Here is a 101112-nt window from a genome sequence, read left to right as displayed (position 1 = left end):
AAAAGAGTACTTTAATTATCATCTTAAAGAAACTGAATGGCGTTGGATGAGGGAACCTAATGAGTTAGCAACTGAGCTGTGGAACCTCATTAGGTAAAATTAAGTGTAAATCTGCTAGTCTAGAGCCAAGATAATTTTATCGTGTTCCGGTTTTTTAGAAAGAAGATGTTTCATTTCAAACTGCTATCGTGATTCCATCTTGTTTCAGGCATCTACAAAGCCGGAAAATGCTTGTATCATGTAAATACATCTTGGCGAATAACATCAAGGATATTCTAATGACTACAGATTCAGCTTTTCCAACACCTGCCAATTTAGGTATCGCGGTTTATAGCAATAATGCAGAGGCAATTGGTAATACCCCTCTGGTTCGTATCAATCGTGCCATTTCAGGCGGAGCGACTGTACTTGCGAAAATTGAAAGCCGTAACCCGGCATTTTCGGTGAAATGCCGTATTGGCGCAGCCTTGATTGCTGATGCAGAAAAGTCAGGTAAATTGAAGCCGGGCATGCACATTGTTGAGCCAACCAGTGGTAATACCGGTATTGCGCTGGCATTTGTAGCAGCGGCTAAAGGCTATGATATTACCTTAACCATGCCATCCAGCATGAGTATTGAACGCCGTAAAGTGGTGAAAGCATTAGGTGCTAATTTAGTACTGACAGATCCAGCCAAAGGCATGAAAGGCGCGGTGGAAGAAGCACAACGTCTGGTGAATGAAAATCCTGAACTGTATTACCTGCCACAACAGTTTGAAAATCCGGCCAACCCAAAAATCCATGAAGAGACGACCGGTCCTGAAATCTGGGAAGCGACTGGAGGTAATGTCGATATTCTGGTAGCGGGTGTAGGTACAGGCGGTACGATTACCGGTATTTCACGCTTTTTTGAAAAAGTGAAAAACAAGCCGATTTATTCAGTTGCTGTAGAGCCTGCTGAATCTGCCATTATTGGTCAGGCAAAACGTGGTGAGACACTCACTCCAGGACCACATAAAATTCAGGGTATTGGCGCGAACTTTATTCCAAAGAACCTGGATCTGGATCTGGTAGATGAAGTGATTGCCATTACTAGTAGCGATGCAGTGGAATGGGCACGTAAAACTGCGACTCAAGAAGGCATCTTGGTGGGTATTTCAAGTGGTGCTGCAATGGCTGCAGCTGCGCAACTGGCTGCACGTCCTGAAAATGCAGGCAAAAATATCGTGGTGATTCTGCCAGATGGTGGTGAGCGCTATTTATCTTCAATTCTTTTTGAAGATATTTCTGCTGAGTAAATATTTAACAAATTAGTTTCACTAAATCTCGAAAAAGCCTGAAGTCATCTTTGGGCTTTTTTATTGGACTTTATGCCTTCATATAATGAAAGATCAAGAATTTAAACCAGAAGCTTGACCTTCCCATTATGGTAATGTTTAAGCTATAGCATAGGCAGTGAATGGGTGAATGGAGAGTGCAGAATGAATAAACCAGCAACCACACAGTTGTACGAACAGCAGGTACAGATTTCAGGAATGACCTGTGCCTCTTGTGTCGCACGTGTGGAAAAAGCCTTAAAGAAAATTGAAGGTGTGGTGGAAGCGAACGTCAATCTCTCCACTGAACAGGCTTTTTTAAAAAGTGAACAACCTATTCCTGCAACGCAACTCGTCAATGCTATCAATAAAATCGGTTTTGAAGCCGTGATCCAGCAGTTTGATTTAAATATTGAAGGCATGACCTGTGCCTCTTGTGTAGCTCGTGTTGAAAAAGCCTTGAAAAAAGTCGATCAGGTACTGGATGCGCAGGTTAATCTGGCAACCGAAAAAGCTCACGTCACTGCAATTCGTCCTCTCGCTGTTTCCCAACTGGTTAAGGCGGTACAAAAGGCCGGCTTTGATATTCAAACCGACCGAATTGAACTGGCTATTGAAGGAATGACCTGTGCCTCCTGTGTGGCACGTGTAGAAAAGGCTTTATTAAAAGTCGATCAGGTAAGTGAAGCACACGTCAATCTCGCCACTGAAACAGCTTCGGTCAAGGCGCCGCGTAGTCAGCTTCCAGCTTTAATTGCTGCTGTCAAAAAAGCTGGCTATAACGCCCATGAAAAATTAGATACACAGGCTACCGATGCCCAGACGGCATTTCAGGAAAAGAAAACCGCTGAAACTGAACAGCTAAAACGTGACTTATGGTTAGCACTAATTCTGGCTGTTCCGGTGTTTATTCTGGAAATGGGTTCACATCTGATTCCGGCTTTTCATCACTGGATTGCACATACGCTAGGTACCCAAAACAGCTGGTATATCCAGTTTGTACTGACGACTCTGGTTTTGCTGATTCCAGGACGGCGGTTTTATCAGCATGGGATTCCGGCATTGTTGCGACTGGCACCCGATATGAATTCTCTGGTTGCCGTGGGAACAATAGCCGCTTATGGATTTTCCTGTATTTCCACTTTCTTTCCGCAATTATTGCCGCAAAGCACTGTACATGTGTATTTCGAAGCGGCGGCTGTGATTGTTGCCTTGATCTTACTGGGACGTTATCTGGAAGCTCGAGCCAAAGGTAAAACCTCTGAAGCGATTCAATATCTGGTTGGCTTGCAGCCAAAAACTGCTCGAGTACAGCAAAATGGAACCTGGGTTGATCTGAAAATTGCTGATGTACAGCAGGGCATGCTGATCGAGATTCGTCCGGGTGAGAAAGTCGCAGTTGATGGTGAAGTCGTTTCTGGTCAAAGTTATATCGATGAAGCGATGATCAGCGGTGAACCTTTAGCCGTGGCTAAACAGGCTGGAGATCGGGTGATTGGCGGAACGGTAAATCAGAATGGCACCTTGCAGATCAAGGCGACAGCAGTCGGACAAGATTCAGTTCTAGCTCAGATTATTCATATGGTGGAACAGGCACAAGGCGCAAAACTTCCCATTCAGGCGGCAGTCGATAAAGTGACCTTATGGTTTGTACCGGCTGTGATGCTGCTCGCGACTTTGACTTTTATTGTCTGGTTCCTGTTGGGTCCTGAACCGAATCTGACTTATGCACTGGTCAATGCTGTTGCAGTACTGATTATTGCCTGTCCTTGTGCAATGGGCCTGGCTACGCCAACATCTATTATGGTCGGCACCGGCCGGGCAGCAGAGCTGGGTATCTTGTTCCGTAAAGGCGAAGCATTGCAACTCTTGCAGCAAACCAGAGTTGTGGCGGTGGATAAAACCGGAACCTTAACTGAAGGGAAACCAGCCCTAACCGATTTTGCAGTGACATCTGGTTTTGAGCAGCAAATAGTATTGCAAATGGTCGCAGCAGTGGAAGCCAAATCCGAACATCCCATTGCTCATGCGATTGTGGAAGCTGCGAAAGCACAACAGTTGCAACTACCTGAAGTCAGTGATTTTGATTCAATCACTGGTGCAGGCGTGAAAGCTCAAGTTTCAGGTCAGCAAATTCATATTGGCGCAGAACGCCTGATGCAGCAATTGGGCTTAAGTGTCGATATTTTTAAAGAGAAAGCACAACAGTTAGGCGAGCAGGGACGCACGCCTTTATATGTCGCGATAGATCAGCAGTTGGCTGCCATTATTGCTGTGGCTGATCCGATTAAAGCCACAACCTATAGTGCGATTCAGGCCTTACATGATCAAGGCTTAAAGATTGCCATGATTACCGGTGATAACCAGCATACTGCACAGGCCATTGCCAGACAGTTGAAGATTGATCATGTCATTGCTGAAGTTCTGCCTAATGAAAAAGTCGATGCGGTACGCCAACTCCAACAGCAACATGGCATCGTCACTTTTGTCGGTGACGGGATTAATGATGCACCTGCTTTGGCTCAGGCCGATGTTGGAATGGCAATAGGAACTGGTACGGATGTCGCAATCGAAGCAGCAGACGTGGTGCTGATGTCTGGAAATTTACAGCATGTGGCAACCGGTATTGGCCTGAGTCAGGCGACCATGCGCAATATCAAACAGAACCTGTTCTGGGCCTTTGTCTATAATATTGCCTTGATTCCGATTGCTGCCGGTCTGTTGTATCCATTCTTCGGTATTTTGTTATCACCGATGTTTGCAGCAGGCGCGATGGCATTATCCTCAGTTTTTGTGGTCAGCAATGCGCTTCGTTTAAAGACTTATCAGCCGATCCAGTTGAAGGAGGCAGTGTAATGAATATTGGACAGGCCGCGAAACGCTCCGGGATCTCGGCCAAAATGATCCGTTATTATGAAGATATCGGTTTATTACCCAATCCTAAACGTAGCGATTCGGGTTATCGTATCTATAGTGACGATGACATCAAGACTTTAAGTTTTATTCAGCATGCGCGTGAACTGGGTTTTTCTTCTGAACAGATGAAAGAATTGCTCGGCCTGTGGCTGAACGATGCCAGACACAGCAGTGATGTCAAACAGTTGGCGCAAAAGCATATCGAGTTACTGCAACAGAAAATTGCGGACATGCAAAATATGATGAAAATTTTGCAGCAATCGGTTGCACAGTGTGCTGGAGATGAGCAATCTGACTGTCAGATTCTGAAACAGATTGAGCAGGGTGTGTCACATGGGAAAACTGCACATACGGCTATCAAAGCAGATCAATAGCCTTGAATTAAAATTCGCTTAACCCAAATTTAAACTGATCAAAGGGAGATCAAGATGAAATTCCGTATTGAAAATATGACTTGTGGTGGTTGTGCACGTAGTGTGACGGCAACCATTCAGGAGCTGGATGAAAATGCTAAAGTAGATGTTGATGTGGTCAGCAAAATGGTGGAAGTTGAATCGAGTGCAAGCGAATCTGAGATTATCGCGGCATTAACTGAAGATGGCTTCCCGCCTGAAACTATGGCTTGATATTTGCCATTTAAAAAATAATTCTAAAATGCCTAATCATGATTAGGCATTTTTTATGAAACTGCCGATATTTTATCTGGCGTCATCAATGCCTGATTAATATATAGCTTAATCAGGCGTTCACGTGAACCAATCGCTTTTTGATAACTGGTCGAATTTAATAATAATGAAGCGCCATAAGTGACTGTCCAGATATAAGATAAATAATCCCGGATTGACATGGCACTGTCTAAAGATACCAGATAATCATGGGTCATATCTTTAATGCGGATAATCCGTTCTTCACGAATACGATAGAGTTCCTGAAATAACTCTTTCAGGTTTTTTTCATTATTGGTTAAACGCTCTTCAATAACATGCAGCAAAATAGTCCGGTTTGAATTGAGCATGTGATAAAGCATATATTGCGAAACATAATTTTTAATATCGTTATTATATTTATCGGAAATTGCCAGAATTCTTTTTTCATTCAGAATGATGAGTTCTAAATATAACTGGTTCTTGCTTTTAAAATGCTTGTAGATGGTTCCTTTGGCGATGTCCAGTTCTTCAGCAAGTTCACTCAAGGTGATGTCCTGATTATTATCAAGCAGTAGACTTTCCGCCATGCTCAGGATCTTCTCTTTACGAAGAAGGAAGTTCTGCTGTCTTACAGTCGTCATCTTCTTGACTCATCATTTTCGAAAAGGAACCTACTAAGAATATGCTATTTTCACAGGTATAGCTATAAAACTAAGGTCGTGATATTTATCTAAATTTGTATATTTATTCAACATTTCTTGTAGAAAAAAGTCATATACAGCTGCGCTAAAAATATTGTCAAGAAAATTGAACCCTTGAGATCAACTTTGCTAAATAAAATTCCATTTTCAATATATTTGATTTATGGTTTTAGGGCATAAAGCTGAATCATATTTTCGTTTTAAACCCAGACCAGACAAGGTTTAGCGAAGTGAAGCCAGAGTCATTTTAACAGCTTAAATTTTTCATTCATCAATGGATTTAAGTTTTAATGATTCAGTAAATACCAGAGGTATAAAGTTTTTGATTTTAAATTTTATATCGCTAATTTATGTCAATGAATTCATCGCCAGATTAATTCGATATGATGATTTTTGAATGACATGCATGGATTCGAGCAAAAAGCCTCAAAATATTTTCTCGAATCCATAATGAAAAAATACTCAGTAACAGGATTGAGTATCACCATTTTAGGAAGTTGAAAATGCCGATTTATAATGCGCCGCTGAAAGACATGGAATTTATTTTAAATGATGTATTTCATGCTGAACAATTTTGGCAAGGTAACGAAAATCTTGCACATCTCGATATGGCGACTGCAAATGCGGTTCTGGAAGAAATGGCAAAATTTTCAAAAAATGTCATTCTTGATCTGAATCGTCCTGCAGATGAAGAGGGTGGTGCTCAGTTTAACAATGGTGTGGTGACGACACCCAAAGGTTTTAAAGAAGCGTTCAGACAGTTTGCCGAAGGTGGCTGGGTAGGCTTGGGTGCTCCTGAAGAATGGGGCGGACAAAACATGCCGAAGATGCTCACGGTTCTAGCGGATGAAATGATCTGGAGCACCAATCCATCTTTTATGCTTTATCCGCTATTAACGGTGGGTGCAGGTATGGCCATCAATGACCGCGCCTCACAGGAACAAAAAGAAACTTATTTACCAAAATTCTATACGGGTGAATGGTCGGGCACCATGTGCCTGACTGAACCACATTCCGGCACAGATCTTGGCATTATCAAGACTAAAGCTGAACCGAATGAAGATGGTTCATACAATATTACCGGCACCAAAATTTTTATTACCAGCGGCGAGCATGATCTGAGTGAAAATATCATTCATCTGGTGCTGGCCAAAACCCCAAACGCGCCAGCAGGTTCACGCGGTATTTCTCTGTTTATTGTCCCTAAATTCCTGGTCAATGCAGACGGTTCCCTGGGTGAGCGCAATGCAGTGGCTGCCGGTTCGATCGAACATAAGATGGGCATCAAAGGCTCAGCAACCTGCGTCATGAACTTTGATGGTGCTAAAGGCTATATGGTGGGCAATGAAAATGAAGGTCTGGCGGGCATGTTCGTGATGATGAACTACGAACGTTTGTCGATGGGGATTCAAGGCATTGGCGCGGCAGAATTTGCTTATCAGAATGCCGCACAATATGCGACCGACCGTTTACAGGGCCGTGCATCAACCGGTGCTAAATCACCAGAAAAACCAGCCGATTCAATTCTGGTACATGGTGATGTACGCCGTATGTTGCTGAATGTGCGTGCCAATAATGAAGCTTCTCGTGCTTTCGCAGTCTATGTCGGCCAGCAGCTGGATATTACCAAATACTCCACCGACCCTGAGGCGGTACGTAAAGCAACTGATCGTGTGGCTTTATTAACGCCTATTGCCAAAGCTTACCTCACCGATAAAGCACTGGATGCTGCACTTGAAGCACAAATGTGCTTCGGTGGTCATGGCTATATCCGTGAATGGGGCATGGAACAATGTATCCGTGACCTGCGCATTTCACAGATCTATGAAGGGACCAATGGGGTGCAGGCAATTGACCTGATTGGCCGTAAAACTACGAAATGTAAAGGTGCATATATTGCAGAGTATATTGCAGAAATCCGTGAATTTGCCCAAGGTCTGGATGATGCCTTAACGATTAAAAAGGCAACCTTAGATACCTGTCAGCAACTGGAAGATATTACCAATTTTATTGTTGAGCAGTCTCAGCAGAATCCTGATTTCGCCAACTCCATTGCTGTTGATTATCTGCACGCCGTAGGTTTGTTGAGCTTCGTCTATATGTATGCGCGTATCAGTAAAGCGGCGGCTACCAAAGAAGAAAGCTATTTCCAGAATAAACTGGTACTGGCTAATTACTATATTGCTAAAGTACTCCCGGATTTGAGTGCGAGAATTCAACGTATTCAGGCAGGTGCGGAGCTGGTGATGCAATTGCCAGAAGAATATTTCACTGCACAGGCCTAAACCCGCAAATATTGCGAAGGACGAACACTGTAGAGCTATTACTTTGCAGTGTTGATAACAATGATGTTAAAGGATGAGATTAGAATGATTGTAATTGTAGAAGCTGTACGTACCGCAATGGGCGGTTTTCAAGGCTCACTTTCAAGCTGTACGGCACCAGATTTGGGTGCTGTAGCGATCAAGGAAGCGGTAGCGCGTGCAGGTCTGGCAGCCAATGATATTGATGAAGTGATTATGGGCTGCGTTCTTCCTGCCGGTTTAAAACAGGGTCCGGCACGTCAGGCCATGCGTCAGGCGGGTCTACCGGATTCCACCGGGGCGACCACGATTAATAAAATTTGTGGTTCAGGCATGAAGGCGGTGATGCAAGCAGCAGACGCAATCAAGGCCGGTTCAGCAGAGATTGTGGTTGCAGGTGGTATGGAATCGATGTCAAACGCACCCTATTTAATGGACAAGGCACGGGCCGGATTCCGTATGGGGCATGGAAAAGTCATTGACCATATGTTCCAGGAAGGTCTGGAAGATGCGGAAACAGGTCTGTCGATGGGAATCCTTGCTCAGGAAATGGCAGATAAAAAGGGCTATACCCGTGAGCAGCAGGATGCCTATGCGATTGGCTCATTAAATAAAGCCGTGACAGCGGTGCAGCAAGGTTTCTTTAAAGATGAAATCGTACCGGTCACTGTCAGTAGCCGTAAAGGCGATGTCGTGGTAGAACAGGATGAACAGCCTTTAAATGCCAAGGCTGACAAAATTCCAACCTTACGTCCAGCTTTCAAAAAGGATGGAACAATTACTGCGGCAAATGCCAGTTCAATTTCCGATGGTGCTTCAGCACTGGTCGTAACATCGAGCGAGATTGCAGCACAGCGTAACCTGAAACCTCTAGCGAATATTCTGGCTTATGCCAGCCATTCGCAGCATCCATCAGAATTCACCATTGCACCAGTGGGCGCGATTGAAAAAGTCTTGCAAAAAACGGGTTGGGATGCTCAGGACGTAGACCTTTGGGAAATTAATGAAGCTTTTGCCATGGTAACCATGTTAGCAATAGATGCTTTTAAACTTGATCCAGCAAAAGTGAACGTTAATGGTGGGGCATGTGCGCTTGGTCATCCCCTAGGTTCTTCCGGTTCCCGAATTATTGTGAGCTTGATTCATGCCTTAAAGCGTACTGGTGGCAAGAAAGGCATTGCAGCACTGTGTATTGGCGGTGGGGAAGCAACAGCGATTGCTGTAGAACTGATTTAAGTCTTTTCATAATTGCATGATCATATGCTTAAAGTAGCAAACTTAAATATTTTTTGAATTAGACCACAATGCTTCTGGTACGCCAGGAGCAGGCGTCTCTTTATTTTTAATTTTTGAGAATTTTTATGAACGGTTTAGAGCGTATTCGTTTGCTCGCATTACAAGATAAAGTAGTACCTGTAGAAAAAGCACTACAATTGATTCAAGATGGTGATGTAATTGGTTTGAGCGGTTTTGGCGGCGCCGGTGAAGCGAAAACTGTGCCTTTGGCATTGGCTGAATATGCCCGGCAGCATCCGATCCATATTACCTTGGCGACAGGTGCAAGTCTGGGGAACCGGATTGATGGGAAACTGAATGAAGCTAACGTTATAACCCGCCGTTATCCTTATCAGGCTGATCCTTCTTTACGTCAGGCCATCAATAATGGTGAAGTGATGTATATCGATCAGCATCTTTCTGAACTGGCAGACAATATCCGTCATAAAAACCTGCCGGCGATTAATGTAGCTATAATTGCCGCAACGGCCATTACTGAAGATGGCCAGATTATTCCGACCGGTTCTTGTGGAAACTCGGCGAATTTCATCGAAATGGCAGATCGGGTCATTGTTGAAATTGATACAACAGTTAATCCGGTGCTAGAAGGCGTACATGATATTTATTTGCCTAAAACCCGTCCAAACCGTGGCCCGATTCCTTTGACGCAAGCCAGTGACAAGATAGGTACAATCGGAATCCATGTTGCACCTGAAAAAATTGCTGCGATTGTCATTAATGAGATTCCGGATACTTCTTTCGCAATGGATGAGCCGGATGAAGAAACACTGGCGATTGCCAGCCACTTAATTCAATTCTTTGAAAATGAAGTCGCCGCAGGACGATTACCTGAAAATCTGGGGCCGCTGCAGTCCGGAGTAGGTTCCGTGGCAAATGCCGTATTTGCAGGTTTTGAACATTCTAATTTCAATAATCTTGAAATGTATTCTGAAGTCCTGCAAGACTGTACTTTCCAGCTTATCGATTCAGGAAAAATGACCTTTGCTTCTGGTTGTTCCATGACCCTGAGCGATGAATGTGCGGCACGGGTGATGAAGAATTTTGATCAGTACAAAGATAAAATTGTCTTACGCCCGCAAGAACTTTCCAACAACCCTGAGCTGATTCGCCGTCTGGGTATAATTGCAATCAATACCGCACTGGAGTTTGATATTTACGGGAATGTGAATTCAACCCATGTCGCTGGCACCAAGATGATGAATGGTATTGGCGGCTCAGGTGATTTTACCCGTCATGCACATATTGCGATTTTTGTGACTAAATCCTATGCCAAAGGTGGTGCGATTTCGTCTGTGGTTCCACTGGTGAGCCATACAGATCATACTGACCATGACGTGGATATTCTGGTAACAGAGCAAGGTTTGGCCGATCTGCGCGGATTGGCACCACGTGAACGTGCCCGCAAGATTATCGATATTTGTGCTCATCCCGATTATCGTAAAAGTCTGAATGATTACTTTGAGCGCGCCTGTGCGCATGGTGGGCAAACACCGCATTTGTTAAATGAAGCTTTGTCCTGGCATGCCCAGTTTGAAGAAACCGGTTCAATGAAAATTGCTTAGTTCTCTTTCTTAAAATAAGCCCAAAATAAAGCCTGTGAATCACGGGCTTTATTTATTGTACTAGATAAATATTTTAGTTCTGAATCAGACGTGGGTTATTAAAGACTTTATCCAAGATATGCCGATGAATGAAACGCAGTTTATCTTTCACAGCTTCAGTCAGCTTAAAGGGGTAAGCATCTTCCAGACCCATACTGCGGTTTAAGGCATTCAAATTAAAAGTCAGGGTGACCCAGTTTTCCAGGATATGTTCAAAATCCTGTCCACCAATCGGGCATTCTTTAAAGTCCATACTGGCTAGATTTCGGCCATTACCTTCCACGCGTAGACCGGCATAAAATGCAGTTTCCAGTGTTTCCATGATATGCAGATAATGTGACCAGGTTTCAGCCCAATCTTCCCACGGGTGTGCAGTGGCATAGGGACTAATATATTTTTCATGCCAGTTGATAGGCGCACCTTGATTATAGTGCCTCTCTAGTGCTTCACTATAATTTTGCCGCTCATCTCCAAAATAATGGCGAAGTTCATCGAGTAATTCCGGATGTAGATGCTGGATGACATTAAAATAAAAATGCCCACTTTCATGACGAAAATGCCCTAATAATGTCCTGTAATTTTCACCCATATTGACCCGGGTTGTTTCCCGATAAACCACATCGGCCTCGAAGGCATTTAAGGTAATCACCCCATTGGCATGGCCGGTAAGTACTGGCTTGTCTTTTTCAGGAAGAAGAAAATCAAAACGCAAACCTAATGGATCATCATCCGAATGTTTTGGACGAGGCATAATGTTCATACGTTGGGTCAGATATAGAAACCGGCGTTTGGCTTCCTCAAGCCGATACCAGTAAATCATGTTTTCGGCATTTTCCAGATTTGGAATTACATGAGTCAGCTGGCAGGATTCGCAAAAATCTTCCTCGTCATCTACGGGGATCATCCAGTTACATACCTGATGATGGGTATAGTTATAACAAGGTTTATAACGGGAATATTGATACTTCTCGGCAACGGGAACCCACTCCTGAGCATTCAGCTTTTTAAATGTCGTCATTTCTTTTTCGGATGCGATATAGCCGATAGGAGAAAGGCAGTGATCACATACGAATTTGGCGAAAAAGATCTGCTGTTCGCAAACTGGACATTCAAAATACTTCATCGATACTCCCTGCAAAATGAATGAATTACAATGAATTACTGAAACTCTATAATTTATATTCAGATTGCATTGCGGAATTTTATCCTGTTTAAAAATTCATCATAAAAATTTCTTAAAAAACACTATGTTGATTAATTGTAAAATGCATGTGATCGATTATTCATTAAATTATGGTTTAGTGACTGTTTATAGACGAAAAGCTGACAGAAATAAAAAAACCGATGAACTGACTTATGTATTTTTTTCTTAAATAAAAACGAGAGTATCAATTTAAAAAAACTGAATAATGCAAACTATAAAAAATTAGAGATCAAAAATTATTGAAAAAAATTGATTGAATCGCGTTTTTCAAAAGACCTAAATGGTATATATTTTGCTCAATTTTAAAACATATATCATGCTGAAAAATAAATTATTTTTCATTTTTTAGTTCTGCTTTTGGTGTATTAAAATATGAGGAAGATAAGAAAAGCCACTGTTCAGGACACACTTGCCATTGCGAACGTTATTGTCCCCTTTGCTGATGCCTTGATTTCTAGTGAAGAGGGAAGAAAACGTTTTCAGCCTGACATTCTTCAGACCATTTTTGACCGAGCTGATATTCATTATTTTATTGGAGAAATTAATCAAAAAATTGTGGGCGTGGTGGCCTATATGGAACCTGCACACTTCATGCACTTTTTTCTGGATCCAGCTTATCAGGGGCAGGGATATGGACGACAAATGTGGAATTTTTTAGAAGAACAAATCTGTAATCAAGGGCATCAAAGGATCACAGTCAAATCCAGTTTATATGGCTTCAATATTTATAAAAAATTTGGTTTTGTAGAAACAGGTGAACTTACTCACAAACATGGCATTCGCTTTATTCCAATGGAAAAAGTTTATCCTGTTGAATCAAATATAGCTCCCTTAGAATAGGAAAGTCTTTTATTATAATTTAATCAAGAATCTGGAGCTATTTTCTTATTTTTTCAGCATAGTTCAAATCTAAGAAATCAATTTTATCCCTATCAGACTGATAAATTTTAATTATTTCTAAATTAGAAAATTAAACTTTTAGCTATTAGCCATTATCTCTTTTTTAATTAGTCATAGATTGTACTAAGGCATAGAATTAATTCACTTTTACGGTACTAATGATCAGGGTATGGCAATCAGCTGGATTTTCTTTACTTTAATGGCTGCATTTATGCAGGCCTGGCGAAATGCCTTTCAAAAGCAGCTCAGTACCACTGTCGATATTTGGGGCGTGACACTGGCACGTTTCCTGTTTGGCTTTCCGTTGGCCGGGCTTTACATTGCAGCTTTATACCACTTCAAACCGGTAGAAAGTGTGGTGCATTCTACCCCGAAGTACTGGATCTATATCCTGATTGCGGGTATCAGCCAGATTCTGGCAACCGCCTTGATGGTGCAGCTGTTTAAACAGAAAAATTATGCGATTGGCGTTGGACTGGCAAAAAGTGAAGCGATTCTGGCAGCCATTATCGGAGTGATTTTTCTATCAGATCATCTTTCTGTACTGGCATGGATCGGGGTGCTGATCGGTGGTTATGCTGTGTTTTTGCTTAGTAAAGGCAATCAGCTGACCGGCTTATCCACCAAGACTTTAGCCATCGGAATCGGCAGCGGTTTGAGCTTTGCTATTACTTCACTCTTGGTACGTGAAGCCAGTCTGGAACTACCGATGTTGCCAACCGTGCATCGTGCTTCATGGGTACTGATTTCAGTGATTGGTTTCCAGTGCATCAGTATGCTGATTTACCTCAGTCTGTTTAGCCGAAAAACCTTAGTTGCCATGTGGCAACGTTTGGGGCTTACTTTTAAAGTCAGTTTTTGTAGCTTTATGGCCTCCCTTGGCTGGTTTACCGCCATGAGTATGATGAGCGTGCCAATCGTGAAAACCTTGGGACAAATCGAAATCCTATTCAGTCTGCTAATCTCCGCTTATTTCTTTAAAGAAAAACTGGCGCGTGCCGAACATTGGGGCTTGGGGCTGGTGGTGATTGCAGCGATGCTAGTGATCTGGGCTTAACAAATACTCGAATAAAAGAAAGCCACGAATTATCGTGGCTTTTTTATAAGAATGAATTAAGCAGCAAGAAAAGTTTGTACTGCCTGATTAAAGGCTTCCGGTTGTTCAATATTGGAAATATGCGAAGCATTGATTTCAAACAACTGGCTATTCGCAATACGTTGCTGCATAAACTGTCCATCTGCAACAGTCGTCACCGGATCCTGCTGACCCGCAATAATCAGCACAGGGATTTGAATGCTACTAAGTTGTTCGCGGACATCCGCCTTAGCCAGAGCTTCACAGCAGTTTGTATAGCCTTCTGGGCTGCCAGCTCCGAGGTCGTTTGAAAGTTCTGCAACGACTGCCGGGTTGCTCTGGATAAAGGGATCGGTAAACCAGCGTGATGCCGCAGTTGCAGCAATCGGAGCAAGACCTTGCTCACGGACAAGCGCAGCACGGTCTTGCCATGCCTGTTCCTGTCCAATTTTGGCTGCAGTATTGCAGACAATCACGTGGCTAAAACGTTCTGGTTTATGAATCGCCAACCATTGACCGGTTAAGCCACCCATAGAAATACCACAGAATGCTGCTTTTGCAATATCCAAATGATCCAGTAGATTCACGACATCCTGACCCAGCTGCTCCAAGCTATACGGGCCTTGTGGTGCTTCCGAACCACCATGACCACGGGTGTCATAGCAGATTACGTAATGATCCTGCTGGAAATGTTCAATCTGTGGCTGCCACATGCTGTATTTGGTACCCAGTGAGTTGGAAAATACCAAGGCAGGTTTGTTGGCATCCCCAAAAGTCTGGTAATTGATCTGGGCATCATTTGATGTAAATGTTGGCATTAAAATCCCTCCCGGCCTCCCTTTAAAAAAGGGAGGGGTTCATATTTTTAATTGTGCATTACACACGTTCAATAATCAGCGCGATACCTTGACCTACGCCAATGCACATAGAGCAGAGAGCATATTTCCCGCCAGTCTGTTCCAGCTGGTTCAGTGCGGTTGTCACCAGACGGGCACCGGAAGCACCGAGTGGATGGCCAATGGCAATGGCACCGCCATTCGGGTTTACATGGGCAGCATCATTTGGAAGGCCAAGGTCACGGGTCACGGCTAAGGCCTGTGCAGCAAAGGCTTCATTCAGTTCAATGACATCCATCTGATCTAGTGTCAAACCGGTCTGGGCCAGTAGCTTTTTAATCGCTGGTGCCGGACCAAAGCCCATAATGCGTGGCTCTACACCGACAACCGTTGAACCAATAATTTTGGCACGTGGTTTTAAACTATAGTGTTGAACGGCTTCATCGGATGCAATCAGGAGTGCCGCTGCACCATCGTTAATGCCAGAAGCATTGCCTGCCGTCACCGTACCATCTGCTTTGACGACTGGTTTTAACTTAGTTAAACCTTCTAGTGTTGTAGAAGCACGAGGATGTTCATCAGTATCTACCACAACTGGTTCGCCTTTACGCTGAGGAATCACCACGGGCACGATTTCATTTTTAAAGAAACCTTTGGCTTGTGCTGCTGCTGTACGTTGCTGGCTGGTCAGGGCAAACTTGTCTTGATCTTCACGGTTGATATTGAACTGTTCTGCCAGATTTTCAGCCGTTTGCGGCATGGTTTCTACGCCGTACATTTCTTTCAGTTTCGGATTGATAAAACGCCAGCCCATGGTGGTGTCTTCAATCTTCTGGCTACGGCCATACGCTGTTTCTGACTTGCCCATCACGAATGGGGCACGCGACATGCTTTCTACACCACCGGCAATAATCAGATGGGCTTCACCGGCTTTAATCGCACGTGCTGCCATCGCGACTGCATCCATCGATGAACCACACAGACGGTTCACGGTCGTTGCCGGCACCTGATAAGGCAGACCTGCAAGTAGTGAAGACATACGACCGACGTTACGATTGTCTTCACCGGCCTGATTGGCACAGCCATAAATCACGTCATCGACCTGTTCCCAGTTTACCGATGGGTTACGTTCCATCAAAGCTTTAATTGGCAGCGCACCTAAATCATCTGCACGGACAGGCGCGAGGCCACCGGCATAACGGCCGAATGGGGTACGGATGGCATCGATGATATATGCATTTTTCATTTATTAAATTCCTTGTTCCTTTAAATCCCCCTAAATCCCCCTTTATCAAAGGGGGACTTTTCCTCCCTTTCTTGTGCTGAATTTTAAAAGCTGTGCTTTAAAACTCACTCAGGGAGGTTAGGAGGGATTATTAACCCTGTGTCGCATCAATCAGTGGTGCACCCGTCATGGACTGCAATTCTTCAAATGATAGACCTTCGACTTTTTCAATGACTTTCATGCCATCAGCAGTGACATCAATTACACACAGGTCAGTATAGATGCGGTCCACACATTTCAGGCCAGTCGCAGGATAAGTCAGTTCAGCCACAATCTTAGGTTCGCCTTTTTTAGTGACGTGATCAGTAGTGATAAAGACTTTCTTGGCGCCGACGGCCAGATCCATCGCACCGCCGACTGCAGGAATTGCATCCGGTGCACCAGTATGCCAGTTGGCCAAATCACCATTTTCAGCCACCTGGAACGCGCCCAGTACCGCGATGTCTAAGTGACCGCCACGCATCATCGCGAATGAATCACCATGATGGAAGAAAGAACCACCTTCGAGCAAGGTCACGAATTCTTTACCGGCATTAATCAGTTCTGGATCACGGTCTTCTTCAGCAGGAGGAGGACCGAAAGCCAGCAGGCCATTTTCAGAGTGCAGGAATACGTCTTTGTCGCTTGGCAGGTAGCTTGAAATCTTGGTTGGTAAACCAATACCGAGGTTCACATAAGCACCATCAGGAATGTCTTGTGCCACACGTTCAGCGATCTGGTCACGGGTCAGTTTGTTATAGCTCATGAATCTTCTCCTTATCCGTGATTACTGTGCAGGTTTAACTTGAACAACGTGTTGAACAAAAATTCCTGGGGTAATGATGTGCTCTGGATCCAGTGCACCCAGTTCAACCACCTCAGAAACCTGTGCAATGGTTACATCAGCTGCCATCGCCATAATCGGGCCAAAGTTACGGGCAGATTTACGGTAGACCAGATTGCCCCAACGGTCGCCCTGATGGGCCTTAATTAAAGCAAAGTCAGCTTTAATCGGATTTTCCAGGACAAAATCTTTGCCTTCATAGTTCAAGGTTGGTTTGCCTTCAGCCAGCAAGGTACCAAAACCGGTTGGGGTATAGATTGGACCTAAGCCCATACCTGCTGCCTGAATACGGCAAGCCAGATTACCTTGCGGCACCAGTTCCAGTTCGATCTTGCCTGCACGATAGAGTTCGTCAAATACCCAGGAATCAGACTGACGCGGGAAAGAGCAGATAATTTTACGCACAGCGCCCGCTTTAAGCAGTTTCGCCAGACCATAGTCGCCATTACCAGCATTATTATTGACAATAATAAGATCCTTGATTCCCAATTCGATCAGACCATCAATCAGTTCAGCAGGCTGACCCGCTGTCCCAAATCCGCCGATCATAATGGTAGAACCATCCTTGATCTGGGAAAGTGCTTCTTTCAATGATAATGAACTTTTATCTATCATAATCTGGTCCTTACATACCCTAAACTAATGGATGTCTTTAAATTCGTTTTGAATCTGATGTTGCAACCGGAACAGCATTACGGTCTTTCTGTGACAGCAGAAAATGTGCTACCAGGCCAATACAAATCCCCCAAAAGACTGAACTCAGCCCCAAGAAATGCATGCCGGAAGCAGTTGCTAAAAAGGTGATCAGTGCGGCATCACGTTGCGACTCTTTGCCCATCGCCATAGAGATGTTAGTGGCAATTGCTCCGAGTAAGGCCAGTCCTGCCAAAGCTGCAATTAATTCCTTCGGCATCAGGCTAAACAGCATGACAATGCTGCCGGCAAACAGGCCGCCTAAAATATAAAAAAGCCCGTTCGCCACACCCGCGATATAACGCTTTTCTTTCAGCTCGTGCGCGTCTTTGCTTAAACACAATGCGGCCGTAATAGAGGCCAATACAATAGTAATCCCCCCCACACAGGCTACTGCGAGCGAGGCAATACTGGTTGCACTGATAATTGGCTTGGCAGGCATGTCATATCCACTGATCTTGATAATGGCCATTCCTGGTAAGAACTGGCCCGACAGACTGACCAGAATAAGCGGGAGGGCCAGATTCAGGGTGGAACTCCAAGTCCATTCCGGTGCAATAAATTGCGGAATTGCCAGACTGAAATCTGCCGTGACCGGATTAATCTTGCCCAGCAGCATGCTTAAAATCACACCGGCAACCAGCACCCAGACCATGGCATAACGTGGACTGAAACGCTTGGCCAGCAAAAACACCGCCAGCATGCCAAAGACGATATAGGGCATGGTATCGGTCGCGGTGAACAGTCCTAAACCAAACTGCAGTAAAATTCCGGCCATCATTCCGGCAGCGACTTCCTGGGGAATCCAGGACAGCAATTTGTCGAAATAACCGGTAATCCCAATGAGAAAAATCACCACAGCAGAGGTGATATAGGCCGCAACCGCTTCATTGAGCGAAATATCGGGAAACAGCGTGACCAATAGTGCCGTTCCGGGCGCAGACCAGGCGGTGACAACAGGTATTTTGTATTTAATCGATAAAAAGATACCTGCGAGCGCCGCACCAATAGAAATTCCCCAAATCCATGAAATCATCATGTCTGGGGAAACCTGGGCTTGCTGCGCTGCCTGGAAAAAAATGATCAGTGGTCCTGAATAGGAAATCAGCACTGCTAGAAATCCTGCAACAGTCGCTGAAATTGACCAGTCATTTTTTAATGTCTGAAACAGGGTGTTCATTGGTAATGTGCCTCCTTGCGTCGAACCATGAGCCTGTCAAAAATCGTGATGATCAGGACTAGCCTTGATCTCCACCACCGACCGGTACTACGGTACCTGTCATATAAGATGATTCATCTGAAGCCAGGAACAGAATGGCATTGACCTGTTCCTGGATCGTGCCATAGCGTTTCATATGGCTGCGATCCTTGGTCTGGTCGACCACATCCTGCATCCATTGTTCTTCCTGTTCGCTCAGCGGTTTGGCATTGCGTGGAATCTTGCGTGGCGGTGCTTCGGTACCACCTGTTGCCACAGCATTCACGCGGATACCATCTTTGGCATAGGCAAAGGCTAGGGAAGCGGTCAGCGCATTCACGCCACCTTTGGATGCTGAATACGGCGCACGATGAATCCCACAGGTTGCAATCGAAGACACATTCACGATGGTGCCATGTTGCTGCTTGATCATTTGCGGTAGTACTGCACGGCAGCACCACATTGTTGGGAAAAGAGAGCGGTTCACTTCCTTGATGATTTCTTCTTCAGAGAATTCTTCAAAAGGTTTCATCCAGATGGCACCACCCACGTTATTGATCAGTACATCGACACGACCATAGGTATCTAAGGCTTTTTCAACGACAGATTGAGCACCCGCATAAGTTTCCAGATTTGCCTTGACGAAGATGGCATCACCGCCAGCCGCTTCGATTTCTGCCAGGGTTTCCTGCACATAGTCCGAAATATCGGCCAATACTACTTGTGCGCATTCAGCAGCAGCCTGGATGGCTACACCGCGACCGATGCCTTGCGCAGCACCAGTCACGATTACGACTTTATCTTCAAATCTTGGGTTACGGTTCATGAGATTCTCCGGCTTCTAAACTTAGTTGGCAGAGAATTTTTCAAACAAGAAGCTGGCAGGTTTGACACCTTCAGCATCCAGCCAGCCGCGAACCGCTTCAACCATTGGCACTGGACCACATAGGTAGATATCGACATCTCCAGCGTTCAGCCATTCGTTTTCGATATGATCGGTTACATAGCCTTTACGCTCATGTGCAGATTCTGGATTTGCGACCACTGTACGATATTCGAACCATGGGAATTTATCCTGTAGTTCATTCAGCTTTTCAATTGCGACCAGGTCGAAGTCATTGGTCACACCAAAGACCAGACGTACTGGATATTCAGAACCTTTTTCTTCCAGTACCTGTAACATTGACATAAATGGCGCGATGCCTGTACCACCTGCCAGCATCAATACCGGACGGGTCACATTACGCAGATAGAAGCTGCCGAATGGACCGGTAAAGGTCATTTTGTCACCCGCTTTTGCATCAGCGCTGAGGAAACTCGACATTTTGCCGTTCGGGACATTACGAACTACAAAACCAGTTAAACGGTTGCCCGGCTTGGAACTGAATGAGTAAGAACGGGTTTCAGTGGTGCCAGGAATGCCGACATTGACATATTGTCCGGCCAGAAAATGGATATCTGGTTGACCATCATCGAGTTGAATATCAAAGGTAATGGTGGAATCAGACAGGTTTTCTACACGGGCCAACGTACCTTGAAATGCATGAATCTCGGTTTTACAGACATCAGAGGAGGCCTGAATTTGGAACACGGCATCCGAAGTCGGTTTACATTGGCAAGCCAGAATAAAAGCTTCTGCGGCTTCTTCTGGTGTCAGTGCATCTTCAATGTACATTTCTTCAGGCATGTCATACGCACCTGATTCACAAAAAGCGCGGCACGTTCCACATGCACCGTCACGGCAATCTAGAGGGATATTGATCTTTTGACGGTAAGCTGCATCGGACAGGGTTTCGCCTTGGGCAACACTAATAAAACGTGTAACGCCATCTTCAAATTGGAGTGCAACATTGTGGTTTGACATGGCTGAATATCCTATATAAATCTTTGAAACTAGACCTTTCAGCCATATTTCCCTGGCTGAAAGGTTTTTTGACCTTGCTGTCGAAACAGTCTTAGAGGTGATAAATGTCGATAACCTGGTTGATGTAATCGTTTTTCAGCACCACGTATTTGCTTAAAATCTGTGGTTTTTCGCCTGAAAAATTGATTACATAACGAGACATACCAAAGTAGCTGTAACTGGTTTTGTAGCGGAAACTCAGGGTATTCCAGTTAAAGCGCACAGTGACCTTGTCGCCGTCACGTTCCACAATTTCAATATTGCAGATGTTGTGACTAGTACGGGTATCCGGCATGGTGGCAGATGAACGCTCCGTCTTGATGCGGAACACACGGTCCTCAAGACCCTGACGGTCAGGGTAGTAGATCAGTGAGATTTCAGACTGTGGGTCTTCAGTCAGACGGTCATCATCATCCCAAGCTGGCATCCAGAAAGAAGCAGTAGGAGCGTAGCACTGTAACCAGTCATCCCATTGCTCATCATCTAAAAAGCGGGCTTCCTGATACAGGAACTGTGCAATGTTTTCTAAAGTGATGTCGCTCATGCGGTTTCTCCTTCAGTGTTTGCAGCAATTTCTTTTTCAGTCGCAATGCCTTTTTTGATCAGTTCTAACCAGTACTGGTGTTGTGCCAGATATAAGCCTTCATCTTCAGTTTTAATGCCGGACAGTTTTGGTTTCAGACCAATTTCATTGGCTGCATCATCCGGCCCTTGAATCCAGTGCTTAGAACCACGGCACATGTCGTTCCATTCCAGTGCGATCCCGGCATAACCAGCCTGACAGGCACGGAATTCTTCCAGATCGTCCGGAGTTGCCATACCAGAAGCATTAAAGAAGTCTTCATACTGACGGATACGGCGAGTGCGTGCTTCCGGCTCTTCACCGACAGGACCGATACAGTAAATGGTCACTTCAGTCTTATCGACAGAGATCGGACGCAGGACACGAATTTGTGAGCCGAACTGATCCATAAAGTAAACGTTTGGATAGATACACAGGTTACGTGAACGCTCAATCATCCATTTCGCCATGGCTTCGCCATAACGCTCGGTATATTCATCTTTCTTGGCAAAGTTTGGACGGTCTTCCGGGTTGGCCCATTGTGTCCAAAGCAGCATGTGACCATGTTCAAAGCCGTAAGAACCACCGCCTTGTTTGCCCCATGAACCTGCGCTCATGGCACGAATATTATCGCCAGCTTCTTTTTCCTTACGTTGCTGAGTCGTTGCAGCATAGTTCCAGTGCACGGCAGAGACGTGATAACCATCGGCACCGTTTTCTGCAGTCAGCTTCCAGTTACCTTCATAGGTATAAGTCGATGAACCGCGTAAAACTTCCAGACCTTGCTCAGACTGACCCACGATCATGTCGATGATCTTCGTGGCTTCACCCAGGTATTCTTCCAGAGAAGGAACATCCGGATTCAGGCTGCCAAACAAGAAGCCTTTGTAATTTTCAAAACGGGCTACTTTTTTCAGGTCATGAGAACCGTCCTGGTTAAAGCAATCTGAATAGCCTGCATCAGCCGGGTCTTTCACTTTTAACAGCTTGCCTGAGTTATTGAATGTCCAGCCATGGAATGGGCAGGTATAGGTTGCTTTATTGCCACGCTTATAACGGCACAGTTGTGCACCGCGGTGAGAGCAGGCATTGATCATGGCATTTAGTTCGCCATTACGATTACGTGCAATGATGATTGGCTGACGGCCAATATGGGTTGTGTAGTAATCGTTGTTGTGGGGAATCTGGCTCTCATGGGCCAGATAAACCCAGTTTCCTTCAAAGATATATTTCATTTCCAGATCAAACAGGGCTTGATCAGTAAATACGGAACGGTGCAGTTTAAATTCACCAGATTCAAAATCATCGACCAGTAATTCATCAATACGGTCTAAATGGCTGGTGTTAATTACAGGAATACGAGGCATGTCCAGTCTCCGACTTTCCAAGGAGGGGAAGTCATCGGGATGTTGCTCAGACTGACATCCCGATTCCATTTTGAATTAAGCGCTTGCGCGACGACGTTCTACTTCAGTGCTTGGTGCAGCAGCCTGGTCTTTCACCAGTTCGATATTGAACTGGATATGTTTGAATGGACCATTTAAACCACGGCGTGCGATTTCAGCTTCATCGGTCACATCAACAGCAGTTGCGACCAGACCATCACGTGTGGCGAATGCAAAGTCATCCCACAGGTATTGATCGCCTTCGATGTTGAACTGTGTGGTTAACTTCCGATAACCCGGCGCAGATACGAAGTAATGCACATGAGATGGGCGGTTACCGTGACGACCTAATTTGTCCAGTACGAACTGGGTGGTACCTTCAGGCGGGCAACCATAACCGACCGGCATGGTGGTCAGCGCAATATATTTACCGTCTTGATCGGTAAAGATAGAACGGCGCAGGTTAAAGTCCGATTGTGACTTGTCAAAGAAAGAGTAGTTGCCCAGGCTGTTGGCATGCCAGACTTCAACTTTTGCACCTTCAATGATGTTGCCGTCAGTATCGGTCACTGTGCCTTCAATAATCAGGGTTGGAATTTTGCCTTCTTCAGAACCGTCATCCATACGCGCAAAACCAACGGACTCAGGTGCACCTGCAACATAGAGCGGGCCTTCGATGGTACGTGGTGTACCACCAGTAATGCCGGCTTTGGCATCTGCTTCATCCGCGCGTAAGTCTAAGTAATGTTCCAGACCCAGACCTGCAGCCAGTAAGCCTAATTCATTAGCTTGACCTGCATCAGTAAAGTATTCCAGACCTTTCCAGAGTTCAGTCTGAGAAATATCAAGATCTTCGATCGCTTGGAAAAGATCACCTAATAAACGTACAACAACTTGTTGTACACGCTCATCTACTGGTCCTGTCGCTGTGTCGACATTCATTTTTTTAACCAGTGCATCAATTTCTTGGCGGTTCATACTATTGCTCCTAAAGTATGTCTTTCATATTTTAGTGGCGCATGTTTTAGCATTCGTTTGGCTGGCTAAATCTTGCTGGCCACAAGTCCTTTTGGATTACCCTCAGGTGTATGGATGGGAAGAAAAATCTTTCATTTCCATTCCCGAATTTATTCATTACTTGTCATCATCTCGAATCGACGAGGGATGGCGGTTCAATGCCATGACTTCGATGTTCATATACGGGTAGAGCGGCAAGCCTTGTAGCAGGTTGTGCAACTCTTCATTGCTTTCAACATCAAAAATACTGATGTTTGAATACTGCCCGGTGATACGCCAGATATGACGCCACTTACCCTGGCGTTGCAGATCCTGTGAATAAGCTTTTTCAACTGCCTTAATTTCATTGGCCTGTTCAACCGGCATATCTTTTGGAATATTGACGTCCATTCGTACTTGGAAAAGCATGGGGTTCTCCTGGAATTATTGACGACGCAAGTTGTCAATTTTGTTTTCATCCAACTCAATACCCAGACCTGATCCTTTCGGAATCTCAAGTTCAAAGTTTTGATACTGGAGTGGGGTTTTTAAAATATCTTCAGTCAGTAGCAGGGGGCCAAACAGTTCGGTGCCATAAGCGAGACTTTCAAAAGTCGAGAATGCATGGGCAGAGGCGATCGTGCCCACCGGGCCTTCCAGCATGGTGCCGCCATACAGATCGATACCTGCCAGCTGTGCCACTTTTGCAACTTCACAACCTTCAATCAGGCCACCAGATTGCGCCACTTTGACTGCAAAAACTGATGAGCCATGCTGACGTGCGATCTGATAGGCAGACTGCGGACCCATCAAGGATTCATCCGCCATGATGGCGATATCAAAACGCTGGGTCAGACGTCGCATTGCATCCAGATTATCAATGGCACATGGCTGTTCAATCATGTCAATGCCGCCGTCCTGGAGTAACTGAATGCCTTTAATCGCGTCTAGCTCTGTCCAGGCACGGTTCACATCAACACGGATCGAAATGTCTTTGCCTAATGCCTGTTTAATGGCAAGCACGTGTTCAACATCCTGTTCCACTGGACGAGAACCAATTTTCAGTTTGAAAATATTGTGGCGTTTGGCCGCAATCATTTTCTGGGCTTCAGCAATGTCTTTCTCGGTATTGCCAGATGCCAGGACCCACAGCACTGGTACGCTGTCACGTAAACGTCCACCTAGAATTTCACTCAGTGGCTGGTTCAAACGTTGTGCCTGAATATCCAGTAGCGCAGTTTGAATGGCACACTTGGCAAAACGGTTACCATTAATATTCTTTTTGATGGCTTGTAATGTCTGTGCAACATTCAAACCTGATAATGTTTTCAGAAGCGGTGCAAAGTAAGTCTCAATATTCACTTTGACACTTTCTGGGCTTTCTTCACCGTAGCCTAAACCGCCAATAGTGGTGGCTTCGCCCCAACCCACATAGCCGTCTTCGGTGGTGATTTTGACCAGGACCAGTGTCTGGGTTTGCATGGTTGCGACAGCCATCTTGTGAGGACGGATCGTCGGTATTTGAACCAGCAAGGTTTCAACTGACTTATACATAATTACGCTTCACATTCTTGCTTTAATGTTTTGACTTGATATACCTTAAAAGAATAATTTTGATTGGTCTAAGATCGATTTAGCATTTTTTTATACTTTAAAGGTATGCAATAATATGGAACTCAGGCATTTGCGTTACTTCGTCGCAGTCGTCGAAGAACAAAGTTTTACCAAGGCGGCAGAAAAACTGTTTATTGCTCAACCACCTTTAAGCAGACAGATACAAAATCTGGAACAGGAACTGGATATTCAGCTCTTTGAAAGAGGTAGCCGACCGCTTAAGACCACAGAAGCAGGTCAATTCTTCTATCAACATGCGGTTAAACTTTTGTCTAATGCGGAAGAAATCAAATCGATGACCAAGCGGATTGGTATCGCGGATCGCACCATTAGCATTGGTTTTGTTGGCTCGTTATTGTTCGGTTTGCTATCGCGTATTGTGTTTCTATTTAAGCAGCAACATCCCCAGCTCAAAATTGAGATGGTTGAAATGAATACTTCAGAGCAGATTCAGGCACTTAAAGAAGGGCGGATTGATGTCGGTTTTGGACGTTTAAGAATTTCAGATCCGGCAGTGAAACGGGTGTTACTGCGTGAAGAAAGGCTGATGGTCGCAGCACATTCCAGCCATTTTCTTTCCCATCGAGATGGCGTGAACCTGACTGAACTGGTGGATCAGCCACTCTTTTTATACCCGAATAATGGTAAGGCTAATTTTTCTACCCAGGTGCGCGGTATATTTTCCGAGTATGGGCTGGAACCGAAAAATATCCGTGCAGTCAGTGAATTGCAACTGGCGCTTGGTTTTGTGGCTGCCGGAGAGGGCGTCTGTATTGTGCCGGAAAGTGCCCAGAATATTCGTCTGGCACATTTAAACTTTATCCCTTTATTAGATGAATTTGCGGTCAGTCCGGTTTTTATGGCTATTCGTAATATGGATGAAAGTGAATATATTCGATATCTGTTTGATGCGGTCTATCAGGTCTATGATCTTGAAGCGATTAAATATGATCGTGCTGTATTTTAATTCAGATCAATACCTGTCTGGATCTTATAGGGAATAAAGCGAATCCATATTTTAATATTGAATGAAGGTTTCATTTTTTGGATGAATATCATTAAGGCATAGTAAATAAAGCCTTTTCTTTAAGGCAGACTTTATAGGTATAGAAGCATGCCTATTCAGTTTTGGACATTTATGCACATCTTCTGCATTGTGAATCTCATAAATTGAACTTCACAATTAGGAGGTGGAGATGTCTACAAATAAAGTGAATATAAATACGCTGATTGATGAAGCAAAGTTCACGCCATTTCATTGGGGCGTCCTGATCTGGTGTTTGCTGATCATTATTTTTGACGGTTATGACCTGGTGATTTACGGCGTAGCGTTACCGCTACTGATGCAGGAATGGTCACTCAGTGCAGTACAGGCCGGCATGTTAGCCAGCACCGCCTTGTTCGGTATGATGTTTGGAGCGATGAGTTTCGGCACTTTGTCCGATAAACTGGGACGTAAAAAAACCATCATGATCTGTGTCGCGATCTTTAGTGGTTTTACGTTTATCGGTGCCTTTGCAACATCACCTGTCGAATTCGGAATTTTACGTTTTCTTGCCGGACTCGGAATTGGTGGCGTGATGCCAAACGTCGTTGCCCTGATGACGGAATACGCACCAAAAAGGATTCGCAGTACATTAGTTGCCTTGATGTTTAGTGGCTATGCCATCGGAGGCATGACATCTGCTTTGCTTGGCGCATGGCTGGTACCACAGTTCGGCTGGAAAATCATGTTCTTGCTTGCGGGTACTCCTTTACTGTTCCTGCCGATACTCTGGAAATATTTACCAGAATCCCTGATGTATCTGACCAATAAGCAGCAAACGGCTGAAGCGCAAAATATTATCCAGAAAATCTCGCCAACCCAGGTAATTGGATCTGACACCCAGTTCGTCCTGAATGAAGTACAAAAAGGCGATGAAGCACCTTTAAAAGCATTATTTCAGCAAGGCCGCACATTTAGTACCTTTATGTTCTGGCTGGCATTTTTCATGTGTTTATTAATGGTCTACGCACTGGGTAGCTGGTTACCAAAACTGATGATCCAAGCCGGTTATTCTCTGGGTGCCAGCATGATCTTCCTGTTTGCCCTGAATATTGGCGGCATGATCGGGGCTGTTGGTGGGGGGTATCTGGCAGACCGTTTCCATATTAAAAAAGTGCTGACGATCATGTTCCTTTGCGGAGCAGCTTCTTTAATCCTGCTCGGTTATAACAGTCCGCAATTCGTGCTTTATAGCTTGATTGCTGTGGCCGGTGCAGCAACCATTGGTTCTCAAATCCTGCTCTACACCTTCGTGGCGCAATATTATCCATCAACGGTGCGTTCCACTGGCATGGGTTGGGCTTCCGGAATTGGACGTATCGGTGCGATCGTTGGACCGGTATTGACAGGTGCTTTACTCACCATGAATTTACCGCATCAAATGAACTTCTTTGCAATTGCGATTCCCGGTTTGATTGCTGCGCTGGCAATTTTCCTGGTGAACTTAAAGATGTCTGTAGAAGGTCAAGCCCTTGCTACACCTGAGATTCGCACTGATTCTCTCGCTGAAAAAGCAAGTTAATGGATTAAATATCAATTAATAAAGAAAACACTTCTAATGATAGAGATCGCCATCGTAAGCGGTGGTGATCTGTTGCTAGAATCGAGACGCATAATAAAAAAGTGAGTTTAGGATGAACACGAAACAATTATTTAATAATCAAACAATCACATTAAAACGCACGGTTCTGATGAGCATGATGGCAATGAGTTTAGGGGGTATCAGCTTGGCTACCCAAGCACAAACTCCAGCTCAGTCCAATCAGCAGGAAATTGAGCAGTTGCGTCAGGAGGTTCAAGCTCTACGCGCCTTGATTGAACAGCAGCAGACTCAGACAGCTGCTGTGACTGCACCTGTAGCGACAACGCCGGCACCTGCAAATACAGCAGTAGCCCCTGCGAGCAAACCTGTGATGAAAATTGCCAGTGGGGCCGAGTTTAATCTATACGGTAATATCCGTGCTGATGCCTCTTATCAGGCTGAGGGCGGTGCAGCGACACGTATGTATAACCAGATTAATGCAGTACCTCTTGAAGGCACAGGTGAACGCAGTGATGAGTTTAAATCCACGCTTTCAGCCACCCGTTTAGGGATGGATTTTAAAGCGCCCGTGGGTGCTGGGGATAATGCCTTAAGCGGTAAGGTTGAGGTCGATTTCCTGGGTGGAGCTGGTTTTGACAACCTGCGTATTCGCCATGCCTATATCAGCTATGCTGACTGGTTAATTGGTCAAACCTGGTCAAACTTTGCAACTCCGGACTATATTCCAGAAACTGTAGATGCACTGGTTTATGCTGGCGGTTCAATTAAACGGACTCCACAAGTTCGTCATACCAGCACCTTCAGCCCGGCTACCAATCTGGTACTGGCGGTAGAAGATCCAAAAGATGGTTCTATTAAGCAGCGTCTACCTGCTTTAACAGCACGGTTAAATCACAAATTTGCAGATAATCTTACCGTTAGTGCGCGTGCGATGGGCCATGAAAAACGTGTGAATGAAGATGAAAAAACTGCATGGGGTGTGGGTTTAGGTGCGAAATATGAGTTTGTTTCAGGCACCAGTCTTAAGGCAGATTATTATCATGTCAAAGGTGATAGCAGCTTTGTCTCTTACGCTAATCCTGGCGTAGTTCGAGCTCCTAATGGTGATCTTCTACAGAGTGAATTTGACTCGATTACAGTCGGTCTAACGCAGCAGTTTAATGATAAATTGCGTGGTACCGTAGGGTATGGTTATATGAATTTCGACCAAGATAATGGCTATCTTGCTGCTCCTGGTCTGACTCTAACAGCAGTGAACAAAGACCTTTGGCAGGCTTGGGCCAATGTGTTCTATAACCCTACAAAACCGCTGAGTTTTGGCCTGGAATATGTTTATGGTGAACGTGAAGCATTGGGTGCTGCACCAAATGGCAGTACAAAAGGTGAAGATAACCGAGTGAATGCCGTTGCAATTTACAGTTTCTAAGCTCTAGCGATTTACATAAGAAACTTAAAGCGTGGATGAATTAATCCACGCTTTTTGCATGATTCAGGATCACCTCTGCCAGCACATTGACAGCATTTTCTATCTCAGAGGTCCAGTCAAATGAACAGTTCAGGCGAATATAATTCTGGCTGGTATGTTCCGGTTTAAACAGCAAAGCGGGTGCAATAGCAATATTGTGCTGAATCAGCTGTTCATATAAAACCTGTCCATCCAGCTGTTCGGGCAATTTGATCCAGAGAAAATAGCCACTGGAATAATAATAAATTTCACAGACTGAATCTAAACGCGCTTTGAGTTCCTGATAAAACTTTTGCTTATACTTTTCCAGCTGCTGTCTTAAATGGCGCAAATGCTTTTCATAATGATGATGGGACAGAAAATCGACCAGTGCATTTTGTAATAGCGGACTAACAGTCAAAGTACTCATGAGCTGTAAATGCTGGATTGCATCAGAAAATGGGCCAGCGAAAACCCAGCCGACCCGCGCACCCATGCCCAAGGTTTTGGAAAATGAAGAGCAGTGCAATACCCGTTGATGCTGATCAAAATATTTCACGGAAACCGGTTTATGAGCGCCGTAATTGAGTTCCTGATAGACATCATCTTCAATCAGATATACCTGATATTCATTCAACAGTTCCGCAATTCTTTGCTTGATCTCTGAATTTACCGTAAAGCCAATCGGATTATGTGCATTCAGCATCAGCCAGCAAACTTTGATCGGGTACTGTTTTAGTGCTTGTTCAAATGATTCCAGGTCAAAACCAAACTGCGGATGTTCAGGGATTGTAATCACCTGCAAGCCTAAACGTTCAGCCGCCTGCCAGGCACCATAAAAAATGGTTTGCTGGAGCAGGATAAAATCACCCGGTTGAGTCAAAGCCTGTAAAGACAGATTGAGGGCTTCCAAGGCACCAGAAGTAATGACAATGTCATCCGAAGTACAGTTTATACCTTGTAACTGATAGCGATTGGCAATCAGTTGGCGTAATTCCTGATTACCCGGTGGCATATGATTTTGATGGCTATAACTGCTTTTTCTTTTGCTATGCTGCGCCAAAATCTGCATAAACCGGCTGTTATATAACAGTTCAGCATTTGGAAAAGCTGAACCAAAAGGTGCAATATTTGGAGTTTGCAGTGACTTTAAATAATTAAATACCACAGAGTTAATTTTAACTTTGGAGTTTAAGCCAATCTGTACCGCGGGTTCTTTGCTGTTATAGGTTTGAGGTCGCTCCGCAATATAGTAGCCAGATTTATCTTTGGCATAGACCAATCCTTGCGATTCAAGCACCTGATAGGCATTAAGCACCGTCATCAGGCTATAGCCGGACAGTTCAGTTTGTTCCCGTAATGAAGGTAATTTGTCATGCGCCTTCCATGCGCCATTTTCAATCATCTGGCGAATATTTTGGGCTAGCTTTTCAGATTTGAACATAAGAAAATAAAATCTAAACTGTACTAATATAATCAGAATTATATTATAAATAAGTTATTAAAATATAACAAATCAAAAAAATAAGTGGCTAACTGTTATATTTTTTTAAATGAATATTGTATCTATACAGTTGATTTAGGTCTGCTGATAATAAAACTCATAACGCCAGACCAACCTATGGGTGATCATATGAATTCAGAAGACAACAAAGCACCAAAATATGCGGATAGCAGTATTTCTGATGCAGCATTCAAGAAGATGATTCTCTGGTTTGCACTTTATACTGGTTTATTCTGCCTCGGCGTTATCTTTGTAGTAAATGCAGACAAAATTATGATGAGCGGCTTTTAAAATTCTCTTCTCCCTGAACACTATCATCGCCCCAATCTAAATTGGGGCTTTTTTATGCCACACATTACCAGTTTTATTTTCTACTTTTTCTGCATCCACTCTATGACTTTGTCACAATTTGACACTCACAAAGTCAGATTTCCTTGCTAGATTCAGACTGTTTGATGATAAAAATGAATACAGGCTTTTCGCCAGCGCATCATACAGAAATAACAACGATATAGCAGATGGACAAACAACAAGGATAAAGGAGTGAAGCATGCTCGGAAATATGATGTTCCAGCCCTTACTGATCAGCAGCATGATTGAACATGCCGGTCGTTATCATGCCGATACCGAGATCATTTCTAAAAATACCGATACCAGCATTAAAAAGACCAATTGGGGAGAAATCCGGGAAAACTCGAAACGTTTTGCCAATGTATTACAGCAATTCGGTCTGACACTCGGCGACCGGGTTGCAACCATTGCCTGGAATAATCATCGACATCTAGAATCTTGGTATGCCATTTCGGGAAGTGGACTGATTTGCCATACCATTAACCCGCGGTTATTTCCGGAACAGCTGGTATTTATTATCAATGATGCTGCCGATCGAATACTGCTGTTTGATAAAACCTTTGCACCTTTAATTAAAGCCGTCAAACCGTTATTAAAAACTGTAGAACAGTATATTTGTCTGGATGCTGAAGATTCGTCGATTTGTGAAGCCATTCCGGAAGTTCAGTTTTATGATGATTTGCTTGCCCAGCAATCTGCAGAATTTGACTGGCCTGAACTGGATGAAAATACAGCGAGTTCACTGTGTTATACCTCCGGTACGACTGGAAATCCGAAAGGGGTTTTATATAGCCATCGCTCAACAGTGTTGCATAGTTATGCCATCATCATGCCGGATTCCCTGAATGTAGCAGCGCGTGACATCATGCTGCCGGTGGTGCCAATGTTCCATGTCAATGCCTGGGGAACCCCATATGCCGCTGCCATGGTCGGTTGTACTTTGGTGTTGCCGGGGCCGGGCCTGGATGGAGCCAGTCTGGTCAATCTGATTGATACGTATAAAGTATCTGTGGCTTTAGGTGTTCCAACGATCTGGCAAGGCCTGATTGCGGCTGCCCAGCAAAGTGGTTCAAAATTGGAAAGCCTGAAACGGAATGTGGTCGGTGGTTCTGCCTGTCCACCGGCTATGCTGAAAACCTTTAAAGAGCAGTTTAACTGCGAAACCATTCATGCTTGGGGGATGACTGAAACCAGTCCACTTGGTAGTGCCAATCAGCTAAAAACCAAACATCTTGATCTAGCGGATGAAGAAAAAATGCAGATTCGCTTGTCTCAAGGTCGTCCACCGTTTGGCGTTGATTTACGTTTAACCGATGAAGAAAAAGGAACCCAGGAAATTGCCCGCGATGGTGAAACCATAGGCAATCTGCAGATTAAAGGGCACTGGATCATTGATCATTACTTTGGCAAGGAAGAATCTGCGCTCACAGCAGATGGCTGGTTTGATACCGGAGATATTGCTACCTTAAATGAAGATGGCTTTATGAAGCTGTGTGACCGTTCCAAAGATCTGATCAAGTCAGGCGGTGAATGGATCTCTTCAGTCGATCTTGAAAATATGGCGATGGGACATCCTGAAATTGCCATGGCTGCCGTGATTGCGGCACAGCATCCTAAATGGGATGAGCGTCCCGTTCTGATTGCGATTAAAAAGCCAGAGAGTCATGTGAGTGAAGCTGAAATGCTGGATTACTATGCGGACAAAGTCGCTAAATGGCAGATCCCGGATCGCGTGATCTTTGTAGATTCTATTCCGTTAAGTGGAACCGGCAAGATGCTGAAAAAAGACCTGCGTGAACTTTATGGTTCTATCTTGCTGGAACAGGTCGTAGGTTAAGCTATTTTTTTAAAAGGTAAATTTTTGCCTTTTTAACTCACCCAATATTTAAAACAGAAACTGATCTCTTATATAGAGGTCAGTTTTTTATATGTTTTTGCTAAAAATATACAGACCAAAAAAGCAATTTATTCAGTTCATACAGTTTTACAGCACTTTCTGGTTAGGATTGTCTTACAAAAAGTCTAACTATGGTTTCTAAGTACATAATTTGACCTACATTGACATGGTGCGAGCTTCAGAATTCTTTATTCTGGACTACATAATAAATAGACAGTTGTACATTAATACTGTCTGCGGAATAGAGGGGATAAAAATGACAAGTATGACAACCTACAAGCCGCATTGGATTCGTGAAGATTTCATTGATTTTGTTGGTGAAAAAATCCATCCAACCTGGGCACTCAAAAAAGTCAAAGCATCGGTCGTGAATATTCAGGCGGTTAGCCCAGACTTTTTCAAAATCCAGTTACGTCCAAATTATAACTTTAACCACGGGTCATTTCAGGCCGGTCAAAATATCGCGGTGACTCTGCGTCTGGATGGAGTACGTCATCAACGTCATTATTCTATCGTGACCATTTTAAAAAATGGCGATGTGATTATTGCAGTCAAGCAGCAAGGTAAAGTGTCACGTGCCTTAACTTTATTGCAACTGGGTGCAGTGGTCGAGCTGTCTCAGCCACAGGGCGAATTTACCTTATTAAACTCTCCTAAACCGATTCTGTTTCTAGCATCAGGCAGTGGCATTACCGCCATTTATTCCTTATTGCAAAAAGCAGTCGTGCAGTTTCAGCACCCAATTGATCTGATTTATTTTACCCGTGATGATGCATTTCATGCCGAGATCAAAACCTTAGCGTTAATGCATCCTCATCTGAAATATCATCATTTTAATACAGTCGAGCATAAGCAGCATCTGAGCCAGCAATTGCTAAACAAGCTGGTACCAGACTTTGAACAGCGTGAAATCTATGCCTGTGGTTCAGCGGGAATGATGAAAACTGCACTCAAGATTGCCGATAAACTGGCGGTGAAATCTAGCTTCCATTCTGAATATTTCCAGATTGCGATGGATGAAAAAGTGAAAGCACAGCCTGTACAGTTTTTAAGATCGCAGCAGGAATTCCAGGCAGAATCTAATCTGCTGGAAAGTGCAGAGCAGGCGGGTCTTCGTCCAGCGCATGGTTGCCGTATGGGCATTTGTAATACTTGCTCATGTACCAAAGTCAGCGGTTCAGTTAAAAACATGCTGACGGGTGAGATCGACCACGGCAGCAATACTCCAATCAAACTTTGTATTTCACAGGCCGTCAGTCCTGTGGTGATTAATTTATAAGCTATTTCAACCATTACTAAACGAATAAGAAGGTGCTCCCATGAATATGCAAATTGATTTTAAAAAACACAGTAAATCTCAATTTCTAAGCCCGGAACAGGTTGAAGAGTTCGGTGCCAAGGTTGATGCTATCCGCCGTGAAGTAATGGAAGATTTGGGCGAGAAAGACGCAGAATATATTTATAAAATCCGTAATTTTGTACGTTATAGCGAGATTGCTTCCCGTGGCATGCTGATGTTTGCAGGCTGGTTGCCGCCGGTCTGGTTAGCGGGAACAGGCTTATTGGGTATCTCGAAAATCGTGGAAAATATGGAACTTGGCCATAACGTGATGCACGGCCAGTTCGACTGGATGAATGATCCGAGTCTGAATGGTTCGACTTATGATTGGGATACTATTTCCACTGGGGATGACTGGAAATACACGCATAATTATATTCACCACACGTATACCAATATTGTCGGTATGGATCACGATGTCGGTTATGGTCTGATCCGTGTCAGTGAATCTCAGCCGTGGGAACTACGTTTTATCTGGAATATTCCTTTAACCATTCAGTTGATGGTGTTCTTTGAATGGTATGTGGGTGTACAGCGTTTGCATCTGGAAGATGTCATTGCCTATAAAACTAAAACCTGGAAACAGGTCTGGGAAGAAGCAGCGCCTTTACGCAAAAAAATGCGCCGTCAGGTCCTAAAAGATTATGTATTTTTCCCACTGATTGCCGGTCCAAATGCGATTCCAGTATTTACCGGGAATGCGGTTGCCAATGTGATTCGTAGCCTATGGGCGTCCGCGGTGATCTTCAATGGACATTTCACTGAAGATGCAGAAACTTTTGAAATGGACAATACCGACAATGAAACCCGTGCGGAATGGTATCTGCGTCAGATCCGTGGTTCGAGCAACTTCAGTGGCGCGAACTGGTTGCATATTCTGAGTGGTAATTTAAGCCATCAGATTGAGCATCATCTGTTCCCAGATATGCCAGCAAACCGTTATGCCGAAGTAGCACCAAAAATCAAAGCCTTATGTGCTGAGTACGGGATTCACTATAACGAAGCCAGCTTTATGAAACAGTTCTCGACTGTATGGGTCAGACTGGCGAAATGCTCACTGCCAAATGAATGGAATCAGCAAATTGCAGAAAAAACTCACGCAGTTAAATCGGTGTTTCGTTACTTTAAATCCAAACTTGTAAATTAATTTTTTAAGGTTTCTCTATTATCCAGTTTGGTACTCCTCAATAGATTTGGATGGTCTATTGAGGATTTTTTTATCTGTTAAAAAGTGGTCAGTTCACACGAATTTATGAATGAAATATGAAGATGATTTTCAAAAAATGACGAAGGCGGGACAGATTTACTACCGCTGAAACGCTTCGCCTACAAGCTAAGCGTTTACCTCAAGGAGGTTCTTTTTATAATGGCCGCGTTCTATCATTCAAGGTCTCAGTTTTGAAATATCTTAAATATTTTTCAGGCATCTCACTTTTATTGCTGTTAACCGCGTGTAATACCCCGGAAACTCCAGCACCAGATTATCAGGGGAACTGGAAAAATACACTGGAAAATCCAAAATTGGAAAATATCCTGGTGATTTCCAAAAATGGTGAAAACTATTTCATTACCAATACTATTAAAGACAAAGAAAGCGGCAAAACTGACAAGAAAAATCCGATGCCAGCTTCAGTCGCTGATAATGGTCTGCTTCAGATTAATTCAGGTACAGGTGTCGTTGATTTCGCAATTGACGAAAAAACTGGCAATCTGGTCGGTTCAGGCTCCGTCTATAAAAAAGCCAAATAATGCTCTAATCTAATCAATTCAGAGATAACACGAAAAATGCCATGATCAGGGAGGATTCATGGCATTTTTTTAGTTCACCAATTTTATGAGACCAGCAAAATCTTCTACAAAATAATCTGCCTTGGCTTTGATCAGATCTATTTCATGCGCAGAATACTGGTCGTAAATTGCAACGACATCAATTCCCGCATTGTTGGCAGCTTCCACCCCAATTAAAGAGTCTTCAACAATCAGGCAATCTTTAGCCTCAATTTCAAAATGCTGGAGCGCATTTAAATACACTTCTGGATGCGGTTTGATATTCTCAACATTTTCACGAGTCAAAATAATCGCAAAATCATCATCAAAACTGATTTTCTGATTAATCTTCTGGTTATTGTCCTGATAACGCTGCACATTGAATAAACTAGTGGTAGTCGTGAGTGCCAATTGTATCCCTTGCTGTTTTAAGGCTTGAATCAGCAGCTCAGCTTGCGGTTTGAGTTCTATCACATGATCCAGAAAATGCCGTGAAATATGATAACGGCGATTTTTAACCTCTTCTTTACTTGGCTTGAAACCATATAGCTCTTTTAAATAGCCACAATATTCCAGATAAGGATCGGGCATATGTCTAAAGGCTTTCAGTTGCAGGTCACGCTGTTGCTGAATCTGATCCAGACCGATTTCGATCCCCGACAATTCCTGAATCAGGGCAGCATCGACCTGGTTCCAGATTCCCACTGAATCAATCAAGGTTCCATCCAGGTCAAAACATACCAGCTTTTTATCTTTAAACATGTCACACCCATTTTTCTTTCGCCGCCATTATCCCGTTTTTAGAAAGAGATAAAAAGTCCAGTTTGGGTGCACATCCAGTCTGTATTTATCAGTGAATTACTAAAATGAACTTATTTTGAGCATTTTAAGTATTACTAATAATAAAAATCGTAATACTAAATTGGCACGTCATTTGCATTTATCTACGCATCATAAAGTGATCTAGGGTTCCGGCAGTCATTTTCAAACAGTACTGCGCCTGAGACCGAGAGTTCACGGCTTGTTTTGTATAAAAACACAGCTACACGGAGGGATAAAAGCCCGGGAGGTTGGAACAAAAACCTTAGAGAGGTCATGCACATGGGCGACTATCACAATAATCAAACACTCTGGACTGAAATCCTGCCGGGAGGGCATCACTGGTCCGGACGCATTCAGAAAGGTGCGGTTCTGCAATTCAAGGCACTCGGTGCCAATGCCAATGTATCCCTGTTCTGTGTCAATGCCGAAGACAAACTGGAACGTTACAACATGCCTGACAGCCTGAAAGGCCAGCATACCGCGTATTTGACTGCGGGTAATGTGCTGTATTCCGATCTAGGCCGTGTCATGGCTTCGATTGTTAAAGATGAAGCTGGCTGGAACGATACTTTCTGCGGGCCATCTCGTCCTGAACAGATTGAAAAACAGTTTGGCATCCGTACCTTCCAGGATGCCCGAAATGACATGTATCAAAGCGGTTTAGACGGATTACTCATTGAACTCTCCAAATTCTCTTTGGGACAGACTGACCTGAGTGCAACCGTGAATTTATTCTCCAAAGTCACTCCAGATGACGCCGGCGCATTGTCTTATGTATCTTCAGACAATACCGATCAAATCATTGAAATGCGCTTTGAAATGGACTGTCTGGTGTTCCTGTCGTCTGCACCACATGGTCTGGATAACAGTGCGGAATATCAACCAGCTGACATCCAGTTATCTTTGTTTAAAGCCAATAGCTTAGGCGAAACCGATATCTGCCGTGACTCCTGTCCACAGAATCAGCGTGCATTCCAGAACAATGCCCGTTACTACGCACTTTCAAACATTTAAGGCAGGAGAATGATCATGACAGTTCTACAACAATTTGAAAAAACCGTTCTTAGCGAAATCTGTCCTGCCGGTGAAGCATGGATGTGCGAAGTCAAAAAAGGCCAGTATTTCCGTATCATCGATCTGGAAGGCAATCAGGCAGTTGATACCTTGTTTATCTCTGCGGAAAATCCGGAAGAGCGTTATAGCGCAACCGATACACTGGCAATAAACCAGCAGATTTATCTGGAAAAAGGCACCACTTTATACAGTAACTTTGGCCGTGCGATTGCCGTGATCCATGATGACAACTGCGGCCGTCACGACACTTTAGGCGGTGCATGTTCCTGTGAAAGTAATACCGTCCGTTATGCCCATGACACATACCCAATGCACAGCTGCCGTAACAACTTTATGTATGCGCTGGCGAAGCATCCGGTGGCGAAAAAGCATGGCTTAAACGTGCGCCACATTGGTCCCAACATCAACTTCTTTATGAATGTGCCTGTGACTTCAGACGGACATCTAAAATTTGATGATGGAATTTCAGCACCTGGCAAGTATGTGGAAATCAAGGCAGAAATGGACCTGATCGTACTGATCTCGAACTGTCCGCAACTGAACAACCCATGTAATGCCTACAACCCGACACAAATCCAGCTGGTTGTGCGTGAAGGCGAGGAGGCTTAAGTTATGTTTAATAAAGTTTTGATTGCCAACCGTGGTGCAATTGCATGTCGTGTGATTCGTACATTAAAAAAACTCGGTATTCAATCGGTTGCAGTGTACTCAGAAGCCGATCGTGATTCACTGCATGTGACTTTAGCGGATGAAGCGGTGTATATCGGTGAAGCACCAGCCAGCCAAAGCTATTTAAATGTTGATAAAATTTTAGAAGTTGCCAAACAAACTGGCGCACAAGCGATTCATCCGGGTTATGGCTTCTTGTCAGAAAATGCTGAATTTTGTGACCTGTGTGAATTACAAGGCATCGCTTTTATTGGGCCAAACTCTGCGCAAATGCGTGCTTTTGGTTTAAAGCACACGGCACGTGAGCTTGCGATTCAAGCTAATGTGCCGTTATTACCAGGCAGTCAACTGCTTGCAGATGAAGCTGAAGCACTGCTTGAGGCTAATCGTATTGGTTATCCTGTGATGCTAAAAAGTACTGCAGGCGGTGGCGGGATCGGTATGCGTTTGGTCTGGAACGAAGCTGAACTGAAAGATGCGTATGCAACCGTGTCTTATTTAGCCCAAGCCAACTTTAAAGATGCTGGTTTGTACCTTGAAAAATTTGTGCAAAATGCCCGTCATATCGAAGTGCAAATTTTTGGTGATGGCAAAGGTCAAGTGATTGCGCTCGGCGAGCGTGATTGTTCAGTACAACGTCGTAACCAAAAAGTAATTGAGGAAACGCCTGCACCGCATATCAATGATGAACAACGTGCCTACATCCAAAATGTTGCCATTCAACTGATGCAGTCAGTGAATTATCGCTCAGCAGGTACGGTTGAATTTGTGATGGATACCGATACACAAGAATTCTACTTCCTTGAAGTCAACACGCGTCTGCAAGTCGAACATGGCGTGACGGAGCAAGTCTTTGGTGTGGACCTGGTGGAATGGATGGTGACGCTTGCCAGCGGAGACTGGACTGCACCAACAGAGCCACTGGAATCCAAAGGCCATTCGATTCAGGTGCGCCTGTATGCCGAAGACCCGATCAAGAACTTCCAGCCAAGTGCCGGTCTGCTGACCTATGTCGAGTTTGATGAAAACGCACGTAATGAAACCTGGGTAGAAACGGGTTCGAATGTATCGTCTTTCTATGACCCGATGATTGCCAAAGTCATTGTCACAGCAGATGACCGGGAAGCCGCGATTCAGGCGATGACGGATACACTGGCGAAAACTCAAGTGGCGGGCATCGAAACCAACCTGGAATATCTGCAAAACATCATCGACTGTGAGGTGTTTAAGGCGGGAACACAAACCACACGTTTCCTGAATACCTTTGAGTGGAAAACCCAGAAGATTGAAGTGCTGCAAGCAGGCATCCAAACTGCTGTGCAGGATGTCACTGGTCGTCTCGGTTACTGGGATGTGGGGGTGCCACCATCTGGTGCGATTGATCCATTATCGCTCAATGTCGCCAACCAGCTTTTAGGCAATGCGCCAAATACCGCCGGTCTGGAATGTACCCTGCAAGGTCCAACACTGAAATTCCACTGCGACAGCCAGATCGTACTGGCGGGTGGGGATATGCCATCAACACTGGATGGTGTGGCTGTGCCAATGTGGCAAACCGTGAATGTGCGTAAAGGTCAGGTGCTGAAATGTGGCAAGATCGCTACCGGTTGCCGGACGTATATCGGCATCAAAGGTGGTCTGAATGTACCTGAATACTTGGGTTCACAAGCGACCTTTACCCTCGGTCAGTTTGGCGGTCATGCCGGTCGTAACTTACTAATCGGCGATATGCTTCCAATCACCGCATTTACAAGCAATGAAGTCAAAGCGCTGGCACCTGAGCAAATTCCAGCATTCAGCCATGAATGGGAAATTGCGGTGATGTATGGCCCGCATGGTGCGCCAGATTTCTTCACCAAAAAGGACATTGATACCTTCTTTGCCAATAATTTTGAGATTCACTTTAACTCTAGCCGTACCGGTATCCGCCTGATTGGTCCAAAGCCGGAATGGGCACGTGAAGATGGTGGTGAAGCCGGTCTGCATCCATCCAATATTCATGACAACGCGTATGCGATTGGTGCGATCGACTTTACAGGCGATATGCCAATTATTCTCGGTCCAGATGGCCCAAGTTTGGGGGGGTTTGTTTGTCCAGCGGTGGTGATCAATTCTGAGCTGTGGAAACTGGGTCAGCTCAAAGCCGGTGACAAAGTGAAATTTGTTCCAGTCAGCTATCACCAAGCCAAACTGTTGAATGAGAAATATCACGCACAACTAGAAGCGCTGGATACTCAGGAAGTTTCATTTAATGAATCCTTCTATCCTGAACTGGCTACGCTGAAAAATGCCGTACTGGATACCTTAAAAGGTGAAAATGGTGCGCCGGATGTGGTGTATCGTCCAGCGGGTAACAACTACATGCTGGTGGAATATGGCGAGCTGGTACTGGATCTGAACCTGCGTTTCCGTATCCATGCCTTGATGCAATGGGTTCAAAAACAGAATATTCCGGGCATTATCGACCTGACGCCAGGCATCCGTTCGCTGCAAATCCATTTCGATTCAATCAAGCTGGATCAGCTCGACCTGTTGCGTTTGTTGCAAGTCGCTGAAACTGAACTGCCTGATGTGACTGAAATGGAAGTGCCATCACGTACCGTGTATTTGCCATTGGCATGGGAAGATTCTCAAACCCAACTGGCGACCGAACGTTATATGCAAACCGTACGTCCAGATGCACCATGGTGTCCAGACAATATCGAGTTTATCCGCCGTATTAATGGCCTGAAAGATAAACAGGCAGTAAAAGATGTAGTGTATAACGCCAGCTATTTGGTGATGGGCTTAGGCGATGTGTATTTGGGTGCACCTGTCGCAACCCCGCTTGATCCACGTCAGCGTCTGGTGACCACTAAATATAACCCGGCGCGTACCTGGACCCCTGAAAATGCCGTGGGGATCGGTGGTGCTTATATGTGCGTGTATGGTATGGAAGGCCCTGGTGGTTATCAGTTCGTCGGTCGTACTACGCAAATGTGGTCGCGTTACCGTAAAAATGCGGACTTCGAGCAAGGCAAACCATGGTTACTGCGCTTCTTTGATCAGATCAAGTTCTATGAAGTGTCTGAAGAAGAACTCATGCAAATGCGTGAGGACTTTAAGGCAGGCCGTCTGAAACTGCGTATTGAAGAAGGTGTGTTGAACCTGAAAGAGTACAACCAGTTCCTGACTGACAATGCCGACACCATTAGCGAGTTTAAGGCAACGCAACAAGCGAACTTTGAAGCGGAACGCCGTCGCTGGCATGAAGCTGGACTGGCAGAATACGTGTCTGAAAGTCTGGATGCAGTCGATGATGGTGAAACTGTGACTATTCCGGAAGGTGGTTGTGCGGTGGAATCACATATGCCGGGTTCAATCTGGAAAATTGAATGTCAGTCTGGTGATATCGTGGAAGAAGGTGCCACCTTGGCCGTAATTGAAGCAATGAAGATTGAGATTCCGATTATTGCCCCTGAACGTATGCGTGTAGATACGATTACGATTGAGAAAGGGCAAACGGTGAAAACAGGGCAGGTGTTGTTTACGTTAGCACCAGTGGCTTAAAGAATTTCCCTAATCCTCCTTTGAAAAAGGAGGGAACTTTTAAAGACCGTCCATAAGGGCGGTTTTTTATTTGCAGTATAGAGTGGACATTAGTAATATATAGCTTATAGTCTATATTTGGGTTGTGGTATGTGGACGGTACTGACCACAGATGTATTTAATGAATGGCTTGAACAACAGGACGAATCGACACAAGAAAAAGTCTTAGCAGCTTTGGTGGTATTACAGAGTCAAGGGCCAAGTCTTGGGCGACCTTTGGTAGACACAATATATAACTCTAAATATACCAATATGAAAGAGCTACGTGTTCAACATAGAGGAAAACCAATCCGGGCATTTTTTGCTTTTGATCCGTTAAGACAGGCAATCGTACTCTGCATTGGTGATAAAAGTGGCAATAAGCGTTTCTATACAGAGATGCTGGCAATTGCAGATGAACAGTATTCACTGCATTTGAAATCTTTAGGAGTAAACTGATATGGCTAAAACTTTGCAAGAATTATTGGCGAAACGTTCTCCTGAGAGTCAGGCTCGTATTCAGGAAATGGCAGAAGAGCTGCTGCTTGAGCAACATCTTCATATGATTCGCGAAGAGTTGGAAATTTCTCAAAAAGAACTGGCTGAAACTTTAGGGATTAAACAACCTTCACTATCTGCAATTGAGAATCGTGGCAACGATCTCAAGATTTCGACAATGAAAAAATATGTTGAAGCAATGGGTGGAAAGCTGCGTATTGATGTAGAGCTGCCTACAGGGAAACATATTGGGTTTAATGTTTAATCAGCTCATACTGTGAAAACAGGACAGGTGTTATTTATTTTGGCACCAGTGGCTTAAAAATCCTCCCTAACCCTCCTTTTCCAAAGGAGGGAATTTCCCCCTCTTTATTAAAGAGGGGTTAGGGGAGATTAAAATTTATTTATTACATCTTTCAATATGCTTAAAAATTTTTTCACATAATTCTTTAGCTTTAGGTGTAAGCTTCCAATCAGGATTTTCATCAAAATCTTTGATAATTTCACGGCAAAATTTTAGTTTATCTTTAATAGTCCCGACACCAGGACCATCAGCAAAAGCAGTTTTGGTTGTATTTGATGTTGGTTTCTTAATTTTTTCATCTATTAAGCGACCAATACCGTATTGAGCATTATCAAAATAATCATCTTGATTAATATTATCAATTAAGGAAATATCATAGCTCTGTCGTACATTTTTTAGGCGTGGAAATTTTGCTTTCGCAACTCGAATAATTGCATTTTTAGGTAGAGTATTCTCTGTTTCTTTACATTCCAAAATAATTAAATTATCTCTATTCAATTCTTTTCTTAAAAATTTTATTTTTTCAGAATTTTTTTGTATGTCTCCATCAGCAATCAATAGCATGTCACTTGCGACGGAAGTTGCACTTTGACCTCGATCTTGCTGAAGGAATTCAATTCTTTCTTCTCTTGTTTTAGGGTAATCATCATCAAATGACCAGTGAGATAAATTACTTCCGGAATATTCCACGAATGTATAATGATAATTAGGCATAAAACGACGATACTTTTTATAAAGATCAGGATTTGATTCTTTTAACTCCGACAAATACTGTTCCATATATTTAGTGATATAGAGTCTATCGGTAATTCCTTCTACCCAAATCGTGCAATTAGCTAGATATACAGATGAAGGGCGAACACCTAGAGAAGCAAGTAAATCGCGATCACGGTCGCATCGATAAATTTTAAACTCGAATTCTTTAGGATTATCTTGTCTAGCTTGTTTTACAAATTTTTGAATCATAACTTGGTCAGATTCATCTGCCATATCAAGTAAATGATTTGAATGTGTAGTAAAGAAATAATAGTGTGAAGTTTCATTTAAGTAGAAATTCATCAGTTGTCGAACCATACCTGCATGCATATGCAATTCTGGTTCTTCTATAAAGAATGCATGGATTTCTGTATTACCATTTTTGTCTTTGCTTTTGATATAGGCTTCATAAGTCAGAATAATTGCTTGTTGAAGACCATCACCTAGTTTATAAATTGGGAATTGATCATCCTCACCAATTTTAATATGTACAACATCATTCTCATGACCATTATCATCTTTACCAATATATGGAATTAGAGTGACGGTTTCATTATCAAAAAAATACTGACTTAATTTTTCTTCATATTGTTTTATCAGTTCACGTTGTTGTGGTTTACCTAATAAATGGACTTTTAGTTCATAGTAAAGGCGTTCACCTGTAATGATGTTGTCTTGATTAAATTTATTATGATCTTGGAAATAATCTTTCTGAGCTCGCTCAATATATGGATATTTATTCTCTTTGTCAGTGACAGGACGCATTCCTCGAAGTATAGGGATGTAAAATTTTTTGTTTATGAAAATAGGATTTAAGTTTAATTCTATTTCTTTATTAAACATTGATGTAGCAATAGATTTATTGTTGTTTGAGTAAAGACTTGATAGCTGTCCAATTCTTGATAAGTAATCAAGTGCTTGTGGAAAGTTAGAATTTGCAGAACCTATTTTTGATGGCTTAATGTCCTCTGTTGTTTTCAAAAAATGGTTATAGTAGGTATTATTATCACTATATTTTTTACTTATTTGTAATTGCTTTTTGAAAGCCAATAGCCTTCTAAATTGAAGAGAATTATATAGTTGCTGACCTTGAGTGGTTTGAAACAGATTACGAATGAAACGACTTTTACCAGAATTATTTTTTCCAATAAAAAAGTTAAGACGTTTGATTTCTATAACTTCATTATAGCCCGTTTCACTGTCGTTATCTGATGTATAGTTTTCTAAATTTTCAGCCCAATAATATAGTTTTTCTGTCATAAAAAAAGCCCCCGAATTATGGGGGGTAATTTATCAGTAATGGTACACTTTTAAAACATTTTCAAAGTCTTATAGACTTACTTTTACAGCTTCACCAACTCCACCCGACGATTCTTCGCTTTACCATCTTCATTCGAATTATCTGCAACAGGCTGAGTATTCCCGAAACCTTTGGCAGTTAAACGACTGCCTTCAATACCTGCTTTGGTCAGGGCAGTAACCACACTTTGCGCACGCTGATCAGACAGCTCTAAGTTATAAGCTGCATCACCGGTATTGTCGGTATGACCATAAATGCCCAGTTTTAAATCCGGGTTGTCATTTAATAAGGCAACCATCTGCTCAATTTGCGCTTGTGAGTCCGGCAAAATCTCGGCTTTATCGGTTGCAAAGTTAATCTGTACGCTGACTTTATCGTCCTGATCAAGACTTAGTTTTAGTGCACTTGAAGTCAGGGCTTTGGCAGTCACATTTAAAGATTTAGATTCAGCCACCATCAGCGAAATATAATTACCAGATTGGGTTAGCTGGAACCATGCAGTCTTATCTTCCTGACGAACCACATAAGTCTTGGTCGGGTAGTTAAAAATATCCCCCAGACCCGCATAATATTGCACCTGAAAATCCTTCGGAATTTTTTCGATGATGTCTTTTGGAATCTGGCTATTGGCAATTTCCACACCGCCCAAATCCTTGATCACACTCTCCAGATTACGCTGAATTTCTAAAAAATTGCCTTCTTTATATTCCGGTTTCGAGGTAATGCCTGAACTGAATAATTGTCCTTCGATCCATTCCAGTTGCTGTCCTGTCCAGAATGGAACACGCTCAAAATTGCGCTGCTCGGTATTTTGATAGATATAACCATCTGGCAGGGCAATATAAGGAAAGTCACCGAGTGTCGCTGTGCTGAGTGGTATTTTACTGATGTCAAAAGCTTGTGTCTGTGCCGTTTCGGCAGCTTGCGTGGTATCTTCCTGCTGGATTTCGGTTTTGGAGGTTTCTGCTTGCTCGGTTTTGCTACATGCCGCAAAAATAAAAGGCGTACAAAGAATGGCAGTACGAAGGAGAGTGGAAGTCTTCATTAAATTTCCTTATTGTTCGGGCATTTTTATGGAATTTATTGTATAGAAATTCACCTGTAGTGCAAATTTTAATCGAAACCTAAATCTGAGCGGCTTTAGTATTCATAATTAAAGCTAGAGAAGAGTAATTGGTGAAGATTCCATTATCAAAAACTGTACCATAAAACCCCATTTTGATATCGTTTTGGTGCAAGTTTGATCACTCTTGGCGCATAAATATTTTAGACACATTTTGTAGCATTTATTAAGTTTCAACTAACTGTTTTAAATCAATTTTTTAATAATAAAAAACTCTTTATATTTGGCATATTTTCTGCTTTTATTTATATACCGAATTAAAAGAGGAGAGCATATTACTTGAAGAACCAGACGCAATTCTCGATCAATCCATCATGTCTAAAAATAATTACAGTACATGATTAATTTAACGGCCTCTTGGTGAATTAATTCACTCATTTTGATTCCAAAAAAGCCCCATAACCGTTGATGGGGCTTTTTTTAAGCTGAATTTCAGTCTTTTCTGCTCGTAATTAGTAAATTTCCTCATCTAAAACTGGCACGCTTTCTGCATTTCCTTAAGTAATACGAAATTCACATTCAGTAATACCAAGGAGATGCGCATGAATAATCAAAGCAAAAAAGCCAAGCTGCATCCATTTGCCCAATTTTTAATTGAACTGCTCAGCGTTCGCGCCGGGCTTTATGTCAAACAGGATTCACTCAAGGAAAACAGACGTGTCTAAACCGAAATTGGCACGAATCAGTATCACCGTGCCGGAAACCACATTACAGGCCATGGATCAGAAAATTGTCGAGCAGCATTATGAAAGCCGCTCGCAGGCCATTGTCGACATGATTAACCGCCACCTGATTGATGAACTGGTTTCTCGTGATGAAGTCATGGTCGGTACGCTGACGCTGGTCTATGACGTCAGCCTGAAACCGTTACGTTCCCAATTGGTCGATTTGCAACAGCAATATCTGGAACAGGTGATCAGCTCGCTGCATATCCAGCTGGATGATCAGAAAGTCCTGCAAGTGATGCTGATGCAGGGTGTAAGCAGTGATTTAAAAGAAATTAGCGAACAATTTATTGCATTAAAAGGGGTGCTCAAAGGACACCTGGAACTGATGGATGCCGTGATGCCTCCCATTCCCCAAAATACCAATAAAGGAGTATTGTCATGAATACTTTATGGACAATTCAAGACTGGCAGAACGCCTACCAACAGCAGCAGATTCAGTTACAGGACCTGATCGATTATGTTGCATCATTTCAAAATGATGATCATGCCTGGATTTCAATTGCATCTGCAGAACAATTACAAGCACAAATTGATGCCTTAACAGGAAAATCACTAGCCGAATTGCCACTCTACGGCATTCCATTCGCAGTCAAAGACAATATTGATGTTGCCGGTTTTTATACCACCGCAGCCTGCAAAGAAGCTTCTTATCTGGCGACCAGCGATGCCACAGTCGTAGCTAAATTAAAAGCAGCAGGGGCTATTGTGGTGGGTAAAACCAACCTGGACCAGTTTGCAACTGGCTTAGTTGGTGTACGTTCACCCTACGGCGCAGTGAAAAACAGCTTTAATCCGGAATATATCAGCGGCGGTTCAAGCTCTGGTTCATCGGTCGCGGTGGCGAATGGTCAGGTGCCTTTTAGTTTAGGTACCGATACGGCGGGTTCAGGTCGTGTACCGGCAGGACATAACAATATTGTCGGCTTGAAACCCACCAAAGGCTGGTTCTCCACTACAGGTCTGATACCCGCGTGCCGCACTATTGATGTAATTTCAATTTTTGCCCTGACTGTAGATGATGCATGGCAAGTCGCACAAATTATGCAAGGCTATGACGCAAGCGATGAATATTCCCGCCAGCATCCAGCCAATGTGCCAACCCAATTTTCCAAAGGCAAAATCGCGATTCCAGCACAACTGGAATTCTATGGCGATGCCGAAACTGATAAAGCCTTTGAATTGGCAATTGCTCGTGTAAAACAGCTTGGTTATGCAGTTGAAGCGATTGATTTCAGCATTTTCAACCAGTTGGCATCCGCACTTTATAACAAGGCTTGGGTGGCTGAACGGACCAATGCTGTTGAAAAACTGGTTTCTCGTGATGTAACGCATCCGGTGATTAACCAGATCATCAGTCAGGCAGATAACTTTAATGCCGTGGATATGATGCAGGCGGAATATGAAAGAGCGCAATTGGCTCGTCAGATCAATCTGGCGCTGGCGGATTTTGATGCCTTGATGGTGCCAACGGCGCCAACCATCTACAAGATTGCCGATGTAGAAGCTGATCCGTTGGTGAAAAACAGCCATATGGGCGCTTATACCAACTTCGTGAATTTTGCGGATTTATCGGCTTTGGCACTGCCTAATACAATTCGCGCTGATGGTTTGCCAAGTGGGGTGACCTTCATTGCACCCGCCTGGATGGATCAGGCCTTGGCAAACTTTGGCCAGACTTGGCAGCAGGCAACGGCTTTAACACTAGGAACATCTGAAAAAACTTATGAACCAATAGGCCAGATTCAGTCACAGCATGCAGTAAAACTGGCTGTTGTCGGTGCACATCTGACTGATATGCCGTTGAACTTCCAGCTCACCACACGTGGTGGCACGCTAGTGCAAAAAACCAAAACCGCAGCCAACTACAAACTGTTCGCACTGAAAAATACCACACCACCGAAACCGGGCTTGCAGTACTACAGCAAAGGTCAGGAGATCGAAGTGGAAGTTTGGGATATTTCATTCGCCAACTTTGGTCAGATCGTGGCAGAAGTTCCGGCACCGCTGGGCATTGGCAATGTACAGCTGGCAGATGGCAGCTGGGTTAAAGGTTTTATCTGCGAAGGCTATGCGCTGGAAGATGCAACTGAGATCAGTCATTTCGGCGGCTGGCGTGAATTTATCAAATCAAAACAACTTTCAAATACGCGTTTTAAATGTAATTGCATAGGGGAAATCGCACAATGATCAAAAAAGCTACTCTGGCAGCATCGTTTTGCGGTGCCATTTTATTCAGTGGTTGTGACAATACGGCGAAAGTTCCAGAATCCTCTGGTCAGGCCAAAGGCAATGTAAATACTCAGCCGATTCGTATCGGCTATAGCGACTGGCCAGGTTGGGTGGCTTGGCAAGTGGCGATTGAAAAAGGCTGGTTAAAAGAAGCAGGTGTGAATGCAGATTTTAAATGGTTTGACTATTCTGCTTCATTGTCTGCCTTTGCAGCAAATCAGCTGGATGCAGTCATGGTAACCAATGGTGATAATCTGGTGACTGGCTCTGGTGGTACCAAAGGCGTGATGATACTGGCAACGGATTATTCAGCCGGAAATGACGTGATCATTGCCAAGAATGGAATCAACTCGATTCAGGATTTACGCGGTAAAACTGTTGCCACTGAAAAAGGTCTGGTCGATCACTTGCTGCTATCGACTGCTCTGGATGATGCAAAGGTTAAACTGAATGAAGTGAAACTGGTCAATACCATGACCAATGAACTGCCACAGGTCTTTGCAACAGCGGATATTGATGCGATTGCGGTATGGCAGCCAGTCGCGAATCAGGCCTTATCTGCGGTTGCTGGTTCAAAAATTATTTTCAGCTCTAAAGATAAAGCTGGTCTGATTTACGACACCTTGACCGTGAATCCTGCGCATCTGGAAGCCAATAAAGAGCAATGGAAAAAGGTCATTCAAGTTTGGGATAAAACTGTTAAATATATCAATGACCCGGCAACACGTGCAGATGCTGTAGAAATCATGTCGAAACGTGTCGGTGTTGATGCTAAAGCCTATATGCAGTTTGTAGATGGTACCCATTTGCTGGATCTGGAAGCAAACAAAAAAGTCTTTACCAAAGGTGAGGGTTTCGATTCGATCTATGGTTCAAGCTATCACGTCAACAAGTTTAACGTCACTAATGGCATTTATAGCACTGAAATGAATGTGGATAGTGTGATTGTTCCAACGCTGGTACAAGAGCTGAAATAAGTCGAAATCCAAACAATAAAAAATCCCCAGTTTCGGGGATTTTTTATTGTTAGATGTGTAAATATCTTTTATAAATCGAAAAATGATCATTAATATTCAAATTTAATGGATATTGAAAGTTTCTTCTCCCTCTGGGATGAGAAGCATAGCTTTGCAAGAGGATGAGGGTATTTATTAGAGAGAACCTCTCCCTGAGGAGCATGCTCCGCAAGTCTCCTACAAGGAGAGGGAATTTACTTCTTAGTAATTAAAAAATGACTGATGAAAAACACTAATATTAAGAAATTAAAGTTCAATACTTTTGGAAAAGACATTAATAAAAATAATTCCCACAATCATGAATGACAGACCAATCAGTGCCGGAATATCCAGATGCTGCTTGAACACCAGCAGTCCCACTGTAGAAATCAGGATAATACCTGCACCGGACCAGATGGCATAAGCAATGCCCATTGGGATGGTTTTCATGGCCATGGAAAGAAAGAAAATGGCAATCGCATAGCCAACAAATGTGGTGATTGAAGGCCAGAGTACGCTAAAGCCATTGGAGGCCTTTAGTGCAGAAGTCGCGATGACTTCTGCAATAATAGCAACGGATAGATATAAAAAAGCCATATTCCTCCTTATAACACCCGTTCTGCATGATGCAGCAGGTGATTCTGTTCCGCGCTCATCCACTGTGCTGCTTCTGCAGTCGTGCTAGTCCTGTGCTGAAACTCATATTCAGGTTGGTAGATATCAATCTTAAAAATCAGGTCAATTGCACGACCATCCAGAACCACATGCTGGACCAGACGGGTTGCATCCAGAATTTCAAAATTGTCCAGATCAAAGGCGTTGCCTGTTTCACCGGTACGGGTGCTGTAGGTTTTACTTAAACCTTGGGTGCCAATAGAGACTTCAAAGCTTTGTAATAGATCAAATGAAGTAGTATCGGCTGACTTGATATCTAGTTCTGCAACTTGAGATTGCACCTCTGGCAAGCGGGTCAGGGCATAGGCTATATGATCATCACAGATGATCAGACCGCCATCCATTTGCAGCTTTGCACCTGATTGGACATCTACCGCAGATTCTAGACGTAGGCCTAAGAACAGACCTTTCTTCACTTGCTGACGCCAGTCTTCGACATAGACGTTGCTGGGTAAAAATTCCAGAATACAGTTCCCGATCGCATGTAGTTTGGCCGGTTCAGGCCACTGCACATGATTTTGATAATTGGCGTAGTCTTCAACTTCCCATGACAAGAGCTGCGTTGCATCATCCCATACCGTATTGCCAATCCAGCCCTGACGTTCTGTCACTGGTGTGTCATTCTGACTTTTCAGGCGTAGATCAATAGTAAAGCTGCGTGACTGGAACCAGTACACAATGGTGTTTTGATCGGTCAGGCCATTAAAGAAACTGATGCTTTTCCTGCGAAATGCCCCATATAAAAAGCTCGGAACTACTTCAGGTTGAGTAGTTGTTGGCGTTAATTTTTTTATGGCTTCTAATAGGTTCATGATGCTGCCTCCGATTTTTCATTTAAACCAAAGGAAGACAGTGGAACGGCATTTTTTAGAACCAGCTCACCATTGGCAATTCGCTGTTTTAAATACTGGAACGTTTGTGCGGTCTGATTAAACAGGTGTTCACCACCAATCAAAGGCTTATATTTGGAATCATCAGTTTTTACCACCGGTTCAATCACCGTGTCATAGTTACAGGCACAGAACAGCGGGAAGGAATAACGTTCTTCAGAGACTTTTTTTACGCGGTGTTTGGTTGCCAGGTATTTGCCATTGGACAGGATTTCCATCATGTCTCCAATGTTCATCACCAACGTATTTTCAATCAATGGAATATCAATCCATTCGCCAGCTTTGTTCAGCACCTGCAAACCTGGCGCAGTTGGTAATAGCAGGGTAAAGCATTCATAGTCGGTATGTGCTCCGATGCCTTCGGCATCTTTGATATCCGGATTGTACGGATAATGAATCAGGCGCAATTGACTTGGCGCATCATTAATTTTATCGGCAAAGAAATCTTCTTTGACACCAAGAGCCAGGGCAAAAGCAGAAAAAATTTGTTCGCTAATGGTGCGCAAGTGACCGTAATATTGGCTGACAATGGCTTTAAAATTTGGATAATCAGGCCATAAGGTTGGGCCAAGTAATGGGCAGTCTGTTCTAGAACCCTGATAGTCATAATTCACATCGTAGGCTTCTTTGAGGTCATAACTGTTGCCTGCGAACTGTTCTTCACCAATTGGCACATAACCGCTATGGTTACTGGATTTGCCAATATAGTGCTGCATTTTTGTGTCCAGATCCTGCTCAAAATAGGATTTAGCCAGTTCAACCAGTGACGTGGCATAATCAAAATTAAACTGATCTCCTTTAAGATAAAGGAATCCGACATCTTTACAGGCCTGGTCTAAAGCTGCCGCAACTTCAAGACGATCGGCCAGATGTGGACTTTGCATTTTAGAAATATCGACGAGTGGGAGTACGTATTGGTCTTGCATTGCAATCACCTTATTGTTGGTCGTCCAACACAGCGACTAAAACCTTTGGGTCGTCCCAAAGGCTCTTTTTTTAAATGGATTATTTGCTCGTGCTGACTTTGGTCAAGCGTGGAATTTCTGGAAGATCGGCTAGTGCAGGATCCAGCTCATCCTCCTGTGCATGTACTAGATGATTGACGTGCTCGCGAAGCTGTTTAAATTCCGGAGTCAGCATCAGATCCGGATGGCGTGGACGAGGAAGATTGACCTCAATAATTTCCTTGATTTCACCTGGATTGGCTTTCAGCGCCACAATCCGGTCTGCCAGCAAGATCGCTTCATCCATATCGTGGGTCACGAAAATGATGGTAATGTCGATGTTTTTCCACAAATCCATCAGATGACGCTGCATTTTTTGGCGCGTATGCGGGTCTAGTGCACCAAAAGGTTCATCCATCAGCAATACTTTAGGTTCATTGACCAAGGCGCGGGCAATCGCCACACGTTGTTTCATTCCGCCTGAAAGTTGATGCGGATACTGATCCTGATATTTTTCCAGACCAATGATATTGATCCATTCACGTGCCTGCGCTTCAGCAGAAGCATTACTTTGGCCTTTCATTTTCGGGCCAAACATAATGTTTTCTTTCACGGTCTTCCATGGGAACAGGGTATACCCCTGAAACACCATGCCGCGTTCTGGGCTTGGGCCAGTAATCGGCTTGCCATCCACCAGAATTTCACCGCTGGTATAAGGATCTAGCCCAGCTACCACACGGCTAAAAGTCGATTTACCGCAACCTGATGGACCAATCACACAGATAAACTCACGTTTATGAATTTTCAGGTCAATGCCATTTAAAATGGTGCGTTCAGTTTTGCCATGCTTGAAGGATTGAGTGAGCTGTTTGGCTTCCAGGATGACTGGACGGCTATAAATCTTGTCAAAATATTCGTGGGTATTAAATTCAGTGTTTTGCATCAGTTTGCTCCCGGTTTCCATTTAAATAAGCGTTGTCCCAATTTCATTAAAATCACGTCACAGAGCAGACCAATTACCCCAATGATCAGGATCGCTGCAAAGACATTGTCAAAATTCTGATAACGGGCCTGCTGGGTAATAAACCAGGTAATACCAGACGTACTACCGATCAATTCAGCCACGATCAGGTACGTCCATGCCCAGCCGAGCAGTACGCGTAAGTTACGATAAATTTCAGGAAGGGCCGCTGGAATGACCACATGAAACAGGCTTTTTAATTTATTGGTACCCAAAGTAAAACCGGCTTCAATCAGACTGCGATCTACCAGTCGTGTGGTATTGGCAATAATCAGGATTTGCTGGAACAGGGTTCCAATCACAATGATGGCTACTTTTGGTGCATCGTTGATGCCTAAAATAGCAACCGCAAGCGCACCAAAGGCTGGAGCTGGCAAATAGCGGAAAAACTCAACAAATGGCTCGGTCAGTTGGGAAATTTTGTTAGAGAAGCCACATAAAATACCGAGTGGAATACCAATTAGGGAAGATATTAAGAAGGCAGTAAACACTAACTTGATACTGTGCCACAGGCTTTCATGAAACCATGGAGCATTGGCTTGAGCAGGTTCTGTGGTAAATGCAGTGACCAATGCGATCGCCACTTCATGCGGGGCAGGCAGATAGATCGGATTGACCAGAATACCTTGGGGCGGCGCCAGACCTTGATCCACTGCGGATTGCGCAGCAGAGAAAAAGATATCCTTATCAATACGACTACCGACTTGTAAATAGCTAACGCTGCCTGAATCGGCAATCTGGACTTGTGGATGCCAGATAAATGGCAAATAACTGACTGCACACCAAATCAAGATCGGTATTAAAAAAGAGCCCAAGCCAAACAGTATTTTATTTCTTTGACTGAGTTCACGTGCAACGTAACTCATAGTGTTGCCCCTCAATATTACAATTTTTATAAAACGTAATACTGATCAAGCAAAATGGATGCCATGATAAGCAGAAACATTTAAAATGATAAAATAACCTGATATTTCAAAAGAAAAATTTAAACTGAGGGGCAAGATTAATAACTTACTTAAGTTAACAGTTTGATTACATCCAGAAACATAAATAATCTTATTTTAGTCTTTATTGATCAATTTATAGTCAGAACTATTTCATATCTTTACATCGGTTTATTTAATCTCTTATTTTCCTTAAGGTATTGTCCACTTCTTAACTCATTGAATTATAAAAGGGGAGCAATGCTAGAATTTAAAAATCAAATCGTACACGGCGCAATTTTCGATATGGATGGAACCATGTTTGATACTGAACGTTTGCGCTTTCAAACCTTGCAACAAGCTTCGCGTGAGCTGATCGGCGTCGAATTTTCTGAAAACTATTTAATGCAGTGTTTGGGCTTAAGTGCCCGTAGTGCCGAGCAGCTGGCCAAAGAGCGTTATGGACAAGATGTTCCTTATGCCGAGATCCGCCAGCGTGCTGATGTACTGGAACTAGAACATGTACGCAATTATGGTGTTCCAATTAAAAAAGGTTTATTACAAGTACTGGAACGCCTACGCAAGGCAGGCCTGAAAATGGCTGTGGCGACTTCGAGCCGACGTGCGATCGCAGAAGAATATCTGATCAATGCCAATGTCTATAAATTTTTTGATGTACTGGTGTGTGGCGATGAGATTAAACAGGGGAAACCTCATCCAGAAATTTTTATCAGTGCAGCCGAAAAAATCAATTTAAGTCCGGCTCAATGCCTGATGTTTGAAGATTCTGAAAATGGTCTACGATCTGCCTATGATGCAGGCGGTATGACGGTACTTTTTAAAGATATTAAAACGCCGAATAAATCGATGCTGGCACAAGCCCAGTATTATTATGAAACGATGGAAGATTTTCTGACAGATCTGAACCAGTTTGTTCCGGTTCTGGAAATGCCAGAACTTGAGACTGCATTTCCGCAAACGCTGAATCAGTTAACAGTTGGGATTCACGGCTTCGGTGCAATTGGTGGTGGTTATCTGGCTCAGGTGTTATCACACTGGGATGGTTATACGCGTCCACGCAAAATTATTGCCTCGACCCGTAATCCACTCTATCAGTCTGCCGTTAATGCGTTTGGCACCTATTGCATTCGTTATGGTCAGAACTCTTTTGACCAGCGTATTGAAAATATGAGCGTGATTGATGCATATGATCTGAAGCAAATGCAGAATATGTATATTGAATCCAGTCTGGTGGCAGTCTGTGTCCCTGAGGAAGCTCTGGTTTCTGAAGCAGAGGTGATTGCACAGGGTTTATATGCGCGATACTTGGCTTATGAGCAGCAGGAACAGCCGCTGACGCTGTTAATTATCCTGAATAAAATCGGGGCCAAACAGCTGGTGATGCAGCAGATTCTGAGCCGTCTGAAACAGATTACGGATGAACAGACAGCGCAGCACATTATGGATCAGCATTATTTCTGTGACACAGTGGTGAACCGTATGGTGTCCAAGCTGTCAGACCAGAAACTGTATCGTCAGCTGCGTATCAAATACAACATGTTCAAGCAGTATCAGCTGGATGAAGATCTGTCTGTAGTGGATCTGGATGATTCTACAGCCCTGAATGCAGAGCAGGAACATCAGGCGGGCTTATATATTGAAGACCTGCGCCGTAATTTTCAGCCAAGTCATATTCTACAGTCAATGGATCTGATTCTGTTTAATGCCGAAACGGATATGCCAATCTATGTGGAAAATAACAGTCCATTATTGGCTAAAATGCGCCAGATGATTCTGGTAGATGATATTGCCAATATCCAGCTGATTAAAAACCGCTTATGGAATGGTGTGCATGCGATGATGGCCTGGTATGCCAGCCTGCGCGGTCATCAGACCATTGGCGTGGCCATGTCAGATCATGCGGTCAGAAAATTCATGCAGCAGGCCTTAGCGCAGGTGAAGCATGGTCTCTGTTACCAGATTCCTAAGCATGCTTCAGATCTGGAACATCTGGCACAAAGTTTTACTGAATCCTGTGCCTATGCTTATCAGGACCCATGTGCACGTGTAGGGCGTGAACCCTTAAGAAAGCTGAAACACAATGAACGGGTTATGGGTTCATTATCGACCTTGCTTAAATATAGTTTACCGTTTGATGTGGTTTTAAAAGGCGCAGTGTTAGGTTATATCTATGCTCTGGAACAGGGTGAATGCGAGCAGCAGGAACTGTTGATGCATTTACAAATCCAGTTAAGACATATGGCATTAGAGCCGCAACTATATGAGACCTTGTATGATGAAATGTCACAATTCATCAATCAGATGATTGCTGGAAAATTGTCCTTGCAAAAATTCATGCAACTGGATTTGCAGCAAGCGCTCAGCTAAATATCAGCAGTAAATAAAAAGACCCAGAACGATTCTGGGTCTTTTTTTATGGAAGTTTATAAATTTATAATTTATACAGTCGTGGATTCTTGCTGATAAATACAGGATTGTGCAATCTGTAGCTGATCATCTGCGGACAGATCAATATTTTCCCATTTTTCCATCTGCTCTAATAGCCAGATAAAATCGGTGAATTGAGGCTCAACACTTTCACCTGCAAGGTTACGAATAATATTCTGAATCTTATGGAAGTCATAAACGTGTCGAGAAGCTGAACATTCAAACTGGATAATCTGATAATCCATCAGCATGTCCCAGACTTCAGAAAGATCCGTAGCATGCTTTAAATCCATCTGGGCTTTATTTACAGCTGCGACTAAGGCCTCTACAGTCAGTGGATGCAACTCGCCCCATTCCTGAGTTATTGCTAGTACTTTATCTGCCACTTTAGGAATCACATTTTGGCTTGCTGCGACAATCAGGCTATAACCTTCAAGCTTGGCCTGAATATTCCAAGGTTCACCCACACAAAAACCATCAAAAATCTGTGCTGCAATCCCTTTGACCATCAAAGGGGGAGGTGAGGTCTTGAGCAATATATTTTTAGCATATTGCGCATCAGTTAAAGCCAGCCATTCTCTTAAACAGTAATGATGAATGGAGTATTTATAAACATGAGCCAGACCTACTTTATGTTGCTGCTTTAAGGCACTGACCAGCTTTTGTGACGTGATCTGTTCATTATCTTCAGGCTGAATGCCCAGTTCATAACACAAATCCTGTCTTAAGCTGATAAATGCCTGATTGATACTGAGGACTAATGGGGTCTGCAAAGCGACTTGTAACTGGTCTGCGCCCAAAGCAGCCGCGGGAAGCATGGCAGACAGGCAATGGGCAGCATCCAGAAAGCCATAGGCCAGACGGTCGCGTAAGCTGGACCAGGAGGCTTCACGGATCAGGTTTACCTTTAAACCCTGTTCAGTAAAATAACCTTGTCGCTCCGCCCAAAGAATGGCAACACAATCAAGCAGTGGAATATAGCCAATATTGAGTTCTGTTTTTTCTAATGTTGTCATTGAATGCTCCTTATTGGCCGGATAACAGTTTTTGTGCATCAAGTAAGCGCCTTGCCATATCGCCAATGGTAATCCGGTGACTCATGGCATTTTTGCGCAACAGGGCAAATGCTTCTTCTTCGCTCAGTCCATGCAGCTGGATCAGCAGGACTTTGGCTTTATCAATATCCCTGCGATCACTTAATTTTTCCTGAGTTTCCTTCAGGTCATGTAACAGTTTTTTATGTTTCTGGAATTGTTCAATCGATATTTCCAGAATATTTTCCAGTTTGGTTGGATCAATCCCGTCCACAATATATGCCGTGACTCCGGCATCAATGGCATTTCTGATGGTGTCCTTGTTGGAATTTTGGGTAAATAGAACCGTAGGTAATTCATACTGACTCACGCAGCTTTCGATAATATCGCGATGAGGATGATCCATATTTAACAGAATGACATCGGCATGCAGGCTTTTGATATCAACAATGTTGAGGTCATTCAGAATGACACAGGCCACCACATGAAAATCATGCGCAAGTAAAGAAGCCTGAATAAATTCAGCGCGTTCTGGATCATCATCAATCAGGGCAATTCGTAATTTAGACATGCAAGATTTTTAACTAGTACATCGGGGAATATCTATGAGGACTTATGCAAAAAACATACCATGCAATTTGGTGCAAAAAATCAGGAGATCAGGTTAAAAGTGTCATAAAAATAGTGTATAGAGTCTGATGAGACTAAATTACTCTGACTAAAATGAGGCGTAACCAAAATAATCGCACTAAAATAAGGAATTTTAAGACAATAAAGAATATAAAATTTATCGCTTAGATCAATTTTAATTTCATCAAGATGATCGGGAAAAATAAAAAAATCAAATATAGATAAAAATATTGGAATAATAATTGCTTATTTTTAATCCACTATAAAATAAAAAGGTGGAATAGACATGAAATTACAACTTATACCATCCCTGCTAGTAGTAATGAGCAGTCTTTTGATGGCGGGTAATGTGATGGCAGAAGATGGCGGTTTACGTTTTACCGAGAAAACTCTGGCCAAAGTGGCAGAAATGAAAACCAAGAAAAAATCAGCTGAAACCCAGCAAGCTGTACCATTACAAGCACAAGTAATCGAAAATGCCTCTAAATAAAATAATAGCCAGAATACATGAAGAAACTCTCCAGCAGGAGGGTTTCTTTTTTGGGCTGAAATCTATAAGCCATAGTTCAAAAAATAAGAATTCTATTTTCTAGTTATGACTAAGATTTTGGTCTAGAAACCTGTCTATTAAACTGATCTTGATGAATCAGAATATTGTTTATATCTTCAAAATTTTTAATTTAAATCACTTTTTGCCAACTCGAATTAGATGGTTACAAGAAAAAAATACATATCTATAAATTACAAATACTTAATAAATTAGATGTCAGAACTTGTATGAATCTGTCTGTGATCTTGTAAAGTACTGACAGATTTTTTGTATAGAAAAAATTAAAAATATTGCCGCACCAGTCAGATATTTTGGCAGAAAATATCTGCTTAATTTTGCATGCTTCATTTATGCTACAGCTTAAATTTTTAAGCCAAGTCCTAAAGCAGATCAGGATCACTTATACAGGATTGTATAAATTCGCCATGAATATGACAAAAATCCCTCTCAAGAAAAATCCGCTTAGCCTGATGATACTGTCGGCATTTTCAGGCCATCTTTATGCTGAAACTACGCTAGCACAGGATAGTGTTCAGCAACTGGAAACTATTGTGGTGACCACTGAGCAAAATACAAATTCCCAGCAACAGACTGCGGCCGAACTTGCCAGCGTTTCGGGAGGAACCAATTTTATTTCAGATCAGCAGCTCGAACATCAGCGTCTGGGAACCATTGCTGACGTCTTCCGTCTCCAGCCCGGCATTTATGCCCAATCGCCGGGCAATGAAGGAGCCAAAATTTCTATCCGTGGTTCTGGCATTAACCGTACTTCTGGTGCACATGCATCCGGAACTTATGTCATGATCGATGATATTCCCTTTACCGGACCGGGTGGTACAGCTTATGAACTGCTTGAACCATGGTGGATTGATCATGTTGAGGTGTACCGTGGTGCCAATGGTTTAAAACAGGGCGGATTATCCTTAGGTGGAACAGTTAATTATAAAAGTAAGACTGGTGCAGAGCAGAATGGCTCTGAATTAAAATATGAAACGGGTAGCCATGGCTATCAGAAATACCAGTTTAGTACTGGCCGACAACTCGATAAGTTAGATTATTATCTGACAGTAACGGGTTCACAGTTTGATGGGATTCAGGATCATGCCGAAGGTGATGGTAAAGGTCTAGCTTTTAATCTGGGTTATCAGATCAGTCCAGATATTGAGACCCGCTTTTATGCCCGTTACCGTGAAAGCAAACATTTAACGCCAGGGCGCATTACCCAGGAACAGCTCAAGAATAATCCTGAAGCAGCCAATGATTTTAATCTGGCTGTAGATGCCAAGCGGATTCAACCGGGCAGTACCTGGCTGGCAAATACTACCACTTGGAACTTGCAGGATGATGCCAAACTGACCGGTAGTCTGGCTTATCACCATTATCCATTGGATCTACGTGAAAGTAGTTATCGTACCAATGTCGATTATGAGGATATTAGTGCGCGGGTTCAGTATGAGAAACCTTATCAGTTATTCGGTCTTGAACATCAAGGAAAAGTTGCTTTTCGAAGTACCACGCACCGTCCGAATAGTGGTGTAACCGAAACAATTCGACGCGATACTACAATTGATGGCACGCTTTATCCGGCAGATACCGTAACACGCCGTTATACCTATCGTGGTTCAGACAATGTGCTGCAATTTGATCAGGAAACTCAGTTGAATGATCAGTTTAAGCTTGATCTAGGATTGGCAGCAGCCTATACCCACCGTGAGAGTGAAGTGACTTATCCTGTGGCTAGTCCTGAAGTTAGCCGCTATGAATGGAATTTCGCCCCGCGTATTGGCCTGACTTATCAGCCAAATGAAACACTACAATGGTTTGCCAATTTAAGCCGTAGTATTGAACCGGCACATCCATGGGCGATGGCATGGTCTTCGCCATACTATTTTGACACTGGTGTCGCTTCAGGGCGGGTACGTGAACCTATTTATCTGGACACGCAAACTGCAAATACTTTAGAACTGGGTGGCCGGGGTCAGTCAGCCTGGGGTGATTGGGCACTGAGCTACTATTATTCCAAAGTTAAAAACGAGTTATTAACCTCAGAGTTGATCAAAACCTATGAGGATGGATCGGAACGACCTTCTGAACCAATTGCTGTAGAATCCAATGCAACTCCCACCCTTCATCAAGGTGTAGAACTCAGTCTGGATACACCATTGTATGCATCACAGCAGGGTGAACTTCGCCTACGACAGGCTTATACCTTGAGTGATTTCCAGTATAAAAACGATCCTTTATTTGGCAAAAACCAGTTACCGGGAATTCCAAAACACCTTTATCAGGCACAGCTCAGTTATGCCTTGAATAACGGTCTTTATGTGGGTCTAAATACAGAATATGCATCGAAGATGGCACATGATTATGCCAATAGCCGCTTCAGTGATGACTATCAGATTTGGGGTATTGATCTGGGATATGCGCCAGAAGATCAGTCATGGAGTGCCTGGGTTAACTTCAAGAACATCACCGATGAAAAATATGCAGCAGTGGTAATTCCAGGCTATGACGACAAAGGTGCAGATCTAGCACGATCTTCACCGGGTGAAGGCTTCTCGACTTATGCAGGCGTGTCGTTTAAATTTTAAAATCATCACTTCATAAAAAAGCGGGCATTTTTGCCCGCTTTTTTTATTGTCAGCTTATATAAAACTAGCCTTCCAGAATTCCACTGACACCTGTCACAATCATATCAATGGCGATGGTTCCGATTAACAGTGCTGCAACACGACCGACAATATCGACATACAGGTCAATGTAGTTGGAATATTTATGCTGTAAATGATCATGCAGGTATTTCATCAGAATTAGCAAGCTACAGGTCAGAAACAGGGTAAAGAAAATCACCAGAATGGTTTGCATTAAACTGAGCTGTACACCGGTAATAACTGAAGCTGAAATGGTGCCGGGACCGATCATAAAAGGCATGGCAATCGTACCCGCCAGATGATTCGGCGCACCCCGCATCACCCCAATGGTATCCGCACCTTCAAAGACATAGCGATAACCAATCACCAGAAAAATCAGACCACCAAAAATCTGGAAGGATTCAAAGCGAGCATGTAGCACTTCATTGAAGAAGGCTTCGCCAGTTTTCGCAAAAATGATGAAAACAATAAAGCTGATCAGGCTGCCCTGAATCAATGCCATATTGAAGACCTTTGCTTCGGAATTACGAATAATTCCGAGCATATAGATACTCATCAAAAATGGATTGAGTAACGAAAAAAACAGGGCAAAGGCATTTAAACTTGCTGACATCATTCAATCCTTCCGTAGTTGAGTGATACTAGATTTCACGGTCCGGGAACAGCGGACGTTTACCTGGGCTGATCCGGTTAATATGCAGATACATCATATGGCGTTCATATTTATCCAGGATGTCATTGATCACCTGTTCCTTACTATAACCGACCAGATCGTTGCCCTGAGAGCCTTCAAACAGATAACTTTCCAGACGATAGTAATAACGTTTGGTTCGTTTACCCCGTGAACTGAAATTTGGCGTGTCATAGCGTACCGGCCATATTTCATAGACAAAGTTTTCTTCTTCATCGAGCTGAATGGTCAGATCCAGGTGATACAGTTCAGGTTCTTCCTCAAGCGATTTTTCCTGAATATTTACTTGAATGCCTTTGTCAATTAACTCGGTTGCAACGGCCTCAATGGCTGGTCTGCAAACATTATCCAGCATGGTTCGGGTCTGGGACAGGCTTGGATGCAGCATGACCCGGCTCAGACGCTTCTTCCAGTTCAGGATATCCACATTACCGACCACAGGCGCAGCATTCAGACTGGTACTGGCCTGACGGAAATCCTCAAGTCGTAAGGATTTATACAAACCGGCCATCACAAAGAAGATCACGAAACTAAAAGGCAAGCCCATAATAATGGTGGTGTTCTGTAATGCTGTCACACCGTTAGCCATCAGCATAGCTAGCGTCAACAGGCCAATCGCAATTGCCCAGAACACACTGAGCCAGCGCGGTGAGTCATGCTCAATATTGGTAAATTTAGTAGTGAAGTTCCCCAATACCAATGCCCCTGAATCCGCTGAAGTCACATAGAACAGCAAACCTGTAATGGTGGCGACACCTGCGAGAAATATGAAACCTGGATACTGTGCCAGTAAGTCATAAAAACCATGCGCCGGGTTTTCTAAAACAGTTGTCGCAAGCTGAGTATTACCATCAAAAATCACGCTGTATAAAGCACTGTTACCGAAAATAGACAACCAGGTCAGGGTAAATAACAGAGGAATAACCAAAGTCCCGGTGACAAATTCACGAATGGTACGACCACGAGAAATACGGGCCAGGAACAGACCTACAAATGGCGACCAGGCAATCCACCATGCCCAGAAGAACAGGGTCCAGCTATTCATCCATTCTTTCGGTTGTTCAAAAGGAAAACTGCTTAAAGAGAGTTTCGGGAACTGGCTGAGATAATCACCAAAATTCTGAATTAGAGCTGCTAATAAAAACTCGGTATTTCCCATAAAGAGAATAAAGAGCAGCAACCCGATTGATACGTAAATATTAATTTCAGACAGAACCCGGATACCTTTATTGACACCCGCAGTGACGGAAATAATGGTAATAATGACTGCAACACCAATTAATGCAGTTTGAATCCAGATATTTTCCGGTAAGCCGAACAGGACATGCAGACCGTAATTTAGCTGAACCACACCAATACCGCAGGTGGTGGCAATACCAAAGATTGTGCCCAGTACCGCAGCCGTATCCACCGTATGGCCAATCGGGCCATTAATTCTTTTTCCAAAAATAGGATAAAGCGCAGAGCGAATTGTCAGTGGTAAATTATAGCGATAACTGAAATATCCCAACGCAACCCCAATCAGCGCATACATACTCCAGCCAGTCAGACCATAGTGAAATAGGGTCCAGACCATGGACTGACGCGCGGCTTCAAAAGTCTCAGCTTCACCGACTGGAGGACTCATATAATGAGACAGGGGTTCAGCGACCGAGAAGAACATCAAGTCAATCCCGATCCCGGCTGAGAACAGCATAGCCGACCAGCTCAGCAGGCTGAATTCGGGTTTGGAATGTTTTGGACCAAGCTTGATTTCGCCATAACGTGAACAGGCGATAAAGACAATAAAAACCAGATACAGCGTTGCCGCCAGCAGGTAATACCAGCTAAAGGTACTACTGACCCAGTTTAAAATATTAATAATGACTAGATTGGCTTGTTCATTAAATAAAATCGTGATGATAGAAAACAGCAGAATAAGCGTCGCCGAACAATAAAAGACTACCTTATTCAGACTATCTTGCACCTCTTCGTTTTTCTTTTGCATAAATCTCTGACCATCGTTTTTGTTGCCGGATGATCTACAGTGCAGTGTGATTTAAAAGCAAAAGCTGGCCCTAAAGCTTCCTTGTTTTCGTGAATTACAAACTTTTGCAAATCCAAAACAAACTGCGCTGTACATCAAGGGTGAGCTGGCACTATAATTTTTATTAATTGAACGTTCAATTAAAAAAGCGTTTATGAATTGTTACATCATTCAGCTATTTGCTTTAGCAGAGTGATTTTTTATTGCTACATCAGTTATTCAGGTTAGTCCTATGCCAAAAGTTGGTATGCAACCGATCCGTCGTCAGCAACTGATCGATGCCACCTTAGCTGCAGTGAATGAGCTAGGTTTTGCAGAAGCTTCAATTAGTCAGATTGCTCAGAGGGCAGGTGTCTCAACCGGCATCATAAGTCATTATTTTCAAGGTAAAAATGGGTTAATTGAAGCCACAATGCGTTACTTATTGCAGCAATTAGGTAAATCTGTTGCTGAAATCAAGTCACAGGTGAATGACGCCCCTGAACAACGCTTACTGGCAATTGTGCGTGGCAATTTTACCGCTCCACAAACGGATAAAGCGGCCATGAAGGTGTGGTTGGCTTTTTGGGCCAGCAGTCTGCACCAGCCCGAGTTACATCGTTTACAGCAAATAAACCATTACCGCTTACATTCCAATCTTAAATATGAATTCATGAAAAAGCTGAGTAAGGATCAAGCTGAGAAGGCAGCACAAGGTCTGGCTGCACTCATTGATGGATTCTGGCTAAGAGGTGCTTTAGTAAGTGGCGAAATTGATCCAGAACTGCCGATTGAACTGTGTAGTGAATATATCCGGCAACAACTCAAATAACCAATCTGCGAGGGAATTCCATTGACAACATTCAAACTGCAACGTCCTTATATCCATGGACAATATGTCGATGCAACGTCCAATAGCACGTTTCAAACTATTAATCCTGCAACAGGCGAAGTCCTGGCTGAAGTGCAGGTCTGTTCAAAAAATGATATCGATCGTGCGGTTGAATCTGCACAACAAGGGCAAAAAGTCTGGGCAGAAATGACCGCGATTCAACGTTCGCGCATCTTAAATAAGGCCGTGGCCATTTTAAGAGAACGTAATGATGAGCTGGCAAAATTAGAAAGCTTGGACAGCGGTAAAGCCTTTAGTGAAACATCGACTGTTGATATTACGACAGGTGCAGATGTACTCGAATATTATGCGGGGATTCTACCGGTTCTTGAAGGCCAGCAAATCCCGCTGAGAAGTAGCTCCTTTGTTTATACCCGTCGTGAACCTTTGGGTGTCGTCGCTGGAATTGGCGCATGGAATTATCCAATTCAGATCGCATTGTGGAAATCTGCACCGGCACTCGCTGCAGGCAATGCCATGATTTTCAAAGCCAGTGAAGTTACGCCTTTAACTGCGCTGAAACTGGCAGAAATTTATACTGAAGCCGGTGTACCGCATGGTGTCTTTAATGTGGTTACCGGCAGTGGTGAAATTGGTGGTTCTCTGACTTCGCATCCCGATATTGCCAAAGTGTCGTTCACTGGTGGCGTTTCTACCGGCAAAAAAGTTATGGCGCAAGCTGCCAATTCTAGTTTGAAAGAAGTCACTATGGAGCTGGGCGGTAAGTCTCCGCTGATTATCTGTGAAGATGCCGATCTGGATCTGGCGGCTGATATTGCCATGATGGCCAACTTCTATAGCTCCGGTCAGGTGTGTACCAACGGTACTCGCGTTTTTGTACCTTTGGCATTGAAAGCAGAATTTGAAGAAAAGATTTTGCAGCGTGTTGAACATATCCGTATGGGTGATCCTCTCGATCCTGAAACCAATTTCGGTCCGGTGTCCAGCTTTGAGCATATGGAAAAAGTGCTGGGCTATATCGAAAAAGGCAAGATAGAAGGGGCGCGCTTATTGTGTGGCGGCGGCCGTGCTGAGGATGAACAGTTTGCCCAAGGGGCGTATGTCCTGCCAACCGTGTTTACCGACTGCCGCGATGACATGACTATTGTACGTGAAGAAATCTTCGGTCCAGTCATGAGCATCCTGAGTTATGACACCGAGCAAGAAGCCATTCGCCGTGCCAATGACACCGATTATGGTCTGGCCGCAGGTGTCGTCACACCAGACTTAGCCCGTGCACACCGAATTATTCATCAGGTCGAAGCAGGTATCTGCTGGATTAATACCTGGGGTGAATCACCTGCAGAAATGCCGGTCGGTGGCTATAAGCATTCCGGTGTCGGACGTGAAAATGGTCTAGTCACTTTGCAGCACTACACCCAGACCAAATCGGTTCAGGTCGAACTCAGTCCTTTCCAGTCTGTATTTAGCGCATAAGGGGGATTTGATGAATTACGACTATATTATTATCGGTGCGGGCTCTGCGGGTAATGTTCTGGCAGCGCGTTTAACTGAAGATCCAGATACTAAGGTGCTATTACTTGAGGCAGGTGGCCCGGACTATCGTCTGGATTTTAGAACCCAGATGCCGGCTGCTTTAGCTTATCCTTTACAAGGACGCCGTTATAACTGGGCCTATCTGACCGATCCAGAACCCCACATGAACAATCGCCGTATGGAATGCGGCCGTGGTAAAGGTCTGGGCGGATCTTCACTGATTAACGGCATGTGCTATATCCGTGGTAATGCTATGGATCTGGAACAGTGGGCCAGCTTTAAAGGTCTGGAACACTGGAACTATGCGCAGTGTCTACCCTATTACAAAAAAGCTGAAACCCGCGATATTGGCGGCAATGACTATCATGGCGATTCAGGTCCGGTTTCAGTCGCAACACCTAAGAATGGTAATAATGAGCTGTTTCATGCCATGGTCGAAGCTGGAGTGCAGGCAGGTTATCCACGTACCGATGACCTGAATGGCTATCAGCAGGAAGGCTTCGGCCCGATGGATCGTACTGTGACACCACAAGGCCGTCGCTCCAGTACGGCACGTGGTTATCTGGATATGGCCAAAGGCCGGGATAATCTCACCATTATTACCCATGCCATGACCAACCGGATTCTGTTTAATCGTAATCAGGCCATTGGCGTGGAATATTTTGAAGGCCAAAATACCTTACAGCCGATTCAGGTCTTTGCAGATCGTGAAGTTCTACTATGTGCAGGTGCAATTGCATCTCCACAAATCCTGCAACGCTCTGGTGTAGGTCCGGCTGAATTATTAAAAAGTCTGGATATTCCCGTGGTTCAGGATCTGCCGGGTGTGGGTGAAAACCTGCAAGACCATCTGGAAATGTACTTACAATATAAGTGCAAAAAACCGGTCAGCTTATACCCAGCATTAAAATGGTATAACCAGCCCATGATTGGCGCAGAATGGTTATTCCTGGGTAAAGGCATTGGTGCCAGCAACCAGTTTGAAGCCGGGGGCTTTATCCGTTCTTCGGATGAGTTCGAATGGCCAAACATCCAGTATCACTTCCTGCCAGTGGCGATCAATTACAATGGGACCAATGCTATCCATGAGCACGGCTTCCAGGCTCATGTCGGTTCCATGCGCTCACCATCTCGTGGTCGGGTTCGCCTGAAATCCAAAGATCCGTTTGAACATCCAAGCATTCTGTTCAACTATATGAGTACCGAACAGGACTGGCGTGAATTCCGTGATGCTATTCGCATTACCCGTGAAATTATGCATCAGCCAGCTCTGGATCCTTATCGTGGTGAGGAAATCAGTCCGGGTAAGAATCTGCAAACTGATGCAGAAATTGATGAATTTGTTCGTAATCATGCAGAAACAGCGTATCATCCGTCCTGTAGCTGTAAAATGGGTGAGGATGATATGGCAGTTGTCGATGGTTATGGGCGTGTGCATGAGATGCAAGGCCTGCGTGTCATCGATGCTTCAATTATGCCGCTTATTATTACAGGCAACCTCAATGCAACCACGATTATGATGGCTGAAAAGCTTGCAGATCATATCCGTGGCAAGCAGGCATTACCTGCTTCTACAGCGCCTTTCTATCGGGCCCCACGCGCTTAAGTCATGGCTATATTCCTGTTGCTTGTTGCAATGAGGAATATAGCGAAATTTATTTTTACCCAAAGCTGGATAAGGCTGTAATCGGTTTCAGAATTATCCACTCTTTGCTTAATATAATTTATATTTTATGAGAACTTTCAAACAAACAGTCCTTTTCGGCTGTGCTGCTGTTTCTAGTGTTTATTGTTTTGCAGACGATGCAGAAGCAAAAAAAATTGAAACCAGTGGAAACATCAGTGTAGTTTCTAAATACATCTCCCGTGGTCTGACCAATGCACCAGAAAATGATGACGTTGCTTTACAAGCAGCGCTGAATCTGGCTTATGGTAATTTTTATGTCGGTTACTGGGGCTCAACCTTAGGTTATTCCTATCCGGAACTGGAAGGCAAAAAATCACATCGTCGCGATAAAGTCGAACATGATTTTATCGTGGGCTATACCTATAGCAGTGAAAACTACGACTGGAATTTCTGGGATGCAACCTATTATTATCCGGGCGGCAGCCATACGACTTCAAATGAATTAGGTCTGAATGTAAGTCGTGCACTAAACGACAAGACCAGTGTTACAGCGGGTGTATCGACCTATTTATATGATGTGGCTTATGCCAATCAGGGTGATACTTTTTATACCTTGGATTTAACCCATCAGATTAATGACAAGCTGGGTGCGCATGTCGGTGCAGCAGGTGGTTATTTTAATGATGAAGGCAAATATGAAGGTAATGAGCTGGGCAACACTACCAAACAGCATGCTTTCCGTTATGCAACTGCCGGATTGAGTTATGAAGTTGCGCCGAAGTTGACTTTATCTAGTGATTATATCTTTGGTGGTTATGACCGTTTTGGTGATAAACAGCGCGATCTCGCTGTGTTTGGTATTGGCTATGATTTTTAATTTGGATCTTGATCTGATTTAAAAAACGCATTTCCCAGTCCATAAAATCCAGTCGGGAACAGCAAGTATCAATAAAAACAGCCTGTTCCCGGCTTAAAGCCAGATTTTCTGAATATTTAATTAACAGATATTTTGATAAATCTGCAGGAAATTCGAGCAAACATTATCAATTTCATAAAATGATTCTATAATAGCGCCCATTCTTACTCGAGCTTATCCTGAAACTAACTGGTTGAAGGTTTAACCCGGGTTATTTTTATTTTTGAGTCAAATTCTCCTCCGTGATTCGGCTTGTATATTCAGATTTAGCATCTTATCTGTCCGTGGCGGCACATAAGAATATTTAGGTATCCACATGGAAATTAAGGTCAATTATCTCGATAATCTTCGTCAAGAAGCTAAGTTCGATGACTTCACGGTAATCGCCGATCAGCCGATTCGCTATAAAGGTGATGGTTCTGCGCCAGGTCCATTTGATTATTTTCTGGCTTCATCTGCGCTGTGTGCGGCGTATTTCGTTAAAGTTTATTGTGCAGCGCGTGACATTCCGACCGACAATATCCGTCTGTCCCAAAACAATATCGTCGATCCTGAAAACCGCTACAAACAGATTTTTAAAATTCAGGTCGAGCTACCAGCTGATATTTCTGAAAAAGACCGTCAGGGGATTTTGCGTTCGATTGACCGCTGTACCGTCAAAAAAGTCATTCAGACCGGTCCTGAATTTGTTATTGAAGAAGTAGAAAGTATTGATGCCGATGCTCAGGCATTATTAATGCCTAATCTGGCTTCAGACAGTCTGACCTGTATTCCGGGTAAAGACCTGCCACTGGAAGAAACCATTACAAATATGTCTGCGATTCTGGCAGGCCTCGGCATGAAGATTGAAATTGCGTCTTGGCGTAATATCGTACCGAATGTCTGGTCACTGCATATTCGTGATGCTCAGTCACCAATGTGCTTTACCAATGGTAAAGGTTCAACCAAAGAAAGTGCGCTGGCGTCTGCACTGGGTGAATTCATTGAACGTCTGAACTGTAACTTCTTCTATAACGACCAGTTCTGGGGTGAAGATATTGCCAATGCAGAATTTGTGCATTATCCGGATGAAAAATGGTTCCAGCCAGGTCCAAATGGTGAACTGCCAGCCGAAGTTTTAGATGAACATACCCGTGAAATTTATGATCCTGAAGATGAGTTACTAGGTACTCATCTGTATGACACCAACTCGGGCAATAAAGCACGCGGTATCTGTTCATTGCCATTTGTACGTCAGTCTGATGGTGAAACTGTATATTTCCCATCGAATCTGATTGAAAATCTATACCTCAGTAATGGTATGAGCGCGGGCAATACTTTGGCTGAAGCTCAAGTGCAATGTCTGTCTGAAATTTTCGAACGTGCGGTTAAACGCGAAATTCTGGAAGGCGAACTGGCACTGCCGGATGTACCTGAACACTTACTGGCAAAATATCCGAAAATTGTTGAAGGCATTAAAGGCTTAGAAGAGCAAGGCTTTCCAGTACTGGTCAAAGATGCTTCTCTAGGCGGTCAGTTTCCGGTGATGTGTGTGACCTTGATGAACCCGCGTACGGGTGGTGTCTTTGCTTCATTTGGTGCTCATCCTAATTTTGAAGTGGCTTTAGAGCGTAGTTTGACTGAACTGTTACAAGGTCGTAGTTTTGAAGGCCTGAATGATCTGCCAAAACCAACCTTCAGTTCAAATGCAGTCACTGAACCGAATAACTTTGTTGAGCACTTTATTGATTCAAGTGGTGTCGTATCTTGGCGTTTCTTCAGCGCAAAATCTGATTATGATTTTGTCGAGTGGGATTTCACCAATAATGGCCAAAACTCAAATGCCGATGAAGCACAGGAATTATTTACCATTCTGGAAGAGATGGGCCACGAGGTTTATATGGCGGTCTATCAGCATTTAGGCGCAACTGCTTGTCGTATTCTAGTGCCGGGTTATTCTGAAATTTATCTGGTGGAAGATCTGGTTTGGGACAATACCAACAAAGCGCTTTTATATCGTGAAGATATCCTGAATCTGCATCGTCTGGATGATGAACAGCTGGAAGCACTGGTTGAACGTCTGGAAGAAGCGGATGAAGACGATTATACCGAGATCCGTACCCTGATCGGAATTGAGTTTGACGAAAATACCGAATGGGGTCAGCTGACCATTCTGGAATTGAAACTGCTGATCTATCTGGCTCTACAGCAATTTGAAGAAGCTAAAGATCTGGTTGAGCAGTTCCTGCAATACAATACCAACACGGTTGAACGTGGCCTGTTCTATCAATGCATGAATGTAGTGCTTGAAGTCATTCTGGATGATGAAATGGAACTGGAAGACTATGAACACAACTTCCGCCGTATGTTTGGCGATGCCCGTATGGATGCAGTCCTCGGTTCAGTAGAAGGCACAGTACGTTTCTACGGTTTAGCTGAAACCAATATGCAGCTTGAAGGTCTGGATCGTCATCTACGTTTAATTGATAGCTACAAGAAACTGCATGCAGCGCGTGCCAAGTTTGTAGCAGCGTAATAAGCGAAGATAATTAGCTGACTTTGCAGGTCTTTAAATCTTTAAAAAATAGTCCATCTTAGAATGGGCTATTTTTCTATTGCTCTAACATCTTAGGAGTAATTTAAAAAAGAAAAATAAAGGACGATCATTGCCGCCCATTTAAATCTTAAATAACAGCTTAAATATTATTTAAAGTCAGGGAAATGTTATTGACCATATGAATCAGGCGAGGACCGATTTCATTTTCCAGTTTTTCCTGATTGAGTAAATAAGTTGGTGCGCCGCAGTTAAAGGTCAGAATACCATGTTTAGGGTGAATCAATGGTACTGCAACAGAGTTCACATCTTTGGCCCAATCACCGAGAGATAAGCAATAGCCATAATCCTGATAATCACGGATGGCACGTTCTAAATTACGCTTAATAGTTGGCCATTGATCTTCATTTCTTTTCTTGATCGCATCAAATAAATATTCACGTTCTTTAACTTCCATCGCAGCCAGGCAGGCACGGCCCATCGCACTACTATGAATAGGCAGGGTAGAGCCAACTGGACGACGCATGGTCAAAGTAGACTCTGTATGAACCACTTCCAGATAAATCATGCTCAGACGATCACGTGTTGCCATGGCGACAGGCGCTTGCGCATAACGTGACATTTCTTCCATAAATGGATAAGCCTGTGTACGGGCCGAAATATTGCTTAGCGCCGCATAACCCAAAGCCAATACACCAACATCCAACAGATATTTGGTCGTATTGGGTAACTGTTTTAGATAACCTAAAGAAACCAGCGTGCTGGTGATCCGGGCAACAGTCGGTTTTGGTAGATTAGTCAGTTGTGCAATTTCCTGGTTGCCCAGTAATTGATTCGTTGCTGAAAAACATCTGAGGATTTCTAAACCACGTGCAATAGACGCGATAAATTGTGGGTTATTTTCTCTATGAATATGTGAAATCGGATCTAAACGGATCTCATCAAAATTAGGTATTTCGCCAGTTTTATTTTTTGTCATGGTCAGAGCAATTAAAGGTAAATTAATAAATATGATAGCAATTAAATTTCACGATACAAAATAAAACACTTCTATTAATGATAAAAATAAATAAAAAAGTGCTCACTTTATCTGTATTTAAGTCAATTAGCGCTATTCAGCTAAAAATAATGCAAGATTTATAAATATTTAAGACCTGTAATGATCTTTAAGTATCTTTAGAAAATTTAAAGTGCGCTAGAGGAAAATTTCAGGGAAATGGGGCTAATCAAAACTAATATCATTAGCACGATTTAATTGAAATCTTGTTATCTCATTACGCTTTTATAGAAGGAATTATGATCTGATTCAAATCATCTAACTCTTTTCTAAATCTATTAATAATCTAAAAATTTCGCATTGTGAAATAAAATTCTAACTATAATTTTTCATTAAATCCAGAAAAATTTGCTTTTTTGCTTAAAAAATAAAATTTTTAATAATTTTTCTTGCTCAAAATGAATTTTTATGATTATTTATTTCGTATTACGAAACTAAAATTAAAGGGTAAAGGAATTTACCCAGATGAACTAAATAACATGGAGATCCCTATGATTCGCGATCCGGAAATGCTCGAGCAACTTCTTTCGACTATTCGTAACTTTGTCAAAAATGAACTAGTCCCTTTAGAACATGAAGTTGAAGAAAGCAATGCGATTCCTGAGCGTATTGTCGAGCAGATGAAAGAATTAGGTCTGTTTGGCTTAACCATTCCAGAGGAATACGGCGGTTTAGGTATCACCATGGAAGAGGAAATTCTGGTCGCAATGGAATTAGGCCGTACATCGGCTGCATTCCGTTCTTTGATCGGGACCAATAACGGGATCGGTTCAAGCGGGATCGTGATTGACGGTACTGAAGAGCAAAAACAGAAATACCTGCCACGTTATGCGACTGGTGAAATCATTGGTTCATTCTGTTTAACTGAGCCGGATTCAGGTTCAGATGCAGCATCTTTAAAAACTAGCGCGGTTAAAGATGGCGATTACTATATTTTAAACGGTACTAAACGTTTTATTACCAATGCGCCGCGTGCAACGACATTTACGGTGATGGCACGTACCAATCCTGACATCAAAGGTGCAAGCGGCATTTCTGCATTCCTGGTAGAGGCGAATACACCGGGCCTGAGTCTGGGCAAAATTGATAAAAAAATGGGCCAACATGGTTCATACACTTGTGACGTGATTTTTGACAACTGTAAAGTTCATAAAGATCAGTTGATCGGTGGTGTTGAAGGCATTGGCTTTAAAACTGCAATGCGTGTCCTGGATAAAGGCCGTCTGCACATTGCTGGCTATAGCGTAGGTATGGCAGAGCGTATGCTGGAAGATGCTTTAAATTATGCAGTGGAACGTAAGCAGTTCGGTCAACCGATTGCGAATTTCCAGCTCATCCAAGGCATGCTGGCAGACTCTAAAGCTGAGATTTATGCGGCGAAATGTATGGTTCTAGATGCTGCTCGTCTGCGTGACGAAGGCAAGAATGTAACCACTGAATCTTCATGCGCGAAAATGTTTGCCACTGAAATGTGTGGCCGTGTAGCGGATCGCTGTCTGCAAATTCATGGTGGCGCGGGCTATATCAGTGAATATTCAATTGAACGTTTCTATCGTGATGTGCGTTTGTTCCGTCTGTATGAAGGTACTACTCAAATCCAGCAAATCATCATTGCACGTGAAATGATTAAACAAGCAACCGCTTAAGCAGCAAATTTTAGAATATTGGAAATATTAAAATGAGCACAAGAATTAGATTTGACTGGCAAGATCCATTCTTACTGGAACAGCAACTGACTGAAGAAGAGCGCATGATCCGTGACAGCGCACATGCGTACTGTCAAGACAAGCTGATGCCACGCGTACTAGAACAGTTCCGTCATGAAAAAACTGACCCAACGATTTTTCGTGAAATGGGTGAGCTGGGTCTGCTGGGCCCAACCATTCCTGAGCAATACGGTGGCGCAGGTCTAAACTATGTCAGCTATGGTCTGATTGCACGTGAAGTAGAACGTGTGGATTCGGGTTATCGTTCAATGGCCAGCGTACAAAGCTCGCTAGTGATGGTGCCAATCAATGAATTTGGTTCTGAAGAGCAGAAACAGAAATATTTGCCAAAGCTGGCGACTGGTGAATTTATCGGCTGTTTCGGCCTGACTGAACCAGATCATGGTTCTGATCCGGGCAGCATGATTACCCGTGCGAAAAAGGTGGATGGTGGTTACCGTCTGACGGGCGCGAAAATGTGGATTACCAACAGTCCGATTGCTGATGTCTTTGTGGTTTGGGCAAAAGAAGTGTCTCCTGAAGGCAATGTCGGTGATATTCGTGGCTTTATTCTAGAAAAAGGCTGGGAAGGGCTTTCTGCACCAGCGATTCACGGTAAGGTTGGCCTACGTGCTTCGATCACCGGCGAAATCGTGATGGATAATGTATTTGTACCAGAAGAAAATGCGTTCCCGGAAATTCGTGGTCTAAAAGGTCCATTTACCTGTCTGAACAGTGCCCGTTACGGTATTGCTTGGGGTGCGATGGGCGCAGCTGAATTCTGCTGGCACACTGCTCACCAGTACACCATGGACCGTAAACAGTTCGGTCGTCCATTGGCTGCGAATCAGCTGATCCAGAAAAAACTGGCAGACATGCAAACTGAAATTGCGCTAGGTCTGCAAGTGGCATTACGTTTCGGTCGCATGAAAGATGAAGGTATTGCTTCAGTTGAGGGTACTTCACTGATCAAACGTAATAACTGTGGTAAAGCTTTAGACATTGCCCGTTTAGCGCGTGACATGATGGGCGGTAACGGCATTTCTGATGAATTCGGTGTGGCACGTCATCTGGTGAACCTGGAAGTGGTCAACACTTATGAAGGTACACATGATGTACACGCCTTGATTCTAGGACGTGCTCAAACAGGTATTGCTGCATTTTCCAACTAAATGCAGATCAACTTCTAGCCAGCATTGCTGGCTAGTTTGTTTTGGCTGACTTTAATTAAAGTCAGCCAATCCAGTTCTGGGATAGATTTTAAAAATCTAGTCAGATTCAGAATTAAAGATCAATTAAACATTCTATGTTTCATTTAATTAATTAGGTGAAACATAAACTTCTAAAGGGCACAGGAGTGCCAGCAAAGTGTAAAGGACATTATGAATACGCTTAATTCACAACAAAACCTTCTACCAGAAGAAAATATGCCTAAGAAAAAGGTCTGGATTCTGGCTTTTATCTTTTCATTTTTAGCGTTATTGGTAGATGGTGCAGATCTTGCACTATTAGCCTACAGTCTAACCAGCCTCAAACAAGAATTTTCTTTAAGTAGTATTCAGGCAGGTGCACTCGGTAGCTGGACACTTGCTGGTATGGCCATTGGTGGCTTTTTTGGTGGCTGGGCTTGTGACCGCTTCGGGCGAGTTCGGGTGATTGTTGTTGCGATCGCTTTATTCTCTTCATTAACCTTCTGGCTGGGCTTTACTCAAAGCTATGAAGAATTTAAGTGGTTGCGATTCTTTTCAGCAATTGGCTTAGGCGCCCTCTATATTGCCTGTAATACGCTAATGGCAGAGTATGTGCCAACAAAATATCGTTCTACAGTACTTGCTGCTTTAATGACAGGCTGGACATTAGGCTCAGTGGTTGCCACTGTACTTGCAGGATGGTTACTTCCAGAACTAGGCTGGCGCTACCTTTACTATATTGCCATTGTTCCGATTGTTCTGGCCATTGGCATGTTCTTCCTGGTACCAGAACCACAAGCTTGGTTAAAGGCACGTCAAGAAAGATTGGCAGCCAAAGCCAGTGGCGCAGTGCAGGAAAAACCGAAGAATACGTTTAAAATGATCTTTGCCGATGCGTTAAGCCGTCGCATGTTCATCCTCTGGTCGTTTAGTACGGCATTCTTACAGTTTGGTTATTACGGTGTAAGTAACTGGTTACCGGCTTATCTGGAATCAGACTTAGGTATCAAATTTAAAGAAATGACCACCTATATGATTGGGACCTTCCTGATCATGATGTGTACCAAAGTGATCGCAGGCATTATTGCGGATAAAATTGGTCGTCGTGCTGTATTTGCTTTCGGTACCATGGGCACCGCAATCTTTATCCCCATCATTGTCTTTGGCAACACACCGGACAATATCTTATGGCTCATGCTGTTTTTCGGATTCCTTTACGGTATTCCATATGGCATTAACGCGACTTATATGACTGAAAGTTTCTCTACCAAAGTCCGTGGTACAGCTACAGGTGGCGCTTATAACATTGGCCGTCTAGGCGCAGTATTGGCACCTTTAACCATCGGTTATTTTGCGCAAGGTGGCTCAATTGGTACAGGTCTACTCATCATGAGTGTGGCTTATTTTATTTGTGGTTTGATCCCGGCGATTTTCATTAAAAACCGTTTGTTTGACCCACAAAAAGCTGACTAATTGATGAATCAAACATTTATAAAGACAGGAAGATGCTAGGAAGCAATTAAATGAATAAAATCACACAGGATATCGAAACCATACTCAAGCAGATTCCAGATGGTGCGCATATTATGACCAGTGGCTTCGGTCTGGCAGGACAGCCAATCGAACTGATTGAAGCCCTGATCGATATTGGTCCTAAAGATCTGACTATTATTAATAATAATGCAGCTTCTGGTGATCGTGGCCTAACCAACCTGTTATTGTCAGGACTGGTGAAAAAAATGATCTGTTCATTTCCTCGTGCCAATAATTCCAAGGTGTTTGAAGAACTGTATAAAGCTGGAAAAGTAGAGTTAGAACTGGTTCCACAAGGCAACTTGGCTTGTCGTATCCAGGCAGCAGGTGCTGGTCTGGGCGCTATTTTTACACCTACAGGTTTTGGAACCAAGATTGCTGAAGGCAAAGAAACCCGTCATATCAATGGTAAGGACTATGTGCTGGAATATCCAATTCATGCAGACTATGCATTGGTTTATGGCAATCAGGCTGATCAATGGGGCAACTTAACATACCGTAAAGCAGCCCGAAACTTTGGCCCGTTAATGGCAAAAGCAGCCAAAACCACGATTGCTCAGGTACATGAAATTGTGGAGCTAGGCGAGCTTGATCCAGAGATTATCGTGACGCCGGGTATTTTTGTGCAGCATGTGGTGAAGGTAGGAGATATCAAATAATGACAATTCAAAAACGTACACGTGAACAGATTGTAGAAAAAGTTGCACAGGATATTCCGACTGGTTCTTATGTGAATTTAGGTATTGGCTTACCAACACGTGTTGCTGGTTATTTAAAACCTGAACAGGATATTATTCTGCATTCTGAAAATGGCGTTCTGGGTTTTACCGCTTTAACTGATCCTGAACAGGCTGATGATGATCTGATTAATGCTGGTAAAGAACTGGTCAGCATGCTCGATGGCGGCAGTTTTATGAACTCTGCGGATTCCTTCGATATTATGCGTGGCGGCCATTTAGATTTCTGTATTATGGGCGCCTTTCAGGTTGCCGTTAATGGTGATCTCGCTAACTGGCATACCGGTGCATTGGATGCAGTTCCAGCAGTGGGTGGCGCGATGGATCTGGCGGTTGGTGCTCGTTGTGTCTATGTTTGCATGGAACATGTCACTAAAAATGGCGAACCGCGAATTGTGGAAGAGCTGACTTATCCGATTACCGGTAAAAACTGCGTTGACCGCATTTATACCGATTTGTGTATTATTGAACTCAAAGATAATCAGGCTTGGGTGCTAGAAATGGTCGATGGCTTGAGTTTTGAGGAACTTCAGCAACAGACAGGTTGCAAGCTGCTCGATGGCCGTGCAGCTGCACAGTTAAAAGCATCAGTATAATAATTATCTAAATCATTTAAACATGATGAGAAATCGCAGCTTAGGCTGTGATTTTTTTACGCTGTATTTTTATGCGTTTAGTTGGGTATTCTAAAAGGGGATATTTCTATTTTTAGCTTACAACTAAATTTTGCATAATCGCCATTATATTAAATGGTTTAAATTTTCTAATATTTTATAAAGTTTCAAAATAAACCATGTAATCTTAAGTCCTTTATTTAATAGAGGGGCATTAAAATGAGAATTACAGACAAATATATAAAAACTGGATATTTTTGGTTGCCAGGAAAAGAAGATATAAAGATTCCTGGGGTCTTATCAATAATTGATGGTGGGGCAGCGGAGTTAGAAATTATTGGTCATTTCGATGGGATTGAATCATTTAACAGTCCAGATGATTTAGATCGAATTCTCGGCTTAGTAGAGGGTGATGGGTTAGTAACTCTTGATCATTGTTTTTATACTAAAAAGAATTTTGCATTTGGAGGAATTTCAAAATCAATCATCTTCGTAAACAAGGTATTTTGTGGTGCTAATTGGGATAAAGATGTAACTATTAGTTTCAATACATTTTCATTTGAAGTGGATTGCTTAGATGAGTGGGTAGGAATTAGTGGTATAGCAGTCGATGGAGATGATCCTAGATTAAAAACAACTATTACATATACTCCACCTGAGAAAAGAATATTTGAACTAGCGAATGGTATGACTCTCGAAATTGGCTTTGCATATACGCTTCCTGGGTCTCCTAATCTAAAAGAAGCAAAAGTTACTCAACGAACTTACTTTAGACTTGTATCTGAAGAGTTACATGAGCTAAATGAATTTATTGGTATTGCTTCCAAAATTACTAATTTTATGTGTTTTGCTATAGATGATGTTGTCTCAATAAAGAATGTATCTGCAACTTCTTATGAAATACAACGCAATATAGGTGAAAAAAAATATCCTGTACCTATAAAAATATATTATCAAAGCACAACATATGTCGAAAAAGTACCTAATAAAAGCTGGCACAATATGCTCTTCACCTTTGGTACTATCCAGGATAACGCTCAGGACGTATTCAATAATTGGTTAAATGCTTATGAATATTTAGCTCCAGCAATGAACCTATATTTTTCAACTAAAATGGATGCTCAAAAATATCTTGAAGGAAAATTTCTAGCTTTGGCACAGGGATTAGAGACCTATCATAGGCGAACTAGTAATGAAACTTTAATGGATACGGATGCATTTTCGAAATTAGTTGAAGAAATCATTCATGGGTGTCCAGAAGATAAACGTGAATGGCTACAAGGTCGCTTAATGCATGGAAATGAACTTAATCTTGGGAAGAGATTGAAATGTATTATTGAACCATTTAAAGAATATTTAGGGAATAAAAGTGAACGAGGAAAACTGTTGAGAAGTATAGTAAATACAAGAAATTACTTTACACATTATAGTGAAAGTTTAGAAAGTGAAGCCGCGAATGGAGCTGCTCTTTGGGAAATCTGTGAAAAAATAGAAGCTATATTTAATTTACATTTCTTAAAAGTTATTGGATTTACTACTGAGGAGATCAGCTCGGTAGTTAAAAACAGTCGATCACTGCACGGTAAGTTAAAAGATTAAGATTTGCTAAAATTAACATAATACACGTTAACGAAAGTATTTTTATTAGTTTTTATAAATCATATTCTTACCGTATGATAAAAAGCCCAATCATCACAGATTGGGCTTTTTTATAAATTTTCATGTTTCACGCTCAATAAATAAGTAATGTTCCATGGTTTTATGTAGTCTCATTTAACTATAAACGGAAAAAATGTCCATATTAAGTAAGAATAGATATCCAAGTAATTATGGTTTAGTAACATTCTCTATTTAAATGAAAAAAGAATTCAATACTTGACCTGAAAATGATGCTGGCAGGAGCCGAGTTCTTTTTAAACTGGGGAGCAGTTCTAAATTTCACAGCAAAGAATTCAAAATAGAAATGCAGAGATAATGTGTCATGTACTGTGCACCCAATCTTATATTCTATGAGTGCACAATGTATGAGTTTAGATTGATTAGGATTGGGACTGGATATTGACCAGATTGCGTTCTCGGCTTAGGTCGTAGCGGTTAATACTAAAGATGAGCAGGGCAAAGACAAAGCCCAATGCAACGCAGGCTGACCAGCCGTACATTTTCCATAGGTTTAGCGATAGAAATGCACCGATTCCAGCACCTGAAAAATAACAGGTCATATAGATCGCATTAATACGGGAACGGGCCTGCACTGAGATCCGATATACCAGATTCTGATTTAAAACATGTAGCGAAGAAATCCCAAAATAGGCAGGAATTAATCCAATGATATATACCCATAAATAGCTTTGCGCAAAAAACAGGGGAATCCAGGCCAGAATTAAACCTGTGGTAGCGAGTTGTGCGACCCATTTTTCCCGATGTCGACCAATCATTTTACCGGTCCATTGTGATGACCAGATGCCGACTATACCAACGATGCCCATTAACCCAATCTGGAAATCATTAAAATGATAGGGTGCTTCCGCCAGCACAAAAGTCATGGTGGTAAAAATAATACTCAGCATACCAAAGCCCAAACCACCAATAATGCTACGTCGGATCAGCATCGGTTCAGTCTTGGCAAAGGTAAATAGTGAGCGATAAATCTGCAAGATGCTCATCTGTAACTGACTTTTCGCTTTAGGTAACTGATACCACATAGCGATACTCAATAAGAGAATAGAACAGCCACTCAATAGGTACACGGCATGCCAGGACCATAAGGTAGAAATCAGTCCTGATACAGTCCGGGCAAACAGAATACCGACCAAAACACCACTCATCAGCAGACCAACCACTTCAGCACTTTTTTCTCTTTGAGACAGGTTGGCTGCAAAAGGAATCAGAATCTGGGTGGTAATCGAACAGAAAGAGGCGAGCAGGGTAAAACCATACAGCATATGCAGATTAGTACTGGCAGAAAGCCCGATCAATGCCAGTCCGGTACATAGCATGAGGCTGCAAATATAGAGACGTTTTTCAAATAAATCGCCTAGAGGTACAAACAAAAATAACCCAGTGGCATAACCAATCTGGGTTAAAACGACAGTCCAGCCAGACTCGGCCACACTGATATGCAGATCTTCTGCGATAGAATAAATTAATGGCTGGTTAAAATAGTTACAACCTGCGCAAAGTGCGCAGGTCATAGCCATCATAAACATAAACTTTCTTGAAATTTGCCCTTGAGCTGACATCCTTGTCTCCTAAGGCTTTAGAAACTATAAGTCGCTGATAAGTTCACACGAGAAACATCCGCTTCTCGATTATCAAAAGTTTCACGCTTACCGTGGTGATATTCTGCGCCCAGATTAACCTTTGGAACTGGAGAATAAATCACGTTCGCTACATAGTCAGTTAAACGTTTATTGGTTTCAGGATTCGCGCGTGCATAGTCGCTAGAATCATCAAAATCAACAACGCTAGCATTAATGCTACTACGTAGTTTCGGCGTGAATTTATGTGTAAAGCCGATATTTAAGCTATTAAACTCATTCAGTAAAAGTTCATTATTGATTGGATCAACTGAGTAATCTCCACCCCAGGCAGCACCGTCGGTGGTTGAACCTTGAGTCAAGAAAGCTGCAATACGCTGGTCGCCAACCATATGGAAATAGTTACCCTGAATCGAGTTTTGATCATTGAGATGATAACGTCCACCAAGGCCTACACCCCAACCAACTTTTTCAATATCACCTGTATCTGTTTGCGCCTGCTTTTGATTGACAAAGCCTTGAGCCAATAAATGCAGCGGACCTGATTGATGAACATATTTAGTGGTTAAAGCAGGTAGGGCAGAAGAACGATCACCACCGGCCATGTACTCCAGACCTACATTCCAGGTATTTTCCGGATCAAGTTTGAAAGCATAGCTGACTTGAGGGGTACGTAGGACCGATCCACCTAGTAATAAGCTGTAATCGACAGCTTCAGTACTAATTTCTGGTGTCGACATTAATGACCAGGCCTGACCAAAAGTCCAGTTATAGTATTTTAAATGTGCATGACGGATACGTAGTCCACCATCGCCTTTACCATTATTGGTCCAGAAGTCAGCTTCTAAACGTGCAGAAACATTTGGATTTCCACCCAAGTCTTTCGCCAGGAAACCAATTCGGCTGGCAGCTGCAGTAAAATCTGAACGGGTAGAGTCAGGTTCAGTAAAAGGCACTTTATTAATCTGGTTAATAGTACGGCCACGAGCTTCAGGGGTACTTTTGAAATCGACTGCGCCATCAAAGCGAATCAATCCATAAACATCGACATTATCCACCATCGAACTCAGCGTTTTAGAGTCTTGCGCTTTGGCTTCTTCCTGCTGGTTTCTTAACGCAAGTTGTGCTGCTTTTTGCTGTTCCAATTCGGCCTGGATTTGCTTTAACTGTGATTCTAAAAACTGCATCCGGTCTTCTGACGCTTCTGCTGAAAATGCCTGTGCTGAAGCAATACCACATAATGTCGCTAAAACTAATTTTTTCATTTCTTAATCCCTAAAGAAATTTTCTGATATCTAAAAAGGAAAATCTTTCCTTGTCATTGCTTTCATTGCTAAATGCAGAGATGCTGACTTTTGAATGATGAATACGATTCTCGTTCAACCAAGAAACATCCTGTTCAGGTCAAAGGGTATGTATTCGATATTTAAAGTCATAAAAATATGGATGAAGGAGGGCAATGAATTCATAGCCCTCCTAAGTTAAAACTTATTCTGCTTTTTGTGGATCGTATAAACGGTCTTTAATAAACAGGGCAGGAATCAAGCCGCAAAGGAAGTAAGCTGCACCCATCACCAATAGACCCGTACCGATCGAACCATTCATCGCTAGATAACCAATCGTAATTGGAGCGAAGATTGCACCGATACGACCGATATTGAATGCACCACCGACTGCTGTACCACGAACACCAGTTGGGAAACTTTCAGTGAGATAGGTTGCATTAATCGCATATGGAATACCGTACAGGAAGCCGAAGATCAGCATCAGCACACCAATGTTATCGGCATTGTGCATATATACGACAACAGGAATAAACAGCGCTGTTCCCATGGTGCCGAAAGCAAACACAATACGACGACCAATTTTATCAGCCACATAACCTGCAATGATTTTGGCAAACATCATGGTGACAAAGGTACCTACCATGTATAGCGCCATTTCCTTGAATTTAATACCTAATTCAGCTTCAAGATAACTTGGTAACCAGTTACTTACACCGAAATAACCAAATAGCAGGAAACCAGAGCTGAAAGACCACAAGATGAACATCTTGCCATGGGTTTTATCTTTAAGAATGGTGATATATGGATTGCCTTTTTTGGCATCATTATCCACGATCTGACCAGTTCTTTTCATTTCACGGACACGTTTCCATGACTCTGGCTCTGGTACCATGAAGTGCATCAAAATACCCAAAGCTAATGGGGCAATTGTTACCCAGTACAGCATACGCCAGCCGAATTCAGGAATAATCCAGCCAGAAACCATAGTAATCACCAATGAGCCTAAAGTGAAACCAGTCATTAATGTTGCCAGTACTGTAGTACGGTATTTGGTCGGTACGTATTCTGACATCAGGGTATTACAGGCAATATATAAACAGCCTAAACCTAAGCACGAAAGGGTGCGTAAAATCGCAAACTCTTGATAAGACTGGGCAAAACCTGAATAGGCAGACAAAATCGAGAAGGAAATAGTGGCCAATACGATGACACGTACGCGACCGAATTTGTCACAGGCCCATCCGCCAATAAAGCCACCGATCCCCATACCCAAAAGAGAATAACTTCCCAAGGCACCGGCCTGTACAGAAGTTAGCCCCCATTCTGCTTTCAAACTGGTCAAGCTGAAAGCCAGAATACCAATGTCTGCACCGTCACATAGTAAAATCAAAAAAGCGAAGACAAAGGCCGTCATCCACAGGCGTTTAGGTGCCTGCTTAACGGTGTCGTCGGAGGAGACCCCCGTTTTAGTTTCCTCAGCTACGATGGTATCGCTTGTCATTCTTATATCCTCTATATATTAAAGTAGCATTCCTCTGCTACCGCTAAATCCATTTTCTTCCTCACGGAAAAGCATTTTCCTCATCTAAGGTCTAAGCGTCTGTGCGCATTCGCCCTGTTACGATCAGGCTGGATCTGATTTTTCCGTTTCACCTTGAGTGAAAAATCACTGAACAACGTAGTATCCTTATGACGGAAATTAATTTTTTTATTTTGTATTGTGGTTAATATTTACATAAATGAATAACCAAAATTCGAATTAAATAATTAATTCCGTATTGCGAAATCAATTAATCATAAAATAACCAACTGAACAAGAGTTTTTACTCTAATTTTTATTAAAAAATAACTTTTTTGAGTTTTTGAGAGAAAAAATCTTGATTTATGGGTCTAGAAACCGTAGTTTTATATAAAATAAAATTTCGCTATACAAAATAAATGGAGATTTTTGATGGAACAGGTAGTTCAAGTAGAGCAAATCTCGACACATGTGGCGATGGTCAAGATCCATCGTCCAGAAGCTAAAAATGCCCTGAATACAGAAGTGCGTCAGAAACTGGCTGCGGCTTTTCTGCAATTGAATGACGACGAAAATATCCGTGCCATTATTCTCACTGGCGGTGAAACTGACTTCGCTGCAGGCGCTGACCTTAAAGAACTGGCAAATGCTGAAACGATCCAGATGATGCAACGTCGTACTGAGCGTTACTGGCAAGCCATTGCACAGTGTTCAAAGCCGGTGATTGCAGCAGTAAACGGTTATGCATTGGGCGGAGGCTGTGAACTGGCGATGCATGCAGACATTATTATTGCTGGGAAAAGTGCCCAGTTCGGTCAGCCTGAAGTCAAAGTAGGGGTAATGCCGGGTGCTGGTGGTACACAGCGTTTATTCCGTGCCGTGGGTAAATTCCATGCGATGCGTATCATCATGACCGGTTGCCTGGTACCTGCACCAGAAGCGTATCAGATTGGTTTGGTGTCACAAGTAACGGAAGACAGCGAAACCCTGGCAACAGCAATCAAGATGGCTGAAGGTCTGGCAAAAATGCCGCCAATCGCGCTGGAACAAATCAAGGAAGTGGCTTTACTGGCTGAAGATGTGCCACTCAATGCCGGATTAATGCTGGAACGTAAATCCTTCCAGATGCTGTTTTCTTCAGAAGATCAAAAAGAAGGTATGCAAGCCTTTATTGAAAAACGTAAACCAAATTATCAGGGACGATAAGCATGAGCATTCAAATTCAGAAAATCGGTATTATTGGCGTAGGTACCATGGGTGCGGGCATTGCCCAAATCGCGATTCAGTCCGGTCATGATGTGGTGTTGTTTGATGCCAAAGCGGGTGCTGCTGAACAGGCACAGGAAAAGCTGGCTAAAACATTAAATACCTTGGCTGATAAAGGTAAATTCAGCCATGAAAAAGCTGCTGAAGATCTTGCTCATTTATCGATTGCTCATCAGATCGAAGATCTGAAAGATTGCGATTTAATCGTTGAAGCGATTATTGAAAATCTGGAAATCAAACAAAAGCTGATGCAGCAACTTGAAGGCATTGTGAAACCTGAAGCGATTCTGGCATCCAATACATCTTCACTATCCATTAGTGCGATTGCTGCCAATTGCAGCCAGCCGGAACGCGTTGCCGGTTATCACTTCTTTAACCCGGTTCCACTGATGAAAGTGGTTGAGGTCATTGAAGGTTTTAATACCCGTGCTGATATTGTGGATGCACTTACTCAGCTGTCGACCAAGATGGGACATCGCCCGGTAAAAGCTAAAGACACTCCAGGATTTATCATTAACCATGCAGGTCGTGCCTTTGGTAGCGAAGCCTATGCAATTCTGAATGAAAATGTCACTCCATTTTATGAAATTGATCGCATCTACCGTGACGGGATCGGTTTCAAGATGGGGCCATTCGAGTTAGGCGATCTGACCGGGATGGATGTATCTCATCCAGTGAGTGAATCGATCTATCACCAATATTATGAAGAAGCGCGTTACCGCCCAAGCGTGATTACCCGCCAGCGTTTTATTGCTAAACAGCTAGGTCGTAAAACCGGTAAAGGTTTTTACGATTATACCTCAGGGAGCAAAGTAGGTGATGTGGCTCCAACCTTGGTTGAAAAGCTGGATCAATATCCATCGGTTTGGTTAGGTACAGAATATAGCGAAGACCGTCAGGCGCTTGAGCAATATCTGCAGCAGTTCAATATTCAGATCGAGCAGACTGAAACACCTTCAGCAGATGCTTTAATTCTGATTGCGACTTATGGTGAAGATGCAACTTCAGCCGCAGTCCGCTATCAGGTGTCTCCGCAGCAAGTAGTCTGTATTGATCTGCTTTACGGTCTGAATAAACACCGTACTTTAATGCCAACGTTTGTGACCAAAGCTGAACTGGTAACCGCAGCACAATCGATTTTCAATCTGGATGGTGTGACTGCGAGCACAATTCAGGAAAGCGTCGGCTTTGTGGCTCAGCGTGCTTTGGCCATGATCGTGAATCTTGGCTGTGATATTGCCCAGCAAGGTGTTGCCACTGTAGAAGACATTAACGTTGCCGTGAAGTTAGGCCTTGGTTATCCATATGGCCCAATTGAGTGGGGGGATGTGCTGGGAGCTGAAAAAATCCTGAAAATTCTGGATCGCATGACTGCGATTACCCGTGACCAGCGTTACCGTCCAAGTCCTTGGTTACGTCGCCGTGTTCAGCTTGGTCTACCACTTGTTCATACAACACATTAATTAGAAAGTTAAAGGAATAACACTCATGTTAAATGCATATATTTATGATGGTTTACGTTCACCAATCGGTCGCCACGCAGGAAGCCTGGCAACTGTACGTCCAGATGATCTAGCAGCAACAGTTATTAAAAAACTGTTAGAAAAAACCGGTATTCCAGCAGCTGACGTAGAAGATGTGATCTTTGGTAGCACCAATCAGGCCGGTGAAGACAGCCGTAACGTGGCTCGTTTTGCGGCACTGCTTGCAGGTATGCCAGTGACAGCTCCGGGTCAAACGGTAAACCGTCTTTGTGCTTCAGGCTTGGGTGCTGTGATTGATTCAGCACGTGCTATTACCGCAGGTGAAGGTGAGCTGTATATTGCAGGTGGTGTAGAAAGCATGACGCGTGCACCATTTGTAATGGCTAAAGCTGAAAGCGCGTATTCACGTGATGCAAAAATCTATGACACCACGATTGGTACACGTTTCCCGAACCGTAAATTTACCGACCAGTTTGGCGCGCACAGCATGCCAGAAACAGGTGATAACGTCGCTGAAGAGTTTGGCATTACGCGTGAACAGGCAGATACTTTTGCTGCTGCATCACAAGCGAAATATCAAGCTGCAAAAGAAGCAGGTTTCTTTGAAGGTGAAATTACTCCGATTGAAGTTTCACAAGGGCGTAAATTGCCGCCTAAATTAGTGACTGAAGATGAACATCCACGTCCATCTTCAACATTTGAAGCATTATCCAAGTTAAAACCGCTTTTCGAAGGTGGTGTTGTGACTGCAGGTAATGCATCAGGTATCAATGACGGCGCTGCAGCACTGATTATCGGCAGTGAAAAAGTTCAGGAACAGTATGGCTTAAAACCTTTAGCTCGTATTCTGTCTTCTGCAGCCGCTGGCATTGAGCCACGCATCATGGGTGCGGGCCCAATTGAAGCAATCAAAAAAGCTGTAAAACGTGCAGGTTTGACGCTAGATGATATGGACATTATCGAGATCAATGAAGCATTTGCCAGCCAGGTGTTATCTTGCCTGAAAGGTCTGGATGTGGCTTTTGATGATCCGCGTGTCAACCCAAATGGTGGTGGCATTGCGATTGGCCATCCACTAGGCTGTTCAGGTGCGCGTTTGGCTTTAACTGTTGCGCGTCAATTACAGCGTACTGGTAAAAAATATGCCGTGATCAGCCTGTGTATCGGTCTGGGTCAAGGCCTGGCGATGGTGATTGAAAACCCTGAAGCTGCATAACAGCTTTAGTTATCGTATTAATGCCATGTATAGATGATATGCATGGCATTTTTTATTGGGCTATTTATATAGAAATACAAATCCCTGCAAATGCAGGGATTGTTTAAATCAGCGTAAGGATTATTTACGGCCAGTAACCAATAAAGTTGCTGAACCGAAAGCATAAAGTTTACCGTCTTTATCTACAATTCGGCCTTCTGAAGTCAACACATTACGACCAATGCGGATCACTTCACCAATGGCAGTATAAGTTTCGCCATTTTTCATGGCTTTGAGCATTTTGACATTCAAGTCAATAGTAGAAAAACTGACACCAGCATCAACTGTGGTATGAACCGCTGCACCTGTTACGCTGTCCAGAACAGTAGCGCAAAATCCACCATGAATGCCACCTTGTAGGTTGAAATGACGTTCATCTGGATAAACTTCATATTCCACGTAGTTTTCACGGACGACACTGAGTTTCATGGGAATCAGTTGTCCCATCGCTGAACCAGGCAATTCGCCATTTTTAATTGCAGTTAGATATTCAAGTCCATTCATTTGAGCTGTAGTCATATAACTTCCCTTTAATAAAATATTTCGCTTTATGAAATAATATTCTGTTTTTCTAAAATTATGATATAACAGATAGTGATCGAAATGCTATATTTTTCCAGGATGGAATGATGACAATAAAAAATCTCGTTACAGCTGCTGAATGGCAGGCACGCTGTGAACTGGCTGCGCTTTATCGCATTATTGCGCATTATCGGATGACTGACTTGATTGATACTCATATCAGCCTAAGAGTTCCAGATCAGCCAGATTGCTTTCTGATTAATCAATATGGGGTCGCATTTGAAAAAATGCGTGCCTCAACGCTGGTGAAGATTAATCATGAAGGGCAGGTGGTAGAAAGCTATGAACAAGACAAGCCAGTCAATATGGCTGGCTTTGTGATTCATTCTGCAATTCATGACGCGCATCCTCATCTGAACTGTGTCATTCATACGCATACCGCGGATGGAATTGCTGTTTCTGCGCAGAAACACGGCCTTCTCCCAATTTCCCAGCATGCCATGAAATTTTATCAGCATGTGGCCTATCACGAATATGAAGGCGTTGCGCTTTCAACTGACGAACAAGAACGCTTGATTCAGGACTTGGGCGACCATCGTGCCATGATTTTACGCAATCACGGGCTATTAACAGCTGGGGAAACCATTGCGCGGGCTTTTCATGAAATCTATTTCCTGGAACGCGCCTGTCAGGCACAGGTGAAGGCCTTAAGCGGCGGTGCCGAGTTGCATTATCCAGCTGAAGAAGTCCGAATTAAAACAGCCAAACAGTTCGCCAGTCCTCTCATTGAACCGATTTTACAGCGTGCCTGGCAGGCCGCTTTGTCCCTGATTGAGCATCAATATACGGAGTATGCATCATGATTGTTATTTCCAGTTCTGTACCAAATATTGAAGCCATTCTGGTCAAGTCTTTTCAAAAATATGCGCCAGCTGGTAGTTTCTGTACAGTTGACAGCCCTGAAGCTGAACAGGCAACCACGGTTGCTGCCTGGTTTCCAGATCTGGAAAAAGTGCAGCAGCTACCAAAGCTTGGCCTGATTCATTCGATTGCTGCTGGGGTAGAACATTTAAACTTAAATGCTGTACGCCCAGATCAAGCCGTTTGCCGGGTACTGGATCCACATCACCAAAAGGGCATGTTTGATTATTTGCTTTGGGGCGTGCTGTATTTTCAGCGTTATTTTGACCGCATGATCCAACAGCAAAAGCAGCAGCTGTGGAAGCAGTATCGCCAGAGCTATAGCCATCATATTCAGGTCGGAATTATAGGACTGGGGCATATGGGCGGATACGTAGCAGAACGTTTCGCAGACATGGGCTATCAAGTCTCTGGTTGGTCGAATTCCCCAAAAGACATTAATCAAGTCAAAAGTTATGTGGGCCAAGAACAGCTTTCCGAATTCCTGGCTCAAAGTCAGATTCTGATTAACCTACTACCACTTACTGAAGAAAATACCGGTATTCTTTCTGCTGAATTATTTCAGCAACTGCCTGAACAGGCGGCTTTGATTCATGTCGGGCGTGGCCAGCATTTAATCGAGCAGGATTTATTGGATGCGCTGGATTCAGGTCATCTTCGTGGTGCGATTGTTGATGTGTTTGAGCAGGAGCCGTTACCTGTGGACCATCCATTCTGGCAGCATGAAAAAATTGTGGTGACACCACATGTTGCCTCACATGCCCCAATGTCTGTGGTGGTAGAGCAGATACTGGAAAATGACCGCCGATTAAATCAGGGCCTGGATTTGTGTCATCAGGTGGATGTCAATAAAGGCTATTAATTGTAGAGATACAGACAAAAAAATAAGGAAATTGATGATGTGGGAAATGATTCAGACCCAGGTTCAGCAAGGCGTTGCCACTTTAAGTTTTAACCGTCCAGATTCACTGAACAGTTTCAATCGGCAAATGCATGAGGAAGTGCAGCAGGTGCTGAAAAGCTGGAATACAGACTCGGATATTCGGGTGATTGTGATTCGTGGTAATGGTCGGGCATTTTCAGCGGGACAGGATTTAAAAGAACGTGCCGGGCAGCTCGGTAGTGTGCCGTTGCCTCCCGAAGGCTCTCTAGCCAAATATTATAATCCTTTGATCAACCTGATTTGTAAAAGTCCCAAACCGGTGCTTGCGGCAGTAAATGGTGTGGCTGCCGGTGCAGGGGCCAATATCGCGCTGGCTTGCGATCTGGTTATTGCCAAGGAAAGTGCCAAATTTATTCAAGCCTTTTCTAAAATTGGCTTAATTCCTGATGCCGGCGGCACCTGGATGTTGCCGCGTTTGATCGGCTATGCACGTGCCATGGCACTGACTTTACTTGGTGAGCCTGTACATGCCAAAGAAGCGGCTGAAATGGGTATGGTCTGGAAAATGATCCCTGATGCAGAATTTGATGCTTATATCGATGAGCTTGCACAGCGACTGGCACGACAGCCGACCTATGCACTGGCCTTAACCAAACAGGCTTTGCAACGCAGTGCTGAAAATAGCATGGATCAGCAACTGGAGCTGGAACAAAACCTGCAATACTTGGCCTTAAGTAGCCAGGACTACAAAGAGGGTGTGCAGGCCTTTGTCGAAAAACGCCCTGCACAATTTACCGGACGCTAAGGAGAGCATTCATGAAAATTCAAACGCGTATCACCGAGCTTTTAGGCATTCGCTATCCGATTATTCAGGGCGGCATGATGTGGGTCGGTACCGCAGAAATGGCCAGTGCAGTCTCCAATGCAGGTGGTTTGGGAACGCTGACGGCATTGACGCAACCTACGCCTGAAGCGCTGACCAAGGAAATTGCACGTTGCCGTGAAATGACCGATCAGCCTTTTGCAGTGAATCTGACTTTATTGCCCGCTGTAAATCCACCCCCATATGCCGAATATCGTCAGGCTATTATTGAAAGTGGGATCAAGATTGTAGAAACGGCAGGCAACAAGCCGCATGAACATATTGAGGCCTTTAAACAGCACGGCATCATTGTGATTCATAAATGTACCTCAGTCCGTCATGCACTTTCAGCACAAAGAATCGGTGCGGATGTGATCTCGATTGATGGTTTTGAATGTGCCGGCCATCCGGGTGAAGATGATATTCCCGGGCTGATCCTGATTCCTGCAGCAGCTGATCAACTTACTGTGCCGATTGTGGCCAGTGGTGGTTTTGCTGATGGTCGTGGTCTGGTGGCAGCACTTGCTTTGGGTGCTGAAGGGATCAATATGGGGACACGTTTCTGTGCCACACAAGAAGCGCCGATCCATCCAAACATCAAGCAGTTTTATGTCGAGAATGATGAACGAGCAACGCATCTACTTTATCGTCAGTTTAGAAATACTGCGCGTGTTGCAAAGAATGCAGTATCTGATCTCGTCGTTAAAATGGGTGAAGATCCAAATCTGGAATTTGAACAGATTCGCCCTTATGTTAGTGGCTTAAAAGGCAAGCTGGCTTTGGAAAATGGCGATGTAGATGCAGGCGTACTGACAGCAGGTCAAGTGATGGGGTTAATCCATGACATTCCAACCTGTCAAACGCTGATTGACAATATCATGCAAGAAGCAGAACAGATTGTTCAGCAACGTTTGGCTCAGTTTTTCCCGCGCTAGATCGATTTATTTTGATCATTTAATAAAAAGCCATTCATTACCGAATGGCTTTTTTATACCAAAGTTTTAATTTTTTAAATGTGATTTTTTATGTCATGACTAGATTTTATCCATGCACTTATATTATATTCGACCTAAAACATAATTTCGTATTATGAAATTAATTGTCATAAATATACAAATTAGAACTCATACAAGGGAATTACGATGAGAAATTATATTGCGCCATTAAAAGACATGAAGTTTGTCCTGAAAGATCTGCTCAATGTTGAACAGAGATACGCAGGCTATGCAAAGTTCGCAGACAAAGTTTCTATGGATATTATGGAACAATATCTGGAAGTCGCTGCTGATTTTTGCCAAAACGAACTTCTACCAATTAATGCGACAGGTGACCAGCAGGGCTGTCGTCTGCAAGATGGCGTCGTGACTACACCGGATGGTTTTAAAGCTGCTTATGACAAATATGTAGAACTTGGTTTTACCTCATTAACTGGTGATGAAAAATATGGTGGCCAAAGCTTCCCGACCTTATACCGTATTGCTATTTCAGAAATTATTACGGCGACTAACTGGTCTTGGGGTATGTACCCAGGCCTGTCTCATGGTGCGATGCGTACTTTAGAGCATCATGGTAGCGATGAACAGAAACAGAAATTCCTGGTACCTTTAATTGCAGGTCGCTGGACCGGAACCATGTGTTTAACTGAATCACATGCCGGTTCTGATCTGGGCCTGATCCGTACCAAAGCGGTGCCAAATGAAGATGGCAGCTACAGTATCAGCGGTGAGAAAATCTTTATTTCAGCAGGTGAGCATGACCTGGCTGAAAATATCGTACACATTGTATTGGCGCGTTTACCGGATGCGCCTGCAGGTACTAAAGGTATTTCGCTGTTTATCGTGCCTAAATACAATCTGGATGAAGCTGGAAATGTGGCTTCACGCAATGGTGTGGTGTGTAGCGCGATTGAACACAAGATGGGTATTCATGGCAATGCGACCTGTGTACTGAATTTTGATAATGCCAAAGGTTTCCTGATCGGGCCTGAAAACCGCGGCTTGAACTGCATGTTTACTTTCATGAACTCTGCACGTATTGGAACGGCGATTCAGGGCCTGGCAGCAGCTGAATCTTCTTATCAAGGCGCATTGGCTTATGCCAAAGACCGTCTGGCGATGCGTTCACTCGAAGGTGCGAAAGAGCCAAACCTGCCTGCGGATCCAATCATCGTGCATCCGGCAGTACGCAATATGCTGCTGACTCAAAAAGTATTTGCAGAAGGTTCACGTGCCTTGGCTTATTATCTGGCAACGTATGCTGATATCGCTGAAGCAACGGATAATCCTGAAGAGAAGAAAGCTGCAGAAGACCGTCTGGCATTATTGACCCCAATTGCTAAAGCCTTAATGACCGAAACAGGTGTAGAAGCTGCCAAACATGGTATGCAGGTCTTTGGTGGACACGGCTATATTGCTGAACATGGCATGGAACAGATTGCCCGTGATGCACGTATTGCCAGTCTGTATGAAGGTACTACTGAAATTCAATCAATCGACTTGCTGGCGCGTAAAGTGCTAGGTTCAAAATTGGGTTTGCTCACTGCATTAACGGATGAGATTCAGGGCTTTGTTAAAGAGCATCAGCAACATGCCCAGTTTAACCAGCAGGTTGCACAAGTGAGCCAGTTGACTGAGCAATGGCTAGAATTAACCAAAACGATTCAGGCTCAGGCACAACAGTCTGCCAATGAAATCGGTGCGGCATCTGTCGATTACCTATATTTCTCTGGTTATGTAGTGTCTTCGTATTTATGGCTGAAAATGGCGATTACGGCGCAGCAAAAGATTGAAGAAGGTAATACTGATCCGTTCTATGCAGCGAAGATCAAAACGGCACAATTCTTCTTTGCCCGGATTCTGCCAAGAACTTCAACCCACATTGCCAATATTCAGGCGGGTGGTGAGAGCCTGTTCTTGCTTGCACCTGAAGAGTTTAAATTCGATTAATCCTTTCACCCACGATCAATCTCTCGATCGTGGGTCTTTTTTTGTTACTACTTTTTTTATCCTGCACAAAACTCAATATCGATAGGTACTTTTCAGTATTACATCGGCCATAAAACAACAAGATCAGGAGTCTATATGGATTTAGACACGATTACTCGACAATGTCCTTATGGTGATCTGCAACTGACTTATCATGAAGTCGGACAGAAATCCTCATATCCCACCATCATTCTGATCCATGGTACGGGTGGAAATACGGACAAACATTTCAGCTATATTTTCCCCATGCTCGGTATCCATCAGCGGGTTTTATCGCTTGATTTGCATACTCCAGATAAAGCCGATCTGGCAGTGACTGATTTTAGTCAACAAGTTGAAGCACTGATCCAGCATGCAGTTGCAGAAGATGAAGCAATTACTGTGGTGGGTTATTCACTTGGTGCTGTGATTGCTGCACAAGTAGCTGCGAGTCTTAAACAGCGCGTGGCACGTTTGATTCTGTTAGCAGGTTGGGCAAAAACCAGCTCGGTGCAACAACTACGGACCACGATCTGGCAACAGCTATTTAACGATCAATCCGCAGCTTTACCGCATTTTGTGAATTATTGCCTGTATAGCGATGATTATTTGTCTGCACGTAGTGAACAGCAGGTGTTGGATCTGGCATGCTTCGTTAAGCCTTCTCAAGATGCAGCCAAACAGCGTGAACTGAATTATCGCATTGACATCACCGCCATTTTGCCGAACATCTCTGCGGAGACTTTGATCGTGGCTTGCCGTGAAGACCGGATGGTGCCTTTAGCGCAAGCAAAATTACTGTTTGCTTCGATTCAGAACAGCCGCTATATCGAAATAGTTTCAGGACATGCAATCCATATTGAAGCGCCAGCGGAAGTGGTGCAACTGATCAACCAGTTTAGCCAGCATCCAGAACAGTATCCGGCGAATCAGAAAATCCAGCCCATGATGCCTTAAAAAAAGGAGAAAAATAATGCAAGCTCAAGGACAGCGCAGCAAGATTTTAATTGTAGGCAGCGGTTTTGGTGGATTAGGCATGGCGATCCGTCTTAAACAGCAGGGCATTCACGATTTTAAAATCATTGAACGTGCCGCAGAAGTGGGCGGAACATGGCGTGATAATACCTATCCCGGTGTCGCCTGTGATGTACCGTCACATTTATATTCTTTCTCGTTTATTAAAAATCCCAATTGGTCACGTGTCTTTCCGCAAGGGGCAGAAATTCAGCGTTACTTAATCCAATGCTGCGATCAGGAAAATATCCGGCCACATATCGATTTTCAGACTCAACTGGAAAAAGCTAGCTGGAATGCCAAACAACGTATCTGGAATATTCAGACCTCTAACGGTCTGTATCAGGCAGAATTTTTAATTACAGCAACCGGGCATCTGGCAGATGAACATCTGCCACAAATTCCGGGACTGGACGAATTTCAAGGTCAAGTGATGCATTCTGCACGCTGGAATCACGAAGTAAATCTGGAAAACCAGCGCGTAATTGTAGTGGGTTCAGGGGCTTCTGCGGTCCAGCTTGTACCAGAAATTGCCAAAACAGCAAAAAGTCTGACCGTATTGCAACGCAGTGCACCGTATATTTTGCCGCGACCAGACCGACCTTATTCTGAGTCAGAAAAACAGCTCTTCCGCAAAGAACCAGACAGCATGGCAGTGTTAAGACATTCCTTGTTCTGGGGCAATGAATATAATTTTGCCCAGCGCCGTAATCTGAAAAGCCAGATCGAGCGGGTCAAGAAAAACTGCCTGCAATTCTTGAAACACCAGATACCAGATCCCGAATTACAGCGAAAACTCACACCGAATTATGAACCAGGCTGCAAGCGTTTATTGCTGTCCAATGATTATTATCCAACTTTTCTAAAACCGAATGTCACGCTTGAAGATTCAGCTTTGGCCGCCATCACAAAAGACGGTGTAATCAGCAAATCAGGCAATGAATATTCTGCAGATATCATCGTCTTTGCTACTGGATTTGAAGCAGCACGACCACCTTATGCCTCAAAGGTAGTGGGTAAACATGGCCTAAGTCTGGAGCAGCAATGGTCTAGTGGTATGCAGGGTTATCAATCTACGACAGTCCATAATTTTCCAAACCTGTTCATTCTGAATGGTCCTAATACCGGAAGTGGGCATAACTCAGCGCTTTATTTTCTGGAAACCCAGTTTGATCTGGTACTGGACGCCTTGCAGTTTTTTGAACAGGAACAGATTCAGGTCTTTGAAGCCGATCAGAACGCTGAAAATCGCTATATGCAAGAGTTACAGCAGCTTTCCCAAGGCAGTGTCTGGTTATCAGAAAGCTGTAAAAGTTGGTATCTGGACCCAGTGAGTCGCAAGCTGACTTTGGTCTGGCCAGATTATGCGCATTCATTTAGAGACAAAAACCAGCATTTTATTCGCAGTGGTTACCATTATGAATACATGGAAAATGCTCAAAGAAAAGTTGTCTGATTTTTAAATTTTATTCATTAAAAAAAACCAGTCTATTTGACTGGTTTTTTATTAAAAGATGATAGAGATTAATCTGCTTTTTGCGGATCATATAAGCGGTCACGTATAAACAGTGCAGGAATCAGACCACAAATAAAATAGGCGCCTGCCATTACCAGTAGTCCTGTTCCAATTGAACCTCCATGAGCAAAATATCCAATTGTGAGTGGTGCAAATACTGCTCCGATACGGCCTATATTGAATGCACCACCTACAGCCGTACCACGAATCGAAGTAGGGAAGCTTTCAGTCATATACGTGGCATTAATGGCAAATGGCATACCATATAAGAAGCCGAACATGAGCATCAGGTACAAAATATTGGTCGGTGTATTGAAATAAATTACAATCGGAAGAAACAGGGCTGTGCCCATGGTTCCAAAAGCGAACAAGGCACGTCGTCCGAAACGATCTGCCAGAATGCCTGCGACGATCTTGGCAAAAATCATGATCATAAACGTGCCAACCATATAGCCAGTCATGGCCTTAAAACTGATGCCCAGATCCGATTCGAGATAGGCAGGTAACCAGTTACTTAAACCGGCATAACCAAATTGCAGGGCACCTGCACTTAAAATCCATAGTAAAAACATCCAGCGGTGATTTTTATCTTTGAGAATGACTTTATAAGGATTCTGCTTTTTCACCTTAACTTTGCTAGCTGCTTCCTGACGTTTTAATTCACGTGAACGTAGCCATGAATCCGGTTCAGGAACAAGAAAATAAAGCAGAAAAGCCAGAACGATCGGGCAAATGGTAATCCAGTACAGCATACGCCAGCCATATTCAGGAATAATCCAGCCCGCCAGTAAAGTTGCACATAATGAACCTAGGGTAAAACCGGTCATAAGTGCCGCCAGAACAGTTGTCCGGTATTTTGTCGGAACATATTCTGACATTAAGGTATTACAGGCGATGTATAGGGAACCCAGTCCAATAGCTGCAATACTGCGGATAATTAAAAACTGATGGTAAGATTCTACAAAGCCCAAGGTGCAGGATAAGCTGGAAGCAAGAATCATATAAAATACAATAACTTTCACCCGGCCAAAACGGTCACAGGCCCAACCGCCAATTAATCCGCCAATCACTCCACCGACCAGACTCCAGCTCCCTAAGGCCCCTGCCTGAACGGTGGTTAAATTAAATTCAGCTTTGATACTGGTGAGGCTATAGGCCAAAAAAGCCAGATCAACACCGTCTGCAAGTAAAATAAGAAAACATAGAATAAATGCGGTCATCCATATTTTTTTAGGCTGAACTGTGACCCGTTCAGCTTCTAGCACTGAAGTTTCATATGTCATCATCGACATCCTTTTCTTGTTACGTTGTTGTTTTATAAGAATGAATCCACATTCTTTTGTTGCTTTTACTGATTTATTATTTCGCTATAAGAAATTACATATTATTAATTGATAAAATATATCCAAATAATTAGCCATAAAATTCGTGATTTTATTTGTAAAAATTTGAAATTAGCCAAATATTGCATTGATTTGGGAGGAAAGATAACGTTATTATTTTTTAATCAAAATAAAGTTTCACAATACAAAATAAATTTAAAATCAAGGATAGGAGTGCTGTAATGACAAGTCAGCCATGGATGGAAGAATATAAAAAATGGAACGTCAATCCGGAATTTACCCGGCCTGGCCCTGATAAAACTTTGAGCACAACGATTGCTGAGAACCTGCTTAAATTTAAGGATAAAACCGCATTTTTCTATCTGGATCGAAAGTTCAGCTATCAGGAGATTGACGTTTATAGCCAGAAACTGGCGACCTATCTTCAAAATCTAGGCTTGGCAGCTGGTAGCCGCATCGCGGTGATGTTGCCGAATATTATTCAATATCCGATTGCGACTTTCGCGATTATTCGTGCGGGTTATATTCTGGTGAATGTAAACCCGATGTACACCCAGCGTGAGTTGTATCATCAAGTTCAGGATTCAGGAGCAGAAGCCTTGATTATTCTGGGCTCAACCTTAGAACAGTTAAATAATCTGGATGAATGTTCTGCGCTAAAACATGTGATTTCTACCCATCCGCTCGATTTCATTCAGGATCAGTCAGTTTCAATTTATAGCCAAACAGCGCAATATCCTGATAAACATTTTTCTGACTTTAAGCAGGCCATTGATCAGGTACAGGTGATTGATTTTGTAGCGCCTGTACAGCAGCAGGAAGATACTGTCATTCTGCAATATACCGGTGGGACTACAGGTGTTTCCAAAGGGGCTGAACTCAGTCATCGCAATATCTTATTTAATATTGCCCAGAACAGTACGGTGTTCATTAGCCATTTTGGCGATCGTTATGCCACTGAAGAAGAATATGTGTTTTGTGCCTTGCCGCTGTATCACATTTATGGTTTTACCATCTGCCTGTTCAGTTATGGACTAAGTCGCGGTTTTGCCAATGTCCTGATTCCAAATCCAAGAGATCTGGATGCATTGGTAGATCAATATCATAAGCATCCACCGACGGTGTTTCCGGGCGTGAATACCATGTTTAATGCATTGGCTCATCATCCACGTTTCCGCGAGCTGGATCACTCACGCCTAAAAACCACGACAGGCGGTGGTGCATCTGTTTTAAAAAATACAGCAGAATTATGGTACGAAGTCACAGGCTGTCATATCTATGAAGGCTACGGTCTTTCTGAGACCTCACCAACGGCAACATTTAACCCACCTTTAAGCAAGCGCTTTAGCGGTAGTATTGGCTTGCCATTGGCAGGCACAGAAATTCAGATTCTGGATGATGAAGGAAAACCTGTAGCACTTCATCAGGCTGGAGAAATTGCTATTCGCGGCCCTCAGGTGATGAAAGGTTACTGGAAGCAACCGGAAGCAACAGCACAGGTATTTACCAAAGATGGTTTCTTCCTGACAGGTGATATCGGTTGTATGGACGAGCAGGGTTATATCACCATTCTGGACCGTAAAAAGGACATGATTCTGGTCTCCGGCTTTAATGTCTATCCAAATGAGCTGGAAGGCGTTTTATCCAAACATCCTAAAGTACTGGAATGTGCCGTCATTGGAGTGGATGATGAAAAATCTGGACAAGTTCCGAAAGCCTTTATTGTAAAACAGGATACCAGTCTGACCGAGAATGAAGTCATGACTTATCTGAGACTACAATTGACCAGTTATAAGCTGCCAAAATATATTGAGTTTGTGTCTGGATTGCCAAAGTCTGCAGTCGGTAAAATTCTACGCCGTGAGTTGCCTAAAACCGTGCAGCCGGATGCCAAAGCCTGCTGAGAAATAACATAGTCAAAATAAAAAAGGAATCTTTCGATCATTGCTGTCCCACAATTTTTCACAAGAGGAAGCTCAAATGAGCTTCCTCTTGTTTTATGGGTATTTTATCGGGTGAAAATAAAGCTTTTAAAGTTCTTCTTTCAAACAAATTCACTTGAATTATTC

The 101112-nt window shown here is 43.3% G+C and carries 84 protein-coding genes, 1 pseudogene and 1 riboswitch; of the genes and pseudogenes, 52 read left to right on the top strand and 33 right to left on the bottom strand.

Annotated features, from left to right (window positions below; all coding sequences use genetic code 11):
• From FTV12_RS05745 to FTV12_RS05725, 5 genes and pseudogenes are all read left to right on the top strand, one after another.
• Positions 1 to 97 (top strand): annotated as a pseudogene (locus FTV12_RS05745) (IS1595 family transposase); the annotation flags it as partial.
• Positions 98 to 278: 181 nt separating this feature from the next.
• Positions 279 to 1277 (top strand): cysteine synthase A, encoded by a 999-nt coding sequence (cysK, locus tag FTV12_RS05740; protein WP_004785600.1) that lies wholly within the window; start codon positions 279 to 281, stop codon positions 1275 to 1277.
• Between the two features lie 183 nt (positions 1278 to 1460).
• On the top strand, positions 1461 to 4151 hold the full coding sequence (locus FTV12_RS05735; protein WP_179992605.1) for a heavy metal translocating P-type ATPase: 2691 nt from the start codon (positions 1461 to 1463) through the stop codon (positions 4149 to 4151).
• Positions 4151 to 4585, top strand: coding sequence for a Cu(I)-responsive transcriptional regulator (gene cueR / locus FTV12_RS05730; protein ID WP_159122916.1), 435 nt, complete (start codon positions 4151 to 4153; stop codon positions 4583 to 4585). Before FTV12_RS05735 ends, cueR begins: the two co-directional genes overlap by 1 nt.
• Positions 4586 to 4639: 54 nt before the next feature.
• Complete coding sequence (locus FTV12_RS05725; RefSeq protein ID WP_034704558.1) at positions 4640 to 4837, top strand: heavy-metal-associated domain-containing protein; 198 nt, start codon at positions 4640 to 4642, stop codon at positions 4835 to 4837.
• A 53-nt stretch (positions 4838 to 4890) separates the two neighbouring features.
• On the opposite strand, the gene FTV12_RS05720 is transcribed toward FTV12_RS05725, so the two are convergent.
• Entirely contained in the window at positions 4891 to 5499 is a 609-nt protein-coding gene (locus FTV12_RS05720) for a TetR/AcrR family transcriptional regulator (RefSeq protein WP_005235816.1), read from the bottom strand.
• Positions 5500 to 6062: 563 nt separating this feature from the next.
• On the opposite strand from FTV12_RS05720, the gene FTV12_RS05715 reads away from it, so the two are divergent.
• The 3 genes from FTV12_RS05715 (at position 6063) to FTV12_RS05705 (ending at position 10720) form a co-directional block, all read left to right on the top strand.
• Positions 6063 to 7844 carry an acyl-CoA dehydrogenase C-terminal domain-containing protein gene (locus FTV12_RS05715; RefSeq protein ID WP_180033698.1) on the top strand — a complete coding sequence of 594 codons (1782 nt, stop codon included), beginning with the start codon at positions 6063 to 6065 and terminating at the stop codon, positions 7842 to 7844.
• Between the two features lie 78 nt (positions 7845 to 7922).
• Positions 7923 to 9098: a thiolase family protein gene (locus FTV12_RS05710; RefSeq protein WP_180011048.1), complete on the top strand. Its 1176-nt coding sequence runs from the start codon at positions 7923 to 7925 to the stop codon at positions 9096 to 9098.
• A 125-nt stretch (positions 9099 to 9223) separates the two neighbouring features.
• Positions 9224 to 10720 (top strand): succinate CoA transferase, encoded by a 1497-nt coding sequence (locus tag FTV12_RS05705; protein ID WP_180033696.1) that lies wholly within the window; start codon positions 9224 to 9226, stop codon positions 10718 to 10720.
• A gap of 73 nt (positions 10721 to 10793) precedes the next feature.
• Here the strand turns inward: FTV12_RS05705 and FTV12_RS05700 are convergent, their stop codons facing one another.
• On the bottom strand, positions 10794 to 11882 hold the full coding sequence (locus tag FTV12_RS05700; RefSeq protein WP_159122920.1) for a putative zinc-binding metallopeptidase: 1089 nt from the start codon (positions 11880 to 11882) through the stop codon (positions 10794 to 10796).
• Positions 11883 to 12335: 453 nt separating this feature from the next.
• On the opposite strand from FTV12_RS05700, the gene FTV12_RS05695 reads away from it, so the two are divergent.
• Positions 12336 to 12803 (top strand): GNAT family N-acetyltransferase, encoded by a 468-nt coding sequence (locus tag FTV12_RS05695; RefSeq protein ID WP_180033694.1) that lies wholly within the window; start codon positions 12336 to 12338, stop codon positions 12801 to 12803.
• 229 nt (positions 12804 to 13032) lie between these two features.
• The gene (locus FTV12_RS05690) at positions 13033 to 13920 is read left to right on the top strand and encodes a DMT family transporter (RefSeq protein ID WP_180033693.1); all 888 of its coding nucleotides are present in this window, start codon (positions 13033 to 13035) and stop codon (positions 13918 to 13920) included.
• 56 nt (positions 13921 to 13976) lie between these two features.
• On the opposite strand, the gene pcaD is transcribed toward FTV12_RS05690, so the two are convergent.
• The 12 genes from pcaD to FTV12_RS05630 form a co-directional block, all read right to left on the bottom strand.
• Positions 13977 to 14756 carry a 3-oxoadipate enol-lactonase gene (gene pcaD / locus FTV12_RS05685; protein ID WP_180033691.1) on the bottom strand — a complete coding sequence of 260 codons (780 nt, stop codon included), beginning with the start codon at positions 14754 to 14756 and terminating at the stop codon, positions 13977 to 13979.
• A 58-nt stretch (positions 14757 to 14814) separates the two neighbouring features.
• Complete coding sequence (gene pcaF / locus FTV12_RS05680) at positions 14815 to 16020, bottom strand: 3-oxoadipyl-CoA thiolase (protein ID WP_180033690.1); 1206 nt, start codon at positions 16018 to 16020, stop codon at positions 14815 to 14817.
• Between the two features lie 130 nt (positions 16021 to 16150).
• Positions 16151 to 16804, bottom strand: a complete 654-nt coding sequence (locus FTV12_RS05675; protein WP_180033689.1) for a 3-oxoacid CoA-transferase subunit B — start codon at positions 16802 to 16804, stop codon at positions 16151 to 16153.
• Between the two features lie 21 nt (positions 16805 to 16825).
• Entirely contained in the window at positions 16826 to 17497 is a 672-nt protein-coding gene (locus FTV12_RS05670) for a 3-oxoacid CoA-transferase subunit A (RefSeq protein ID WP_086044785.1), read from the bottom strand.
• 37 nt (positions 17498 to 17534) lie between these two features.
• Positions 17535 to 18755, bottom strand: coding sequence for a benzoate/H(+) symporter BenE (benE, locus tag FTV12_RS05665; RefSeq protein WP_179992597.1), 1221 nt, complete (start codon positions 18753 to 18755; stop codon positions 17535 to 17537).
• 58 nt (positions 18756 to 18813) lie between these two features.
• Positions 18814 to 19599, bottom strand: a complete 786-nt coding sequence (benD, locus tag FTV12_RS05660) for a benzoate diol dehydrogenase BenD (RefSeq protein WP_180010993.1) — start codon at positions 19597 to 19599, stop codon at positions 18814 to 18816.
• A gap of 21 nt (positions 19600 to 19620) precedes the next feature.
• Positions 19621 to 20637 carry a benzoate 1,2-dioxygenase electron transfer component BenC gene (gene benC, locus FTV12_RS05655; RefSeq protein WP_180033688.1) on the bottom strand — a complete coding sequence of 339 codons (1017 nt, stop codon included), beginning with the start codon at positions 20635 to 20637 and terminating at the stop codon, positions 19621 to 19623.
• Positions 20638 to 20728: 91 nt separating this feature from the next.
• Positions 20729 to 21220, bottom strand: a complete 492-nt coding sequence (gene benB, locus FTV12_RS05650) for a benzoate 1,2-dioxygenase small subunit (protein ID WP_179992594.1) — start codon at positions 21218 to 21220, stop codon at positions 20729 to 20731.
• On the bottom strand, positions 21217 to 22605 hold the full coding sequence (benA, locus tag FTV12_RS05645) for a benzoate 1,2-dioxygenase large subunit (RefSeq protein ID WP_179992593.1): 1389 nt from the start codon (positions 22603 to 22605) through the stop codon (positions 21217 to 21219). The genes benB and benA overlap by 4 nt, the downstream gene beginning before the upstream one ends.
• 75 nt (positions 22606 to 22680) lie before the next feature.
• Complete coding sequence (gene catA / locus FTV12_RS05640; RefSeq protein ID WP_179992592.1) at positions 22681 to 23601, bottom strand: catechol 1,2-dioxygenase; 921 nt, start codon at positions 23599 to 23601, stop codon at positions 22681 to 22683.
• Positions 23602 to 23757: 156 nt separating this feature from the next.
• Positions 23758 to 24048, bottom strand: a complete 291-nt coding sequence (gene catC / locus FTV12_RS05635) for a muconolactone Delta-isomerase (RefSeq protein WP_104426111.1) — start codon at positions 24046 to 24048, stop codon at positions 23758 to 23760.
• A 15-nt stretch (positions 24049 to 24063) separates the two neighbouring features.
• Positions 24064 to 25173, bottom strand: a complete 1110-nt coding sequence (locus FTV12_RS05630; RefSeq protein ID WP_180033687.1) for a muconate/chloromuconate family cycloisomerase — start codon at positions 25171 to 25173, stop codon at positions 24064 to 24066.
• 115 nt (positions 25174 to 25288) lie between these two features.
• Here FTV12_RS05630 and FTV12_RS05625 point away from each other — a divergent pair, with 115 nt between their 5' ends.
• The 3 genes from FTV12_RS05625 to FTV12_RS05615 all read left to right on the top strand — a co-directional run bounded on the left by FTV12_RS05625 (position 25289) and on the right by FTV12_RS05615 (position 29247).
• Positions 25289 to 26200 (top strand): LysR family transcriptional regulator, encoded by a 912-nt coding sequence (locus tag FTV12_RS05625; protein WP_166138516.1) that lies wholly within the window; start codon positions 25289 to 25291, stop codon positions 26198 to 26200.
• A 229-nt stretch (positions 26201 to 26429) separates the two neighbouring features.
• On the top strand, positions 26430 to 27800 hold the full coding sequence (locus FTV12_RS05620; RefSeq protein WP_180010990.1) for an MFS transporter: 1371 nt from the start codon (positions 26430 to 26432) through the stop codon (positions 27798 to 27800).
• 112 nt (positions 27801 to 27912) lie between these two features.
• Positions 27913 to 29247, top strand: a complete 1335-nt coding sequence (locus FTV12_RS05615; protein ID WP_179992589.1) for a DcaP family trimeric outer membrane transporter — start codon at positions 27913 to 27915, stop codon at positions 29245 to 29247.
• Between the two features lie 40 nt (positions 29248 to 29287).
• Here the strand turns inward: FTV12_RS05615 and FTV12_RS05610 are convergent, their stop codons facing one another.
• Positions 29288 to 30709, bottom strand: coding sequence for a PLP-dependent aminotransferase family protein (locus FTV12_RS05610; protein ID WP_179992588.1), 1422 nt, complete (start codon positions 30707 to 30709; stop codon positions 29288 to 29290).
• Between the two features lie 189 nt (positions 30710 to 30898).
• Here FTV12_RS05610 and FTV12_RS05605 point away from each other — a divergent pair, with 189 nt between their 5' ends.
• The 5 genes from FTV12_RS05605 (at position 30899) to FTV12_RS05585 (ending at position 36105) form a co-directional block, all read left to right on the top strand.
• Positions 30899 to 31060, top strand: coding sequence for a hypothetical protein (locus FTV12_RS05605; RefSeq protein WP_166138668.1), 162 nt, complete (start codon positions 30899 to 30901; stop codon positions 31058 to 31060).
• A 259-nt stretch (positions 31061 to 31319) separates the two neighbouring features.
• Complete coding sequence (locus FTV12_RS05600; RefSeq protein WP_179992587.1) at positions 31320 to 32957, top strand: long-chain-fatty-acid--CoA ligase; 1638 nt, start codon at positions 31320 to 31322, stop codon at positions 32955 to 32957.
• Positions 32958 to 33273: 316 nt separating this feature from the next.
• A complete protein-coding gene (locus FTV12_RS05595) occupies positions 33274 to 34296 on the top strand; it encodes a flavin reductase family protein (RefSeq protein ID WP_179992586.1) in 1023 nt (340 codons plus the stop codon).
• Positions 34297 to 34336: 40 nt separating this feature from the next.
• Positions 34337 to 35503: an acyl-CoA desaturase gene (locus FTV12_RS05590; protein WP_179992585.1), complete on the top strand. Its 1167-nt coding sequence runs from the start codon at positions 34337 to 34339 to the stop codon at positions 35501 to 35503.
• A gap of 251 nt (positions 35504 to 35754) precedes the next feature.
• Positions 35755 to 36105 carry a hypothetical protein gene (locus tag FTV12_RS05585; protein WP_159122938.1) on the top strand — a complete coding sequence of 117 codons (351 nt, stop codon included), beginning with the start codon at positions 35755 to 35757 and terminating at the stop codon, positions 36103 to 36105.
• A 69-nt stretch (positions 36106 to 36174) separates the two neighbouring features.
• Here FTV12_RS05585 and FTV12_RS05580 read toward each other — a convergent pair whose 3' ends face one another.
• A complete protein-coding gene (locus FTV12_RS05580; RefSeq protein WP_179992584.1) occupies positions 36175 to 36885 on the bottom strand; it encodes an HAD family phosphatase in 711 nt (236 codons plus the stop codon).
• Between the two features lie 190 nt (positions 36886 to 37075).
• Positions 37076 to 37194, top strand: a riboswitch (guanidine-I (ykkC/yxkD leader).
• Positions 37195 to 37218: 24 nt separating this feature from the next.
• Between FTV12_RS05580 and FTV12_RS05575 the strand changes: the two genes are divergently transcribed.
• The 5 genes from FTV12_RS05575 to FTV12_RS05555 all read left to right on the top strand — a co-directional run bounded on the left by FTV12_RS05575 (position 37219) and on the right by FTV12_RS05555 (position 43018).
• Positions 37219 to 37959 (top strand): urea amidolyase associated protein UAAP1, encoded by a 741-nt coding sequence (locus tag FTV12_RS05575; protein WP_179992583.1) that lies wholly within the window; start codon positions 37219 to 37221, stop codon positions 37957 to 37959.
• Positions 37960 to 37974: 15 nt separating this feature from the next.
• Positions 37975 to 38628: an urea amidolyase associated protein UAAP2 gene (locus tag FTV12_RS05570; RefSeq protein ID WP_179992582.1), complete on the top strand. Its 654-nt coding sequence runs from the start codon at positions 37975 to 37977 to the stop codon at positions 38626 to 38628.
• A 3-nt stretch (positions 38629 to 38631) separates the two neighbouring features.
• Positions 38632 to 42237: an urea carboxylase gene (uca, locus tag FTV12_RS05565; RefSeq protein WP_180033686.1), complete on the top strand. Its 3606-nt coding sequence runs from the start codon at positions 38632 to 38634 to the stop codon at positions 42235 to 42237.
• A 129-nt stretch (positions 42238 to 42366) separates the two neighbouring features.
• The gene (locus FTV12_RS05560) at positions 42367 to 42714 is read left to right on the top strand and encodes a type II toxin-antitoxin system RelE/ParE family toxin (RefSeq protein ID WP_179992580.1); all 348 of its coding nucleotides are present in this window, start codon (positions 42367 to 42369) and stop codon (positions 42712 to 42714) included.
• Position 42715: 1 nt separating this feature from the next.
• A complete protein-coding gene (locus FTV12_RS05555) occupies positions 42716 to 43018 on the top strand; it encodes a helix-turn-helix domain-containing protein (RefSeq protein ID WP_179992579.1) in 303 nt (100 codons plus the stop codon).
• A gap of 135 nt (positions 43019 to 43153) precedes the next feature.
• Here the strand turns inward: FTV12_RS05555 and FTV12_RS05550 are convergent, their stop codons facing one another.
• A complete protein-coding gene (locus FTV12_RS05550; protein WP_179992578.1) occupies positions 43154 to 45073 on the bottom strand; it encodes an AAA family ATPase in 1920 nt (639 codons plus the stop codon).
• A gap of 83 nt (positions 45074 to 45156) precedes the next feature.
• Positions 45157 to 46158: an OmpA family protein gene (locus FTV12_RS05545; protein ID WP_180033685.1), complete on the bottom strand. Its 1002-nt coding sequence runs from the start codon at positions 46156 to 46158 to the stop codon at positions 45157 to 45159.
• 620 nt (positions 46159 to 46778) lie between these two features.
• On the opposite strand from FTV12_RS05545, the gene FTV12_RS16515 reads away from it, so the two are divergent.
• Genes FTV12_RS16515 through FTV12_RS05530 form a run of 4 tightly spaced genes read left to right on the top strand, consistent with a single transcriptional unit; the run spans position 46779 to position 50170 of the window.
• Positions 46779 to 46901: a hypothetical protein gene (locus FTV12_RS16515; RefSeq protein ID WP_257218449.1), complete on the top strand. Its 123-nt coding sequence runs from the start codon at positions 46779 to 46781 to the stop codon at positions 46899 to 46901.
• Positions 46894 to 47346: a CopG family ribbon-helix-helix protein gene (locus tag FTV12_RS05540; protein ID WP_099339103.1), complete on the top strand. Its 453-nt coding sequence runs from the start codon at positions 46894 to 46896 to the stop codon at positions 47344 to 47346. The genes FTV12_RS16515 and FTV12_RS05540 overlap by 8 nt, the downstream gene beginning before the upstream one ends.
• Positions 47343 to 49151 carry an allophanate hydrolase gene (gene atzF, locus FTV12_RS05535; RefSeq protein ID WP_180033684.1) on the top strand — a complete coding sequence of 603 codons (1809 nt, stop codon included), beginning with the start codon at positions 47343 to 47345 and terminating at the stop codon, positions 49149 to 49151. Before FTV12_RS05540 ends, atzF begins: the two co-directional genes overlap by 4 nt.
• The gene (locus FTV12_RS05530; RefSeq protein WP_180033683.1) at positions 49148 to 50170 is read left to right on the top strand and encodes an ABC transporter substrate-binding protein; all 1023 of its coding nucleotides are present in this window, start codon (positions 49148 to 49150) and stop codon (positions 50168 to 50170) included. Before atzF ends, FTV12_RS05530 begins: the two co-directional genes overlap by 4 nt.
• 285 nt (positions 50171 to 50455) lie before the next feature.
• Here FTV12_RS05530 and FTV12_RS05525 read toward each other — a convergent pair whose 3' ends face one another.
• The 5 genes from FTV12_RS05525 to FTV12_RS05505 form a co-directional block, all read right to left on the bottom strand.
• Positions 50456 to 50785, bottom strand: coding sequence for a multidrug efflux SMR transporter (locus tag FTV12_RS05525; protein ID WP_179992574.1), 330 nt, complete (start codon positions 50783 to 50785; stop codon positions 50456 to 50458).
• 8 nt (positions 50786 to 50793) lie between these two features.
• The gene (locus FTV12_RS05520) at positions 50794 to 51675 is read right to left on the bottom strand and encodes a hypothetical protein (RefSeq protein WP_179992573.1); all 882 of its coding nucleotides are present in this window, start codon (positions 51673 to 51675) and stop codon (positions 50794 to 50796) included.
• Positions 51672 to 52679 carry an isopenicillin N synthase family oxygenase gene (locus FTV12_RS05515; RefSeq protein ID WP_179992572.1) on the bottom strand — a complete coding sequence of 336 codons (1008 nt, stop codon included), beginning with the start codon at positions 52677 to 52679 and terminating at the stop codon, positions 51672 to 51674. Before FTV12_RS05515 ends, FTV12_RS05520 begins: the two co-directional genes overlap by 4 nt.
• A gap of 79 nt (positions 52680 to 52758) precedes the next feature.
• Positions 52759 to 53640: an ABC transporter ATP-binding protein gene (locus tag FTV12_RS05510; RefSeq protein ID WP_179992571.1), complete on the bottom strand. Its 882-nt coding sequence runs from the start codon at positions 53638 to 53640 to the stop codon at positions 52759 to 52761.
• Positions 53640 to 54584, bottom strand: coding sequence for an ABC transporter permease (locus FTV12_RS05505; RefSeq protein WP_179992570.1), 945 nt, complete (start codon positions 54582 to 54584; stop codon positions 53640 to 53642). Before FTV12_RS05505 ends, FTV12_RS05510 begins: the two co-directional genes overlap by 1 nt.
• A gap of 318 nt (positions 54585 to 54902) precedes the next feature.
• On the opposite strand from FTV12_RS05505, the gene mtlD reads away from it, so the two are divergent.
• Positions 54903 to 57029 carry a bifunctional mannitol-1-phosphate dehydrogenase/phosphatase gene (gene mtlD, locus FTV12_RS05500; RefSeq protein ID WP_180010982.1) on the top strand — a complete coding sequence of 709 codons (2127 nt, stop codon included), beginning with the start codon at positions 54903 to 54905 and terminating at the stop codon, positions 57027 to 57029.
• Positions 57030 to 57100: 71 nt separating this feature from the next.
• On the opposite strand, the gene FTV12_RS05495 is transcribed toward mtlD, so the two are convergent.
• Both FTV12_RS05495 and FTV12_RS05490 read right to left on the bottom strand, forming a co-directional pair.
• Positions 57101 to 58105, bottom strand: coding sequence for an ABC transporter substrate-binding protein (locus FTV12_RS05495; protein ID WP_179992568.1), 1005 nt, complete (start codon positions 58103 to 58105; stop codon positions 57101 to 57103).
• 10 nt (positions 58106 to 58115) lie between these two features.
• The gene (locus FTV12_RS05490) at positions 58116 to 58694 is read right to left on the bottom strand and encodes an ANTAR domain-containing response regulator (RefSeq protein WP_004785667.1); all 579 of its coding nucleotides are present in this window, start codon (positions 58692 to 58694) and stop codon (positions 58116 to 58118) included.
• 345 nt (positions 58695 to 59039) lie between these two features.
• Here FTV12_RS05490 and FTV12_RS05485 point away from each other — a divergent pair, with 345 nt between their 5' ends.
• A complete protein-coding gene (locus tag FTV12_RS05485) occupies positions 59040 to 59243 on the top strand; it encodes a hypothetical protein (protein ID WP_125278494.1) in 204 nt (67 codons plus the stop codon).
• 485 nt (positions 59244 to 59728) lie between these two features.
• Complete coding sequence (locus FTV12_RS05480; protein ID WP_179992567.1) at positions 59729 to 61894, top strand: TonB-dependent receptor domain-containing protein; 2166 nt, start codon at positions 59729 to 59731, stop codon at positions 61892 to 61894.
• Between the two features lie 64 nt (positions 61895 to 61958).
• On the opposite strand, the gene FTV12_RS05475 is transcribed toward FTV12_RS05480, so the two are convergent.
• Both FTV12_RS05475 and FTV12_RS05470 read right to left on the bottom strand, forming a co-directional pair.
• A complete protein-coding gene (locus FTV12_RS05475) occupies positions 61959 to 62567 on the bottom strand; it encodes a MarC family protein (protein WP_179992566.1) in 609 nt (202 codons plus the stop codon).
• Positions 62568 to 62595: 28 nt separating this feature from the next.
• Positions 62596 to 64632, bottom strand: coding sequence for a choline transporter (locus tag FTV12_RS05470; RefSeq protein WP_180033682.1), 2037 nt, complete (start codon positions 64630 to 64632; stop codon positions 62596 to 62598).
• 271 nt (positions 64633 to 64903) lie between these two features.
• Here FTV12_RS05470 and betI point away from each other — a divergent pair, with 271 nt between their 5' ends.
• The 5 genes from betI to FTV12_RS05445 all read left to right on the top strand — a co-directional run bounded on the left by betI (position 64904) and on the right by FTV12_RS05445 (position 72097).
• Positions 64904 to 65482 (top strand): transcriptional regulator BetI, encoded by a 579-nt coding sequence (betI, locus tag FTV12_RS05465; RefSeq protein ID WP_180033681.1) that lies wholly within the window; start codon positions 64904 to 64906, stop codon positions 65480 to 65482.
• 21 nt (positions 65483 to 65503) lie between these two features.
• A complete protein-coding gene (gene betB, locus FTV12_RS05460) occupies positions 65504 to 66979 on the top strand; it encodes a betaine-aldehyde dehydrogenase (protein ID WP_180033679.1) in 1476 nt (491 codons plus the stop codon).
• Between the two features lie 10 nt (positions 66980 to 66989).
• Positions 66990 to 68645 (top strand): choline dehydrogenase, encoded by a 1656-nt coding sequence (betA, locus tag FTV12_RS05455; RefSeq protein WP_179992563.1) that lies wholly within the window; start codon positions 66990 to 66992, stop codon positions 68643 to 68645.
• A gap of 127 nt (positions 68646 to 68772) precedes the next feature.
• Positions 68773 to 69543, top strand: coding sequence for a hypothetical protein (locus FTV12_RS05450; RefSeq protein ID WP_180033676.1), 771 nt, complete (start codon positions 68773 to 68775; stop codon positions 69541 to 69543).
• A gap of 355 nt (positions 69544 to 69898) precedes the next feature.
• Positions 69899 to 72097, top strand: a complete 2199-nt coding sequence (locus FTV12_RS05445) for an OsmC domain/YcaO domain-containing protein (RefSeq protein ID WP_180033675.1) — start codon at positions 69899 to 69901, stop codon at positions 72095 to 72097.
• Positions 72098 to 72257: 160 nt separating this feature from the next.
• Here FTV12_RS05445 and FTV12_RS05440 read toward each other — a convergent pair whose 3' ends face one another.
• Entirely contained in the window at positions 72258 to 73094 is an 837-nt protein-coding gene (locus FTV12_RS05440; protein WP_004785687.1) for an IclR family transcriptional regulator, read from the bottom strand.
• Positions 73095 to 73663: 569 nt separating this feature from the next.
• Here FTV12_RS05440 and FTV12_RS05435 point away from each other — a divergent pair.
• From FTV12_RS05435 to FTV12_RS05410, 6 genes are all read left to right on the top strand, one after another.
• On the top strand, positions 73664 to 74818 hold the full coding sequence (locus FTV12_RS05435) for an acyl-CoA dehydrogenase family protein (RefSeq protein ID WP_034171043.1): 1155 nt from the start codon (positions 73664 to 73666) through the stop codon (positions 74816 to 74818).
• A gap of 32 nt (positions 74819 to 74850) precedes the next feature.
• Complete coding sequence (locus FTV12_RS05430; protein ID WP_179992560.1) at positions 74851 to 76050, top strand: acyl-CoA dehydrogenase; 1200 nt, start codon at positions 74851 to 74853, stop codon at positions 76048 to 76050.
• Positions 76051 to 76260: 210 nt separating this feature from the next.
• Positions 76261 to 77541, top strand: coding sequence for an MFS transporter (locus tag FTV12_RS05425; RefSeq protein ID WP_180033674.1), 1281 nt, complete (start codon positions 76261 to 76263; stop codon positions 77539 to 77541).
• Positions 77542 to 77591: 50 nt separating this feature from the next.
• Entirely contained in the window at positions 77592 to 78260 is a 669-nt protein-coding gene (locus tag FTV12_RS05420) for a 3-oxoacid CoA-transferase subunit A (RefSeq protein WP_144723702.1), read from the top strand.
• The gene (locus FTV12_RS05415) at positions 78260 to 78934 is read left to right on the top strand and encodes a 3-oxoacid CoA-transferase subunit B (RefSeq protein ID WP_180033673.1); all 675 of its coding nucleotides are present in this window, start codon (positions 78260 to 78262) and stop codon (positions 78932 to 78934) included. Before FTV12_RS05420 ends, FTV12_RS05415 begins: the two co-directional genes overlap by 1 nt.
• A gap of 237 nt (positions 78935 to 79171) precedes the next feature.
• The gene (locus tag FTV12_RS05410; RefSeq protein WP_180033671.1) at positions 79172 to 80551 is read left to right on the top strand and encodes a HEPN domain-containing protein; all 1380 of its coding nucleotides are present in this window, start codon (positions 79172 to 79174) and stop codon (positions 80549 to 80551) included.
• Between the two features lie 440 nt (positions 80552 to 80991).
• Here the strand turns inward: FTV12_RS05410 and FTV12_RS05405 are convergent, their stop codons facing one another.
• From FTV12_RS05405 to FTV12_RS05395, 3 genes are all read right to left on the bottom strand, one after another.
• Positions 80992 to 82191, bottom strand: coding sequence for an MFS transporter (locus tag FTV12_RS05405; RefSeq protein ID WP_159123598.1), 1200 nt, complete (start codon positions 82189 to 82191; stop codon positions 80992 to 80994).
• Between the two features lie 17 nt (positions 82192 to 82208).
• Entirely contained in the window at positions 82209 to 83474 is a 1266-nt protein-coding gene (locus FTV12_RS05400; protein ID WP_180033670.1) for a DcaP family trimeric outer membrane transporter, read from the bottom strand.
• A 223-nt stretch (positions 83475 to 83697) separates the two neighbouring features.
• Complete coding sequence (locus tag FTV12_RS05395) at positions 83698 to 84996, bottom strand: MFS transporter (protein WP_125278508.1); 1299 nt, start codon at positions 84994 to 84996, stop codon at positions 83698 to 83700.
• 450 nt (positions 84997 to 85446) lie between these two features.
• Between FTV12_RS05395 and FTV12_RS05390 the strand changes: the two genes are divergently transcribed.
• Genes FTV12_RS05390 through FTV12_RS05380 form a run of 3 tightly spaced genes read left to right on the top strand, consistent with a single transcriptional unit; the run spans position 85447 to position 88980 of the window.
• Positions 85447 to 86220 (top strand): enoyl-CoA hydratase, encoded by a 774-nt coding sequence (locus FTV12_RS05390; RefSeq protein WP_004785705.1) that lies wholly within the window; start codon positions 85447 to 85449, stop codon positions 86218 to 86220.
• 2 nt (positions 86221 to 86222) lie between these two features.
• A complete protein-coding gene (locus FTV12_RS05385) occupies positions 86223 to 87743 on the top strand; it encodes a 3-hydroxyacyl-CoA dehydrogenase (RefSeq protein WP_179993396.1) in 1521 nt (506 codons plus the stop codon).
• Between the two features lie 25 nt (positions 87744 to 87768).
• Positions 87769 to 88980 carry a 3-oxoadipyl-CoA thiolase gene (locus FTV12_RS05380; protein WP_179993395.1) on the top strand — a complete coding sequence of 404 codons (1212 nt, stop codon included), beginning with the start codon at positions 87769 to 87771 and terminating at the stop codon, positions 88978 to 88980.
• Positions 88981 to 89100: 120 nt separating this feature from the next.
• Here FTV12_RS05380 and FTV12_RS05375 read toward each other — a convergent pair whose 3' ends face one another.
• Positions 89101 to 89538, bottom strand: a complete 438-nt coding sequence (locus FTV12_RS05375; protein ID WP_179993394.1) for a PaaI family thioesterase — start codon at positions 89536 to 89538, stop codon at positions 89101 to 89103.
• 110 nt (positions 89539 to 89648) lie between these two features.
• Between FTV12_RS05375 and FTV12_RS05370 the strand changes: the two genes are divergently transcribed.
• From FTV12_RS05370 to FTV12_RS05340, 7 genes are all read left to right on the top strand, one after another.
• The gene (locus tag FTV12_RS05370) at positions 89649 to 90404 is read left to right on the top strand and encodes a class II aldolase/adducin family protein (RefSeq protein ID WP_159123591.1); all 756 of its coding nucleotides are present in this window, start codon (positions 89649 to 89651) and stop codon (positions 90402 to 90404) included.
• Entirely contained in the window at positions 90401 to 91324 is a 924-nt protein-coding gene (locus tag FTV12_RS05365; RefSeq protein ID WP_180033668.1) for a glyoxylate/hydroxypyruvate reductase A, read from the top strand. The genes FTV12_RS05370 and FTV12_RS05365 overlap by 4 nt, the downstream gene beginning before the upstream one ends.
• Before the next feature lie 37 nt (positions 91325 to 91361).
• Positions 91362 to 92150, top strand: coding sequence for an enoyl-CoA hydratase-related protein (locus tag FTV12_RS05360; RefSeq protein WP_179993391.1), 789 nt, complete (start codon positions 91362 to 91364; stop codon positions 92148 to 92150).
• 11 nt (positions 92151 to 92161) lie between these two features.
• Positions 92162 to 93142 carry a nitronate monooxygenase family protein gene (locus FTV12_RS05355; protein WP_179993390.1) on the top strand — a complete coding sequence of 327 codons (981 nt, stop codon included), beginning with the start codon at positions 92162 to 92164 and terminating at the stop codon, positions 93140 to 93142.
• A 207-nt stretch (positions 93143 to 93349) separates the two neighbouring features.
• Positions 93350 to 95152: an acyl-CoA dehydrogenase C-terminal domain-containing protein gene (locus FTV12_RS05350; RefSeq protein WP_180032200.1), complete on the top strand. Its 1803-nt coding sequence runs from the start codon at positions 93350 to 93352 to the stop codon at positions 95150 to 95152.
• Between the two features lie 135 nt (positions 95153 to 95287).
• The gene (locus FTV12_RS05345) at positions 95288 to 96127 is read left to right on the top strand and encodes an alpha/beta fold hydrolase (protein WP_179993388.1); all 840 of its coding nucleotides are present in this window, start codon (positions 95288 to 95290) and stop codon (positions 96125 to 96127) included.
• A gap of 16 nt (positions 96128 to 96143) precedes the next feature.
• Positions 96144 to 97640 (top strand): NAD(P)/FAD-dependent oxidoreductase, encoded by a 1497-nt coding sequence (locus FTV12_RS05340; protein WP_180033666.1) that lies wholly within the window; start codon positions 96144 to 96146, stop codon positions 97638 to 97640.
• Positions 97641 to 97708: 68 nt separating this feature from the next.
• Here FTV12_RS05340 and FTV12_RS05335 read toward each other — a convergent pair whose 3' ends face one another.
• Positions 97709 to 98983 (bottom strand): MFS transporter, encoded by a 1275-nt coding sequence (locus tag FTV12_RS05335; protein ID WP_159123585.1) that lies wholly within the window; start codon positions 98981 to 98983, stop codon positions 97709 to 97711.
• 281 nt (positions 98984 to 99264) lie between these two features.
• Here FTV12_RS05335 and FTV12_RS05330 point away from each other — a divergent pair, with 281 nt between their 5' ends.
• The gene (locus FTV12_RS05330; RefSeq protein ID WP_180033664.1) at positions 99265 to 100947 is read left to right on the top strand and encodes an AMP-binding protein; all 1683 of its coding nucleotides are present in this window, start codon (positions 99265 to 99267) and stop codon (positions 100945 to 100947) included.
• The last annotated feature ends 165 nt before the right edge of the window (positions 100948 to 101112 follow it).

The organism is Acinetobacter sp. YH12233 (assembly GCF_013417725.1).
In the GTDB taxonomy this organism is placed as follows: domain Bacteria; phylum Pseudomonadota; class Gammaproteobacteria; order Pseudomonadales; family Moraxellaceae; genus Acinetobacter.
The sequence above is the reverse complement of the archived record's forward strand: the minus strand, read 5'-3'. Positions and strand labels throughout refer to the sequence as shown.

Coding starts and splice junctions, on each gene's coding strand:
- cysK (WP_004785600.1), top strand. CDS start 279: ATGACTACAGATTCAGCTTTTCCAACACCTGCCAATTTAGGTATCGCG.
- FTV12_RS05735 (WP_179992605.1), top strand. CDS start 1,461: ATGAATAAACCAGCAACCACACAGTTGTACGAACAGCAGGTACAGATT.
- cueR (WP_159122916.1), top strand. CDS start 4,151: ATGAATATTGGACAGGCCGCGAAACGCTCCGGGATCTCGGCCAAAATG.
- FTV12_RS05725 (WP_034704558.1), top strand. CDS start 4,640: ATGAAATTCCGTATTGAAAATATGACTTGTGGTGGTTGTGCACGTAGT.
- FTV12_RS05720 (WP_005235816.1), bottom strand. CDS start 5,499: ATGACGACTGTAAGACAGCAGAACTTCCTTCTTCGTAAAGAGAAGATC.
- FTV12_RS05715 (WP_180033698.1), top strand. CDS start 6,063: ATGCCGATTTATAATGCGCCGCTGAAAGACATGGAATTTATTTTAAAT.
- FTV12_RS05705 (WP_180033696.1), top strand. CDS start 9,224: ATGAACGGTTTAGAGCGTATTCGTTTGCTCGCATTACAAGATAAAGTA.
- FTV12_RS05700 (WP_159122920.1), bottom strand. CDS start 11,882: ATGAAGTATTTTGAATGTCCAGTTTGCGAACAGCAGATCTTTTTCGCC.
- FTV12_RS05695 (WP_180033694.1), top strand. CDS start 12,336: ATGAGGAAGATAAGAAAAGCCACTGTTCAGGACACACTTGCCATTGCG.
- FTV12_RS05690 (WP_180033693.1), top strand. CDS start 13,033: ATGGCAATCAGCTGGATTTTCTTTACTTTAATGGCTGCATTTATGCAG.
- pcaD (WP_180033691.1), bottom strand. CDS start 14,756: ATGCCAACATTTACATCAAATGATGCCCAGATCAATTACCAGACTTTT.
- pcaF (WP_180033690.1), bottom strand. CDS start 16,020: ATGAAAAATGCATATATCATCGATGCCATCCGTACCCCATTCGGCCGT.
- FTV12_RS05675 (WP_180033689.1), bottom strand. CDS start 16,804: ATGAGCTATAACAAACTGACCCGTGACCAGATCGCTGAACGTGTGGCA.
- FTV12_RS05670 (WP_086044785.1), bottom strand. CDS start 17,497: ATGATAGATAAAAGTTCATTATCATTGAAAGAAGCACTTTCCCAGATC.
- benE (WP_179992597.1), bottom strand. CDS start 18,755: ATGAACACCCTGTTTCAGACATTAAAAAATGACTGGTCAATTTCAGCG.
- benD (WP_180010993.1), bottom strand. CDS start 19,599: ATGAACCGTAACCCAAGATTTGAAGATAAAGTCGTAATCGTGACTGGT.
- benC (WP_180033688.1), bottom strand. CDS start 20,637: ATGTCAAACCACAATGTTGCACTCCAATTTGAAGATGGCGTTACACGT.
- benB (WP_179992594.1), bottom strand. CDS start 21,220: ATGAGCGACATCACTTTAGAAAACATTGCACAGTTCCTGTATCAGGAA.
- benA (WP_179992593.1), bottom strand. CDS start 22,605: ATGCCTCGTATTCCTGTAATTAACACCAGCCATTTAGACCGTATTGAT.
- catA (WP_179992592.1), bottom strand. CDS start 23,601: ATGAACCGCCAAGAAATTGATGCACTGGTTAAAAAAATGAATGTCGAC.
- catC (WP_104426111.1), bottom strand. CDS start 24,048: ATGCTTTTCCAAGTACGAATGGACGTCAATATTCCAAAAGATATGCCG.
- FTV12_RS05630 (WP_180033687.1), bottom strand. CDS start 25,173: ATGTATAAGTCAGTTGAAACCTTGCTGGTTCAAATACCGACGATCCGT.
- FTV12_RS05625 (WP_166138516.1), top strand. CDS start 25,289: ATGGAACTCAGGCATTTGCGTTACTTCGTCGCAGTCGTCGAAGAACAA.
- FTV12_RS05620 (WP_180010990.1), top strand. CDS start 26,430: ATGTCTACAAATAAAGTGAATATAAATACGCTGATTGATGAAGCAAAG.
- FTV12_RS05615 (WP_179992589.1), top strand. CDS start 27,913: ATGAACACGAAACAATTATTTAATAATCAAACAATCACATTAAAACGC.
- FTV12_RS05610 (WP_179992588.1), bottom strand. CDS start 30,709: ATGTTCAAATCTGAAAAGCTAGCCCAAAATATTCGCCAGATGATTGAA.
- FTV12_RS05605 (WP_166138668.1), top strand. CDS start 30,899: ATGAATTCAGAAGACAACAAAGCACCAAAATATGCGGATAGCAGTATT.
- FTV12_RS05600 (WP_179992587.1), top strand. CDS start 31,320: ATGCTCGGAAATATGATGTTCCAGCCCTTACTGATCAGCAGCATGATT.
- FTV12_RS05595 (WP_179992586.1), top strand. CDS start 33,274: ATGACAAGTATGACAACCTACAAGCCGCATTGGATTCGTGAAGATTTC.
- FTV12_RS05590 (WP_179992585.1), top strand. CDS start 34,337: ATGAATATGCAAATTGATTTTAAAAAACACAGTAAATCTCAATTTCTA.
- FTV12_RS05580 (WP_179992584.1), bottom strand. CDS start 36,885: ATGTTTAAAGATAAAAAGCTGGTATGTTTTGACCTGGATGGAACCTTG.
- FTV12_RS05575 (WP_179992583.1), top strand. CDS start 37,219: ATGCACATGGGCGACTATCACAATAATCAAACACTCTGGACTGAAATC.
- FTV12_RS05570 (WP_179992582.1), top strand. CDS start 37,975: ATGACAGTTCTACAACAATTTGAAAAAACCGTTCTTAGCGAAATCTGT.
- uca (WP_180033686.1), top strand. CDS start 38,632: ATGTTTAATAAAGTTTTGATTGCCAACCGTGGTGCAATTGCATGTCGT.
- FTV12_RS05560 (WP_179992580.1), top strand. CDS start 42,367: ATGTGGACGGTACTGACCACAGATGTATTTAATGAATGGCTTGAACAA.
- FTV12_RS05555 (WP_179992579.1), top strand. CDS start 42,716: ATGGCTAAAACTTTGCAAGAATTATTGGCGAAACGTTCTCCTGAGAGT.
- FTV12_RS05550 (WP_179992578.1), bottom strand. CDS start 45,073: ATGACAGAAAAACTATATTATTGGGCTGAAAATTTAGAAAACTATACA.
- FTV12_RS05545 (WP_180033685.1), bottom strand. CDS start 46,158: ATGAAGACTTCCACTCTCCTTCGTACTGCCATTCTTTGTACGCCTTTT.
- FTV12_RS16515 (WP_257218449.1), top strand. CDS start 46,779: ATGAATAATCAAAGCAAAAAAGCCAAGCTGCATCCATTTGCCCAATTT.
- atzF (WP_180033684.1), top strand. CDS start 47,343: ATGAATACTTTATGGACAATTCAAGACTGGCAGAACGCCTACCAACAG.
- FTV12_RS05530 (WP_180033683.1), top strand. CDS start 49,148: ATGATCAAAAAAGCTACTCTGGCAGCATCGTTTTGCGGTGCCATTTTA.
- FTV12_RS05525 (WP_179992574.1), bottom strand. CDS start 50,785: ATGGCTTTTTTATATCTATCCGTTGCTATTATTGCAGAAGTCATCGCG.
- FTV12_RS05520 (WP_179992573.1), bottom strand. CDS start 51,675: ATGAACCTATTAGAAGCCATAAAAAAATTAACGCCAACAACTACTCAA.
- FTV12_RS05515 (WP_179992572.1), bottom strand. CDS start 52,679: ATGCAAGACCAATACGTACTCCCACTCGTCGATATTTCTAAAATGCAA.
- FTV12_RS05510 (WP_179992571.1), bottom strand. CDS start 53,640: ATGCAAAACACTGAATTTAATACCCACGAATATTTTGACAAGATTTAT.
- FTV12_RS05505 (WP_179992570.1), bottom strand. CDS start 54,584: ATGAGTTACGTTGCACGTGAACTCAGTCAAAGAAATAAAATACTGTTT.
- mtlD (WP_180010982.1), top strand. CDS start 54,903: ATGCTAGAATTTAAAAATCAAATCGTACACGGCGCAATTTTCGATATG.
- FTV12_RS05495 (WP_179992568.1), bottom strand. CDS start 58,105: ATGACAACATTAGAAAAAACAGAACTCAATATTGGCTATATTCCACTG.
- FTV12_RS05490 (WP_004785667.1), bottom strand. CDS start 58,694: ATGTCTAAATTACGAATTGCCCTGATTGATGATGATCCAGAACGCGCT.
- FTV12_RS05485 (WP_125278494.1), top strand. CDS start 59,040: ATGAAATTACAACTTATACCATCCCTGCTAGTAGTAATGAGCAGTCTT.
- FTV12_RS05480 (WP_179992567.1), top strand. CDS start 59,729: ATGAATATGACAAAAATCCCTCTCAAGAAAAATCCGCTTAGCCTGATG.
- FTV12_RS05475 (WP_179992566.1), bottom strand. CDS start 62,567: ATGTCAGCAAGTTTAAATGCCTTTGCCCTGTTTTTTTCGTTACTCAAT.
- FTV12_RS05470 (WP_180033682.1), bottom strand. CDS start 64,632: ATGCAAAAGAAAAACGAAGAGGTGCAAGATAGTCTGAATAAGGTAGTC.
- betI (WP_180033681.1), top strand. CDS start 64,904: ATGCCAAAAGTTGGTATGCAACCGATCCGTCGTCAGCAACTGATCGAT.
- betA (WP_179992563.1), top strand. CDS start 66,990: ATGAATTACGACTATATTATTATCGGTGCGGGCTCTGCGGGTAATGTT.
- FTV12_RS05450 (WP_180033676.1), top strand. CDS start 68,773: ATGAGAACTTTCAAACAAACAGTCCTTTTCGGCTGTGCTGCTGTTTCT.
- FTV12_RS05445 (WP_180033675.1), top strand. CDS start 69,899: ATGGAAATTAAGGTCAATTATCTCGATAATCTTCGTCAAGAAGCTAAG.
- FTV12_RS05440 (WP_004785687.1), bottom strand. CDS start 73,094: ATGACAAAAAATAAAACTGGCGAAATACCTAATTTTGATGAGATCCGT.
- FTV12_RS05435 (WP_034171043.1), top strand. CDS start 73,664: ATGATTCGCGATCCGGAAATGCTCGAGCAACTTCTTTCGACTATTCGT.
- FTV12_RS05430 (WP_179992560.1), top strand. CDS start 74,851: ATGAGCACAAGAATTAGATTTGACTGGCAAGATCCATTCTTACTGGAA.
- FTV12_RS05425 (WP_180033674.1), top strand. CDS start 76,261: ATGAATACGCTTAATTCACAACAAAACCTTCTACCAGAAGAAAATATG.
- FTV12_RS05420 (WP_144723702.1), top strand. CDS start 77,592: ATGAATAAAATCACACAGGATATCGAAACCATACTCAAGCAGATTCCA.
- FTV12_RS05415 (WP_180033673.1), top strand. CDS start 78,260: ATGACAATTCAAAAACGTACACGTGAACAGATTGTAGAAAAAGTTGCA.
- FTV12_RS05410 (WP_180033671.1), top strand. CDS start 79,172: ATGAGAATTACAGACAAATATATAAAAACTGGATATTTTTGGTTGCCA.
- FTV12_RS05405 (WP_159123598.1), bottom strand. CDS start 82,191: ATGTCAGCTCAAGGGCAAATTTCAAGAAAGTTTATGTTTATGATGGCT.
- FTV12_RS05400 (WP_180033670.1), bottom strand. CDS start 83,474: ATGAAAAAATTAGTTTTAGCGACATTATGTGGTATTGCTTCAGCACAG.
- FTV12_RS05395 (WP_125278508.1), bottom strand. CDS start 84,996: ATGACAAGCGATACCATCGTAGCTGAGGAAACTAAAACGGGGGTCTCC.
- FTV12_RS05390 (WP_004785705.1), top strand. CDS start 85,447: ATGGAACAGGTAGTTCAAGTAGAGCAAATCTCGACACATGTGGCGATG.
- FTV12_RS05385 (WP_179993396.1), top strand. CDS start 86,223: ATGAGCATTCAAATTCAGAAAATCGGTATTATTGGCGTAGGTACCATG.
- FTV12_RS05380 (WP_179993395.1), top strand. CDS start 87,769: ATGTTAAATGCATATATTTATGATGGTTTACGTTCACCAATCGGTCGC.
- FTV12_RS05375 (WP_179993394.1), bottom strand. CDS start 89,538: ATGACTACAGCTCAAATGAATGGACTTGAATATCTAACTGCAATTAAA.
- FTV12_RS05370 (WP_159123591.1), top strand. CDS start 89,649: ATGACAATAAAAAATCTCGTTACAGCTGCTGAATGGCAGGCACGCTGT.
- FTV12_RS05365 (WP_180033668.1), top strand. CDS start 90,401: ATGATTGTTATTTCCAGTTCTGTACCAAATATTGAAGCCATTCTGGTC.
- FTV12_RS05360 (WP_179993391.1), top strand. CDS start 91,362: ATGTGGGAAATGATTCAGACCCAGGTTCAGCAAGGCGTTGCCACTTTA.
- FTV12_RS05355 (WP_179993390.1), top strand. CDS start 92,162: ATGAAAATTCAAACGCGTATCACCGAGCTTTTAGGCATTCGCTATCCG.
- FTV12_RS05350 (WP_180032200.1), top strand. CDS start 93,350: ATGAGAAATTATATTGCGCCATTAAAAGACATGAAGTTTGTCCTGAAA.
- FTV12_RS05345 (WP_179993388.1), top strand. CDS start 95,288: ATGGATTTAGACACGATTACTCGACAATGTCCTTATGGTGATCTGCAA.
- FTV12_RS05340 (WP_180033666.1), top strand. CDS start 96,144: ATGCAAGCTCAAGGACAGCGCAGCAAGATTTTAATTGTAGGCAGCGGT.
- FTV12_RS05335 (WP_159123585.1), bottom strand. CDS start 98,983: ATGACATATGAAACTTCAGTGCTAGAAGCTGAACGGGTCACAGTTCAG.
- FTV12_RS05330 (WP_180033664.1), top strand. CDS start 99,265: ATGACAAGTCAGCCATGGATGGAAGAATATAAAAAATGGAACGTCAAT.